This is a genomic window from Pseudomonas sp. 203-8 (assembly GCF_020708595.1).
Taxonomy (GTDB): domain Bacteria; phylum Pseudomonadota; class Gammaproteobacteria; order Pseudomonadales; family Pseudomonadaceae; genus Pseudomonas; species Pseudomonas aeruginosa.
Genome location: NZ_JAJFDF010000014.1, coordinates 55369 through 167540, shown reverse-complemented (window position 1 = coordinate 167540; position 112172 = coordinate 55369). Strand labels below are relative to the sequence as shown.

General features: G+C 64.5%; 112 protein-coding genes and 5 tRNA genes (2 of these 117 only partly in view). 40 read left to right on the top strand and 77 right to left on the bottom strand.

Features of this window, described 5'->3' with window-relative positions:
- On the top strand, positions 1-541 hold the 3' end of the coding sequence (locus LJF27_RS28365; protein ID WP_003125107.1) for a class I SAM-dependent methyltransferase. Its footprint begins 1478 nt before the window's first position; only the last 541 of its 2019 coding nucleotides appear in the window; its start codon lies beyond the left edge, outside the window; it ends in the stop codon at positions 539-541.
- Positions 542-696: 155 nt separating this feature from the next.
- On the opposite strand, the gene LJF27_RS28360 is transcribed toward LJF27_RS28365, so the two are convergent.
- Positions 697-1890 (bottom strand): DesA family fatty acid desaturase, encoded by a 1194-nt coding sequence (locus tag LJF27_RS28360; protein ID WP_003158139.1) that lies wholly within the window; start codon positions 1888-1890, stop codon positions 697-699.
- Between the two features lie 387 nt (positions 1891-2277).
- Between LJF27_RS28360 and LJF27_RS28355 the strand changes: the two genes are divergently transcribed.
- Positions 2278-2634 (top strand): hypothetical protein, encoded by a 357-nt coding sequence (locus LJF27_RS28355; protein WP_015060180.1) that lies wholly within the window; start codon positions 2278-2280, stop codon positions 2632-2634.
- Positions 2635-2694: 60 nt separating this feature from the next.
- On the opposite strand, the gene LJF27_RS28350 is transcribed toward LJF27_RS28355, so the two are convergent.
- Positions 2695-2847: a hypothetical protein gene (locus tag LJF27_RS28350; protein ID WP_153274499.1), complete on the bottom strand. Its 153-nt coding sequence runs from the start codon at positions 2845-2847 to the stop codon at positions 2695-2697.
- Between LJF27_RS28350 and mobH the strand changes: the two genes are divergently transcribed.
- Together mobH and LJF27_RS28340 are read left to right on the top strand one after the other, a co-directional pair.
- The gene (gene mobH, locus LJF27_RS28345; protein WP_042931279.1) at positions 2846-4765 is read left to right on the top strand and encodes a MobH family relaxase; all 1920 of its coding nucleotides are present in this window, start codon (positions 2846-2848) and stop codon (positions 4763-4765) included. The genes LJF27_RS28350 and mobH overlap by 2 nt on opposite strands.
- On the top strand, positions 4762-6042 hold the full coding sequence (locus LJF27_RS28340) for a site-specific integrase (protein WP_034070292.1): 1281 nt from the start codon (positions 4762-4764) through the stop codon (positions 6040-6042). Before mobH ends, LJF27_RS28340 begins: the two co-directional genes overlap by 4 nt.
- 370 nt (positions 6043-6412) lie before the next feature.
- Here LJF27_RS28340 and LJF27_RS28335 read toward each other — a convergent pair.
- From LJF27_RS28335 to aspS, 15 genes are all read right to left on the bottom strand, one after another.
- Positions 6413-6488: transfer RNA gene (locus LJF27_RS28335), tRNA-Lys, on the bottom strand.
- Between the two features lie 59 nt (positions 6489-6547).
- The gene (queC, locus tag LJF27_RS28330) at positions 6548-7222 is read right to left on the bottom strand and encodes a 7-cyano-7-deazaguanine synthase QueC (protein WP_003117095.1); all 675 of its coding nucleotides are present in this window, start codon (positions 7220-7222) and stop codon (positions 6548-6550) included.
- Positions 7223-7237: 15 nt separating this feature from the next.
- Positions 7238-7885 carry a 7-carboxy-7-deazaguanine synthase QueE gene (gene queE, locus LJF27_RS28325; protein ID WP_003112571.1) on the bottom strand — a complete coding sequence of 216 codons (648 nt, stop codon included), beginning with the start codon at positions 7883-7885 and terminating at the stop codon, positions 7238-7240.
- A 219-nt stretch (positions 7886-8104) separates the two neighbouring features.
- Entirely contained in the window at positions 8105-8929 is an 825-nt protein-coding gene (ybgF, locus tag LJF27_RS28320) for a tol-pal system protein YbgF (protein ID WP_003120698.1), read from the bottom strand.
- Between the two features lie 9 nt (positions 8930-8938).
- Positions 8939-9445 (bottom strand): peptidoglycan-associated lipoprotein Pal, encoded by a 507-nt coding sequence (pal, locus tag LJF27_RS28315; protein ID WP_003111417.1) that lies wholly within the window; start codon positions 9443-9445, stop codon positions 8939-8941.
- Positions 9446-9497: 52 nt separating this feature from the next.
- Complete coding sequence (tolB, locus tag LJF27_RS28310; protein ID WP_003086128.1) at positions 9498-10796, bottom strand: Tol-Pal system beta propeller repeat protein TolB; 1299 nt, start codon at positions 10794-10796, stop codon at positions 9498-9500.
- Complete coding sequence (gene tolA / locus LJF27_RS28305) at positions 10793-11836, bottom strand: cell envelope integrity protein TolA (RefSeq protein WP_023116707.1); 1044 nt, start codon at positions 11834-11836, stop codon at positions 10793-10795. Before tolA ends, tolB begins: the two co-directional genes overlap by 4 nt.
- A gap of 2 nt (positions 11837-11838) precedes the next feature.
- Positions 11839-12279: a protein TolR gene (tolR, locus tag LJF27_RS28300; protein WP_003086126.1), complete on the bottom strand. Its 441-nt coding sequence runs from the start codon at positions 12277-12279 to the stop codon at positions 11839-11841.
- Between the two features lie 22 nt (positions 12280-12301).
- Positions 12302-12997: a protein TolQ gene (tolQ, locus tag LJF27_RS28295; RefSeq protein ID WP_003086125.1), complete on the bottom strand. Its 696-nt coding sequence runs from the start codon at positions 12995-12997 to the stop codon at positions 12302-12304.
- Position 12998: 1 nt separating this feature from the next.
- The gene (ybgC, locus tag LJF27_RS28290; protein ID WP_003086124.1) at positions 12999-13445 is read right to left on the bottom strand and encodes a tol-pal system-associated acyl-CoA thioesterase; all 447 of its coding nucleotides are present in this window, start codon (positions 13443-13445) and stop codon (positions 12999-13001) included.
- 52 nt (positions 13446-13497) lie between these two features.
- On the bottom strand, positions 13498-14556 hold the full coding sequence (gene ruvB / locus LJF27_RS28285) for a Holliday junction branch migration DNA helicase RuvB (protein WP_003086123.1): 1059 nt from the start codon (positions 14554-14556) through the stop codon (positions 13498-13500).
- Positions 14557-14566: 10 nt separating this feature from the next.
- Positions 14567-15172 carry a Holliday junction branch migration protein RuvA gene (gene ruvA, locus LJF27_RS28280; RefSeq protein ID WP_003086122.1) on the bottom strand — a complete coding sequence of 202 codons (606 nt, stop codon included), beginning with the start codon at positions 15170-15172 and terminating at the stop codon, positions 14567-14569.
- Between the two features lie 16 nt (positions 15173-15188).
- Positions 15189-15713 carry a crossover junction endodeoxyribonuclease RuvC gene (gene ruvC, locus LJF27_RS28275; protein WP_003112575.1) on the bottom strand — a complete coding sequence of 175 codons (525 nt, stop codon included), beginning with the start codon at positions 15711-15713 and terminating at the stop codon, positions 15189-15191.
- 84 nt (positions 15714-15797) lie between these two features.
- Positions 15798-16544 (bottom strand): YebC/PmpR family DNA-binding transcriptional regulator, encoded by a 747-nt coding sequence (locus LJF27_RS28270; RefSeq protein WP_003086107.1) that lies wholly within the window; start codon positions 16542-16544, stop codon positions 15798-15800.
- A 66-nt stretch (positions 16545-16610) separates the two neighbouring features.
- Positions 16611-18386 carry an aspartate--tRNA ligase gene (aspS, locus tag LJF27_RS28265; RefSeq protein ID WP_003123218.1) on the bottom strand — a complete coding sequence of 592 codons (1776 nt, stop codon included), beginning with the start codon at positions 18384-18386 and terminating at the stop codon, positions 16611-16613.
- A 439-nt stretch (positions 18387-18825) separates the two neighbouring features.
- On the opposite strand from aspS, the gene LJF27_RS28260 reads away from it, so the two are divergent.
- Together LJF27_RS28260 and LJF27_RS28255 are read left to right on the top strand one after the other, a co-directional pair.
- Positions 18826-19296: a Dps family protein gene (locus LJF27_RS28260; RefSeq protein ID WP_003086103.1), complete on the top strand. Its 471-nt coding sequence runs from the start codon at positions 18826-18828 to the stop codon at positions 19294-19296.
- A gap of 214 nt (positions 19297-19510) precedes the next feature.
- Entirely contained in the window at positions 19511-20125 is a 615-nt protein-coding gene (locus LJF27_RS28255; protein ID WP_003106665.1) for a cold-shock protein, read from the top strand.
- Between the two features lie 48 nt (positions 20126-20173).
- Here the strand turns inward: LJF27_RS28255 and LJF27_RS28250 are convergent, their stop codons facing one another.
- Positions 20174-20383 (bottom strand): SlyX family protein, encoded by a 210-nt coding sequence (locus tag LJF27_RS28250; protein ID WP_003086099.1) that lies wholly within the window; start codon positions 20381-20383, stop codon positions 20174-20176.
- The gene (locus LJF27_RS28245) at positions 20384-20812 is read right to left on the bottom strand and encodes an HIT family protein (protein WP_003107742.1); all 429 of its coding nucleotides are present in this window, start codon (positions 20810-20812) and stop codon (positions 20384-20386) included.
- 718 nt (positions 20813-21530) lie between these two features.
- On the opposite strand from LJF27_RS28245, the gene LJF27_RS28240 reads away from it, so the two are divergent.
- A complete protein-coding gene (locus LJF27_RS28240; RefSeq protein WP_003107743.1) occupies positions 21531-22856 on the top strand; it encodes an OprD family porin in 1326 nt (441 codons plus the stop codon).
- A 63-nt stretch (positions 22857-22919) separates the two neighbouring features.
- Here LJF27_RS28240 and LJF27_RS28235 read toward each other — a convergent pair whose 3' ends face one another.
- Positions 22920-23327, bottom strand: coding sequence for a PaaI family thioesterase (locus tag LJF27_RS28235; protein WP_003086091.1), 408 nt, complete (start codon positions 23325-23327; stop codon positions 22920-22922).
- 107 nt (positions 23328-23434) lie between these two features.
- Here LJF27_RS28235 and LJF27_RS28230 point away from each other — a divergent pair, with 107 nt between their 5' ends.
- Together LJF27_RS28230 and LJF27_RS28225 are read left to right on the top strand one after the other, a co-directional pair.
- Complete coding sequence (locus LJF27_RS28230) at positions 23435-25150, top strand: proline--tRNA ligase (RefSeq protein ID WP_003102377.1); 1716 nt, start codon at positions 23435-23437, stop codon at positions 25148-25150.
- A gap of 8 nt (positions 25151-25158) precedes the next feature.
- On the top strand, positions 25159-26115 hold the full coding sequence (locus tag LJF27_RS28225) for a hypothetical protein (RefSeq protein WP_003102379.1): 957 nt from the start codon (positions 25159-25161) through the stop codon (positions 26113-26115).
- 16 nt (positions 26116-26131) lie between these two features.
- Here LJF27_RS28225 and LJF27_RS28220 read toward each other — a convergent pair whose 3' ends face one another.
- Both LJF27_RS28220 and LJF27_RS28215 read right to left on the bottom strand, forming a co-directional pair.
- A complete protein-coding gene (locus tag LJF27_RS28220) occupies positions 26132-26407 on the bottom strand; it encodes an acylphosphatase (RefSeq protein WP_003102385.1) in 276 nt (91 codons plus the stop codon).
- Positions 26407-26871, bottom strand: a complete 465-nt coding sequence (locus LJF27_RS28215; RefSeq protein ID WP_003102387.1) for a TlpA disulfide reductase family protein — start codon at positions 26869-26871, stop codon at positions 26407-26409. The genes LJF27_RS28220 and LJF27_RS28215 overlap by 1 nt, the downstream gene beginning before the upstream one ends.
- 344 nt (positions 26872-27215) lie before the next feature.
- On the opposite strand from LJF27_RS28215, the gene LJF27_RS28210 reads away from it, so the two are divergent.
- Complete coding sequence (locus tag LJF27_RS28210) at positions 27216-27599, top strand: hypothetical protein (RefSeq protein ID WP_003109947.1); 384 nt, start codon at positions 27216-27218, stop codon at positions 27597-27599.
- Between the two features lie 10 nt (positions 27600-27609).
- Here the strand turns inward: LJF27_RS28210 and LJF27_RS28205 are convergent, their stop codons facing one another.
- Entirely contained in the window at positions 27610-27795 is a 186-nt protein-coding gene (locus tag LJF27_RS28205) for a hypothetical protein (protein ID WP_003112577.1), read from the bottom strand.
- A gap of 158 nt (positions 27796-27953) precedes the next feature.
- Entirely contained in the window at positions 27954-29189 is a 1236-nt protein-coding gene (locus tag LJF27_RS28200) for a YihY family inner membrane protein (RefSeq protein ID WP_003117099.1), read from the bottom strand.
- 124 nt (positions 29190-29313) lie between these two features.
- On the opposite strand from LJF27_RS28200, the gene arsC reads away from it, so the two are divergent.
- Genes arsC through LJF27_RS28185 form a run of 3 tightly spaced genes read left to right on the top strand, consistent with a single transcriptional unit; the run spans position 29314 to position 30681 of the window.
- On the top strand, positions 29314-29667 hold the full coding sequence (gene arsC, locus LJF27_RS28195; protein ID WP_003112580.1) for an arsenate reductase (glutaredoxin): 354 nt from the start codon (positions 29314-29316) through the stop codon (positions 29665-29667).
- Complete coding sequence (gene wrbA, locus LJF27_RS28190; RefSeq protein ID WP_003102394.1) at positions 29664-30260, top strand: NAD(P)H:quinone oxidoreductase; 597 nt, start codon at positions 29664-29666, stop codon at positions 30258-30260. Before arsC ends, wrbA begins: the two co-directional genes overlap by 4 nt.
- Position 30261: 1 nt before the next feature.
- Positions 30262-30681, top strand: coding sequence for a DUF2069 domain-containing protein (locus tag LJF27_RS28185; RefSeq protein WP_003102396.1), 420 nt, complete (start codon positions 30262-30264; stop codon positions 30679-30681).
- 180 nt (positions 30682-30861) lie between these two features.
- On the opposite strand, the gene hda is transcribed toward LJF27_RS28185, so the two are convergent.
- Together hda and LJF27_RS28175 are read right to left on the bottom strand one after the other, a co-directional pair.
- Positions 30862-31566, bottom strand: a complete 705-nt coding sequence (hda, locus tag LJF27_RS28180; RefSeq protein WP_003102398.1) for a DnaA regulatory inactivator Hda — start codon at positions 31564-31566, stop codon at positions 30862-30864.
- Between the two features lie 201 nt (positions 31567-31767).
- Positions 31768-32805 carry a DUF2066 domain-containing protein gene (locus LJF27_RS28175; protein WP_023103452.1) on the bottom strand — a complete coding sequence of 346 codons (1038 nt, stop codon included), beginning with the start codon at positions 32803-32805 and terminating at the stop codon, positions 31768-31770.
- Positions 32806-33018: 213 nt separating this feature from the next.
- Between LJF27_RS28175 and purM the strand changes: the two genes are divergently transcribed.
- Genes purM through LJF27_RS28160 form a run of 3 tightly spaced genes read left to right on the top strand, consistent with a single transcriptional unit; the run spans position 33019 to position 35457 of the window.
- Positions 33019-34080 (top strand): phosphoribosylformylglycinamidine cyclo-ligase, encoded by a 1062-nt coding sequence (gene purM / locus LJF27_RS28170; protein WP_003109942.1) that lies wholly within the window; start codon positions 33019-33021, stop codon positions 34078-34080.
- Entirely contained in the window at positions 34080-34748 is a 669-nt protein-coding gene (gene purN / locus LJF27_RS28165; RefSeq protein WP_003112584.1) for a phosphoribosylglycinamide formyltransferase, read from the top strand. The genes purM and purN overlap by 1 nt, the downstream gene beginning before the upstream one ends.
- Positions 34741-35457 (top strand): DUF3108 domain-containing protein, encoded by a 717-nt coding sequence (locus LJF27_RS28160; RefSeq protein ID WP_003086061.1) that lies wholly within the window; start codon positions 34741-34743, stop codon positions 35455-35457. Before purN ends, LJF27_RS28160 begins: the two co-directional genes overlap by 8 nt.
- Positions 35458-35510: 53 nt before the next feature.
- Here the strand turns inward: LJF27_RS28160 and LJF27_RS28155 are convergent, their stop codons facing one another.
- Complete coding sequence (locus LJF27_RS28155; RefSeq protein WP_003112585.1) at positions 35511-36071, bottom strand: MarR family winged helix-turn-helix transcriptional regulator; 561 nt, start codon at positions 36069-36071, stop codon at positions 35511-35513.
- Positions 36072-36186: 115 nt separating this feature from the next.
- On the opposite strand from LJF27_RS28155, the gene LJF27_RS28150 reads away from it, so the two are divergent.
- From LJF27_RS28150 to LJF27_RS28135, 4 genes are all read left to right on the top strand, one after another.
- The gene (locus LJF27_RS28150) at positions 36187-36420 is read left to right on the top strand and encodes a glutaredoxin family protein (RefSeq protein WP_003163151.1); all 234 of its coding nucleotides are present in this window, start codon (positions 36187-36189) and stop codon (positions 36418-36420) included.
- Between the two features lie 11 nt (positions 36421-36431).
- A complete protein-coding gene (locus tag LJF27_RS28145) occupies positions 36432-36686 on the top strand; it encodes a DUF2024 family protein (RefSeq protein WP_003086057.1) in 255 nt (84 codons plus the stop codon).
- Positions 36687-36691: 5 nt separating this feature from the next.
- Positions 36692-37018: a Rho-binding antiterminator gene (locus LJF27_RS28140; protein WP_003086055.1), complete on the top strand. Its 327-nt coding sequence runs from the start codon at positions 36692-36694 to the stop codon at positions 37016-37018.
- Between the two features lie 94 nt (positions 37019-37112).
- Positions 37113-37304, top strand: coding sequence for a hypothetical protein (locus LJF27_RS28135; RefSeq protein WP_003454532.1), 192 nt, complete (start codon positions 37113-37115; stop codon positions 37302-37304).
- 40 nt (positions 37305-37344) lie between these two features.
- On the opposite strand, the gene LJF27_RS28130 is transcribed toward LJF27_RS28135, so the two are convergent.
- Positions 37345-38673: a Wzz/FepE/Etk N-terminal domain-containing protein gene (locus LJF27_RS28130; protein ID WP_003117106.1), complete on the bottom strand. Its 1329-nt coding sequence runs from the start codon at positions 38671-38673 to the stop codon at positions 37345-37347.
- A gap of 187 nt (positions 38674-38860) precedes the next feature.
- The gene (locus tag LJF27_RS28125; RefSeq protein ID WP_003086049.1) at positions 38861-39400 is read right to left on the bottom strand and encodes a DUF2058 domain-containing protein; all 540 of its coding nucleotides are present in this window, start codon (positions 39398-39400) and stop codon (positions 38861-38863) included.
- A gap of 232 nt (positions 39401-39632) precedes the next feature.
- Here LJF27_RS28125 and lpxO2 point away from each other — a divergent pair, with 232 nt between their 5' ends.
- Positions 39633-40571, top strand: a complete 939-nt coding sequence (lpxO2, locus tag LJF27_RS28120; RefSeq protein ID WP_003086047.1) for a lipid A hydroxylase LpxO2 — start codon at positions 39633-39635, stop codon at positions 40569-40571.
- Positions 40572-40613: 42 nt separating this feature from the next.
- On the opposite strand, the gene mazG is transcribed toward lpxO2, so the two are convergent.
- The 7 genes from mazG to pirR all read right to left on the bottom strand — a co-directional run bounded on the left by mazG (position 40614) and on the right by pirR (position 50907).
- Positions 40614-41444, bottom strand: coding sequence for a nucleoside triphosphate pyrophosphohydrolase (gene mazG / locus LJF27_RS28115; RefSeq protein WP_003086045.1), 831 nt, complete (start codon positions 41442-41444; stop codon positions 40614-40616).
- 104 nt (positions 41445-41548) lie between these two features.
- Positions 41549-43792 carry a GTP diphosphokinase gene (relA, locus tag LJF27_RS28110; RefSeq protein WP_003086042.1) on the bottom strand — a complete coding sequence of 748 codons (2244 nt, stop codon included), beginning with the start codon at positions 43790-43792 and terminating at the stop codon, positions 41549-41551.
- 84 nt (positions 43793-43876) lie between these two features.
- Positions 43877-45229: a 23S rRNA (uracil(1939)-C(5))-methyltransferase RlmD gene (gene rlmD / locus LJF27_RS28105; protein ID WP_003102417.1), complete on the bottom strand. Its 1353-nt coding sequence runs from the start codon at positions 45227-45229 to the stop codon at positions 43877-43879.
- Between the two features lie 8 nt (positions 45230-45237).
- Positions 45238-46137, bottom strand: coding sequence for a cysteine synthase B (gene cysM / locus LJF27_RS28100; protein ID WP_003102419.1), 900 nt, complete (start codon positions 46135-46137; stop codon positions 45238-45240).
- A gap of 249 nt (positions 46138-46386) precedes the next feature.
- Entirely contained in the window at positions 46387-48615 is a 2229-nt protein-coding gene (gene pirA, locus LJF27_RS28095) for a TonB-dependent siderophore receptor PirA (RefSeq protein ID WP_023103453.1), read from the bottom strand.
- Positions 48616-48850: 235 nt separating this feature from the next.
- Entirely contained in the window at positions 48851-50188 is a 1338-nt protein-coding gene (pirS, locus tag LJF27_RS28090) for a sensor histidine kinase PirS (RefSeq protein WP_010895528.1), read from the bottom strand.
- Positions 50188-50907 (bottom strand): response regulator transcription factor PirR, encoded by a 720-nt coding sequence (gene pirR, locus LJF27_RS28085; RefSeq protein WP_003102425.1) that lies wholly within the window; start codon positions 50905-50907, stop codon positions 50188-50190. The genes pirS and pirR overlap by 1 nt, the downstream gene beginning before the upstream one ends.
- Positions 50908-51092: 185 nt before the next feature.
- Between pirR and gacS the strand changes: the two genes are divergently transcribed.
- From gacS to LJF27_RS28060, 5 genes are all read left to right on the top strand, one after another.
- Entirely contained in the window at positions 51093-53870 is a 2778-nt protein-coding gene (gene gacS, locus LJF27_RS28080) for a two-component system sensor histidine kinase GacS (protein WP_003102426.1), read from the top strand.
- A 2-nt stretch (positions 53871-53872) separates the two neighbouring features.
- A complete protein-coding gene (locus LJF27_RS28075) occupies positions 53873-54862 on the top strand; it encodes a 2-hydroxyacid dehydrogenase (protein ID WP_003112591.1) in 990 nt (329 codons plus the stop codon).
- A gap of 35 nt (positions 54863-54897) precedes the next feature.
- Positions 54898-55323, top strand: a complete 426-nt coding sequence (locus LJF27_RS28070) for a hypothetical protein (RefSeq protein WP_003112592.1) — start codon at positions 54898-54900, stop codon at positions 55321-55323.
- Between the two features lie 67 nt (positions 55324-55390).
- A complete protein-coding gene (locus tag LJF27_RS28065; protein WP_003112593.1) occupies positions 55391-55798 on the top strand; it encodes an META domain-containing protein in 408 nt (135 codons plus the stop codon).
- 112 nt (positions 55799-55910) lie between these two features.
- Positions 55911-57839, top strand: a complete 1929-nt coding sequence (locus LJF27_RS28060) for a sulfatase-like hydrolase/transferase (RefSeq protein ID WP_003112594.1) — start codon at positions 55911-55913, stop codon at positions 57837-57839.
- A 6-nt stretch (positions 57840-57845) separates the two neighbouring features.
- Here LJF27_RS28060 and dinB read toward each other — a convergent pair whose 3' ends face one another.
- Entirely contained in the window at positions 57846-58895 is a 1050-nt protein-coding gene (gene dinB / locus LJF27_RS28055; RefSeq protein WP_003086018.1) for a DNA polymerase IV, read from the bottom strand.
- A gap of 146 nt (positions 58896-59041) precedes the next feature.
- Here dinB and LJF27_RS28050 point away from each other — a divergent pair.
- Together LJF27_RS28050 and LJF27_RS28045 are read left to right on the top strand one after the other, a co-directional pair.
- Positions 59042-59118 (top strand) — tRNA-Met (locus LJF27_RS28050).
- Between the two features lie 178 nt (positions 59119-59296).
- On the top strand, positions 59297-59611 hold the full coding sequence (locus LJF27_RS28045; RefSeq protein ID WP_003086015.1) for a hypothetical protein: 315 nt from the start codon (positions 59297-59299) through the stop codon (positions 59609-59611).
- A 14-nt stretch (positions 59612-59625) separates the two neighbouring features.
- Here the strand turns inward: LJF27_RS28045 and LJF27_RS28040 are convergent, their stop codons facing one another.
- Entirely contained in the window at positions 59626-59985 is a 360-nt protein-coding gene (locus LJF27_RS28040) for a hypothetical protein (RefSeq protein ID WP_003104747.1), read from the bottom strand.
- A gap of 248 nt (positions 59986-60233) precedes the next feature.
- On the opposite strand from LJF27_RS28040, the gene mprF reads away from it, so the two are divergent.
- The 3 genes from mprF (at position 60234) to LJF27_RS28025 (ending at position 64873) form a co-directional block, all read left to right on the top strand.
- Complete coding sequence (gene mprF, locus LJF27_RS28035; protein WP_003123231.1) at positions 60234-62879, top strand: bifunctional lysylphosphatidylglycerol flippase/synthetase MprF; 2646 nt, start codon at positions 60234-60236, stop codon at positions 62877-62879.
- A 1-nt stretch (position 62880) separates the two neighbouring features.
- Entirely contained in the window at positions 62881-64164 is a 1284-nt protein-coding gene (locus tag LJF27_RS28030) for a virulence factor family protein (RefSeq protein WP_003112596.1), read from the top strand.
- Between the two features lie 160 nt (positions 64165-64324).
- Positions 64325-64873 (top strand): cytochrome b, encoded by a 549-nt coding sequence (locus LJF27_RS28025; protein ID WP_003112597.1) that lies wholly within the window; start codon positions 64325-64327, stop codon positions 64871-64873.
- Positions 64874-64927: 54 nt separating this feature from the next.
- Here LJF27_RS28025 and LJF27_RS28020 read toward each other — a convergent pair whose 3' ends face one another.
- Positions 64928-66832: a potassium transporter Kup gene (locus LJF27_RS28020; RefSeq protein ID WP_003104754.1), complete on the bottom strand. Its 1905-nt coding sequence runs from the start codon at positions 66830-66832 to the stop codon at positions 64928-64930.
- A gap of 246 nt (positions 66833-67078) precedes the next feature.
- Here LJF27_RS28020 and rimO point away from each other — a divergent pair, with 246 nt between their 5' ends.
- From rimO to LJF27_RS28005, 3 genes are read left to right on the top strand one after another with little or no spacing between them, the layout of a single operon-like run.
- Positions 67079-68401 (top strand): 30S ribosomal protein S12 methylthiotransferase RimO, encoded by a 1323-nt coding sequence (gene rimO, locus LJF27_RS28015; RefSeq protein WP_003086001.1) that lies wholly within the window; start codon positions 67079-67081, stop codon positions 68399-68401.
- Between the two features lie 60 nt (positions 68402-68461).
- Positions 68462-68923: a DUF1456 family protein gene (locus LJF27_RS28010; protein ID WP_003104756.1), complete on the top strand. Its 462-nt coding sequence runs from the start codon at positions 68462-68464 to the stop codon at positions 68921-68923.
- Positions 68916-69308 carry a hypothetical protein gene (locus LJF27_RS28005; RefSeq protein WP_003085997.1) on the top strand — a complete coding sequence of 131 codons (393 nt, stop codon included), beginning with the start codon at positions 68916-68918 and terminating at the stop codon, positions 69306-69308. Before LJF27_RS28010 ends, LJF27_RS28005 begins: the two co-directional genes overlap by 8 nt.
- Before the next feature lie 49 nt (positions 69309-69357).
- Here LJF27_RS28005 and mgtE read toward each other — a convergent pair whose 3' ends face one another.
- Entirely contained in the window at positions 69358-70806 is a 1449-nt protein-coding gene (gene mgtE, locus LJF27_RS28000) for a magnesium transporter (protein ID WP_003085996.1), read from the bottom strand.
- Positions 70807-71132: 326 nt separating this feature from the next.
- Here mgtE and LJF27_RS27995 point away from each other — a divergent pair, with 326 nt between their 5' ends.
- Entirely contained in the window at positions 71133-71672 is a 540-nt protein-coding gene (locus LJF27_RS27995) for a DUF4124 domain-containing protein (RefSeq protein ID WP_003104761.1), read from the top strand.
- Positions 71673-71692: 20 nt separating this feature from the next.
- Here LJF27_RS27995 and LJF27_RS27990 read toward each other — a convergent pair whose 3' ends face one another.
- The 5 genes from LJF27_RS27990 to LJF27_RS27970 form a co-directional block, all read right to left on the bottom strand.
- Positions 71693-72145, bottom strand: coding sequence for a hypothetical protein (locus LJF27_RS27990; protein ID WP_003159666.1), 453 nt, complete (start codon positions 72143-72145; stop codon positions 71693-71695).
- A gap of 52 nt (positions 72146-72197) precedes the next feature.
- Positions 72198-72701 (bottom strand): phage neck terminator protein, encoded by a 504-nt coding sequence (locus LJF27_RS27985; protein WP_003123234.1) that lies wholly within the window; start codon positions 72699-72701, stop codon positions 72198-72200.
- A gap of 91 nt (positions 72702-72792) precedes the next feature.
- The gene (locus LJF27_RS27980) at positions 72793-73068 is read right to left on the bottom strand and encodes a phage holin family protein (RefSeq protein ID WP_003085989.1); all 276 of its coding nucleotides are present in this window, start codon (positions 73066-73068) and stop codon (positions 72793-72795) included.
- Positions 73061-73435: a phage holin family protein gene (locus tag LJF27_RS27975; protein WP_003104765.1), complete on the bottom strand. Its 375-nt coding sequence runs from the start codon at positions 73433-73435 to the stop codon at positions 73061-73063. The genes LJF27_RS27980 and LJF27_RS27975 overlap by 8 nt, the downstream gene beginning before the upstream one ends.
- A 164-nt stretch (positions 73436-73599) precedes the next feature.
- Positions 73600-74130: a hypothetical protein gene (locus LJF27_RS27970; protein WP_003159664.1), complete on the bottom strand. Its 531-nt coding sequence runs from the start codon at positions 74128-74130 to the stop codon at positions 73600-73602.
- A gap of 170 nt (positions 74131-74300) precedes the next feature.
- Between LJF27_RS27970 and alpR the strand changes: the two genes are divergently transcribed.
- Complete coding sequence (gene alpR, locus LJF27_RS27965) at positions 74301-75014, top strand: transcriptional regulator AlpR (RefSeq protein WP_003085982.1); 714 nt, start codon at positions 74301-74303, stop codon at positions 75012-75014.
- A gap of 97 nt (positions 75015-75111) precedes the next feature.
- On the opposite strand, the gene LJF27_RS27960 is transcribed toward alpR, so the two are convergent.
- The 14 genes from LJF27_RS27960 to aruC form a co-directional block, all read right to left on the bottom strand.
- Positions 75112-75188: transfer RNA gene (locus tag LJF27_RS27960), tRNA-Arg, on the bottom strand.
- Between the two features lie 111 nt (positions 75189-75299).
- Positions 75300-75376, bottom strand: a tRNA-Arg gene (locus LJF27_RS27955).
- Between the two features lie 117 nt (positions 75377-75493).
- A tRNA-Ser gene (locus LJF27_RS27950) sits at positions 75494-75584 on the bottom strand.
- Positions 75585-75645: 61 nt separating this feature from the next.
- Entirely contained in the window at positions 75646-75831 is a 186-nt protein-coding gene (gene csrA, locus LJF27_RS27945; protein WP_003085981.1) for a carbon storage regulator CsrA, read from the bottom strand.
- A 184-nt stretch (positions 75832-76015) separates the two neighbouring features.
- Positions 76016-77254, bottom strand: coding sequence for an aspartate kinase (locus tag LJF27_RS27940; RefSeq protein WP_003085971.1), 1239 nt, complete (start codon positions 77252-77254; stop codon positions 76016-76018).
- Between the two features lie 147 nt (positions 77255-77401).
- Complete coding sequence (gene alaS, locus LJF27_RS27935) at positions 77402-80026, bottom strand: alanine--tRNA ligase (protein ID WP_003112602.1); 2625 nt, start codon at positions 80024-80026, stop codon at positions 77402-77404.
- Positions 80027-80147: 121 nt separating this feature from the next.
- Positions 80148-81152 (bottom strand): low-specificity L-threonine aldolase, encoded by a 1005-nt coding sequence (gene ltaE / locus LJF27_RS27930; RefSeq protein WP_003112603.1) that lies wholly within the window; start codon positions 81150-81152, stop codon positions 80148-80150.
- Positions 81153-81296: 144 nt separating this feature from the next.
- The gene (astE, locus tag LJF27_RS27925) at positions 81297-82295 is read right to left on the bottom strand and encodes a succinylglutamate desuccinylase (RefSeq protein WP_003112605.1); all 999 of its coding nucleotides are present in this window, start codon (positions 82293-82295) and stop codon (positions 81297-81299) included.
- 13 nt (positions 82296-82308) lie between these two features.
- Positions 82309-82599, bottom strand: coding sequence for a hypothetical protein (locus tag LJF27_RS27920; protein ID WP_003085959.1), 291 nt, complete (start codon positions 82597-82599; stop codon positions 82309-82311).
- A 13-nt stretch (positions 82600-82612) separates the two neighbouring features.
- On the bottom strand, positions 82613-83959 hold the full coding sequence (gene astB, locus LJF27_RS27915) for an N-succinylarginine dihydrolase (RefSeq protein ID WP_003085956.1): 1347 nt from the start codon (positions 83957-83959) through the stop codon (positions 82613-82615).
- A complete protein-coding gene (gene astD / locus LJF27_RS27910) occupies positions 83956-85422 on the bottom strand; it encodes a succinylglutamate-semialdehyde dehydrogenase (protein WP_003123236.1) in 1467 nt (488 codons plus the stop codon). The genes astB and astD overlap by 4 nt, the downstream gene beginning before the upstream one ends.
- A 42-nt stretch (positions 85423-85464) precedes the next feature.
- The gene (gene astA / locus LJF27_RS27905; RefSeq protein ID WP_003117118.1) at positions 85465-86487 is read right to left on the bottom strand and encodes an arginine N-succinyltransferase; all 1023 of its coding nucleotides are present in this window, start codon (positions 86485-86487) and stop codon (positions 85465-85467) included.
- Between the two features lie 11 nt (positions 86488-86498).
- The gene (gene aruF, locus LJF27_RS27900; RefSeq protein WP_003085950.1) at positions 86499-87515 is read right to left on the bottom strand and encodes an arginine/ornithine succinyltransferase subunit alpha; all 1017 of its coding nucleotides are present in this window, start codon (positions 87513-87515) and stop codon (positions 86499-86501) included.
- A 198-nt stretch (positions 87516-87713) separates the two neighbouring features.
- On the bottom strand, positions 87714-88934 hold the full coding sequence (gene aruC, locus LJF27_RS27895; RefSeq protein ID WP_004348304.1) for a bifunctional succinylornithine transaminase/acetylornithine aminotransferase: 1221 nt from the start codon (positions 88932-88934) through the stop codon (positions 87714-87716).
- A 166-nt stretch (positions 88935-89100) separates the two neighbouring features.
- Between aruC and LJF27_RS27890 the strand changes: the two genes are divergently transcribed.
- The gene (locus tag LJF27_RS27890; protein ID WP_003134266.1) at positions 89101-89424 is read left to right on the top strand and encodes a hypothetical protein; all 324 of its coding nucleotides are present in this window, start codon (positions 89101-89103) and stop codon (positions 89422-89424) included.
- A 20-nt stretch (positions 89425-89444) separates the two neighbouring features.
- Here LJF27_RS27890 and argR read toward each other — a convergent pair whose 3' ends face one another.
- The 16 genes from argR to LJF27_RS27810 form a co-directional block, all read right to left on the bottom strand.
- Positions 89445-90434, bottom strand: a complete 990-nt coding sequence (argR, locus tag LJF27_RS27885) for a transcriptional regulator ArgR (RefSeq protein WP_003085944.1) — start codon at positions 90432-90434, stop codon at positions 89445-89447.
- A 32-nt stretch (positions 90435-90466) separates the two neighbouring features.
- Positions 90467-91231: an arginine/ornithine transport ATP-binding protein AotP gene (gene aotP, locus LJF27_RS27880; RefSeq protein WP_003085940.1), complete on the bottom strand. Its 765-nt coding sequence runs from the start codon at positions 91229-91231 to the stop codon at positions 90467-90469.
- An 18-nt stretch (positions 91232-91249) separates the two neighbouring features.
- Positions 91250-92362: a M14 family metallopeptidase gene (locus LJF27_RS27875; RefSeq protein WP_003112610.1), complete on the bottom strand. Its 1113-nt coding sequence runs from the start codon at positions 92360-92362 to the stop codon at positions 91250-91252.
- 13 nt (positions 92363-92375) lie between these two features.
- A complete protein-coding gene (locus LJF27_RS27870) occupies positions 92376-93074 on the bottom strand; it encodes an ABC transporter permease (RefSeq protein ID WP_003085936.1) in 699 nt (232 codons plus the stop codon).
- 16 nt (positions 93075-93090) lie between these two features.
- Positions 93091-93780, bottom strand: coding sequence for an ABC transporter permease (locus tag LJF27_RS27865; RefSeq protein WP_003085934.1), 690 nt, complete (start codon positions 93778-93780; stop codon positions 93091-93093).
- A gap of 118 nt (positions 93781-93898) precedes the next feature.
- Entirely contained in the window at positions 93899-94678 is a 780-nt protein-coding gene (locus tag LJF27_RS27860; protein ID WP_003085932.1) for an ABC transporter substrate-binding protein, read from the bottom strand.
- A 540-nt stretch (positions 94679-95218) separates the two neighbouring features.
- Positions 95219-97174 carry an acetate--CoA ligase gene (gene acs / locus LJF27_RS27855; RefSeq protein WP_003110260.1) on the bottom strand — a complete coding sequence of 652 codons (1956 nt, stop codon included), beginning with the start codon at positions 97172-97174 and terminating at the stop codon, positions 95219-95221.
- 182 nt (positions 97175-97356) lie between these two features.
- Positions 97357-98640 (bottom strand): C4-dicarboxylate TRAP transporter large permease protein DctM, encoded by a 1284-nt coding sequence (dctM, locus tag LJF27_RS27850; protein WP_003117122.1) that lies wholly within the window; start codon positions 98638-98640, stop codon positions 97357-97359.
- On the bottom strand, positions 98637-99275 hold the full coding sequence (locus tag LJF27_RS27845) for a TRAP transporter small permease (protein WP_003114245.1): 639 nt from the start codon (positions 99273-99275) through the stop codon (positions 98637-98639). The genes dctM and LJF27_RS27845 overlap by 4 nt, the downstream gene beginning before the upstream one ends.
- Before the next feature lie 48 nt (positions 99276-99323).
- Positions 99324-100319, bottom strand: coding sequence for a TRAP transporter substrate-binding protein (locus LJF27_RS27840; RefSeq protein WP_003117123.1), 996 nt, complete (start codon positions 100317-100319; stop codon positions 99324-99326).
- A gap of 113 nt (positions 100320-100432) precedes the next feature.
- Positions 100433-101260 carry an HpcH/HpaI aldolase/citrate lyase family protein gene (locus LJF27_RS27835; RefSeq protein WP_003123245.1) on the bottom strand — a complete coding sequence of 276 codons (828 nt, stop codon included), beginning with the start codon at positions 101258-101260 and terminating at the stop codon, positions 100433-100435.
- A gap of 10 nt (positions 101261-101270) precedes the next feature.
- Positions 101271-102473 carry a CaiB/BaiF CoA transferase family protein gene (locus LJF27_RS27830; RefSeq protein WP_003110264.1) on the bottom strand — a complete coding sequence of 401 codons (1203 nt, stop codon included), beginning with the start codon at positions 102471-102473 and terminating at the stop codon, positions 101271-101273.
- Between the two features lie 55 nt (positions 102474-102528).
- Positions 102529-103881 (bottom strand): MmgE/PrpD family protein, encoded by a 1353-nt coding sequence (locus LJF27_RS27825; RefSeq protein ID WP_003163174.1) that lies wholly within the window; start codon positions 103879-103881, stop codon positions 102529-102531.
- A 38-nt stretch (positions 103882-103919) separates the two neighbouring features.
- Positions 103920-104300 (bottom strand): VOC family protein, encoded by a 381-nt coding sequence (locus LJF27_RS27820; protein WP_023116708.1) that lies wholly within the window; start codon positions 104298-104300, stop codon positions 103920-103922.
- 14 nt (positions 104301-104314) lie between these two features.
- Positions 104315-105475: an acyl-CoA dehydrogenase family protein gene (locus LJF27_RS27815; protein WP_003085913.1), complete on the bottom strand. Its 1161-nt coding sequence runs from the start codon at positions 105473-105475 to the stop codon at positions 104315-104317.
- A 45-nt stretch (positions 105476-105520) separates the two neighbouring features.
- The gene (locus LJF27_RS27810; RefSeq protein WP_003085910.1) at positions 105521-106348 is read right to left on the bottom strand and encodes an FAS1-like dehydratase domain-containing protein; all 828 of its coding nucleotides are present in this window, start codon (positions 106346-106348) and stop codon (positions 105521-105523) included.
- 116 nt (positions 106349-106464) lie between these two features.
- Between LJF27_RS27810 and LJF27_RS27805 the strand changes: the two genes are divergently transcribed.
- Positions 106465-107361 (top strand): LysR substrate-binding domain-containing protein, encoded by an 897-nt coding sequence (locus tag LJF27_RS27805; protein WP_003085908.1) that lies wholly within the window; start codon positions 106465-106467, stop codon positions 107359-107361.
- Positions 107362-107494: 133 nt separating this feature from the next.
- Here LJF27_RS27805 and LJF27_RS27800 read toward each other — a convergent pair whose 3' ends face one another.
- Complete coding sequence (locus LJF27_RS27800) at positions 107495-108439, bottom strand: LysR family transcriptional regulator (RefSeq protein ID WP_003085907.1); 945 nt, start codon at positions 108437-108439, stop codon at positions 107495-107497.
- Positions 108440-108658: 219 nt separating this feature from the next.
- On the opposite strand from LJF27_RS27800, the gene LJF27_RS27795 reads away from it, so the two are divergent.
- Positions 108659-110854, top strand: coding sequence for an FUSC family protein (locus tag LJF27_RS27795; RefSeq protein WP_003105982.1), 2196 nt, complete (start codon positions 108659-108661; stop codon positions 110852-110854).
- A gap of 268 nt (positions 110855-111122) precedes the next feature.
- Positions 111123-111389: a DUF2790 domain-containing protein gene (locus tag LJF27_RS27790; protein ID WP_003085904.1), complete on the top strand. Its 267-nt coding sequence runs from the start codon at positions 111123-111125 to the stop codon at positions 111387-111389.
- Between the two features lie 217 nt (positions 111390-111606).
- On the opposite strand, the gene LJF27_RS27785 is transcribed toward LJF27_RS27790, so the two are convergent.
- Positions 111607-112172 carry the final stretch of a sigma-54-dependent phenylalanine hydroxylase transcriptional regulator PhhR gene (locus tag LJF27_RS27785; RefSeq protein ID WP_003105980.1) on the bottom strand. Its footprint extends 994 nt past the window's final position, so only the last 566 of its 1560 coding nucleotides appear in the window; its start codon lies beyond the right edge, outside the window — the gene reads right to left on this strand; it ends in the stop codon at positions 111607-111609.

Sequence of the window (112172 nt, the reverse complement as noted above, 5' to 3'; positions counted from 1 at the left end):
ACACCGCCTTCTCAAGGATTCTGGGCTGTTTCTCAACCAGGGCATCACTCAGTGCCCGGACGGGGGGCAACGGACCGCGTCAGCCCGCCTGATCAATCGCTATCTCTTCACCGACGGCCAGCCGGATACCCTGGGCAGCCTTGTGCGCAGGATGGAACAGGCGCAGTTGGAAGTCACCGATGTCGAATCACTGCGCCGTCACTACGGCCTGACCCTGCGCCTTTGGGTCTCTCGCCTAGAGCAGCGGCAGGGGCTTGCCGTCGAATATGTCGGCGAACCCACCTACCGGGCCTGGCGCCTGTTAATGGCCGCCAGCGCGCTGGTGTTCGAGGCCGGGGAACTGGGCGTCTTCCAAATCGTAACGAGCCGACACAACGGAGCCCCCAGCTCTCTGCCCCTGACCCGCCGCCCCTTGTATCGCGACGACTGCTCCATTCAGAGGCTCAGCGAGGCAGTGGACGCAACGCCATCCGCTCACCCGCCTCGCGCAAACGCCGACAGGCCCGGTCGCAGTCGACCCTGCTCGGTACCACGAAAATAGTCTCGGTATCCACAGGCTGGCGTTCACGGTAAGTGGCGTACGCAACGTTGCAAATCTAGCAGGCGATCATGAAACATGGATCTCCTCTTGAAGTCGATCCCCAGACCGGTACGTCCCCTCTTCCACGACTTCTCGTGCCCGCTTCAACGGCGAATCTACGGCACGATCTGCCGCGGAGCGTACAGGCTGTAGCTGCACAGTAGCCCGGCAAACTCCCTCAACGGACGTATCCCGCTGGCTTCCGCCTCGGTTACCCAGCGTTTCAACGCCGCATGTACTTCGCCCAGGTCAGCCCCCGCATCGCTCCATGTGCGCTGTAACGCCAGGCGATGCGCGCAGGCTAGCTGCATCACCTGGCTCCTGCCGACAGCTGAATGGAACAGGCTCTGCTGCAGATCGCTCAGCCTGTCTGGGTCCCGCACCAGCAAACGGCTGGCGCGCCGCAGCAAATGCCGGGTCGCCGCATCACAGCGAGCGCTTTCTTCGCGTGCCAGCGGCCGCATTACCCGTTTCCCGTATTGGGCCATGACCAGCAGACGATTGCGCAGGATGACTCCGCTGGCTTCCAGATCCAGCGCTCGCTTGTCACAGTCCCACTGGATGGTGGGCAGCCCACGGTTGACCTGAGCCAGTCCGAGTGCTCTCAGCAGACATATCCACGCCCAGCCCAGATCAAACTCCCAGGCCTGCACGGAAAGCTTGGCCGAGCCCGGGTAGGCATGATGGTTGTTATGCAACTCCTCGCCGCCGACGAGGACTCCCCACGGCAGCAGATTGCTCGAATCGTCCGGGCATTCGAAGGTGCGATAGCCGAAAGCATGGCCCAGACCGTTGATCACACCGGCAGCCCAGAAGGCGATCCAGATCATCTGCAGCGCCCAGACTGTCAGCCCCGCGACGCCGAATAAAACCAAGTCCACACCGAGCATGAGGCCCAGCCCGGCGTTCGGAAACCTACTGTAGAGGCGACGCTCCAGCCAGTCGTCCGGGCAGCCTCGGCCATAGGTCTGCAAGGTTTCCGGATTGCGAGCCTCGGCTCTATACAGCTCGGCACCTCGCAGCAACACCGTGAGCAGCCCCTTGAACCTCGGGCTGTGCGGATCGTCGGGCGTTTCGCAGCAGGCATGATGCCGGCGATGAACGGCCGTCCACGCACGGGTGTTCATTCCCGTCGTCAGCCACAGCCAGAAACGGAAGAAGTGCTTTAGCGCAGGGTGCAATTGCACCGAGCGATGAGCTGAATGGCGATGCAGATATAGCGTCACACTGATGATACTGACATGGGTCAGCGCCAAAGTCGCGACAATCAGTTGCCACAGCGTTGGCTGTAAGATGCCGTGATACCACATGTTGAACACCTCTCTATAGCCATATGCCGGTCCCTTCTGGGCACCGACGGATCAATAGACCTCCCTCCATATTGGTGAACTTAGAATACGGTGTCGGTGCACCAGCGTACATATTCACCTCGCACAAACCCACGAGACAAAACGACCAAAAGAGTTCGACAACGCACAGAGCACGCATTAAGAAACGACCAATATAGTGTAAACAGGAACAATCAGAGAAATAATCATGAATAGTAATCGAACGGAAACCCGTCAATTTAGCACTAGCCCTCGACACATGCCCGTTCAACGCTCTAACTTATCCAAGAAGAGCGGAAGGCAGAGAGAACGCTCTGCACGCCCAAGGATTAAGATCATCACCTTCTCAAGGCAGCGGAAGATATCATCATGAGCATTTTCAATCTTGACGGCTGGTGCAAGCTCTCGGATGAAGCCCAAGCTATTTCACTAAAGAACATTCGATTTCACCTCAACGATGGCGATGAAAAGCTCCTTGCCCAAGCGGAAGTGCATCTGCAAATCACTGGTGAAAAAGAGGTTCATATCCCTATTGACCAAGCCAGACTTAAGCTTGTGTTACCACACGAATGCGGGCCTATACGTGACTGTCGACTACGAGTTTATCTCGACTCAAATACTAAACGGGGTCGCTTTAACTTGACCGGGTATCGAATAAGCGACGGCAGCCTGATCTACACCAGCGCGGTAACTATTGAAAAAGTGTATCCAATTCATCCCCGTTGAAGCGATGGAAAATTATCAAAATTGACTTACTAAGCTTAAGCAGCATTCAGATACCTTAAACTAAAGGCGACGAATAAAAAACGAAAAAACAAGCGCCAGAAGTAGCACTTTGCCATAAAAAATACCAACTACTTGAGGTGAGGATTTTCTGTTGTTCCTCTTCCCTGGAATAAGGGAAAAGCCCGCTCCATGAATCACGATGGAGCCTCCCATGTTTCAACTCCTTTCCTGGATATCCAGGAAGCCGTCCCCCACCCCACCAACCAAAGCTGCCCCAGGGGTATTCCTCCTTCCTCTAAGCAGTACGGAACTGCTCGACACGCCTCGCCGCCGCCAGCTACTGGAGAACATCTGGCAGCGCGCCTCGCTATCCAAGCAGCAATTCGAGGAGATCTACCGGCGGCCACTGGCCAACTATGCCGAGCTGGTCCAGCAGCTCCCGGCTTCAGAAAACCATCACCATGCCCATCCAGGCGGGATGATTGATCACGGCCTGGAGATCGTGGCCTACGCACTGAAGGTACGGCAGACCTACCTGCTCCCGATCGGCGCAGCGCCGGAGTCACAGTCAGCCCAGACTGAAGCCTGGTCGGCCGCCGCAGCGTATGGCGCCCTGGCTCACGACCTAGGCAAGATCGTCGTAGACCTGCAGGTGGAGCTGCAGGACGGCAGTACCTGGCACCCTTGGAACGGACCGATCAACCAGCCCTACCGCTTCAAGTACGTGAAGTCCCGCGAATACCAGCTCCACGGCGCTGCCTCAGCACTCCTCATCCACCAACTGCTACCGCGCACTGCACTCGACTGGCTCAGTCGTTTTCCAGAGCTGTGGGCTCAATTGATCTACTTGTTCGCAGGGCAGTACGAGCACGCCGGGATCCTGGGCGAGATCATCGTGAAAGCAGACCAGGCCTCCGTCGCGCAGGAGTTGGGAGGTAATCCGGATCGAGCGCTGGCTGCACCGAAGCAGTCGCTGCAGCGGCAGTTGGCAGACGGGCTACGCTTCCTGGTGAAGGACAAATTCAAGCTGAATCAGCCGGGCGGCCCGTCCGACGGGTGGCTGACTCAGGACGCACTCTGGCTGGTGAGCAAGCCCGCGGCCGATCAGTTGAGGGCCTACCTGCTGGCTCAGGGAATCGAAGGGGTCCCCTCCTCCAACGCGTCATTCTTCAACATGCTCCAGGACCAGGCCGTCATCCAGACGAACGCCGAGGACAAGGCCATCTGGACGGCCACGATAGACAATGGCGCCGGGTGGAGAAACAAGCTCACGTTGCTCAAGGTCGCTCCAGCCTTGGTCTGGACAGACCCTGCCGAGCGTCCCGCGCCCTACGGCGGATCACTCGTCGTTGAAGATGGAACCACCTCCACGGAAAAGTCGGAAACGACCTGCGAAACCCCCAACGAACCGGTTGAACAGCCAGAGGTACCAGAAGCCAAGATGACGCTCCGTCAACCTGCACCGAGCGTTGCGAAGCCGTCAAACGAAATGCGGGCGATTGCGAAGCCCTCAACTGATGATCAAGAAGAAACAGACGATTTGTACGCACTTCTTGGTAATATCAATTCGCCATCAGAAGAGCTAGACACTAGCCACGACTCACCGGCTGCTTCTTCTACGAACACTCGCGGGGAGGAGAACCTACAGCAGCCACTAGGGAACAAGGAGCCAACAGATTGCGCTCCTGAAGCAGTTGAAGATGTATTTATGCCTAGCAGAAGCACTGATCTGGGACAGGGATTCGTTGGCTGGATGAAATCTGGTATCGCGACCCGTCGCCTGTTCATCAACGACACCAAAGCCTTGGTGCATACCGTCGACGGGACCGCCATGCTGGTCACGCCAGGAATCTTCAAGCGTTATGTCCAGGAGCATCCAGAGCTCGAAAAGCTGGCCCAGGCCAAGGATACGACCGGCTGGAAGCTGGTGCAGCGCGCGTTCGAGAAACAGGGTCTACACCGGAAGACCAGTAAAAACCTGAACATCTGGACCATCAAGGTTTCTGGTCCTCGCAAGACGAAAGAGCTCAAGGCTTACCTGCTCCACGACCCCAAATTGCTGTTCCCTGAGCAGCCTCTGGGCAACCCAAGCCTCACGGTCATCACCGATGCCGAAGGAGGTGTGGAATGACGCCGCAGCAGCTCACCGAGGAGTACATCTTCGCGCACGATCTCCGGGAAGCCAGCGCGAAGATCTACCGCGCCGCGACCAAGGCGCTGCTCAAGCACTTCGGTCCTACGGCAACCGTACAGGACGTGGACCACAGGGCTGTCCTGGGATGGCGGCGCAAGGTACTGGAACAAGGCCTGTCCAAGCGGAGCTGGAACACGTATTCGAATCATCTGCGAACGATCTGGGGCTATGCCATCGAGCACGAGCTGGTGACGCACTCCCAAGTCAACCCGTTCAGAAAGACCACCGTCATCCCCCCCAGGCGAGCAAGCAAAACCGTCGCAGCCGAAGCCATCCTGCGCGCCCGCAATTGGCTCAACATGCAGGTCGGCGCAGAGCGCTGCACCGGCGATCGCGCACGCATCACTCCCGCCTGGTTCTGGCTTTGCACGTTTGAGGTCTTCTACTACACCGGCATCCGGTTGAACGCGCTGCTGTGCATCCGCAAGCGCGACATCGACTGGGATAATCAACTGATCCTCATCCGCGGCGAAACAGAGAAAACTCATAAAGAGTTCGTAGTGCCAATAACGGAGGGGCTTGTGCCTCACCTATCGCGGCTCCTGAAGGAGGCCGATAAAGCCGGGTTCGCCGATGATGATCAGTTGTTCAACGTCAACCGGTTCTCACCGCACTACAAGAGCAAGGTGATGAACTCCGACCAGGTCGAAGCCATGTACCGGAAGCTGACCGAACAGGTTGGGGTGCGGATGACCCCGCACCGTTTCCGGCACACCCTGGCCACCGACTTGATGAAGGCACCCGAGCGGAACATCCACCTGACGAAGTGCCTACTCAACCACTCGAATATCCAGACCACGATGAGCTACATCGAGGCCGACTACGACCACATGCGTGCCGTGCTGCATGCTAGGAGCCTGGCCCAAGGCGCGCTAGAGAACGTCAGAAAGGTGGATTACAGCGGCTCCCCGCAGGCCTCTGCCAAACCGAAGCCATGCAGGCAACCTCTCGCTCGAATGGGTGAAGTACCGCCGCCGGAGGCCAGGACAGCGCCTGCAGAACCAAGGGAGCACACACCAGGGACAGGCATTCAGGGAGGTCCAACCGTGTGGGAAGAAGCGCTACCACAGCCACCTGACACCTTCGAGCAAAGCGTGCTGTTCACTCTGATGGCTCAACACTTATCGAACCGTGCCGCCTCGGCATCCGCGGCTCCCGCTGCAATAAGCGGATCTGGTGGATGTGGATCTGCCGCCCGATGCAGTCTCGCCTAGCGATACCGGTACTGAGAGGCCGGCTACCGGACGAAAGGTAGCCGCGCCTCCCAGCAGATCGCTAGGCCTGTAGGAAAAATCTGGAATTACCGAGAGCGCCTGGGTTCCAGCGCCGGCGTGCTGGCAGAGCCGCGCAATTTCAAGGCCAACACCGCAGTACCCGCTGTAATCGCTGATTACGTCGAGGGCGCATTGCTACGCCTGCAGAGTGGTTTCAGGGCCTTAGAAACAGAAAAACCCACCTAAACAGGCGGGCTATTCCATATTGACATCACGTCAATGCGGGCCTAATGTTCGGCCCAGACGGCTGCTGGACAAGTAAAAGGTGCAACACCCCTTCCTAGGCCTGTGCAACTCGCCCCTTCGAAAATGGTGGGTCGTGTAGGATTCGAACCTACGACCAATTGGTTAAAAGCCAACTGCTCTACCGACTGAGCTAACGACCCAACGCGAGGCGTATAATACTGATTTCTAACGTAAAAACAACACCCCTCGTGAATTTTTTTCAGAAATATGGCGTCGGGTCGGAAATACCAGCCGCCGCGAAGCCATCCGCACGCAGCCGGCAGCTATCGCATTTGCCGCACGCACGTCCCTGCTCATCGGCTTGATAACAGGACACCGTCAGGCCGTAATCCACCCCACGCGCCACGCCCACCTGGATGATCTGCGCCTTGGACAGATACTGCAGCGGCGCCTGGATGCGGAAGCCATTGCCTTCCACGCCCGCCTTGGTTGCCAGATTCGCCATGCGTTCGAAAGCCTCGACGAACTCAGGGCGACAATCCGGATAACCAGAGTAATCCACCGCATTCACACCGATGAAGATGTCACGGGCATCCAGGACCTCGGCCCAGCCCAGGGCGAGCGAGAGGAACACCGTATTGCGCGCCGGCACGTAAGTCACCGGTATACCTTCGCTAGGCGACTCGGGCACCGCGATGCTCTCGTCGGTCAATGCCGAGCCGCCCATGCCATTGAGGTCGAGCCCTATCACCTTGTGCTCGATCACGCCCAACTGCCGGGCCACGCGCTCGGCGGCCTGCAGCTCGGCGCGATGGCGCTGGCCGTAGTCGAAACTCATGGTGTAGCAGGCGTAGCCGTCGGCCTTGGCCATGGCGACAACGGTGGCGGAGTCGAGGCCGCCGGAGAGCAGGATGACCGCTTTCTTCTGGTTCATGATGAATTCCTCGTCTCAATGGCCCGGTTCGTCGTTCCAGAGAATCTTGTGCAGTTGCAATTGCAGGCGGACCGGCAGGTTGTCGGCCACGATCCAATCGGCCAGTTCTCGCGCGCTGACCTGATGGTGGCTCGGCGAGAACAGGACTTCACCGGCACGCTGGTCGAGGCGGTACTCGATCAGCTTGGATACCGCCCAGTCGTAGTCCTCTCGCGAACAGACGACGAACTTCACCTGATCGTTGTCGGTCAGCAACGGGATATTTTCGTATCGGTTGCGTCCGACCTCGCCAGATCCCGGCGTCTTGAGGTCGAGAACCTTGCTTACGCGCGGGTCGACCCGTGACACGTCGAGAGCCCCGCTGGTTTCCAGGGAAACCTCGTAGCCGGCGTCGCAGAGCCGTTCCAGCAGAGAGATGCAATTCGGCTGGGCCAGCGGCTCCCCGCCGGTCACGCAGATGTAGCGGGGCTTGTAGGCGGCAACCCGCTCGAAAATGGCGTCCAGGCTAACGACGTCGCCGCCGCTGAAGGCATAGGCGGTATCGCAATAGTGACAGCGCAAGGGGCAGCCGGTCAGGCGCACGAAGACCGTCGGCAAGCCGGCGGTACGTGTTTCCCCCTGCAACGAGTAGAAAATCTCGGTGATGCGCAGGGTCTGTTGCATATTCAGCCACGGGCGTGACGACTGAACAGGTCGTCCGCCTCCGTTGCGGTAAATGAAGGAACGCCACGGGACGTATCCTGTCGTGGCGCTCGAAATCCCGGAAGGTCTCGCGAGGAGAGGCACGAAGATCAGCCGAGCTGAAACCATGCAGCTTCACGGGGGCGCCGATTCTAACGAAAAAACCCGCGACAGGCGCGGGTTTGTTCATCGGGAACGGGATCAGCGAAGGTTCTTGAGATCGCGCTGCGCCAGTTGAGCGGCCGAAGTGCCCGGGTACTGGGAAATGACCTGCTGGAGGATACCCTTGGCCTTGTCGTTGTTACCCAGGCGACGCTCGACGTCCGCCAGCTTGTACAGAGAGTCGGGCACCTTCTGGCTGCTGGGGTAGCTCTGGCTGACCCGCGCGAAGGCCTGGCCGGCACCTTGCAGGTCGCCCTTGGCCAGGTTCACCTCGCCGAGCCAGTACTGGGCGTTGCCGGAGTACTGGCTGTTCGGGTACTTGCGCAAGAAGGCATTGAACGCCTGGCTCGCCTTGTCGAAATCCTTGCTCTTTATCAGGTCGAAGGCCGCATCGTAGTAGAGCTTCTCCTTCGCCGGGTCGCCCGGCTCGCTGCTCGGCGCCGGTGCGTTGTTGCCTGCGGGAGCCGCAGGCGCCCCATTGGCGTTGATGGCGCCAGCGGGTGCGGAATTCTGTGCAGCGGGAGCGCCACCACCGGAAATCCGACGGTCGAGGTCCTGGTAGCGTTCCAGGCTTTCCTGCTTGAGCTGCTGGATCTGGTTCTGCTGCTCCTCGAGCGTGCCACGCAGGCGAGCCAACTCGTCCTGCATCTGCTGGAGCTGCATGAACAGTTCGCCCTGCACGGAGGTGGGGGTTGTCACCCCACCTCCGGCAAAGGCGCCGCCGGCACCTGCCGTGCCATACCCGGAAGGAGGAACGTTGCCGCCATTGTTGGCGGCAACGCCGTCATACACGGGAACTTCCGCCCAGGCCGCTAATGGCAGGCTGAGCGCGAGGAACGTCAGGACACGCAGGTGCTTGGGCATAACGACTTCTTACTTCTTCAGCTCGACGCGACGGTTCTGAGCCCAGGACTGCTCGTCGTGGCCGGTAGCGACCGGACGCTCTTTACCATAGGAAACCAGTTCCAGCTGGGCCGGCGAAACGCCCTGCAGCACCAGGTAGCGCTGAACGGCCTTGGCACGACGCTCGCCCAGAGCCATGTTGTACTCGCGGGTGCCGCGTTCGTCGGTGTGGCCTTCCAGCACTACGCGCTGACCGCTGCCTTTCAGGTCTTTCGCGTGTACGTCCAGAGCGCGCATGGCTTCCGGCTTCAGGTCGGAGCTGTCGTACTCGAAGTAGAAGGTGGTGATCGCACGCAGAGCGGCTTCGTCGCTCAGGCTGCCGTCAACGGCACCGCTGTTGGCGCCATAGCCTGCGTTCGGGTCGACGCCGCCATTGGCACCTTCACCGGAAGCATCGCCGCCCTTGGAGGAGCAACCCACAGCCACAGCCATGGCCAGAGCCAGCGCAGCAAATTTGCCGAATTTCAGCATTTCCATCATGTAACTCCTAATGAACCCCAGTGTATAAGTTTGTAACCGTTGGCGACCGTCAGTTCAGGTAAGGGGACCAGGAAGGCTCGCGCACATCGCCCTGAGCGGTAGGGAGAGGTATCCGTACGCGTCCGTTGATGGATACGAGCATCAGCACGCCCCGGTCCTGCTGGCGGGTGGCGTAGATTAGCATGGTGCCATTGGGCGCAACAGTGGGCGAATCGTCCAGAGTGGTGTTCGACAGCACCCGCAGATTGCCGCGCTGGAGGTCCTGGGCGGCAATCTGGAAGTTGGTGTAGCCCTGCTGGCGGTGGACCATTACCAGGGTCTTCTCGTCGGCCGAGAGTTTCGGGTTGGCGTTGTAGTTGCCGATGAAGGTTACCCGGTCCACGGCACCGCTGTTCACGTTCATCTTGTAGATCTGCGGCTTGCCGCCACGGTCCGAGGTGAAGTACAGGGTAGAGCCGTCCTTGCCCCAGAAGGGTTCGGTATCGATCGCCAGGTTGTTGGTCAAGCGGCGCAGGGCGCGGCTGCCAAGGTCCATGACGTAGATTTCCGGGTTGCCGTCGCGCGACAGGACGAAGGCCAGGCGGTTGCCGTCAGGGGAGAATGCCGGAGCGCCATTCAGGCCCTCGAAATTGGTGATCTGCTCACGACGGCCAGTATCGACGTACTGGATGAAGATACGCGGGCGCTTCTGTTCGAAGGAGACATAGGCGATACGGCGGCCATCGGGCGAGAAGCGCGGCGACACGATGGGCTCGCGCGACTGCAGCAGGGTCACCGGGCGGGCGCCGTCGTAGTCGGAGCGCTGCAAGGTGTAGCGGGTGTTGTCGACCGAGAAACGCTCGGCGGTGACATAGAGCATCTTGGTGGAGAACGCGCCCTTGATACCGGTGAGCTTCTCGAACGACTGGTCGGCGATGTAGTGCGACATGTCGCGGAGCTGATCGGTGCTGCCGGTCACGCTGCCGGTCAGGACCTGCTGCTCGGTGCCGACATCGAACAATGCGTACTGCACCTGCAGGCGTCCGCCGGCAGGCACGATGTTGCCGACCATCACGTAGTTGACGCCAACTGCCTTCCAGTCACGGAAGATCACTTCGCTGGCCTGCGCCGGCTGGCTGATCATGTTCTGCCGGGGCAGCGGCTCGAAGTAGCCGGAGTTGCGCAGGTCGTTGCCGATGATATTGGACATGTCTTCCGGCAACACGTTGCCCCCCTGGAAGCCGAACGGCACCACGGCGATGGGAATGGCACGGTCGTTACCGCTGGAGATCACCAGCGGGTCGGCAGCCTGCGCAGCACCTGCCACCAGGGCCAGGGCGAACAGCGCAATGCGAATCAGGGTACTCACAGACTCAAATCCTCCGGTTTAAAGATGATGCGGCGCTGACGATACAGGCTGTCGAAGGTAGCCCGCGGCAATTGCTGCATCTCGGGAATACGGCCGACGTTGCGCACCGCCGCCACCGCCGAACTGTCGAAAGGCTTGTCGCCACTCGAACGGCTGACGCTGGCATTGGTGATGGTACCGTCCGGCAGCATTTCGATCAGTACTTCTACGCTCATTCCATTACGCGCCGATGGAGGACGCCGCCACTGCTGGCTCACCAGGTTGACGATCAGGTCGTCGAGACTGCCGGTGACCTCGCTGCCCACCTCGTCGGCCAGGGCCTGCTGGCGCTCGGTCGTATCCGAAAGCAACTCGGCCAATGCCTGCGCCTTCTTGTCCTCGGCAGCCTTGCGGGCTGCCGCGGCAGCGGCGGCGGCCTTTTTCTTGGCGGCCTCGACGGCGGCTTTCTTCTTCGCCGCTTCCGCAGCAGCCTTCTTCTTGGCCTCCTCGGCCGCTTTCTTCTTCGCGTCCTCGGCTGCCTTTTTCTTGGCGTCCTCAGCGGCCTTTGTCTTGGCCTCGTCCTCGGCGCGCTTCTTGGCTATGTCAGCCTGCTTCTTCTGTTCGGCGGCCTTGGCCTCGGCAGCTTTCTTGGCTTCATCGGCCTTTTTCGCCTCGGCGGCTTTCTGGGCCTCGGCCTTTCGAGCCTCGTCAGCCTTCTTTTGTTCCGCCGCTTTCGCAGCAGCGACCTGCTGCTGTTCCAGCTTTTGTTGCTCGAGTTTCTGCTGCTCGAGCTTCTTCTGTTCGAGCTGCTCGACTTCGTATTGCTTGGAGGCGGTCTTCTTCGCCTCGCCAGCGATCTTCTGGTTGGTCTGTGTCGTCGCCTGGCTCTTCGACTTGAGCTGGTAGAGCGTGGCCTGCACGATCGGCTTGGAGGGAGGAAGCTCCGGAGCAAACGCCCAGCTGACGAACAGCATGGCGAAGATCAGAACGTGCAGGACCACCGCCAGGACGACGGGCCAGAAATAACTCTCGGAAGGCGAGCGTTCGAACTGTTGCTTCAAGATCAGGGGGCCTCGGTAATCAACCCGACGTTGGGCACACCGGCCTGCTGCAAGGCACCCATGGCGCCAACCACCGCACCATAGTTCACCGCCTTGTCGCCGCGGATGAATACCTGGGTGTCCGGACGGGCACTCATGATCTTGGTGACTGCATCGGTCATCTGTTCCAACGACACGGCACTATCGGTCTGTTTTTCAGTATCCACTTCGCTACCGACGTTCCAGTAATAGGAACCGTCGGCCTTCACCGAAAGGGTCAGGACCTGCTTGTTGTTGTCCTGAGGCAACGCCTCGCTAGACACCTTCGGCAGGTCGACCTTGACCCCCTGGTTAAGCATCGGTGCGGTCACCATGAAAATCACCAGCAGTACCAGCATCACGTCGATGTAAGGCACCACGTTCATTTCCGCGACCGGCTTGCGCTTGTGACGAACCCTTGCCATATCGGCTTACCTCTCAGTCGTCTTAGTCGTCGCTGGTGTGCACCTTGCGGTGCAGGATGGCCTGGAACTCGTCGGCGAAGGTGTAGTAACGACCGATCAGCATCTCAGAACGTGCGGAGAAGCGGTTGTAGGCGATGACCGCCGGGATCGCGGCGAACAGGCCGATGGCGGTAGCGATCAGCGCTTCGGCGATACCCGGGGCGACGGTGGCCAGGGTTGCCTGCTGCACGGTGGCCAGGCCACGGAAGGAGTTCATGATACCCCAGACGGTACCGAACAGGCCGACGTACGGGCTGGTGGAACCGACGGTTGCCAGGAATGGCAGGCTGGCTTCGAGTTTCTCCTCCTCACGGGAGATGGCCACACGCATGGCGCGCGCCACGCCCTCCATCACCGCATCGGGATCGACGCCGGGCTGCTGGCGCAGACGGGAAAACTCCTTGAAGCCGGCACGGAAGATCTGCTCGACGCCGGAGTCCGGGTCCGGATTGCTACCGGCCTGGCGGTACAGCTTGGACAGGTCGATGCCCGACCAGAAGCGTTCTTCGAAAGCATCCAGTGCCTTCTTGGCGGCGCGCATGGCATTGCCGCGCTGGAAAATCATGATCCAGGATGTGACCGAGGCGGCCACGAGGGTCAGCATGACCAGTTGCACCACGATACTGGCGTTGCTGATCAGGCTCCACATGGAGGTATGGTCGACGACGTTCGGTTCCACTTTAATCTCCTGCTGAAAAAGAATCCGGGCTTCCGGCAAAAGCCGCACGCAACGTTTCGGGGATAGCACGTGGCTTCAGGGTGTCCGCTCGCACGCACGCCACCAGGAACCGCCCCTCGCAGAGCAGGACGGAGTCCGACGCTCGACGAACCTGTTGACGAAACTTCAGGCTCGCCCGGTTCAACTCCTCGACCTCGGCGCTGACAAGCAGTTCATCATCGAGCTTGGCCGGGGCGTGGTAACGCGCCTCGGCGGAGTGCACGACGAACAGCAGATTGTCGCCGACCAGTTGCGATTGGGCGAACCCCAAAGCTCGCAGCCGCTCGGTCCGAGCCCGTTCCATGAACTTGAGATAGTTGACGTAATAGACGATGCCGCCGGCATCCGTGTCCTCGTAATAGACCCGGAAACGCTGCTGGAACGGCTTTCCCCCGTGTTGCGCGCGCATACTCTAGAACCAAGTCCCGGCTTTGCCAATCGGCAATCGCCCACAAATGCAATTAATTACCATCTTCAGACGTGAACAGATCCGTCGTCACCCCCGGCCCCAACCTTTTCGGAATATTCAGGCCAAAGTGCAGGTACGCATGGCGTGTTACCACGCGCCCCCGCGGTGTCCGCATGATGTAGCCCTGCTGGATCAGATAGGGCTCCAGTACATCTTCGATCGTGTGCCGCTCCTCGCTCAACGCCGCAGCCAAGTTGTCGATTCCTACAGGCCCGCCATCGAACTTGTCGATCATGGTCAGCAACAGACGACGGTCGAGGTGGTCGAAGCCACGCTCGTCGACATCGAGCAGGTTCAATGCCTTGTCGGCGATCACCCGGGTAATGTCGCCCTGCCCCCGGACCTCGGCGAAGTCGCGTACCCGGCGCAGCAGGCGATTGGCGATTCGCGGCGTACCGCGGGCGCGCTTGGCGATTTCCGCCGCGCCCTGCGGCTCGATCTCCAGGCCGAGAATGCCGGCCGACCGACTGACGATGGTCGCCAGGTCCTCGACGTTGTAGAACTCCAGGCGCTGGACGATACCGAAGCGATCGCGCAGTGGATTGGTCAGCATGCCGGCACGGGTGGTCGCGCCGACCAGGGTGAACGGCGGCAGGTCCAGCTTGATGGAGCGGGCCGCGGGCCCTTCGCCGATCATGATGTCCAGCTGGAAATCTTCCATGGCCGGATACAGCACTTCTTCGACGATGGGCGAAAGACGGTGGATCTCGTCGACGAACAGGACGTCGCCGGCCTCCAGGTTGGTCAGCAATGCGGCGAGATCGCCGGGACGCTCGAGCACCGGCCCGGAAGTACTCTTGATGGAAACGCCCATTTCCTGGGCGATGATATTCGCCAGGGTCGTCTTGCCCAGCCCCGGCGGACCGAAGATCAGCGTATGGTCGAGCGCCTCCTGGCGGCCGCGCGCGGCATGGATGAACAGCTCCATCTGCTCGCGCACGCTGGGCTGGCCGATGTAGTCGGCCAGCTTCAGCGGGCGAATGGCGCGGTCCAGCTGCTCATCGCGTTCGCGACCGGAAACGGCGGATATGAGGCGATCAGGCTCGATCATCGGGCGCCACCTAGACCATGCCCTTCAGGGCCTGGCGGATCATTTCTTCGCTGGACAAATCCTCTCCCGGTACGGCTGCGACGGCACGACTGGCTTCCTGTGGCTTGAAGCCGAGGGCGATCAGCGCGCTGACTGCATCGGCCTCGGCGCTTGAGACTGTAGCGCTGGCACGGGGTTCCATCACCAACGGTGCAATCGTGGGCATGTTTTCCCAAGCCTTGAAGCGGTCCTTCAACTCCACCAGCAGGCGCTCGGCGGTCTTCTTGCCAACACCGGGGATCTTCACCAGGGTGGAGGTGTCCTGTGCCTGGACGCAACGCACCAGTTCGTCCACTTCCAGGCCCGACATCAGCGCCAGGGCCAGTTTCGGACCCACGCCGTTGAGCCGGATCAGCTCACGGAACAGCTCTCGCTCGCGCTTTTCGGCGAAGCCATAGAGCAAGTGCGCATCCTCACGCACAACCAGATGGGTATGCAAGGTCACCGGCTCGCCCACCGAAGGCAACCGATAGAGGGTCGTCATCGGCACTTCCACTTCATAGCCGACGCCATTCACATCGAGGATCAGGTGTGGCGGCTGTTTCTCCGCCAGGGTGCCACGCAAGCGTCCGATCACGAAGAGCTTTCCTTATTCAAAGACGCAGGCGCCCGCCACGTCGGCGTGCGCCCACCAGGCCATGGGGGACCAGACTCTGTTGGGTATGGGCATGACACAGGGCGATGGCCAGGGCGTCGGAAGCATCTATCTGCGGTTTCTGGGTCAGCTTCAACAGATGCATGACCATCATCTGCACCTGCTGCTTGTCTGCACCGCCGGTCCCCACGACTGCCTGCTTGACCTGCGAGGCGGTGTACTCCGCCACGCTCAACCCCTCCTCCATTGCCGCGACGATGGCCGCCCCCCGCGCCTGCCCCAGCTTCAGGGCCGAATCGGCGTTGCGCGCCATGAACACCTGCTCGATGCTCAGGGCCGTCGGGCCATGGGTGCGGATCACCTCGCGGACGCTGCGAAACACCACGTGTAGACGCTCGTGCAAGGGGCCATTACCGGTCCGTATACATCCGGACGCCACGTATTCGCAACCGCGCGCCGTTTCCCGCACCACGCCGAAGCCGGTGATGCGCGAGCCCGGGTCAATCCCTAGAATCAAAGTCATAAGCTGGATACTAAAAGCCGGAAGCGGGGTTCGAACGCATCAAGCGTACCCCACTTCCGGCTTCGCGTTATCGCTCCGATCGGCTCAGCCGAGCTGCGCCATCACGTCGTCCGGGATATCGGCATTGGAATAGACGTTCTGCACGTCGTCCAGGTCCTCGAGCATGTCGATCAGCTTGAGCACCTTCTGCGCGGTTTCCAGGTCCAGGGTCGCGGTGGTCGAAGGGATCATGGTGACTTCGGCTTCGTCGCCCTTGAATCCGGCGGCGGCCAGCGCCTCGTTCACCGAAATGAAGTCGGCGAAGGTGGTGAACACGTCGATGGAGCCATCGTCGTTGACTACCACGTCATCGGCGCCAGCCTCCAGGGCCGCGTCCATCAGCGCTTCCTCGTCCACGCCGGGAGCGAAGCTGATCTGTCCCTTGCGCTCGAACATGTAGGCGACCGAACCATCGGTGCCCAGGTTGCCGCCACACTTGCTGAAGGCATGACGCACTTCGGCAGCGGTACGGTTGCGGTTGTCGGTCATCGCCTCGACGATGATCGCTACGCCGCTCGGCGCATAACCTTCATAGGAAAGCTCGACCATGTTGTCGGCATCGTTGGAGCCGACGCCGCGCGCAATGGCACGATCGATGGTATCGCGGGTCATGTTGGCGGTCAGCGCCTTGTCCACGGCCAGGCGCAGACGCGGGTTGTCCGCCGGGACGCCGCCGCCCTGCCTTGCAGCGACGGTCAGCTCACGGATCAGCTTGGTAAAGATCTTGCCTTTCTTGGCATCTTGCCGCTCTTTGCGGTGCTTGATGTTGGCCCATTTAGAATGACCAGCCATAACTCACTCCGTATTGCTCTCTCGGCAGGAGGCGCCGCAAGCGGCGCCTCCGCGGGTTGATTCGAATCACTCGGCCTTCGGCTGCTCGCGCAGGCGAATGTGCAGCTCGCGCAGGGCCTTGCCGTCCACAGAACCCGGTGCCTGAGTCATGACGTCGCCAGCGCTCTGGGTCTTCGGGAAGGCGATCACTTCGCGGATAGACGATGCACCGGTCATCAGCATGACCAGGCGATCCAGGCCGAAGGCCAGGCCGCCATGCGGCGGCGCACCGTACTTGAGCGCGTCGAGCAGGAAGCCGAATTTCTCTTCCTGTTCCGCCTCGTCGATGCCCAGCACACGGAACACCGCCTGCTGCATGGACTTGTCATGGATACGGATGGAACCGCCACCCAGCTCGGTACCGTTGAGCACCATGTCGTAGGCGCGGGAAAGTGCCGCGCCCGGATTGGCCTCAAGCTCAGCCGGGGTGCACTTGGGCGAGGTGAACGGGTGGTGCAGCGCGGACAGCGAGCCGTCGTCGTTCTCCTCGAACATCGGGAAGTCCACGACCCACATGGGCGCCCACTCCCGGGTGAGCAGCTTGAGGTCATGGCCGACCTTGATACGCAGCGCGCCCAGGGCATCGCAAACGATCTTGGCCTTGTCGGCGCCAAAGAACACGATGTCGCCGTCGACCGCGCCAACGCGATCGAGGATCACGTTCAGGTTGGCCTCGGGGATGAACTTCACGATCGGCGACTGCAGGCCTTCCACGCCCTTGGCGCGCTCGTTGACCTTGATGTAGGCCAGGCCCTTGGCACCATAGATGCCGACGAACTTGGTGTAGTCGTCGATCTGGCTGCGCGGCATGGAGGCGGCGCCCGGTACACGCAGGGCGGCGACACGCCCCTTCGGATCGTTGGCCGGACCGGAGAAGACCTTGAACTCCACTTCCTTCAACTGGTCGGCGACGTCCACCAACTCCAGCGGGATGCGCAGGTCGGGCTTGTCCGAACCGTAGCGGCGCATGGCCTCTTCGAACGGCATGTGCGGGAACTCGTCAAACTCGACATCCAGCACTTCCTTGAACAGCTGGCGCACCATCTTCTCGGTGATGCCGATGATGTCGCTCTCGTCGAGGAAGCTGGTCTCGATGTCGATCTGGGTGAATTCCGGCTGGCGGTCGGCACGCAGGTCCTCGTCACGGAAGCACTTGGCGATCTGGTAGTAGCGATCGAAGCCGGCGACCATCAGCAGTTGCTTGAACAGCTGTGGCGACTGCGGCAGGGCGAAGAAGTGGCCCGGGTAGGTACGGCTCGGCACCAGGTAATCGCGCGCGCCTTCCGGCGTCGGCCGGCCGAGGATCGGGGTCTCGACGTCGAGGAAGCCGTTGTCGTCCAGGTAGCGGCGAATGCTGCTGGTGATGCGCGCACGCAGCTTCAGCTTGGCGGCCATCTCCGGACGACGCAGGTCGATGAAGCGGTAGCGCAGGCGCGTTTCCTCGCCCACATCGGAATATTCATCCAACGGGAACGGCGGAGTCTCGGCCTGGTTCAGCACTTCCAGTTCGTAGCCCAGTACCTCGATGGAGCCAGACGCCATGTTCGGGTTGCGCGCGCCTTCAGGGCGCAGGCGCACCTTGCCGGTGATCTTCACCACGAACTCGCTGCGCACCCGGTCGGCCTTGGCGAAGGTTTCCGCACGGTCCGGATCGAACACCACCTGGGCCAGCCCCTCGCGATCGCGCACATCGAGGAAGATCACTCCACCATGGTCGCGGCGGCGGTGAACCCAACCGCAAAGGGTGACTTCCTGGCCGTCCAGGCTCTCGTTCAGTTGGCCGCAATAGTGGCTGCGCATCATGGTGTGGTTCGCTTCTCGTAAGTCTTGGATTCTGTGGAGCCGCCGGCTGCCTGGCGACCATTGCCGGGCTCTCGCCGGCCCTGACCGAGCACCGGAACCATCGGTACGCCCCCGGAAGGACATCTCCCGCGCTGCCCGGTGAACGGCAACGGCGAAGCACCCGCATCCGGGCCCACTTCGCATTGAAGGCGGGGATTATAGCCTGAAAAATCCATGGCTTGCAGCCAGCCCCGCCGGCCTGTCACGCGGGAAGCCAGGCCGTTGAACGGAAGCATTTCGCCTCCCCCTGCGAACCATTCGCTTGACCGGGCAGTCGGAATAGATTCTCCCTATCGCCGCCTTTGACATAGACCAAGAGCGCTGGGAAAAACCCTGTGTTAGCCTCACTCCAACTGTTTCGGAGTGCCCCATTCACAAGGCCGACTGAAAGGAGAACGCCATGGAAATCAATATCGGAATCGGCGAACAGGATCGCGCAGCCATTGCCGAGGGCCTGTCGCGGCTACTGGCCGACACCTACACCCTCTACCTGAAAACCCACAACTTCCACTGGAACGTCACCGGCCCGATGTTCAACACGTTGCACCTGATGTTCGAAGGCCAGTACACCGAACTGGCCGTTGCCGTGGACGACATCGCCGAGCGCATCCGGGCCCTGGGCTTCCCGGCGCCCGGCACCTACGCCGCCTACGCCCGCCTGTCGTCCATCAAGGAGGAGGAAGGCGTTCCGGAAGCCGAGGAGATGATCCGGCAACTGGTCCAGGGCCAGGAAGCCGTGGTGCGCACCGCCCGCAGCATCTTCCCGCTGCTGGACAAGGTCAGCGACGAACCCACCGCCGACCTGCTCACCCAACGTATGCAGGTGCATGAAAAGACCGCCTGGATGTTGCGCAGCCTTCTTGCCAGCTGATCGTCGATCGCTCGATAGAAAGCGGGGCCCGCCTCAGGGTCCCGCCCTCCCCCTCCGGCGCCAACCGCTTGATTTGAGTAGCCTCCTGCTTTCCTGTTAAATAGCCGCCGTGCGTCACGCGCATAGGCCGGCCTTCCTTCCGCACCTTTCGTTTCATGCACCGAAGCGCTGTCCGGCTACTTGATCGTTACCCCATCAAGGTGAACTCATTGACATGTTGAAAATCGTCCTTCTGGTCACGGGCGTCGCCGCCCTATTGCTGTCCTTCATTCCCAGCCTAAGAACCGAAGCCACACCCTTCCTGCAACATCCCGATGCCATCTACCTGGCCATTCTGGGCCTGATCAACCTGCTCTTCGCTCCCGTACTGCAATCGTCACATCCAACCCGCCCGCTGCAGGCCGGCGCAGCCGCCCTGCTGGTCCTGGGCGTCGTCCTGCAGGCACTGATCCTGCTGGCGCCGCTGCCGACCATCGCCGACCAGCCGGCGATCGTCCTGCCCCTGCTAAGCCTGGTGCTGGCCACGGCCCTGCAACTGGCGGGCAGCCTGAAACCCGGCAAGCCGGTCTCGCGCAGCGCCAGCGCCCCGGCAGCCCTCGGCGGCAGCCAGGACAGCGGCAACCGGGAGACCGGTACCGTGAAGTGGTTCAACACCTCAAAAGGTTTCGGCTTCATTTCCCGCGATTCGGGCGAGGACATCTTCGTCCACTTCCGAGCGATTCGCGGCGAAGGCCACCGCATCCTCATCGAAGGCCAGCGCGTGGAGTTCTCGGTGGTACAACGGGACAAGGGCCTGCAGGCGGAAGACGTGATCGCCTCCCGCCGCTGACCGCCGCGAAAAACAGAAAACCCGCCGAACGGCGGGTTTTTTGTGCATTCAATAATGGGGAGGAGGCGCTTCGTCTTCCCCCGCCTCGCCCACCAGCCCCTGGACGTCTTCCAGACGCTTGATCAATGCCGCGACCTGAAGCTGCAGTCGCTCGATGCTGCGCTGCTGCTCGACCACCACATCGTTGAGAGCCTGCAAAGTGTCATCCTGGAAAGCCTGGCGGCATTCCAGGTCATCCATGCGCGCGTCCAGCTCCATCTAGGCCTCCCCGGCAAAACGGAAGCCGTCGGTCAGCACCATCCGCAACTTGCCGCGGATCGCCTCGACCTGCTCGGAAGAATAAGGCCGAGCCGGATGGCGCCCCCAGACAGGGCCGGGCCAGGCGTCGTCACCACGTCGCCGGACGATCACGTGCATGTGAAGCTGGCTGACCACATTGCCCAGGTTAGCGACATTCATCTTGTCCGCACGGAAGGTGTCCTTGAGGACCTCTGCCAGCAGCGTGGCCTCGCGCCACAGCGCCTGCCGGTCATCGACATCGAGCTGGAACAGCTCGGTGACATCCTCCCGCCTCGGCACCAGGATGAACCACGGATAGCGGGCATCGTTCATCAGCAGCAGGCGGCTGAGGGGAAAGTCGCCGAGCAACAGGGTGTCCTGCTCCAGCCGGGGATCCAAAGCGAACATACTGACCTCTCCTGTTCGACCGTCGTTCATGGACAGCTTAGCCCCTCCCTCCGGGAAGGGCCCCGCCGTAACTGCCGCGCAGGATACTTCGCCGCCCGGCCAAAGCAAGCCCACACATCCGCCCGCCCCAGCTTGGCGCGCCTCTCCAGCCGAACGCCCCATAAGATGCCGGCCAAATGAATACAGCGCGACGCCGAACATAAGACATGCCGTGGATACAAACGCATTCGCCACAGACAACTCGATGGCAACCAACCCTTGAAGCAGACGGATTACAATCAGGTTTCAAAGCATAATTCGTTTGCTTTCAAACAGAATAGCCTCGCTCTCGAAGAGACCAACTGGAATACATAGGCGAAGCCATTTTCCAATTTGTGCACGGAGTTTGCTTATACCTCTTTCATCACAGTAAGAGGGGCCGTACGGAACATGACATTTTTATTACAAGGCCCCGCCAATCGGAAAAAGCGACTTGAGAAGCGACCTCAACAAGAGTGACCAACCCCGCGACATACGTCATTTTTTCAACTGCGCACCTACGCAGATGCGACATGCGTCATGCAATTTTGCGACAGCACGGTAAAGAATCCGTCGCTTCGGAACCTCAACTATCGCCAAGAAACACTGCGTGCTATAAGTTAGCGCCGACAAGAAGAACTAGCCGTCACTGCGGCACTGTGATGGCAGAGATAATTTCAAAACCAAAGGAGCAATCACAATGAAAGTGATGAAGTGGAGCGCCATTGCACTGGCGGTTTCCGCAGGTAGCACTCAGTTCGCCGTGGCCGACGCATTCGTCAGCGATCAGGCCGAAGCGAAGGGGTTCATCGAAGACAGCAGCCTGAACCTGCTGCTCCGCAACTACTATTTCAACCGTGACGGCAAGGAAGGTCGGGGTGATCGCGTCGATTGGACCCAGGGCTTCCTCACCACCTACGAATCCGGCTTCACTCAAGGCACCGTGGGCTTCGGCGTCGATGCCTTCGGCTACCTGGGCCTGAAGCTCGACGGCACCTCCGACAAGACCGGCACCGGCAACCTGCCGGTGATGAACGACGGCAAGCCGCGCGATGACTACAGCCGCGCCGGCGGCGCCGTGAAGGTGCGCATCTCCAAGACCATGCTGAAGTGGGGCGAGATGCAACCGACCGCCCCGGTCTTCGCCGCTGGCGGCAGCCGCCTGTTCCCGCAGACCGCGACCGGCTTCCAGCTGCAGAGCAGCGAATTCGAAGGGCTCGACCTCGAGGCAGGCCACTTCACCGAGGGCAAGGAGCCGACCACCGTCAAATCGCGCGGTGAGCTCTACGCCACCTACGCCGGCCAGACAGCCAAGAGCGCCGACTTCGCTGGCGGCCGCTACGCGATCACCGACAACCTCAGCGCCTCCCTCTATGGCGCAGAGCTGAAAGACATCTATCGCCAGTACTACCTGAACACCAACTACACCATCCCGCTGGCCTCCGATCAATCGCTGGGCTTCGACTTCAACATCTACCGCACCACCGACGAAGGCAAGTCCAAGGCTGGCGACATCAGCAACACCACCTGGTCCCTGGCGGGCGCGTATACCCTGGACGCCCACACCTTCACCCTGGCCTACCAGCAGGTGCATGGCGACGAGCCGTTCGACTACATCGGCTTCGGCGGCAACGGTTCCGGCGCCGGCGGCGACTCGATCTTCCTCGCCAACTCCGTCCAGTACTCCGACTTCAACGGTCCTGGCGAGAAATCCTGGCAGGCCCGCTACGACCTGAACCTGGCCTCCTACGGCGTTCCTGGCCTGACCTTCATGCTGCGTTACATCAATGGTAAGGACATCGACGGTACCAAGGTCGATTCCAGCTCCTCCTATGCAGGCCTGTACGGCGAGGATGGCAAGCACCACGAAACCAACCTCGAAGCCAAGTACGTGGTCCAGTCCGGTCCGGCCAAGGACCTGTCGTTCCGCATCCGCCAGGCCTGGCACCGTGCCAACGCCGACCAGGGCGAAGGCGACCAGAACGAGTTCCGCCTGATCGTCGACTATCCGCTGTCGATCCTGTAATCGACCGACAGGCAACGAAAAAACCCGGCATCGCCGGGTTTTTTCTTCTTGGCGGCAACGCGCCTATAAAGGAAGGGCGTAGGTACCGGTGACATGGGCCACCAGGTCTTCCTCATTACTCTGCGAAAACACCCCGACCTCGCAGACGACCTGGCGCCGCCCCAGCTTGAGGATGCTCGCCTCGGCCAACAGGTCCTCGGGCCTGGGCTTGCTGAGGAAGTTGATGTTCAGGTTCGAGGTCACGGCCATCTCGACCGCCCCGAGACGCCCGAGAATGACCGCGTACATCGCCGCGTCGGCCAGCGCCATGATGGTCGGGCCGGACAGCGTTCCACCGGGACGCACCAGCTTGCCGTGAAAAGGTATGCGCGCCAGCGCATGTCGTTCGTCGAGACGCTCGACACGAAAATCGATGTCCTCGGCCATGGGCAGCCCCATGCGGATCAACGCCTGTACCTGCGCCGCGTTCATTGCCTGCTGACTCCTCATCATCGATGGCCGGCGCCCTGTACGCAGCCAGACCGGCACCGTACAATGCCCAGCCATTCCTCCCGATACAACCGACATAACGGCCAAAGATGCGTACCAGTCAGTATCTGCTTTCCACGCTCAAAGAAACCCCCGCCGACGCGGTGGTAATCAGCCATCAACTGCTGCTTCGCGCCGGCATGATCCGTCGCCTGGCCTCGGGTCTCTACACCTGGCTGCCAATGGGCCTGCGGGTACTGCGCAAGGTCGAGACCATCGTCCGCGAGGAAATGAACGCTGCCGGCGCCCTGGAAGTGCTGATGCCGGCGGTGCAGCCGGCCGAGCTGTGGCAGGAGTCGGGGCGCTGGGAGCAATACGGCCCTGAGCTGCTGCGCCTGAAGGACCGCCACGAGCGCGAATTCTGCGTAGGCCCGACCCACGAAGAAGTGATCACCGACCTCGCGCGCAACGAGCTGAACAGCTACAAGCAACTGCCGATCAACTTCTATCAGATCCAGACCAAGTTCCGCGATGAAATCCGCCCGCGCTTCGGCCTGATGCGCGGACGCGAATTCATCATGAAGGACGCCTATTCCTTCCACCTGAGCCAGGACTCGCTGCAGCAGACCTACGACGGGATGTACCAGGCGTACAGCAAGATCTTCTCCCGCCTCGGCCTGGATTTCCGTCCCGTGCAAGCCGACAACGGCTCCATCGGCGGCAGCGGCTCCCATGAGTTCCACGTGCTGGCCAACTCCGGCGAGGACGATATCGTCTTCAGCGACAGCTCCGACTACGCCGCGAACATCGAGAAGGCCGAAGCCGTGCCGCGCGAGAGCGCCCGCGGCAGCGCCACCGAGGACATGCGCCTGGTCGACACGCCCAACACCAAGACCATCGCGGCCTTGGTGGACGGCTTCCAGCTACCGATCGAGAAAACCATCAAGACCCTGGTGGTGCATGGCGCCGAAGAAGGCACCCTGGTCGCCCTGATCGTCCGCGGTGATCACGAGCTCAACGAAATCAAGGCCGCCAACCAGCCGCTGGTCGCCAGCCCGCTGGTATTCGCTTCGGAGGCCGAGATCCGTGCCGCCATCGGCGCCGGCCCCGGCTCGCTGGGCCCGGTCAACCTGCCGATCGCCTGCATCGTCGACCGCTCCGTCGCCCTGATGAGCGATTTCGCCGCTGGCGCCAACATCGAGGACAAGCACTACTTCGGCGTGAACTGGGAGCGCGACCTGCCGCTGCCCGAGGTCGCCGACCTGCGCAATGTCGTCGAAGGCGACCCCAGCCCGGACGGCAAGGGCACCCTGGTGATCAAGCGCGGCATCGAGGTCGGTCATATCTTCCAGCTTGGCACCAAGTACAGCGAAGCGATGAAGCTGAGCGTCCTGAGCGAACAGGGCAAGCCGGTCAACCTGATCATGGGCTGCTACGGCATCGGCGTATCCCGCGTGGTCGCCGCCGCCATCGAGCAGAACCATGACGAGCGCGGCATTCTCTGGCCAAGCGCACTGGCGCCGTTCCAGATCGCCCTGGTACCACTGAAGTACGAAACCGAGAGCGTCAAGCAGGCGACCGACAAGCTCTATGCCGAGCTGACCGCAGCCGGTTTCGAAGTGCTGCTGGACGATCGCGACAAGAAGACCAGCCCCGGGGTGAAGTTCGCCGACATGGAGCTGATCGGCATTCCCCACCGCATCGTGATCAGCGACCGCGGCCTCAGCGAAGGCGTCCTGGAATACAAGGGCCGCCGCGACAGCGAGTCGCAGAACCTGCCGATCGGCGAACTGATGTCGTTCATCACCGAAAAACTCAGCCGCTGAGCGTAACGATGCCCACCGGAAGACCCCTGCGCCTATTCGCCGCCGCCCTGTGCGGCGGCCTTCTGCTGAGCGGCTGCGCCAACCAGTTGCCGCAGCGTAGCGAGCATGAGGAGCGCGTCGAGCGGAAGCTGCTCGAACACACCCTGCAAGTCGATGTCGGCCAGCCCGATGTGCTCGAACTGCCGCAGCGCCGGGTCCGGATCAACGACCAGAAGTCCTTCGAGGTCACCGAGTTCGAGGTGACGCGCCGTTACGACCGCTATACGCCGTACCAGGCCTGGCGGGAGATCTACGAGATCCCGTTGGGCGCGGTGGCGCTGGTGGCCGGCGTCGGAGCGAACATCGTCAACGTGGTGACCTTCGGCAGCGTACCGGACAACATCACCCACGGCTGGATCAACTACGGACTGGCCGGGGTGAATCCGTTCATGAACGTGGAATCCAACGGTCGCGCCGAACAGAATCTCGCGAGCATCGACGAGAAACAGCGCGACAAGCGCCTGGAATACTCCAGCCTGCCCTGGGCGGAGCGTCCGGTCCTGGTCAGTTCCGGCAAGGAACTCAACGAACTGCTTACCGACCGTCATGGCGTGCTGCGCCTCAACCTGCTCGACAGCCCCTTCGCCGAACAGGACATCAGCCGCATCTCGCAGATACACCTTTCGGTGAGCGACCCACAGGATGGTACCCGCGCCGATGCCAGCCTCCGCGTCAGCCGCAGCCTGCGCGGCAAGCTCCTGGAAGCTCACGCCCTGATCTATGACGACCTGGAAGGCGATGACGTCCACCACTGGGTCCATCGGGTGAAACGCCTCGCGGAGCTGGGCCTGGAAGAAGAAGCCAGCGAACTGGAACAGAGCCTGATCGAGCTCACGCGCAACGACCCCGAACTGCAGCAGCAGTTCATGCATGCCCTGCTCCGGGATGCCGGTCGCCTGGCCGCGGACCCTGGCGAGACGCCCTGACGGCGAACTCGCCTCGTCAGCGACGGACGACGAAGCCAGCGATCCCCTGCAGCGGCATTTGCTCGACCTCGACCGCAGAGACCTCCGCGTGCCGCGGGCCCCGCCCCAGCCATCGCTCCAGGGCTTTCGCCCGGTCCTCCTCGCCCTCCCAGACGACTTCGACACGCCCGTCATCCAGGTTTCGCACCCAACCGTCGAGTTCGAGGCGATCAGCCTCTTCCCGGGTCGCCTGACGGAAACCGACGCCCTGTACCCGGCCGCCGACATAGGCATGCAAGCAGATCCTCGCCATCAGCGTCCCTCCCGCAAAGCCTCGAGCTGTTTCAATATGCCATCGGCCGTCTGCTCGCCCAGCAGACGCTGACGCATTTCCCCCCGAGCATCGACGATATAGGTGACGGGCAACGCTTCGCTGCGAGGGAGCTTGAAGCGAGGCGCCGGATCATCGGCCAGCACGGTGAAGCGAATCCCCATGCCATCGGCCGACTTCTTCAACTCGGCATCGCGCAGGCCATCGAAATTCACGCCAATGACGCGCCCGCCCTGCCCTTCCAGCACCTGCGCAAGGCGATTCATCTCCGGAATCTCGGTCCGGCAGGGCGCGCACCAGTCAGCCCAGTAATTGACCACCAGCCAATGCCCGTCCAACTGCTCCGCAGCGACAGGACGCCCGTCCTGGTCGACTCCGTAATCCGCCGAACAGCCCGCGAGAAACAACACCGCAGCAGCGCCCAGCGGGCGTAGCCAACTCCCCATGTCAGGAACCTCCCGAGTCAGGAAAACTTCGGCCGGACCAGGGCAACCCGGCGCGGCACTATGGCGAGACCTTACTGGAAGCCATCCACCTCTGCAAAACCGAGTGGAGACGAATATGGGAAGAAGAAGCCCCGATACTTCCTACAAGGCACAAAGTGCGAGAAGAGTCACGACGATCGCCGTCGAACCGCACAGTTTGACGCAAAGGACCACCCCTATAATCCGCGTGCCACACACGACACGACGACTCAACCGGCCGTATGCCCAGGCATCGGCAGGATCGACTTGGGGAGAAGTCGAGAGCGACGAGTCCGAAGCCCTTTTAAACGGACACACTGCTGCTTATGAAAGACCATCTGATCGGAAGCGTCCCCGCACACCTGGTGGATGCCGCACGCCCGACCCTGACAGCCCACGAGGGCCTGGTCGCGGACTACAACATTGCCGCCTGGCTACATCTTCCGGATGCCTGCGACCTGCTGGTGTCACTGGTGGTCAGCTATCTGGATGGCGGGCGCCAGCGCGAAGTGGCGGTGGATCACGGACGAATCGACCGCCAGCAACGCATCCTGCTTTCCGGCATTGCCCGCCTGCCCGTACGGCAGAAAGTGGAGAACATGCAGGTACGCCTGAAGTCGGCGACGGCCTTTTCCCGACTGGTCGTGGAGGAGTTCTTCGTACAAGCGGTGGAGCAGGAAAACAGGTCCCAGCAGGTGTCCGAAGCTTGAGCCGGATCGCTCAGCCCTGGCGCACCTGATCGAGCAGGGGTTCGTCCCGCGCTTTCTCAGGCGACGGTTCGCTGACGCTGCGCGCCGGCACCAGCGACTCCGGCCAACTGCTGAACTGCAGCCCGGTAATCCGGTTCAAACGCTCAAGCGCTGCCTGCTCATCCTTGTGATGCAAATGGACGACCTTGTTCGACATTGGGAGCATGAACGGGAACCTCGGCGGAACTACGGAGTGAAACGACTGTCACACGAGGGTTTGCCAGAAGCGTGCCAACAGCCCTTTCCCTGCGCTTGCTGGGGTTCCTCCGGCAGCATGCAGCGCCTCATGCACATCGTTCGCCGCAAACTGACACTTTACGTCACCTTCGCTCCCGAGGTTCCGTCCGCCAGCCAGTGGGCCAGGCTTTCTCCGAACAGCGCCTCCTGCTCCACCTGCAAGCGCTCCATGGCCTGCTGGAACGGCGGATACCACGCCTCGTCCAGATTCGCAGGCATGCGCTCTCGGCTAGGCATGGGCCAGGGGCAGCGATTCAGCAAGCGATGCAGACTGTAGGCGCCAAGATCCCGGCACAGCACCCACTCGCCTCCGCCGGCGCGGCAGACGAACTGCTCCTTCTCGAGAAAGTCCAGCAGTTCCTCCCACTCATCCTCGGGCAACAGCCAACCCGCACGATGCAAGTGGGTCAGGCGCAGCGACTGTCCAAGCTGCTGGCGCTGGTGGAACACCCTCAGCACGCCGAGCAGGACGATCAGCTTGGGCAGCGAGCGCCGCCGCCAGAGACGGGAAGAAGAGAGATTGCAGACCAGCACCGCGCCGAACAGAACGATCATCCAGGAAAGATAGATCCACAGCAGGAAGATAGGCACGGTGGCGAAGGCACCGTAGATCAACTGGTAGCCGGGAAACAGGCTTACGTACAGCCCGAACAGGGTTTTCGCGGCTTCGAACAGTACCGCGGTGAACACGCCGCCCATCAGGGCATGGCGCACCGGGACCCGGGCGTTCGGGACCGCCGAATAGAGCAGGGTGAAGGCCGCCACGCTGAACGCCAGCGGCATCAGCCCCAGCAGCGTCTCTGCGCCCGGCAACGCGTCCGGGCCATGGAGCAGCGACAGCGAAGTGATGTAGGTGGTCACGGCGAAGCCGGCCCCCAGCAACAATGGGCCCAGGCTGAGGATCGCCCAGTAGAGGAGGAACCGCCCGACACCGCGGCGTGGCTGGCGAACCCGCCAGATCTCGTTGAAGGCTTTCTCGATGGTCACCAGCATGGTGAAGGCGGTGACTGCCAGAAAGACCACCCCGACCCAGGTCAGGTGCCGGGCCTGGGTGGTGAAACTCTTCAGGTAGGTTTCCACCGCTTCTCCAGCGGAAGGCACGAAATTGCGAAAGATGAAAGTCTGGATCGACTCGCCCATGCCATGGAATGCCGGAATCAGCGAAAGCATGGAAAACATCACCGTCATCATCGGCACTACCGCGAACAACGTGGTGTAGGTCAGCGCCGCCGCGCTGTTGGGAGCCTTGTCGGTGACGAAGCGATGAGCGAGGAAGCGAGCGAACTCGACCCCATCGTTGAAATGTTCGCGCATGCCCTCTCCTTGAAGTCGCGCCGGTTCTTCGCCGCTCGGGGCGGTACTTCGCGCCGACGGGTTCAGTCCTGGTCGACGAGGCGGTTAGAATAGCCGTCACTTCACCGGCCATGCGACCCCTGACATGAGCGAACTGATCCTGTTGCACAATCCGCGCTGCTCGAAATCCCGCGCAGCGCTCGAACTGCTCGAAGCCCGCGGCCTGCAACCGCAGGTGGTGCGCTATCTGGAAACCCCGCCGAGCGCCGCCGAGCTGAAAGCGATCCTGGCCAAGCTCGGCATTCCCGCCCGCCAGTTGCTGCGGACCGGGGAGGACGAATACAAGGCCCTCGGCCTGGATGAGCCCAGTCTTGGCGAAGAGGCCATCATCGAGGCAATGGCCAGGCATCCGAAGCTGATCGAGCGCCCGGTGCTGGTCGCGGGTGACAAGGCGGTGGTTGGCCGGCCTCCGGAAAGAGTCCTGGAGATCCTCGCTTGAGCAGTCCCTACATCCTGGTGCTGTACTACAGTCGCCATGGCGCTACCGCGGAAATGGCCCGGCAGATCGCCCGTGGCGTCGAACAGGGCGGCTTCGAGGCGCGCGTACGCACGGTTCCCGCGGTATCCACCGAATGCGAAGCGGTCGCCCCGGACATCCCCGCGGAGGGGGCGCTGTACGCAACCCTGGAGGACCTGAAGAACTGCGCGGGCCTGGCCCTCGGCAGCCCGACCCGCTTCGGTAACATGGCTTCCCCGCTGAAATACTTCCTCGACGGTACCAGTAGCCTGTGGCTGACCGGCGGCCTGGTCGGCAAGCCGGCAGCGGTCTTCACCTCCACCGCCAGCCTGCACGGCGGCCAGGAGACCACTCAGTTATCGATGCTGTTGCCGTTGCTGCACCACGGCATGCTGGTCCTGGGCATTCCCTACAGCGAACCCGCCCTGCTGGAAACCCGCGGCGGCGGCACGCCTTACGGCGCCAGCCACTTCGCCGGCGCCGATGGCAAGCGCAGCCTCGATGAGCACGAACTGACCCTGTGTCGCGCGCTGGGCAAACGCCTGGCGGAAACCGCCGGCAAGCTGGGGAGTTGAAATGGCCCGCAAGAACAAACCGCTGCCCGAAGTAGTGTGGCTGCAGCCGCGCCTGGCGCTCAGCCGCGCCATCAGCCTGGGAAGCTTCGTCGGCCTGGTCCTGCTCATCCTCATTCGCGACCTGATCTACGCGGACGCCCATGGTGCGGCGAGCTGGGTGCCCTGGCTGGTCCTCGCCTTCAAGCTGCTGCCGCTGCTGGTGGTGGCCCCCGGACTGCTCATGGGCAGCGCGCGCGGGCATGCCTGGGCCTGCTACGTGGTCAACCTGTATTTCATCCTCGGCGTACTCGCCGCCTTCGATCCCACGCAGCGCCTGTTCGGCTGGGCCGAAGTGCTACTCAGCGTGACCTTGTTCTGCGCCGCGCTGCTCTATACGCGCTGGCGATTCCAGTACGACCGACGGGTCGCCGGGGAACGCTGATGGTAAGGCAGGAGCCCCCTCCTGCCCTGCCGACCGCCGGGAAGCCTGCGGACAGCCAGCGCTCCGATACTGCCGGCGCATGGATGGAGAGACGGATAGAAGGCGGTCACTTCCTGCCGCAAGCGAAACCCAAGGACTGCGGCACGGCCATGCGGGAGTTCGCCGACGGACTGTCGACGCTTACCAGCCGAGGGTTTCCTTGAGGAAAGGAATGGTCAGCTTGCGCTGAGCCTGGAGCGAAGCGCGATCCAGTTGCTCCAGCAGATCGAACAGAGAGTTCATGCTGCGCGAACCGCGGTTGAGGATGAAACGACCGACTTCATCGGTCAGATGCAGGCCACGACGGGATGCCCGCAGTTGCAGGGCACGAAGCTTGTCCTCGTCGGAAAGACCGTGCAACTGGAAGATCAGCGCCATGGTGAGGCGGGACTTCAGGTCCGGCAGCTTGACCTGCAGCTCCCGGGGCGACTTCGATGCCGCCAGCAGCAGGCGCCGACCGGTATCACGCAGTCGATTGAACAGGTGGAACAGCCCCTCTTCCCATTCTCGCTTGCCAACCAGCACATCCAGGTCGTCGATGCAGACCAGCTCGCACTGCTCGAGATCGTCGAAGATTTCCGGGCCGTACTGCACCAGATCGGCCATCGGCAGGTAGATGGTTCGCTCTTCGAACTGCTCGAAACGCAAGCAGGCCGCCTGCAACAGGTGGCTGCGGCCGACGCCGTCGTGTCCCCAGAGGTAGATGAGGCTTTCCGCCCAGCCAGCCTCGGCTTCGCACAAACGCTCGACATATCCCAGTGCCGCGGCATTGGCACCGGGATAGTAGTTGGCGAAGGTGGCGTCGTCGCGCAGACGCACACTGAGGGGAAGCTGAATAGGTTTCATGCCAGGCTGGGCGGACAATCCGAAAACGCCGCAGGAGTCACCGTAAAGGCTGCAAAGTTTATACGCCTCGGCAAGGCCGCACAATGAGCAACTAGGCAAGCAAAATCAAAGGTTTGCCGATAGCCGAGGCTCCTTGCCCAGAGCATCGGCCGGTCGCGCGCCGGCCCGCTCCGTTGCATAGAAGCGGATCGGCGCGCCGACTCACTGCCAGCGGAAATTCAGTTGGGTCGACGACGGCACCGCCGCGCTGGGCGCTGCGGGCTGGCCGGAGGCATCCAGCGGTACGCTGTCGGCCGGGATTTCCTGCAACTGCGCCAGGCCCAGCTGGGCACGCAATTGCTCGGGACTGGCCTTCACGGAATAGTCGAGGCGATCGCCCCGCACGCCTACCAGACGCGCGCCGAACGGATCGAGCAGGCGTTGCAACTCGGCATAGCGTGCCAGTGTCGCGCCCTGGACCTGGAGGGTCAGGCCGGTCGCCGCTTCCGGCGTGGCAACGAAACGAGTGGACAGGCGGTTGCCGACGGCCAGCATCACGCTGTCTGCCAACGCGTCGGGCGTAGCGCCTTCAGCCTGGCCTTGCTCTCGCGAATCGCCCATCCACAGCCGCCATTGCGCCTGCCATTTGCCGTCCGCCTCCTTGGCGTCCACTGCCAGCAAGGCATCGGCGGCATAACGCTCAGAGGCTGCGCGCAGGGCATCGGGTTGGGCGGCGGTGAGGTTTTCCGGGGTACCGACGATCTGTTCGTCGAGATCCGCCAGAGGCAGGCGCAACGGCAAGCCGCGGTTCTGCGCCGCACGCTTGAGCGGTTCGGCCGAGGCCTGGTTGTCACCGACCAGGGAGCTGCCATCGACGCTTTCGTTCAGCCACCAGGCCAGCACCGCCGGCCGGTTGGCGCCCCAGCTCGGCAGGCCGGCGGCCCGCAGCGCATTACCGGTGGCGGTCGGATCGAAATCGACCACCAGCGCCAGCGGCGGACCATTTTCGAAGGCGTACTGGCTGATCAGTTGCTGCGGATCCTTCAGGTACCCCGCCAATGCCGGGTTCTGCGGCGCCTGCGGATTGCCGGTCAGGCGCACCAGCAGGGTCTGCAGGGCTCGCACCAGTCCGGCATCGCGCTCCCCGGGCTGCTGCGACGAAACCGGCTCGTGGACCTGGTAGAGATTGGGGACCGTTGCCGCGAAGACGGGCAAGCCTAGCAGGGAAAAACAGAGAACGAAGAGTCGGGCTATGCGCATGGAGGGCTCTCGACGAACGGATGGGAACGGCGGCGACGAGCTGTAAAGGCCGCGCAAGTGGACCTATACCTTAAACAGCAGTCCGTCCAGCGGCAACCGAGATGGCCGCTGCGTGGCAAGCCTGATAAAATCGCGCGCCTTCAAAACCGGCAAACAGCGTTGCACGCCTGGGCGGCCGGCCGATCTCCGAATTACCCCTATAGGCCTGGATTTATGAGCAGCAAGCAACCCTCGTTGAGCTACAAGGACGCTGGTGTGGACATCGACGCCGGCGAAGCCCTGGTGGAACGCATCAAAGGCGTGGCCAAGCGCACCGCACGCCCGGAAGTGATGGGCGGCCTCGGCGGCTTCGGCGCCCTCTGCGAAATCCCGGCCGGCTACAAGCAGCCGGTGCTGGTATCCGGCACCGACGGGGTGGGCACCAAGCTGCGCCTGGCGCTCAACCTGAACAAGCACGACAGCATTGGCCAGGACCTGGTGGCGATGTGCGTCAACGACCTGGTGGTCTGCGGCGCCGAGCCGCTGTTCTTTCTCGACTACTACGCCACCGGCAAGCTCAACGTCGACGTCGCCGCCACCGTAGTCACCGGCATCGGTGCCGGTTGCGAACTGGCGGGCTGTTCCCTGGTCGGCGGCGAGACCGCCGAAATGCCCGGCATGTACGAAGGCGAAGACTATGACCTGGCCGGCTTCTGCGTCGGCGTCGTGGAAAAGGCCGAGATCATCGACGGCTCCAGGGTCCAGGCCGGCGACGCGCTTATCGCCCTGCCCTCCTCCGGCCCGCACTCCAACGGCTACTCCCTGATCCGCAAGATCATCGAGGTTTCCGGCGCCGACATCGAGCAGGTCCAACTCGACGGCAAGCCGCTGGCCGACCTGCTGATGGCGCCGACCCGCATCTACGTCAAGCCGCTGCTGCAACTGATCAAGCAGACCGGCGCGGTCAAGGCCATGGCTCACATTACCGGCGGCGGCCTGCTGGACAACATCCCGCGCGTCCTGCCGGACAACGCCCAGGCCGTGATCGATGTCGCCAGCTGGAACCGTCCGGCGGTATTCGACTGGCTGCAGGAACAGGGCAACGTCGACGAGACCGAGATGCATCGCGTACTCAACTGCGGCGTCGGCATGGTCATCTGCGTGGCCCAGAGCGACGCCGAGAAAGCCCTGGAAGTCCTGCGTGCCGCCGGCGAGCAACCCTGGCAGATCGGTCGCATCGAAACCTGCGGCGCGGACGCCGAGCGCGTGGTCCTGAACAATCTGAAAAACCACTGATGCCGAAACTCTGCAATGTCGTGGTGCTGATTTCCGGCTCCGGCAGCAACCTGCAGGCGCTGATCGACAGCCTCCGGGACGGCGCCACGCCGGCCCGGATCCGCGCGGTGATCTCCAACCGCGCGGACGCCTATGGCCTGGAACGCGCACGCCAGGCCGGCATCCAGACCGAGGTGCTCGATCACAAGGCCTATGCCGATCGCGAAAGCTTCGACGAGGCCCTGGCACAACGGATCGATGCCCATGAACCGCACCTGGTGATCCTTGCCGGGTTCATGCGCATCCTCAGCGCCGATTTCGTTCGCCATTACCAGGGGCGTCTGCTGAATATCCATCCCTCGTTGCTGCCGCGCCACAAAGGGCTGCATACCCATCAACGCGCCCTCGAAGCCGGCGACCGCGAGCACGGTTGCAGCGTGCACTTCGTGACGGAGGAACTCGATGGGGGGCCACTGGTCGTACAGGCAGTAATCCCGGTAGAGTCGCAAGATACGCCGGAACGCCTGGCCAGACGGGTTCACGAGGAAGAACACCGGATCTACCCGCTGGCCATGCGCTGGTTCGCCGAGGGCCGCTTGCGCCTGGGCGAACAGGGCGCCCTGCTGGATGGCCAGGCCCTGCCTGCCACCGGCCATCAGATTCGCACCAAGGAGATTCGCAATGCGTAAAGCCATGCTGTTCCTGCTGACGCTGCTGACCCTGCCGGCCTATGCCTTCGAGCTGAAGCCGTTCACCGCCAGCTATACCGCCGACTGGAAACAGATGCCCATCAGCGGCAATGCCTCCCGCAGCCTGAAGGCTCTCGGCGACGGCCGCTGGCAACTGGACTTCGAGGCCTCCATGCTGCTGGCCAGTCTCAACGAAGTCAGCACCTTCAAGGTCGAGAACGACACCTTCCTGCCGCAGACCTACCGCTTCGCCCGCCAGGGTCTGGGCAAAGGCAAGCAGATCGAGCTGGACTTCGACTGGTCGCAGAAGCAGGTGCTCGGCAGCGACCGCGGCGATGCGGTGCGGCAACCCCTGAATCGCGGTCAACTGGACAAGTCCACCTATCAACTGGTCCTGCAGCATGACGTTGCCGACGGCAAGAAGAGCATGAGCTACCAGATCATCGAGGGCGAGGATGTCGATACCTACGACTTCCGGGTTCTCGGCGAGGAAAAGGTACGCACCCAGGCCGGCCTGATCAACGCGATCAAGGTCGAGCGCGTGCGTGATCCGGGCAAGAGCAACCGCAAGACCATCCTCTGGTTCGCCAAGGACTGGGACTACCTGCTGGTCCGCCTGTACCAGATGGAAACCGACGGCAAGGAATACCAGATCATGCTCAAGGAAGGCACCATCGACGGCAAGACCGTCACTGGCGAAAAGAGCTGATCCCCCCTCCCACGAAAAGCCGGGCCATTGCCCGGTTTTTTATTGCCCGCGGATCAGCCGCAGGCCTGGTGCTCGCGGCAGATCAGTTCGGCATCGGCATCGCTCAACGGCTCCCCGGTTAGACCGCAGAAGGGCGAGCCCGCACGCCGTTGATGGAACCGGCAGGACCGACAAAGGCCGAAACCAGGCACATCCTCCTGACGCTGGATGACGACCAGAAGATCACGCAACAAGCCTTGCAAGTGTTCGCCCTTCTCGCCCAGTGCCGTGACGGCCTGCTCGAGGAACTGCGGCGGAATCACCGCCTCGATCAGCGCGCGCCCCGCATCGGTCAGCCGCAGATGAACGCTGCGCCGATCCCGCGCATCCGGCAGCTTGCTGATCAGCCCCCGCCCTTCCAGCACCTTGAGCGATTGCGACACTGTGCCCTTGGTCAAGCCGAGGTATTCGGTCACGCCCAGCGGAGTATCCGAATAGCGATTACAACGCGCCAGGTAATGCAAGGCGCTCAACTGCACCGGCTGCAGCTCAGCCACCAGCGGCTGCTCGCGGGACCAGGCACGCATCAGGCTGGTCAGCCTTTCCAGGTAATCGTAAAGGGCGATGGCGGACATGGGATACCTCCTTGCCAATATAGTATCGACTAAAAACATGTTTGACAAAGAGGTCGCGCCTTGTTTAGGCTGAAAACGTATCGTATCGATACCAAATTCCCACAGGAGAATCAGCATGACCAAAGCCATCTACTACCACGCCGGCTGCACAATCTGTGTCGAAGCCGAACGTTCCTTGCTGCCATTGCTCGATCGCAAGCAGGTGGACATCGAAGTGGTCCATCTCGCCGAACAATCGGCACGCATCGCCGAGGCGGAAAAGGCCGGGGTCAAGTCGGTTCCTGCCCTGGTTGTCGACGGACAGGTACTGCACCTTAACTTCGGTGCGGCGCTCAGCGATCTGAAATAAGGAGAACGGCCATGGAGGTGAAGATCTTCGACACCCATGTGCGAACCCGCGACGGCCGCTACCTGCACTTCGATGTCCTGGTCACGGAGGAGCTGGGGGCTCGCGCCGGCGAGTTCGCTCGACGCTGGCTCGCCGGAAGAGGCATAGACGAGGCCGATATCAGCCAGGGGCATTGCAGCTACTGCCATAGCGAGATTGCGACAGCAGAGGTTGCCGAAGCCATTCGGCTCCATGGCCATTACATCCTTCCCCTGGAAGGCTGTTGAGGCCAATGGACAGCTACCACCCGATCGCCTGCGATCTCCATGACTACCTGGAGATCGCCTGCCTCTACCGCTACCGGTTGCTCCTCGAACTCGAGGACGGTGTTCGCTTCGAAGCCGAGGCGCGCACGACGCATACCCGGGCCGTTCGGCCAGGCGGCGGCAAGGAGGAATACCTTGAGGTGGCCGTCGAAGGAGCGACTCTGCTGCTGCGCCTGGATCGCCTGTTGGCGATTACCGCCCTCACGGAAGCGGCCTTGTTCGGCCGCATACGCCTGAGGGAAGAGGCCTGTTCCAGAGCATCCGGCATGCCACCTTCACACCTTGGAAACTGAAAAGGCTTTTCTCAATTCCAGGGCTATTTGATTAGCCTGCTATTGAAATAGGCTGGATTTGCCTTGATGCAGATCAACCCTGGAGCAGAGAAAGATGAGTGTGACAGTGACCGAGCGTGACGATGACCACAAATCCCGCGAGCTGCGTGCGCTTGGCCGCCGCTGCTGGGACGTGCATCAGCAGGGACTGCTGGTTGGCGTCTTCCATAACGAGGATGACGCCCACGCCTATCGGATCAAGCTGGAGAAAGAAGAAGAACTGCGGCAGATAGGTAAATCGGCCTGAACCATGCGCCCCCGCGTACTTCGGGGGCGCACCTTTGATCTCAGGTCCCGGAAAGGCTCCGGTCGAGACTGACGACTCCCGGCGGCAGGCTATCTTCCTGTACCCGTTGCCGAGGGGCACGCAACATTGCCCGAACCAGAGCCACCAGCACGCCGAACACCAACCCACCCAGGAGACCCAAGGCCACCACCAAGGCCTTGCGCGGCTTGATCGGTTTCAGAGGGGTCGAAGCCTTCTGGTCGATCCGCACCAGTTCGATCTTCAGCTCGCTCGCCTTCAGAGTCTTGAGGCGCGCCTGCTCTCCACGCAGCTTGTCGATGTTTTCGAAGAAACGCTCCTCGCCCTTTCGAGCCTGCAGGTATTGCACTTCACGGTTGTTCTCCAGCTGCTTCAGCTCCTGCTGGATCTTCGCCACGCGGGGCTCGGTGAAGTCATCGCCCTTGCGTTTGAGCAAGGTATCGCGCTCGGCGGTCAAGGCATCGACACCCATGAAATACAGGGGTATCTGCTGGTTATTCACCTCGGTGCGGAAAACGCTGCGCGAGCCATCCTGCCCGACCTCTCCCAGTGCGCCCGGGGTCGTCGGCTTGACGATCCCCAGCCGGGTGGCGATCTGGATAGCCTCGTTGAGCTGCTGGATACGCGAATCGCGCACCATCTTCAGCCGCCCGCGCAACGCCTTGAGCTCATCCTCCAGGCCGGCCCGCCGGATGCTGTCCGCTTCCAGCAACCGGGCGATCTTGCCCTCCTTGGTAGCCTGGTAACTGGCACGCTTGCCTTCGATATCCTGCTCGAGGAATTGCAGGCGACCGTCGATACGCGCCTGGAGGTCGTCCAGGATTCGCTGACGCTCGTTCTCGATGGTCGACGCGAGCATGCCGTTGAGAATGGCGGCACCATCCATGCCCTGGGGATACTGCATGGACAAGCGGAAGAAAGGCGCCGCCTGGGGGTCCTTCTTCAAGTCCGCCTGCTGCATGCTGAAGGCATCCTGGTTGAACTTCCAGAAAGCCTGCTCGGGGGACAGGCCCTCGGCGTTCAATTGCTGGAATAGCTCTGGATGGGCTTCGAAATACTCCAGCCTGCCGGAGTAGGCTGCCAGCTCGTTGCCGACGCGATCCAGCGCTTCCCGCGGAGTCAGGGCATACAGCCCGTTGACATTGACAGCCTCCAGGGCCTTGGTCTGGATCGGCCGCAACAGGACATCCACCTGGTAGGTCGGAACGGCCAACAGCGCGTAGGCGAGCGCAGCGGCGGTCGCCAAGGCCGCGATCAGCGCTATCAGCCATTTCGACGCCCACAATTGCTGGAACAGCTGAACGAGATCGATCTCCGAGGGCGAAGCCCCCGGAAGCTGTGAGGAAGGCATACCAACGTCCTTTTCGATAGGCGGCTAGCCCACAGATGCACGCAAAGGCAACCGTAGGATATTTCTGAGGAAAGGCATTATGCTATCGAAACGAAATCATCGGTAGTTATTTTAGAACTGCTTCGCATTCCAGAATTGGTAGTTGACCGGCATCCGTACCGGTCAAGCGACACTCCGGATGCGGGCCTCACCACATGAGATCGTCGGGCACCACATAGTCCTTGTAGGGATCGTCTTCGTCCGGCTCCTGGCTCTGTACGTTGAGCAGCACCACCCGCCGCGGATCGCGCTCCTGGATCTTCACCGCCGCATCCCGAGGCACGATCTCGTAGCGTCCGTCATAGCTGACGATAGCCAGGCTGCCTCGGCTCAGCTTGTCGCGGATCAGGTCGTTGACCGCGATCCGCTTGACCTTCTTGGCGTCGACGAAATTGTAGTAGTCGTCGCTTTCCAGCTTGGGCAGGCGCGTCCCTTCGATAAGTTGCTTGATCTGCGCGGCCTTGGCCTTCTTCTCGGCTTTTTCCTGCTGCTGGCGGTTCAATTCCTGGTCGCGCGCCAGCTTTTCCGCCTTGGCCTGCTCCGCCGCCTGGCGCTGGGAGTCGTCCTTGTCGACCTGGTTCTTGTGCTCCAGACGCTGCTGTTTCTGTTTCTGCTTGGTGGCCTGCTTGGCCTGTTTCTCATTGACCAGCCCGGCTTTCAGCAACTGGTCACGCAATGACATGCTCATTCGTCAACGACTCGCTCGCGTGGCACGCCCGGTGGGGTGCGGCATAATCTTCCAGCCGACTGGGGTTCAGCCGGCCCTCGCAGGGGGTATAATCCTCCAGCCTCAGCCGCCTCAACGCAAGTCTCGGCGGCTCGCAAACTGCCACGCATGCCCTGGAGACCCCTCCCTACCGTCCCGAGCACCCGCAGGCACTCCTCCCGGCCCCTGATATCGAAGGCATGGAAAGCAAGGCATGAGCGTTTCTCTCCTGGTAAAAGTCACTCTGGTGGGCCTGTTCGTCGCCAGCGTCCTGTTCGTCCATTTCCGTGGGCGCGCGCGCTTGCCCTTCCTGCGCCAACTGGTCAACCACTCCGCCTGGTTCGCCCCCTACAACTCGCTGATGTACCTGTTCTCCAGCGTTCCCTCGAAGCCCTATCTGGATCGCAGCCGTTTTCCGGAGCTGGACGAACTGAAGAACAATTGGCAAACCATCCGCGAAGAAGCCCTCAACCTGTTCGACGAGGGTTATATCCGGGCTGCCCTGAACAATAACGAAGCCGGCTTCGGCTCGTTCTTCAAGAAAGGCTGGAAGCGCTTCTACCTGACCTGGTACGACGGCCCGCTGCCCTCCGCCCAGCAGCTCTGCCCGAAGACCGTAGAGCTGGTGAGCCGCATCCCCAACGTCAAGGGCGCGATGTTCACCCTGCTTCCCGGCGGCAGCCACCTGAATCCGCACCGCGACCCCTTCGGCGGCTCGCTGCGCTATCACCTCGGCCTGTCCACGCCGAATTCGGACAACTGCCGCATCTACGTCGACGGCCAGCCCTACGCGTGGCGTGATGGCGAAGACGTGATGTTCGACGAAACCTTCGTCCACTGGGTGAAGAACGAGACCGAGCAGACCCGGGTGATTCTCTTCTGCGATATCGAGCGGCCGCTCCGCTCCCGCCTGCTGACCCGCCTCAATCGCTGGATCAGCGGCATTCTCGGGCGTGCGACCGCACCGCAGAACGTCGAAGGCGAACGCGTCGGCAGCATCAACCAGGCCTACTCGGTCGCCATTCGCGGCGGCAATGCCATCGGCGCCCAGGTGAAGCGCTTCAAACGCGCCTACCCGAAGGCCTACCGAATCCTCCGCCCGGTGCTGGCGGTGATCCTGCTGGTCATCCTCTATCGTTGGATCTTCGGCTGATTCAGATGCCGTGGCAGCCCGGCTGCCACGGTAATTTTCCCATTAACAGCCGGGCGCGCTCCTCTCCGCTTTCTTAGCCTCGCCCCAGAGGCTGTCCAGTTCCTCCAGCGAACACTCTTCGGCTTTCCGGCCGGCTTCGCGCAGGTTCCGCTCGATGAACCGGAATCGCCGCTCGAACTTGCCGTTGGCCTGGCGCAGAGCAGCCTCCGGATCGACCTTGAGATGCCGGGCCAGGTTGACCACGACGAACAGCAGGTCGCCAACCTCCTCGCCCACGGCACCCTCGTCACCCTCTGCCATCGCCTCGAGGACTTCGTCCAGCTCCTCGCGAACCTTGTCCACCACCGGCAGCGCTTCCGGCCAGTCGAAGCCGACCTGCGCCGCGCGCTTCTGCAGCTTCGCCGCCCGTGACAACGCCGGCAGGGCGACAGGAACGTCATCCAGCAGCGACAACTGCTGCGGCTCCTTGGCCTTGGCGGCACGCTCCTCGGCCTTCAGTTCTTCCCAGCGCTGCTTGACCGCCGCTTCGGCCAGCTTCGCCGCATCGGGCTTGCCATAGAGATCGCCATCGAGGAATACGTGGGGATGTCGACGGATCAGCTTGCGGGTGATGCCGTCCACCACCTCGTCGAAAGCGAAGCGATCCTCTTCGCGAGCCAACTGGCTGTAATAGACCACCTGGAACAGCAGGTCGCCCAGTTCCTCGCGCAATTGCGGGAAATCCCCCTGCTCTATGGCGTCCGCTACTTCGTAGGCTTCTTCCAGGGTGTGCGGGACGATGGTCGCGTAGCTCTGCTGGAGATCCCAGGGGCAGCCGAATTCGGGATCGCGCAGGCGCGCCATGAGGTGGAGCAGGTCGTCGAGTCGGTACATGGGTATCTCGGGTCTTCAGTGAACGGTCCGGGCATTCTGCCCTTTCCGGAAACGAAAAGGCCACGGGCAGCCTGCGAGCGCCCGTGGCCTGTTTCCGCCTCGCCTCAAGGCGTACGGTTGCGCCGCGCCTCGATGATGTTGGGCAGTTGCGAGACGCGCGCCAGCAGGCGTCCAAGAGCGTCCAGACCGGGAATCTCGATGGTCAGTTGCATGGTCGCGGTGTTGTCTTCCTTGTTCGAACGGGTATTCACCGCCAGAACGTTGATCCGCTCGTTGAGCAGCACCTGGGACACGTCGCGCAACAGGCCGGAACGATCATAGGCACGGATCGCGATATCCACCGGATAGGTGCGAACCGGCTCCGGCCCCCAGCTGACCTGGATCATCCGCTCCGGTTCGCGTCCCGCCAGTTGCAGCGCGGTGGCGCAATCCTGGCGGTGGATGGTGACCCCACGGCCCAGCGTGATGTAGCCGACGATGGGATCTCCCGGCAGCGGCTGGCAGCAGCCGGCCATCTGCGTCAGGAGGTTGCCGACACCCTGGATCTGCACGTCGCCGCGCTTGCCGTGGCCGATCTTGCTCGGCTTGCGCGGGATCAGTTCGAGTTGCTCGCTGTCGCGGTCCGGCTCGACCAGTTGCTGGGCATAGTTGACCAGGTGCGCCAAGCGCAGGTCGCCGGCGCCGAGAGCGGCGAACATATCCTCGGCGGTACGCACGTTGGCCTTCTCCGCCAGCCGGTCGAAATCCACCGGCGGCAGCGCCAGGCGCGACAGCTCGCGTTCGATCAGGGCCTTGCCGGCAGCGACGTTCTGGTCCCGCGCCTGCAGCTTGAACCAGTGGACGATCTTCGCCCGCGCCCGGGAGGTGGTGACGTAGCCCAGGTTGCTGTTCAGCCAGTCGCGGCTCGGACCGCTGTGCTTGCCGGTGATGATCTCGACCTGCTCGCCGGTCTGCAGGCTGTAGTTCAGCGGCACGATGCGTCCGTTGATCTTCGCCCCGCGGCAGTTGTGCCCGACTTCAGTGTGGACCCGATAGGCGAAATCCAGCGGGGTCGCGCCCTTGGGCAGGTCGATGGCATGGCCGTCGGGAGTGAAGACGTAGACCCTGTCCGGCTCGATATCGACCCGCAGTTGCTCCGCCAGGCCACCGATGTCGCCCAGTTCCTCGTGCCATTCGAGCACCTGGCGCAGCCAGGAGATCTTTTCCTCGTAATGGTTGGAGCTGGCCTTGACGTCGGTCCCCTTGTAGCGCCAGTGCGCGCAGACTCCGAGCTCCGCCTCTTCGTGCATGGAGTGGGTACGGATCTGTACTTCCAGCACCTTCCCCTCGGGGCCGATCACTGCGGTATGCAGCGAGCGATAGCCGTTTTCCTTGGGGTTGGCGATGTAGTCGTCGAACTCCTTGGGAATGTGCCGCCAGAGGGTATGCACGATGCCCAGCGCGGTGTAGCAGTCGCGCATCTCCGGAACGAGCACGCGCACGGCGCGAACGTCGTAGATCTGGCTGAAGTCCAGGCCCTTGCGCTGCATCTTGCGCCAGATCGAATAGATGTGTTTCGCCCGTCCGCTGAGATCGGCCTGTACGCCGGTGGCCGCGAGAGCTTCCTTCAACTGGCTCATCACGTTGGCGATGTACTGCTCGCGATCCAGCCGGCGCTCGTGCAGCAGCTTGGCGATCTGCTTGTACTGGTCGGGCTCGAGGTAACGGAAGGACAGGTCCTCCAGCTCCCACTTGATATGCCCGATGCCCAGGCGGTGGGCCAGCGGCGCGTAGATATCGAAGACTTCCCGGGCGACGCGGTGGCGCTTTTCCTCGTCGGCGTTCTTCACCGCGCGAATGGCGCAGGTGCGCTCGGCCAGCTTGATCAGGGCGACGCGAACGTCGTCGACCATCGCCACCAGCATCTTGCGCAGGTTCTCCACCTGCGCCTGGGTACCCAGCACCATGGAATGGCGCGGATTGAGGCTGGCGCTGATCGCGGCCATGCGCAGCACGCCCTCGATCAGCTTGGCCACCACCGGCCCGAAATGCTTGTTGACCGCTTCCAGGGTGATCTTGCCTTCCCGCACGCCTCGATAGATGACCGCGGCGACCAGGGACTCCTGATCCAGCTTGAGATCCGCGAGGATCTCGGCGATTTCCAGTCCGGTCTGGAAGCTGGACGTGCCTTCCGCCCAGGAGTTCTGTGCGGCGATCGCTCGCTGCTCGGATTCGCGAGCGAACTCGCAAGCCTCCAGCAAGCCCTGACGATCGAGCCCGGGGACGAGGTTCTGGACGTGGTCCAGCCAGGCCTCGAGGTTGATACTGCCGTCGGTGTTGACCGGCTGGTGCGCTCTCACCTGTACCATCTTGCCTACCCTTTACCACGGTGCGCGTAGCCCACCGATGACTGCGCCAGCCTTCGAACGGGCTGGTCGGATTACGCAGGCATCCTAGCCTGCCTCGAACAAAGCCATGGCCTCGACATGTGCGGTCTGCGGAAACATATCGAGGATTCCGGCGCGCTTCAGACGATAGCCCTGCCTGGCCATTTCGCCAGCATCGCGCGCCAGGGTCGCCGGATTGCAGGATACATAGACTACCCTCCGGGCACCCAGAGAACTCATTTCGCGTACCGCCTCGAACGCGCCGTCGCGCGGCGGATCGAGCAGCACAGCGGTAAAACCTTGCTCCGCCCAGGGCGCTTCGGCAAGCGCTTTGGACAGGTCGGCCTGGAAAAAGTGCGCGTTGCCAAGGCCATTGGCCAGCGCGTTGGCGCCTGCCCGCTCGACCATCGCCGCCACGCCCTCCACCCCGACTACCCGCGCCACCCGGCGCGCCAGCGGCAGGGAGAAATTGCCCAGCCCGCAGAACAGGTCGAGGACCCGCTCGTCGGCGGTCGGCGCCAGCCAGTCAAGGGCCTGGCGGATCATCGACTCGTTCACCGGCGCATTGACCTGGACGAAGTCTCCGGGTCGGTATGCCAGAGTCAGTTGCCAGTCACCCAAGGAGTAGCCCAGTTCGGCGGCCGGCTCCACCGGCAAGGGCTGTTCCGCACCTTGCAGCCAGAGCTGGGCCTGGTGTGCGGAGCAGAAAGCGGCCAGGCGCTGGCGATCCTCGTCGACCAGGGCAGTCGTATGCCGCAACAGCAATGCACTGGCCGTGCCATGGAAGAGCTCCACGTGGCCGATGCTTTCCGGCTTGCGGAAGTCCTGCAGAAGAGCAGGCAGGGCACGGGCAATCGTTTGCAAAGGCGGCACCAGGACCAGGCACTCATCGAAGGCGACGATCTCCTGGCTGGCCGAGGCACGGAAGCCGACATCCAGACGCCGCGCCCTGGCATCCCAGCGCACGGCGATCCGAGCGCGGCGCCGATAGCCGAATTCGGGCCCGACCAGAGGGGCGGCCCATTCTTCCGGCTCGATCCCGGCGAAACGCTGCAACTGCTCCTGCAAGGTACGCTGCTTCAGGGCCAACTGCTCGCCGTGTTCCAGGTGCTGCAGGGTGCAGCCGCCGCAGCGACCCGCTACAGTGCAGGGCTCGCGGCGACGCAGGTCGCTACTGCTGAACAGGCGCTCGCTGCGCGCGTCGACCACCTTGCTTCGTGCGCCCAGCACCCGGGCCTCAAGTTCCTCGCCAGGCAGCCCTCCGCTGACGAACCAGGTCATCCCCGCCTCGTGGGCGATACCTCGGCCGTCATGGGCCAGGCGCTCGATGGTCAGGCGCTGCTTCTTGCCTACCGGTATCGCGGGACCGCGCGCACCACCGCTGGGCTGGAAGCGCAGCCCGCCCTTATTTCTGGCCATGGACATGCTCAGCGCGGGTCATAGACGCCGGAAGACAGGTAGCGGTCGCCGCGGTCGCAGATGATCGCCACCAGCACGGCATTCTCCAGTTCGCGGGACAGGCGCAGCATCGCCGCCACCGCCCCACCGGAGGACACGCCGCAGAAGATGCCTTCCTCGCGGGCCAGCCGGCGCATGATGTCCTCGGCTTCGTCCTGGTGCATGTCGACGACCCGGTCGACGCGACTGGCGTCATAGATCTTCGGCAGGTATTCCTGCGGCCAGCGTCGGATTCCCGGGATGGCCGAGCCCTCCATGGGTTGCAGGCCGACGATCTGCACCGCCGGGTTCTGCTCCTTGAGGTAGCGCGAGACGCCCATGATGGTCCCGGTGGTGCCCATGGAGCTGACGAAATGGGTGATGCTGCCGCCGGTCTGCTGCCAGATTTCCGGGCCGGTGCTGTGGTAATGGGCTTCCGGGTTGTCGCCATTGGCGAACTGGTCGAGGACCTTGCCGCGGCCTTCGCGCTGCAGCTTGTCGGCCAGATCGCGCGCGCCCTCCATGCCCTCTTCCTTGCTGACCAGAATGAGCTCGGCGCCATAGGCGGTCATCGCCGCCTTGCGTTCGGCCGTGGAGTTGTCCGGCATGATCAGGATCATCTTGTAACCCTTGATCGCCGCCGCCATGGCCAGGGCGATGCCGGTGTTGCCGGAAGTAGCCTCGATCAGCGTATCGCCGGGGCGGATGTCGCCGCGCAGTTCGGCACGGGTGATCATCGACAGGGCCGGGCGGTCCTTCACCGATCCCGCCGGGTTGTTGCCTTCGAGCTTCACCAGCAGGGTATTGGAGGTTTCCCCGGGAAGGCGCTGCAGACGCACCAGAGGGGTATTGCCAACGCAGTCGGCGATAGTCGGGTACTGCACGGTCATGGAGGCACTCGTTCGGCACTGACGGTAAAGGCTGAGCATGATACCGGGAAACTGGGGCCGGACCCTAGCACCGCAATATCCGGTCATGCATGCCGATTCAGCCGAAAGACCGCCCGAAACGGCATGCGATGCGATGACCAGAGGCGTCCGAAGAGAAAACCTGGCGTTGGACAGCCGATGCCTGACCAACGCCAAAGAAAGGTCCGACAGGCGTTGCGCCTGCCGGTGAAAGCGCGTTGGCCGCGGCGATCAGAACGAGGTGGTCATCGAAACGTAGTAGGCGCGACCCGGCTCGTTGTAGGTTGCCGCGCCGGCGTCGAAGGAGTTGCCCTGGCGGTACAGGCGCTTGTCGAAGAGGTTGCTTACCCCGCCCCGTACGCTCAGGTTCTCGCTGAAGGTGTAGCCGGCGCTGACGCCCCAGATGCCATAGGTACCCACCTCTTTTCGCGAGACCACCGGCGTGTTGCGGCTGGTGCCATGCTTCGGCGGCTCCTGGCGGCCGTAGATGGTGCTGGTCAGTTGGGTGGAAAGACGCTCGCTGGCCTGCCAGTCCAGGGTCGAGTTCAGGGTGTACTCGGGGATCACCGAAAGCGGGTTGCCGGTGTCCTTGTCCTTGGATTGCAGCATATAGGTCAGGTTGGTGCTCCAGCTCAGGTCCTCGTGCAGGGGGACCAGCAGGTTGCCTTCCAGGCCCTCGACCACTGCTTTCTTCGCGTTGCTCCATTGCAGGATGTTGTTGCCGGTCCCGGTCTGTCCCATGACATCCAGCGGCGCGACGATCTTGTTCTTGTAGTCGTTGCGGAAGTAGGTGAGCCCGGCGACCCAGCCATCGCGCCGGAACTCGATGCCCAGTTCCTTGTTTACGCTGGTCTCGGCGTCCAGGTTCTCGTTGCCGACCAGGTAGCAGCCGCCGCTGCTAGTCTGGATCGGGCAACCGTTGCCACGGGTATAGAGCAGGTAGTTCGGGTTGCTCTGGTACAGGTTGGGCGCCTTGAAGGCCCGTGCGATACCGGCCTTGACCGTGAAGTATTCGCCGAGCGTTTGGGAAGCGTTCAGGCTCGGGCTCCAGTTCAGGCCGAAGTCGCTGTGATCGTCCAGGCGCAGCCCGGGGGTGAGCATGGTGCCGGGGCGCAGTTCGATATTGTCTTCCACGTACAGCGCGCGGATCTCCGCCTTGCTTTTCGGGCTTCGCGAGCCGGCCGCGGGGGTCCCCGGCAAGCTATCGCTTCCCACGAAGCCCTGCTTGAGCGAGGACGGGTCGTTGAGGGTTTCCTTGTTCCACTCCGCGCCCACCGTCAGCACCTGCTCGAACAACGCATGCAACGGAAGGTTGAGTTCGCCGCTGAGGCGATAGTTCTCCAGCTTGCTGGTGCTGAACGAACGGTCGGCGCTGATCTGCCCCTCGACGGAACCGGCCAGCCCCTCCTCCAGACGGTTGTTGCGGGTGGAGTCGTACTGGGCGACGAACCTGGAAGTACCGAACGACCAGGTCCCGTTGTGGGTGATGGCGTAGTTCTCGCGATACATGCGGTTGGTCTCCGCACCGTCGTCGGCGAGTCCCTGGGTATTGGCGGTGCCGTTGTTGTTCTGGGTATCGCCGGCATAGATATTGCCCTGTCGGCTGAAGCCCGCTTCGAAATCGACGACCTGGTCGGGGGTCACCTGCCACGACAGCATCCCGCTGAGATCGCGATTGCGTACCCCTTCGCGTCCGGCCACGGTACGGCTCGGGTTGACGGTATGTCCGAGGTTGATGTCGGTATCGTCCGAATCGGTCTTGTTCGCGCTGCCGTACGCGCGGAAGCTCAAGGCTTCGGTCAGCGGCCCGCTAAGGCTGAAGTTGGCGCGGCGCGTGGCGCCATCCTTGGAGCTTTCCGGAATGTTGGTGAACACCGTCATGGAACCACGCAAACGATCGGTCGGGCGCTTGGTGATGATGTTGACTACCCCGCCCGCCGCGCCGGAACCGTAGCGTGCCGCCGCGGGCCCACGGAGGACCTCGATGCGCTCGACCTCCTCCGGCGGCACCCAGTTGCTGTCGCCGCGGGTGTCGCGTTCGCCGCGCCAGCCGTAGCGCACCGAGTTGCGCGAGCTGACCGGTTTGCCGTCGACCAGGATCAGGGTGTTCTCCGGCCCCATGCCGCGGATGTCGATCTGCCGGTTGTTGCCGCGCTGGCCGCTGGAACTGTTGCCGGTGAGGTTGACCCCGGGCATGGTGCGGATGATCTCGGAGAGATCGTTCACCGGCGGGCGCTTCCTGATGTCCTCGGCGGTGATGATGGATACCCCCGGTGCCTGCTTGAGCTCCTGTTCGGCGGTGCCCAGCACCACCTCGTCACCCAGCTGGACCACCGATTCGGCGCGTTCGTCCAGTTCTTCCAGGCGCTCGTCCTCGGCCAGGGCCTGCCCGCCCAGCAGGCTCGATGAAGCGAAAAGGACGGCAGCGGCGAGATGGCCGCGACGGAATTGGGGGTACATGCGTGACTACTCCTGTCGAGGGAAAACGGGTAGCAGGCGAGCCACGAGGGATACGTTGACGTTTTTTCTGAAGCCTGGGTCGCCGGCGTTGCGCGGGTGACGTCTCGGCACGGGTAGGACAGGGCGCAGACCCGGAACAAGGCCGGCCGAGGAGATCGGCACGGATGATAATCATTAACAAAAGAGAGTAAAGATCATTTACATCCAGGCCAAATGTAAAGGCACCTGCGCCTCGCTAGGCAGAAGGCAGCACCAGGCACAGGCGCAGCCCCGGATCGGCGGCTTCCGCCCATAGGCGGCCGCCCTGGAGCACCACGGCGCGACGGGCAATGCTCAGTCCCAGGCCGAAGCCCTTGCCGGTACGTGCCGAAGACAGCCGGGTGAACGGGCGGAAGATGGTCTCCAACTGGTGCTCGGCCACACCCTCGCCCTGGTCTTCCAGGCAAAGCCACCAGCAACTTCCTTCGCGCCGACCATGCAGGCGGATCACGCCGCCTTCCGGCGAATGCCGGATGGCGTTGCGCAGCAGGTTCTCCAGGGCCTGGGCAAGTGCATTGAGGTTGCCACGCACGACACAATCCTCGGGCAGAGCGCTGCGGAACCGCTCGGCGGCCCAGCCGCTTTCGAAGCGTGCGTTCTCCACCAGCAGGTCCCATAACGCCGGGATGGAAATGTCCTCCAGCGCCAATACCGGGCGTTCGGTGTCCATCCAGGCCAGCTCCAGGGTGTTGTCCACCAGTTGCTGCATGCCCTGTACCTCCTGCTCCAGGCGCTCGCGCAGGAGCTGCGCGGACAGCGTGCCCTCTGCCGCCACCTGCAGGCGCGCCAGCGGCGTGCGCAGCTCGTGGGAGAGATCGCGGAGCAGTTGGCGCTGCAACACCATGTGCTCGTCGAGTCGCTCGGCCATATGGTCGAACGCCCGCCCCAGATCGCCCAACTCGTCGCTGCGCCGGCTGATCTCTGCCTGCGTACGCGCCGTCAGGTCGTTGCCGCGCAGGGCATTGGCCTGCGCTCGCAGGCGTCCCAGCGGCACTATCCAGCGCCGATACAGCAACACTCCCAGCAGCAGGGCCAGCCCGGCCGGCACCAGGCCATGGGTGACCAGGCGCTTGGCCGGCGACAAGCCGGGAGGGACGAACTCGGCGGGAAGACGCAGGACCACCCGGCCTTGCTCCGGATGTTCGGGGAAGCGCAGGCTGATGAACGGCCGCGACAACGAGCGGGAGCTCATCGGCCAGTCGACGCCCCGCAGGAAAGTCAGGCGCTCGGCTTCCTCCGTGGTGAGCGGACGACTGCCCAGCGATTGCAGCCGTCCGTCGAGCACGACCACCCAGTCCAGCGCCCGCTGGCGCGGCTCGGCCAGCCAACGGTCGATGCCCTCGCGGCCATCGTCGAGCCAGGCACGTTCGGCTCGCCGCGCATAATCCGCCAAGGCGGAGCGGGCTTCGGCGGACAGGTAGTAACCCTTCAGTTCGGCACTGCGTCCCCAGGTCCAGGACAGCCATACCGATAGCAGGAAGAACGCCACCAGCACCAGGGCCAGGCGCCAGAACAGCGAATGACGGTTGGGCATCATGGCGCCGGTGTCAGGACGTAACCCTTGCCCCAGACGGTATGCAACTGGTGACCGGCGTAACCGAGGCGTTGCAGCTTGCGCCGCAGGTGACTGACGTGCATGTCCAGGCTGCGATCATGCTGGGTATGACCGCGGTGCAGGACATGCTGGTAAAGGAAGGCCTTGGTCAGGGTCTCGCCTTCCGCGGCGAGGAAGGTTTCCAGCAGGCGGTATTCGGTCGGCGTCAGGCCGGCGAACCGCTCGCCAAGGCTGACATCGCAGACATCGGCAGAGAATTGCAGCGAGGGCCGCGCCAGCGGTTCGGCGCAGCGGCCCGGCGCGCCCCCCCGCTCCAGGGCGATCCGACGCAGGATGGCATCGATGCGTACCCGCAGCTCGGCCAGGCTGAAAGGCTTCGGCAGATAATCGTCGGCGCCCTGGCTGAACCCGGCGATGCGGTCCTGCTCGGCGCCCAGGGCTGACATCAGGATCACCGGCAGCGCCTGCTCCTGGCGGAGTTGGCGAAGAATCTCGAGGCCATCGCGCCCGGGCAGCATGATGTCCATCAGGATCAGGTCATAGCCGCCGCTGCGCGCAGCCGCCAACCCCTCTTCCCCGTCTCGGCACCAGGTCACCTCGAAACCGCTGCCATTGAGGTGCTGGAACAGATGTGCGCCCAGTGTCGGATCGTCCTCGATGGCCAGCAGTCGGGGGTCGGGCGTCAGGGATGGGAACATGGCAGCCAAATAAGATTGATTAGCAATCGTGCCAGTATTCACGATCTTTCCGCTTCGTCGCAAGCCGAATCCGCCGGGCTGCGCACATCGGTGCAGATTCCCCTTCCGCGACCCGCTAAACTGCGCGGGGTAAACGTATGGCCGGGGAGCGTCGGCCATCCCGATCTGGCTCGACGGAGAGACGTGTGTTCAAGGATCTCGGCATCAAGGGGCGCGTACTGCTGCTCACCCTGCTCCCCACCAGCCTGCTGGCGATGGTGCTTGGCGGTTACTTCACCTGGGTCCAGCTGTCCGACATGCGCGCCCAGTTGATCGAGCGCGGGCAACTGATCGCCGAACAACTGGCGCCGCTGGCCGCCACCGCGCTGGCGCGAAAGGATACCGCCGTGCTCAACCGCATCGCCAACGAGGCGCTGGACCAACCGGACGTGCGCGCGGTGACCTTCCTCGACGCCCGCCAGGAACGCCTCGCCCATGCCGGGCCAAGCATGCTCACCGTCGCCCCGGCCGGCGACGCCAGCCATTTGAGCATGTCCACCGAACTGGACACCACGCACTTCCTGCTACCGGTTCTTGGCCGCCACCACAGCCTGTCCGGCGCCACCGAGCCTGACGACGAGCGCGTACTCGGCTGGGTCGAACTGGAACTGTCGCACCACGGGACTCTGCTGCGCGGATATCGCAGCCTGTTCACCAGCCTCTTGCTGATCGCCGCCGGCCTCGGCGTCACCGCCCTCCTCGCCCTGCGCATGAGCCGCGCGATCAACGCGCCGCTGGAACTGATCAGCCAGGGCGTCGCCCAGCTCAAGGAAGGCCGCATGGAAACCCGCCTGCCACCGATGGGCAGCAACGAGCTGGACGAACTGGCCTCTGGCATCAACCGCATGGCGGAAACGCTGCAGAGCGCCCAGGAGGAAATGCAGCACAACATCGACCAGGCCACCGAGGACGTACGGCAGAACCTGGAAACCATCGAGATCCAGAACATCGAGCTGGACCTGGCGCGCAAGGAGGCCCTGGAGGCGAGCAGGATCAAGTCCGAGTTCCTCGCCAACATGAGCCACGAGATCCGCACCCCGCTCAACGGCATCCTCGGTTTCACCAACCTGCTGCAGAAGAGCGAGCTCAGCCCGCGCCAGCAGGACTACCTCACGACCATCCAGAAATCGGCGGAAAGCCTGCTGGGGATCATCAACGAGATCCTCGATTTCTCGAAGATCGAGGCCGGCAAGCTGGTTCTGGAAAACCTCCCTTTCAATCTCCGCGACCTGATCCAGGACGCCCTGACCATGCTGGCTCCGGCCGCCCACGAGAAGCAACTGGAACTGGTCAGCCTGGTCTACCGGGATACCCCGATCCAATTGCAGGGCGACCCGCAGCGGCTGAAGCAGATCCTCACCAACCTGGTCGGCAACGCCATCAAGTTCACCCAGGGCGGCACCGTCGCCGTACGCGCCATGCTCGAGGACGAAAGCGACGACCGCGCGCAGCTGCGGATCAGCGTCCAGGACACCGGTATCGGCCTCTCCGAGGAAGACCAGCAAGCCTTGTTCAAGGCCTTCAGCCAGGCCGACAACTCACTGTCGCGGCAAGCCGGTGGCACCGGCCTGGGCCTGGTGATCTCCAAGCGCCTGATTGAGCAGATGGGCGGCGAGATCGGCGTCGACAGTACGCCTGGGGAAGGCGCCGAGTTCTGGATCAGCCTGAGTCTGCCGAAAAGTCGCGACGACAACGAGGAGCCGGGCGCCTCCTGGGCCGCGGGCCAACGCGTGGCGCTGCTCGAACCGCAGGAACTGACGCGCCGCTCGCTGCACCACCAGCTCACCGACTTCGGCCTGGAAGTGAGCGAATTCGCCGACCTCGACAGCCTCCAGGAAAGCCTGCGCAACCCGCCGCCCGGCCAGTTGCCGATCAGCCTGGCGGTGCTCGGCGTCTCGGCCGCGATCCATCCGCCGGAAGAGCTGAGCCAGTCGTTCTGGGAATTCGAACGGCTCGGCTGCAAGACCCTGGTGCTCTGCCCGACCACCGAGCAGGCGCAATACCACGCGACCCTGCCCGACGAACAGGTCGAGGCCAAGCCCGCCTGCACCCGCAAGCTGCAACGCAAGCTGCAGGAGTTGCTTCAAGTCCGCCCGACGCGCAGCGACAAGCCCCACGCCATGGTTTCCGGACGGCCGCCACGGCTGCTATGCGTCGACGACAACCCGGCCAACCTGCTGCTGGTGCAGACCCTGCTCAGCGACCTCGGCGCCCAGGTCACCGCGGTGGACAGCGGCTACGCGGCCCTCGAGGTAGTGCAGCGCGAGCGCTTCGACCTGGTCTTCATGGACGTGCAGATGCCCGGCATGGACGGCCGCCAGGCCACCGAGGCGATCCGCCGCTGGGAGGCCGAGCGGGAAGTCAGCCCGGTGCCGGTGATCGCGCTCACCGCACATGCGCTTTCCAACGAGAAGCGCGCATTGCTGCAGGCCGGCATGGACGACTACCTGACCAAGCCGATCGACGAGCAGCAATTGGCCCAGGTAGTGCTGAAGTGGACCGGACTGAGCCTGGGCCAGTCGCTGGCCAGCATGAGCCGTGCGCCGCAGCTCGGCCAGTTGAGCGTGCTCGACCCCGAGGAAGGGCTGCGCCTGGCCGCCGGCAAGGCCGACCTCGCCGCCGACATGCTGGCGATGCTGCTGGCCTCGCTGGCGGCGGACCGCCAGGCGATTCGCCAGGCCCGCGACAACGACGACCGCACCGCTTTGCTCGAGAGGGTCCACCGGCTGCATGGCGCCACCCGCTACTGTGGCGTGCCGCAGTTGCGCGCGGCCTGCCAGACCAGCGAAACCCTGCTCAAGCAGAACGATCCGGCGGCGGCCGCGGCCCTGGACGAGCTGGACAAGGCCATCGAGGCCCTGGCCGACACTGCCTCGGCCACCACCCACCTGTCCTCCACCAGCCTCGACTCCAGCGAACTCTGACCATGCGCATCCTGTTCTTCAGCAGCCAGGCCTACGACAGCGAGAGCTTCCAGGCCAGCAACCACCGGCACGGCTTCGAACTGCACTTCCAGCAGGCCCACCTGCAGGCGGACACGGCGGTCCTCGCCCAGGGCTTCGAAGTAGTCTGCGCCTTCGTCAACGACGACCTCTCGCGGCCGGTGCTGGAACGCCTGGCGGCCGGCGGCACGCGCCTGGTCGCCCTGCGCTCGGCCGGCTACAACCACGTCGACCTGGCCGCCGCCGAAGCGCTCGGCCTGCCGGTGGTGCACGTCCCGGCCTATTCGCCGCACGCTGTCGCCGAGCACGCGGTCGGCCTGATCCTGACGCTCAACCGGCGCCTGCACCGCGCCTACAACCGGACCCGCGAGGGCGATTTCTCGCTGCATGGGCTGACCGGCTTCGACCTCCACGGCAAACGCGTCGGAGTGATCGGCACCGGACAGATCGGCGAGACCTTCGCCCGCATCATGGCCGGCTTCGGCTGCGAGCTGCTGGCCTACGATCCTTATCCCAATCCGCGCATCCAAGCACTCGGCGGCCGCTACCTGGCGCTCGACGCCCTGCTCGCCGAGTCCGACATCGTCAGCCTGCATTGCCCGCTGACCGCCGACACCCGCCACCTCATCGACGCGCAGCGCCTGGCGACGATGAAACCCGGCGCGATGCTGATCAATACCGGCCGTGGCGCCCTGGTGAACGCCGCGGCGCTGATCGAGGCGCTGAAGAGCGGACAACTGGGCTACCTCGGCCTCGATGTCTATGAAGAGGAAGCGGATATCTTTTTCGAGGATCGCTCCGACCAGCCCCTGCAGGATGACGTGCTGGCACGCCTGCTGAGCTTCCCCAACGTGGTGGTGACGGCCCACCAGGCCTTCCTTACCCGCGAGGCCCTGGCGGCGATCGCCGACACCACCCTGGACAACATCGCCGCCTGGCAGGACGGGACGCCGCGCAATCGGGTCCGGGCCTGATGGCGTGGTAGCATGCGCGGCTGATTGGAGGCTCCATGGCTGAACACGATTTCCGTTACACCCTGCTCAACCCGCAATACACCCTCAACGAATGCCGCGCGCTCTCCCCGGGGCGCTACCAGGTCACCGGCACCGGCGGCTCGATCAAGGCCGACGACGTGCTGCTGGTCAGCCTCAAGGGCAGCAAGACCCTGAGCATGCGCCTGACCGTGGAAAAGGTTCGCCACCTGATCAACCCACCCGGCCAGTGGCTGGCGGTCGCCCGCGGCCCGGCATTCCGCGAACTGGCGATCCATACCTGGCAGGTCGACTGCGACCAGTGCCAGGCTCGTCTCGACTTCGAGTTCGCCGTGGACGCCAGTCTCGGTCGCAAGGCCCTGGCGCCGGCCGCCGAAGAACGCATTCACGAACTGGGCTGGCGCAGCCGCGAAGGCAAGCACCTGTGCCCGAAATGCCAGTAGGGCGAACGCCCCGTCCGACCGACGGTCTGTGAACTATCGCCCGTACGAAATGCGCAAAGGAAACGCCATGAAACCCTCTCTCGCCCTCTTCGCCTCCGCCGCCCTGATCCTGGGCGGTTGCGCCAGCCAGGAGACCACCCTGGAAACCGAGCAGGCCTACCAGGTCGACTGGGTCGGGGCACAACCGACGATGGACTACAGCCACATCAGCCTGACCTTCGACGGCCAGGGCCGCGCCTTCGGCAATGGCGGCTGCAACCACTGGTTCGCCAGCTACACCCTGCAGGACGACCTCCTTCAGTTCGGCGCCATCGGCAGCACCCGCCGCCTGTGCGCAGCGGAGATCATGGAGCAGGAACGGCGCTTCCTGGCCCTGCTGCAGAGCGTCCAGCACTGGGACATTTCGCCGTCCGACGAGCTGCGCCTGTGGCCGGCCGAAGGCAAGCCGCTGCGCCTGGTTCCCGAGCACGACTGAAGCCTGAAGCGGCGCTACCCGGCGCCGCCCGTTTACATTTTTTTGACATCCATTTCATTCCCGCTTGACCACCACGTCCCTAGGCTTCCGCATCCTCGCCCGGAGACGCTTGATGTTCGCCCCACCCAGCACCGAGACACTCAACCGCTTCTTTCTGTTGTCGTGGCTGGTGGTGCTCTGGCAGGTGCTGCGCCTGCAGGACGGGATCGTCTTCGACGACGCCTGGCTGCCGCTCTGGAGCGTCGCTGCCAGCCTGAGCTACGCCTTCCTTTATATAGTCCCGGTGTACCTCGCCTGCCGACTGCTCCTGCATTTCCATGATCGCCTTCCCGTGCGCCTCAGTCCGTGGCTGGCAGGCGTGCTGGCCATCGTCGGCAGCGCGGCGGTACAGATACTGCTCTACGCCGACCGCACCCTCTACGACCTGTACGGATTCCACCTCAACGGTTTCAGCATCGGCCTGCTGGTCTCGCCCGGCGGCCTCTCCAGCCTCGGCAGCGGCGACGGCACCCTGCTCAGCGCAAGCCTGGCGGCCCTGGCCCTGCTCTGCCTGCAGGTGCTGCTGTACAGCGCCTGCCAGGTCAGCCGCGAACGCCTTCCCGCGCTCCCTCGGCGCGCCTGGCGCTACCTGTTGGCGGCCTTCCTCTGCCTGGCCCTGGGCGAACGCCTGGTCTATGCGTTCAGCTCCCTGCGCGACTACCGGCCGATCCTGCTGGCCAGCGAACGCTATCCGCTTTACCTGCCATTGACCGTCCGCAGCCTGGCGCGAAGCCTGGGCATCCAGCCGACGCCCACCCAGCGCGAGCTGCTCCAGCAGCAGAGCGACCTGCACTATCCTCTCCGGCCGCTGGAGATCAGCGCCCCGGCGCACCCATTGAACATCGTCTGGATCGTCGCCGAGTCGCTCCGCGGGGACATGCTCGATCCGCGCTACATGCCCAGGCTGTGGGACTTCTCCAACCGGGCGATCCGCCTGGACAACCACTACAGCAGCGGCAACCTGACCCAGATGGGCGTCTTCGGCATGTTCTACGGGCTGCACGGCGGCTACTGGGACGCCGTGCTGAAGGCCGGCCAGCCGCCGGTGCTCATGGAGGTACTCAGGCAGCAGAACTACCAGTTCCGGATCAATGCCGCGCAACGTTTCAGCTATCCGCCCTTCGACCGCAGCGTGTTCGTCAACCTGCGCCCCCAAGACCTGCACGTGCTGGATAGCCCGGAGCCTGCCTGGCAGCGCGACGCCCGGAACACCGACGACCTGCTGCGCTTCGTCGATCGCCGACTACCCGACCGGCCGTTCTTCGCCTGCCTGTTCCTCGAGTCGAGCCACGCCAACTACAGCTTCCGCGACGAGACCGCGAAAATCCGCCCCTATCTGGTCAACTTCAACTACCTGACCACCGATTTCCAGGCGCAGATGCCGCTGATCAAGAACCGCTACCTGAATGCCGTGCGCGAAGTCGATACACAGATCGGCCGCCTGCTGCAGCACCTGGAAAACCAGCACCTGCTGGAAAACACCGCGGTAGTGGTGCTCGGCGACCATGGGGAAGAGTTCATGGAACGCTCGCGCTGGGGCCACAATACCGAGTTCAATCGCTACCAGACCGGCACCGTCGCCGTGCTGAGCATTCCCGGACAGGCGCCCCGTGCCGTCCGCGGCATCACCAGCCACATCGACCTGCCCGCAACGCTCCTGCCGCTGCTGGGCGTACGCAATCCGCCCCGCGACTACTCGCTGGGACAGGACCTGCTCGCAGCGGACTACCATCGCGACTATGCGGTGAGCGCCGATACCACGCGCATCGCCTACCTGGGCGAAGGCTTCAAGGTGAGCTTCCCACTGCGTGGCGCGGACCGTCACCACGGTCCGGTGAGCGATGGCGACGACCGCCCGCTCGACGTGGAACAACAGGAAGCCATACGCGGCCCACTCCGTGCAGCACGCCTGGAACTGCTGCAGGATCTCGGCCGCTTCAGCGCCTTGCCGGTAGGGGAAGAGCCGTCGCCGCGGAACCTCGCGACTTCGTTGACGCCATGAGGAGCATCAGAACAACCTGAGTTGTTCGTGGGCGCCCTGCAGGTCGAGCAGGCGCACGCCGACGCCGATCAGGCGCACCGGACGATTGCCACGGGCAAAGGCCTGGCCGAGCAATTGCCGGTAGCTCTCCAGGTCGCGCCCGGCGCCGGACTGTTCCACCGTGGTCTGGGTGAAATCGTGAAACTTCAGTTTAACGAACGGCTTGTCCGGCCGATAACTGCCATCCAGGCGTTGCAGGCGTCCGTCCAGCTCCTCGAGCAGGGTCGGCAGTTCCTCCAGGCAAGCCGCCAGGTCCGGCAGGTCGCGATCGAAGGTACATTCGACGCTCACCGACTGGCGCCGGCTGTCGACTTCCACCGGTCGCTCGTCGATACCATGGGCCAGTCCCCACAGGCGTTCGCCGAAGCTGCCGAACTCGCGCACCAGGCTCAGCTTGCTGCCCTGGCGCAGGTCGGCGCAGGTGCGGATGCCCATCCGCGCCAGGCGCTCCGCCGTGACCTTGCCGACGCCATGCAACTTGGCCACCGGCAACTCGGCGACGAACCCGTCGACCTGCTCCGGGGTAATCACGAACAGCCCGTCCGGCTTGCGCCAGTCGCTGGCGATCTTGGCCAGGAACTTGTTCGGCGCGACGCCCGCCGAAACGGTGATGTGCAGCTCCTCGGCCACCCGGCGGCGGATGTCCTGGGCAATCCGCGTGGCGCTACCGGCGAAATGCGGCGAAGCGCTGACGTCCAGGTAGGCCTCGTCCAGCGAAAGCGGCTCGATCAGATCGGTATAATCGCGGAAGATCGCATGGATCTGCTTCGACACCGCCCGGTAGACATCGAAACGCGGGCGCACCACCAGCAGATCGGGACACAGCTTGAGCGCCGTGCGCATGGCCATCGCCGAGCGCACGCCATAGGCTCGCGCCTCGTAGCTGCAAGTGGCGACCACTCCGCGCTTGTCCGGCGAACCGCCAACCGCCAGCGCCTTGCCGCGCAGGCTGGGGTCGTCGCGCATCTCGAGGGCGGCATAGAAACAGTCGCAGTCTATATGGATGATTTTCCGCACCGGAATCTCGCTACAAGCCCCGCCGGGCCTGCCCCGGAGCGCTGAATTCTAACATTGGGCAAGCGCTAAGCATTTGAAGAAAAAACACTTTTTTCGAAAAATCGATTGACAGCCCGACGAGAGTCCGTAGAATGCGCCCACACAGACGCGGGATGGAGCAGTCTGGTAGCTCGTCGGGCTCATAACCCGAAGGTCGTTGGTTCAAATCCAGCTCCCGCAACCACATTCGAAAAGCCCCGGCACTAGCGATAGCGCCGGGGCTTTTTGCATTCCGCCCCTCCTGTTCCACTGCATCGCCTCGCCCTCCGTTCGCTCGCATCATCGCACATTTAACTGTATATTCGTACAGCCAGCTCAGCCTTCGATGAATGCTCGGTAACGGATACGGAAAGGACAGACAGATGCTGAACGTCGAACAATTGAAGCGCAGCGTGAACCGGATGGAACTCGACGACATCCGCCAGGCAGTGGACGAACTGCAGATGGACGGCCTGGTCACCGACGGCAAGACGCCGTTCACCCGCGTGCACTTCAACACCTGCTTCGCCGAGATCGAGGCGCTGTTCCAGCGCGCCGGCTTCCACCGGCCGCTCGATGTGGTCGGCTACCAGGGCGAGATCTATGCGTTGTACGACCCCTCTCGCTGGGAGGCCGTGGAAGTGCTGCGCTGGTTGAAGGAATACCGCGAGGAATCGCGTCACCTGACTCCGGCGTGAGCGCAATGCCTGCGTCAGCGCAACTCGTGTGCCAGGCGCGCGCAGGCCATCCCCACGACCAGCATCACCAGCGGACCGAAGGCCCGCATGGAGATCCGCGCAAGGCTCCAGGACTCTTTCGCAGCGAACAGGCTTGCCGGATTCACCGAATAGACCAGCAGGGAACCGCAGAACAGCCCCAGGCCCAGCAGGCCCAGGCGGCGCAACCAACCGTCGTGGCGGAGCAACACCACCAGCAGGGCGCCGTACAACAGGCAATCGACCCGCGCCACCGAGTCCTTGACCTGCAACGACTGTTCCCAATCCCCCAGCCACCATCCAGCGGCCACGCCCAGCACGACTCCGGCGCCGACATGAATGCCCGCCTGGATCATCGTCACCCTTCCCCCCTCGGAAATGGTCGGACAGTGCAAGCCGCCACTATGCCCACGGCAAGCTGAACCATCGCTGAACGAATACTAGCAAATGGCCTTCGGCCACTTCGCCGACGCAACTCCTGCAAAACCCGGCGGTCTTCTCCCTGTGACAGGACGCCGCCCCGCACAGAAAAAATCTGCTGCGACCACTTGGGAACTCGCCCGAGAGGCCATACTCTGTCGCGCAAATTCCCATGAGGTGGCTGATGCGCACCGACGCTCCCGTTCCAGAACATCCCGCTCCACCCAGCTCTCCCGCGTCCCCACAACGCATCCGGCTGATCGATCGGATTACCGCCTACCGCCAGCCCATCGGCCTGGTCTTCACCTTGCTGCTGTTCGGCCTGGCGCTGGTGGCCTGCTACCACCTGCTACGGGAGATCGATCCCGGCGCCCTCCACGATGCCATCGCCGACGTGCCCAGGCCGGCGCTGCTCGGCGCCCTGAGCGCGACCGCCCTCGGCTTCGTCATCCTGCTCGGCTACGAGTGGTCGGCCAGCCGCTTCGCTGGCGTCACGCTGCCCATGCGCAGCCTGGCCACCGGCGGCTTCAGCGCCTTCGCCATCGGCAATGCGGTAGGCCTGTCGCTGCTTTCCGGCGGCTCCGTACGCTACCGACTGTATTCCCGGCATGGCATCGGCGCTGCCGAAATAGCCCGGATGACGCTATTTGCCAGCCTTTCCCTGGGCTGCGCACTGCCGGTGCTGGCGGCACTCGCCGCACTCTGCGACCTCGACGATGCGGCGTCGGCGCTGCACCTGCCCCGCGCCCTGGTCGCCGTCATCGCGATCGCCGTCCTGTCGCTGGCTGTCGGCCTGGTGGCGTTCCTGGCCCGGCACCGTCTGCCGGGAGAACGGCCGTCCCCCGACAGCCTGCTGGTCCGCCTCGGCCGCCGCAGCCTGCGCCTGCCAGGCCTGCGCCTATCGCTGCTGCAACTGCTGATCACCGCCCTCGACGTCGCCGCCGCCGCTACCGTCCTTTATCTGTTGCTGCCGGAAACCCCACCCTTCGCGGCGTTCCTGCTGGTCTACCTGCTCGCCCTGGCCGCCGGCGTGCTCAGCCACGTACCGGGCGGAGTCGGGGTGTTCGAGGCGGTGCTGCTGGCCGCGTTCGCCGGCCAACTGGGCGCCGCGCCGCTGGCCGCGGCCCTGCTCTTGTACCGCTTGATTTATGTGGTACTGCCACTGCTGCTGGCCTGCCTTTTGTTGCTGTTCCTCGAAGCGCGCCGGTTGTGGGTGACGCGCCAGGCGATCCGCGTCGCCTCGGGTTTCGCCGCACCGATCCTGGCGATCCTGGTCTTCCTCTCCGGTGTCGTGCTGCTGTTTTCCGGCGCCACACCGGCGATCGACACCCGCCTGGAACACCTCGGTTTCCTCATTCCACATCGCCTGATCGATGCCTCGCACCTGGTCGCCAGCCTGATCGGCGTGCTCTGCCTCCTGCTCGCGCAGGGTTTGCGCCGACGGCTGTCGGCCGCCTGGGCCCTGACCCTGGTGCTGTTGCTGGTGGGCGCCCTGCTTTCGCTGCTGAAAGGCTTCGACTGGGAGGAAGCCAGCCTGCTGAGCCTGACCGCCGCGCTGCTCGCCATGTTCCGCCGCTCCTTCTACCGTCCCAGCCGGCTGATGGAAGTACCCTTCTCGCCGCTTTACGTAGGCGCCAGCATCTGCGTGGTCGGCGCCTCGGTCTGGCTGCTGCTGTTCGCCAACCAGGACGTGCATTACAGCAACCAGCTCTGGTGGCAGTTCGCCCTGGACGCCGACGCCCCGCGCGCCCTGCGCGCCGCCCTCGGCAGTTGCCTGCTGCTCCTGGCCCTGGCCCTTGGCTGGCTGCTGCGCGCGGCACCGCCGGCGATCCGCGAGCCGAACGCGGAAGAGCTGCAGCGCGCGGCGCGGATCATCCGCCACTCGGACCAGCCGGATGGCGGCCTGGCCCTGACCGGCGACAAGGCCCTGCTCTTCCATGAGAGCGACGACGCTTTCCTCATGTACGCCCGCCGCGGTCGCAGCATGATCGCCCTGTACGACCCGATCGGCCCGGCCATGCAGCGCGCCGAACTGATCTGGCAGTTCCGCGACCTCTGCGACCTGCACCATGCCCGCCCGGTGTTCTACCAGGTGCGTGCCGAGAACCTGCCGTTCTACATGGACATTGGCCTGACCGCCCTCAAGCTCGGCGAAGAAGCGCGAGTCGACCTGCTGCGCTTCGACCTGGAGAACAAGGGCAAGGAAATGAAAGACCTGCGCTACACCTGGAACCGCGGCCAGCGCGACGGCCTGGCCCTGGAGTTCCATGAACCGGGCCAGGCTCCGCTGGACGAGCTGAAGGCGATATCGGACGCCTGGCTGGGCGGCAAGCAGGTGCGCGAGAAAGGCTTCTCCTTGGGCCGCTTCACCCCGACGTACCTGAACTTCTTCCGCATCGCCATGGTCCGCCACCAAGGCAAGCCGGTGGCCTTCGCCAACCTGCTGGAGACCGACAGCCGCGAACTGGCGAGCCTCGACCTGATGCGCGTGCACCCGGACGCGCCGAAGCTGACCATGGAGTTCCTCATGCTCGGCCTCATCCTCCACTACAAGGCCCAGGGCCACGCGCGCTTCAGCCTCGGCATGGTGCCGCTGGCCGGGCTCCAGCCAAGGCGCGGCGCACCGTTGACCCAGCGCCTGGGCGCGCTGGTCTTCCGGCGGGGCGAACAGTTCTACAATTTCCAGGGGCTGCGACGCTTCAAGGACAAGTTCCAGCCCGACTGGGAACCCCGCTACCTGGCCGTGCCAGCCGGGCTCGACCCGCTGGTGGCCCTGGCCGATACCGCCGCGCTGATCGCCGGCGGCCTGACTGGATTGGTGAAACGCTGATATGTCTGTCGTGAAACGTCACTGGCGCCGTTTTCTGGTCGCCGCCCTGGTGCTGATCGTCGGTGCCGCCCTGCTGCTCTGGAGCCGACCGGCGGCCCAGGCGAAACTGGAAGCCCTGGACCTCGACGACGGCGGCCACGCCACCCTTGCCGAACCCGGCGAGAAGCCGCGCTCGCGGGTGGTGGTGATCGCCGCCCCCGAACAGCAATTGAACGACGCCCAGATGCTGAACCTGGCTCACGACAGCGCCGCCCGGGTGATCCAGTACTTCCCTCCGGAAAACGGCGATTGCAGGGCGCAGCAGTCCCGGCTCGAAGCGGTCATTGCCCGCCTCGGCGGCAAGCCGAACCTGGTCGCCGGCATCGGCCCGGGCTCGACCACCGCCTGGCGCTGGCTCGCCAGCCAGGACGACGACAAGGCCAAGGCGCTCTCGGTCGGCTTCGACATTGCCCTGGCCGAGCGCGACTGCGACGCCCCGCTGCCGCACCAGGCGTCGCACGGCCAGTGGCTGCTGGCCTGGAACGACAACCCGGACGACGACACCGCAGTCTTCGTCCGCAAGCAGTCGAGCGCGGAAACCAGCATCAGCGACTACGACACCCCGCTGTCCGACGTGCTCGCCCATCAGTTGCGCCTGCAACTGCAAGGCAACGCCGAGGCCCTGCCGGTACTCGAGGTCCCCGCGGCGCAACCCTCGGACATCGTCACCCTGTTCTATTCCGGCGACGGCGGCTGGCGCGACCTGGACAAGGACTCTGCCGAGCATATGGCCAGCATGGGCTACCCGGTGGTCGGCATCGACACCCTGCGCTACTACTGGCAACACAAGAGCCCGGAACAGAGCGCCGCCGACCTCTCCAAGCTGATGCAACACTACCGCGAGAAGTGGGGCGCGAAACGTTTCGTCCTGGCCGGCTACTCGTTCGGCGCCGACATCCTGCCGGCGATCTACAACCGCCTGCCCGGAAAGGACCAGCAGCAAGTGAAAGCCATGCTGCTGCTGGCGCTGGCGCGGACCGGCAGCTTCGAGATCGAAGTGGAAGGCTGGCTGGGCAAGGCCGGCGAGGAAGCCGCCACCGGCCCGGAAATGGCCAGATTGCCGGCAGCCAAGGTGTTCTGCATCTATGGCGCCGAAGAAAAGGACGAAAGCGGCTGTACCCAATCCCAGGCCGTCGGCGAGAAGCTCGAACTGCCGGGCGGCCACCACTTCGACGAGGACTACCTGTCCCTGGCGAAGAAGATGCTCCAGGCCATCCGCGACCGCGAGAACGCTCCCGACGCCTGATCGCGATCAAGCTCTCCCCGCTCCGCCCTTCTTGTCCCCGGTCGGCGCCAGCTAGACTGAGCCTGCCGGGGGCATTCAGGCTGGCTTCAGCGGAGCCGCCGAGAATACCGGCCGACCCGCCGCAGAGCGGGCTCCCGAGAGCCGAAGAGAAGGAACCGTGATGAGCTGGAAAAACACCGAATCCCGTTATGGGAGCCTGACCATTGCCCTGCACTGGCTGACCCTGCTGCTGATCGCCGGGGTCTACGCCTGTATCGAACTGAAGGGCAATTTCCCCAAGGGCAGCGAAACCCGCGAACTGCTCAAGCAATGGCACTTCATGCTTGGCCTGAGCGTTTTCCTGCTGGTCTGGTTGCGCCTGCTGGTGCGCCTGGCCACCCCTACCCCGCGCATAGAGCCCGCCATCCCCGCCTGGCAGGCGACGCTGGCCAGGCTGATGCACTACGCCCTCTACCTGATGATGATCGGCCTGCCCTTCGCCGGCTGGCTGATCCTCAGCGCCGCCGGCAAGCCGATACCGTTCTTCGGCCTGGAGCTACCGCCGCTGGTCGACAAGAACCCCGACCTCGCCGGGCAAATCAAGGAATGGCACGAAACCATCGGCAACGCCGGTTATTTCCTGATCGGCCTGCACGCCGCCGCGGCGCTCTTCCATCACTTCGTCAGCCGCGACAACACCCTGGTACGGATGCTGCCGCAACGGCGCTGAGAAACGCGCAAAAAAACGCGCCCAATCGGGCGCGCTTTTTTGCAGCGGAGCGGATCAGATCTCGACCTGGGTTCCCAACTCGATCACCCGGTTGAGCGGCAGGTTGAAATAGCGCAGGTTGCCGTTGGCGTTCTTCAGCAGGAAGGCGAACAACCCCTCGCGCCAGCGCGCCATGCCGATGCGCTTGGATGGAATCACCGTCTCCCGGCTGAGGAAGTAGGTGGTGCGCATCGGGCTGAAGTCCAGTTCGTTGAGATGGCACAGGCGCAAGGCAGCCGGGATGTCTGGCTCTTCCATGAAGCCGAAGTGCAGGATCACCCGAAAGAATCCGTCGCCATAGGCCTCGACCTCGAAACGGCGATCCGGCGAAACCCGTGGGCTGTCTTCGTTGACCACGGTGAGCAGCACCACCTGCTCGTGCAGCACCTGGTTGTGCAACAGGTTGTGCAGCAGCGCGTGAGGCACCGCGTCGGTACGCGCGGTAAGGAACACCGCGGTCCCCTGGACCCGGTGCGGCGGCTGCACGCGCATGCTGGAAATGAACACCGAGAGCGGCAGAGAGCCCTCGTCGAGACGCTCCACCAGCAGTTGGCGGCCACGCTTCCAGGTGGACATCAGGATGAAGATGACGATACCCGCGATGACCGGGAAGGCGCCGCCCTGGATCACCTTGGGCAGGTTGGCGGCGAAGAACAGGCTGTCCACCGCGAGCATCACGCAGAAGAACGGGACGCCCAGCCACAGCGGCCATTTCCACAGGCGCCAGATCACCACGCCCATCAGCAGGGTGGTGATCAGCATGGTTCCGGTCACCGCCACGCCGTAGGCAGCCGCCAGCGACGCCGAGGACTCGAAGCCGAGCACCAGCAGGACCACGCCGACCATCAGCGCCCAATTCACCCCGCCGATGTAGATCTGCCCCTGCTCGTGGCTCGAAGTGTGCTGGATGGTCATCCGCGGCACGTAGCCGAGCTGGATGGCCTGGCGGGTCAGGGAGAAGGCGCCGGAGATCACCGCCTGGGAGGCGATCACCGTGGCCAGGGTGGACAGCGCCACCATCGGCAGCAGCGCCCAGCCCGGCGCCAGCAGGTAGAAGGGGTTGCGCGCCGCCTCGGCGTTGGAAAGGATGGTCGCGCCCTGGCCGAAGTAGTTCAGCACCAGCGCCGGCAGCACCAGCAGGAACCAGGCACGGGCGATCGGCTTGCGACCGAAGTGGCCCATGTCGGCGTACAGCGCCTCGGCGCCGGTCAGCGCCAGTACGGTGGCGCCGAGGATGGCGACACCGATGCCGGGATGCGAGCTGAAGAAACGCACGGCCCATACAGGGTTCATCGCCTGCAGCACTTCCGGCTGCTGGATCACCCCGTAGACGCCCAGCGCCGCCAGGGCGCCAAACCAGAGCACCATGACCGGGCCGAACAGGATGCCGATCCGCGCGGTGCCGTGCTTCTGGATCAGGAACAGGCCGATCAGCACGATAAGCGCCAGCGGTACCGTCCAGTGCTCCAGGCCGTCGAAGGCGATCTCCAGCCCTTCTACCGCCGACAGTACCGAGATCGCCGGGGTGATCATGCTGTCGCCGTAGAACAGCGCCGCGCCGATCAGGCCGGCAACCACCACGAAAGTCTGCAGCCTGCCGAACGGCGCCGCCGCCCGGCGCGCCAGGGCCGACAGCGCCATCACCCCGCCCTCGCCCTGGTTGTCGGCACGCAGGACGAAGATCACGTACTTGATGGAAACGACCCAGACCAGCGACCAGAAGATCAGCGAGAGCACGCCAAGGACGCCATCGTGGTTGGCCTGCACCCCGTAGCCGCCGATGAAGACCTCTTTCAGGGTATACAAGGGACTGGTGCCGATATCCCCATAGCAGACTCCAACCGCCCCGACCATCAGGCCGATGGCAGAGCTGGAATGCCCCTCCGACGTCTCCTCGGCACGCGTCGCTGCATCACTCATGAAACGCTTTCCCCCGGAAAAATTCGGCAAATGCTGCGCCCATGCCGTCCGCGATGCAAGCGCCGAGGCCACGGACTGCTATGACTATAGAAGGCCGGGGAGCCGATTGCCGAGCGCCCGCGGTGAGTTTTTCCAGGGCCGGAAAAGAGCTGCACGGGAGACTGGAAAAGCCGCGGCGCTGCCGCTAGAATTGCGCACTTTTTGATCAGAGGCGCCAGCAAGCGCGCCCGCCTACCGAGGTTAGCCATGTCCACCCCCACTCCCAAAGTCGGCTTCGTCAGTCTTGGATGCCCCAAGGCGCTGGTCGACTCCGAGCGCATCCTCACCCAGCTGCGCATGGAAGGCTATGAGGTCGTTCCGACCTACGAAGACGCCGACGTCGTGGTGGTCAACACCTGCGGTTTCATCGACAGCGCCAAGGCCGAGTCCCTGGAAGTGATCGGCGAAGCCATCGCCGAGAACGGCAAGGTCATCGTCACCGGCTGCATGGGCGTGGAAGAGCACGCGATCCGCGACGTGCATCCCAGCGTGCTGGCGGTCACCGGCCCGCAACAGTACGAGCAGGTGGTTACCGCGGTGCACGAAGTGGTGCCGCCGAAGACCGAACACAACCCGCTGGTCGACCTGGTCCCGCCGCAAGGCGTCAAGCTGACCCCGCGCCACTACGCCTACCTGAAGATTTCCGAAGGCTGCAACCACAGCTGCAGCTTCTGCATCATCCCGTCCATGCGCGGCAAGCTGGTCAGCCGGCCGGTCGGCGACGTGCTGAGCGAGGCCGAGCGCCTGGTCAAGGCCGGGGTCAAGGAACTCCTGGTGATTTCCCAGGACACCAGCGCCTACGGCGTGGACCTGAAGTACAAGACCGACTTCTGGAACGGCCAGCCGGTCAAGACCCGCATGAAGGAACTCTGCGAGGCGCTGAGCAGCATGGGCGTGTGGGTTCGCCTGCACTACGTCTACCCGTACCCCAACGTCGACGACGTGATCCCGCTGATGGCCGCCGGCAAGCTCCTGCCGTACCTCGACATCCCCTTCCAGCACGCCAGCCCGAAGGTGCTCAAGGCCATGAAGCGCCCGGCCTTCGAGGACAAGACCCTGGCCCGGATCAAGCAGTGGCGCGAGATCTGCCCGGAACTGACCATCCGCTCGACCTTCATCGTCGGCTTCCCGGGCGAAACCGAAGAAGACTTCCAGTACCTGCTCGACTGGCTGACGGAAGCCCAGCTCGACCGCGTCGGCTGCTTCCAGTACTCCCCCGTCGAAGGCGCTCCGGCCAACGAGCTGGGCCTGGAGCCGGTGCCGGACGAGGTCAAGCAGGACCGCTGGGAACGCTTCATGGCCCACCAGCAGGCGATTTCCGCCGCTCGCCTGCAGCTCAAGGTGGGCAAGGAAATCGAAGTGCTGATCGACGAAGTCGACGAACAGGGCGCGGTCGGCCGCTCCTGGGCCGACGCTCCGGAAATCGACGGCAACGTGTTCGTCGACAGCGACGAGCTGAAGCCGGGCGACAAGGTCCGCGTGCGCATCACCGATGCCGACGAGTACGACCTCTGGGCCGAGCTGGTCTGAGCCTCCCTGAAGAGCCCCGCCCCGCGGGGCTTTTCATCGCCAACCGTTCCGGAGAGCACGATGCTCAACAACGACGTACTACGCAGCCTGCGCTACCTGCTGGATCTTCCCGATGCACATCTGGCCGAACTGGCCGCCCCGTTCGGCGAGCAAGTCGAAGCGGACCTGCTCGAGGCTTACCTGAAGAAGGAAGACGAAGACGGCTTCCAGGCCTGCCCCGACCGCTACCTGGCGCGCTGCCTGGACGGACTGATCATCCAGCGCCGCGGTCGCGACGAGTCGCGTCCGCTACCGCCGCTGGAGCTGCCGTTGAGCAACAACATGATCCTGAAGAAGCTGCGGGTCGCCTTCGAACTCAAGGAGGAAGACCTCCATGCCATCCTCGACAGCGTCGACTTCCCGGTCTCCAAACCCGAGCTGAGCGCCCTGTTTCGCAAGCCCGGCCACAGCAACTACCGGACCTGCGGCGACCAGTTGCTGCGTAACTTCCTCAAGGGCCTGACCCTGCGCGTCCGTGGCTGAACGCGCGGAGCCACTGCTGGCGGTTCTGCTCCAGGCGCCGCCCTGCGTCGACCCCTGGTTCCTGGAGTGCCGCCAGGATCGCGCCGGCCTGACCATCCTCGTCCGCGACCTCGCCAACCAGCGCACCTGGCGCGTCGAGTTCGTCGAAGTCGAAGGCCTGCGCCAGCTCGACGCTGCCGACCTGCTGGAATTCTGGCCAGCCTGTGCGGCATCCGAGGGTTGGCTGTACCGGGTCGAGCAAGGCGGCTGGCTGGACCAGGAATGCCGTCGCGAGGGCTTCGTCGCCCGCGAGACCAAGGCCGTCGACGAGTATTTCGTCAATGGCGGCGATCGCTGCCTGAGCGTGCTGTCCTGGTCGCCACCGAAGGTTTCCCCGCTGATCTGACCGCCATGAAAAAAGCCGCCCGTGGGCGGCTTCTCGCGTGGCGCTCCGGCTACATCAGGAAGATCGTCGCCAGGCCGAGGAAGATGAAGAAACCGCCGCTGTCGGTCATCGCAGTGATCATCACGCTGGAGCCCATCGCCGGATCGCGTCCGAAACGATGCAGGGTCATCGGGATCAGCACTCCCATCATCGCCGCCAGCAGCAGGTTCAGGGTCATCGCGGCGGTCATCACCACGCCCAGTTCCCAGTTGCCGTAAAGATAGAAGGCCACCACGCCGATCACTCCGCCCCACGCCAGGCCGTTGACCAGCGCGACGCCAAGCTCCTTGCGCAGCAGGCGGTTGCGACTGTTGCTGGTCGGCTGTACCTGGTCGAGCGCGATGGCGCGGACGATCATGGTGATGGTCTGGTTGCCGGAATTGCCACCGATGCCGGCAACGATCGGCATCAGCGCGGCCAGCGCCACCAGTTTCTCGATGGAGCCTTCGAACAGACCGATCACCCGCGAGGCGACGAAGGCGGTGATCAGGTTGGTGGCCAGCCAGGCCCAGCGGTTGCGCACCGACTTCCAGACCGAGGCGAAGATGTCTTCTTCTTCACGCAGACCGGCCATGTTGAGGACTTCGCTTTCGCTTTCCTCACGGATCAGGTCGACCATCTCGTCGATGGTCAGACGACCGATCAGCTTGCCGCCCTTGTCCACCACCGGCGCGGAAATCAGGTCGTAACGCTCGAATGCCTGGGCGGCGTCGTAGCCGTCCTCGTCCGGGTGGAAGGTCACCGGGTCAGTGGCCATGACTTCCAGCACTTGCTTGTCCGGATCGTTGACCAGCAGGCGCTTGATCGGCAGCACGCCCTTGAGCACGCCGTCGTAGTCGACCACGAACAGTTTGTCGGTATGCCCGGGCAGTTCCTTCAGGCGGCGCAGGTAGCGCAGCACCACTTCCAGGCTGACGTCCTCGCGGATGGTGACCATCTCGAAGTCCATCAGCGCGCCGACCTGGTCCTCCTCGTAGGACAGCGCCGAACGCACTCGCTCGCGCTGCTGCGCGTCGAGGCTTTCCATCAGTTCATGGACCACGTCGCGCGGCAGTTCCGGCGCCAGGTCGGCGAGTTCGTCGGCGTCCAGGTCCTTGGTCGCGGCGATGATCTCGTGGTCGTCCATGTCCGCGATCAGGGTTTCCCGGACCGCGTCGGAGACTTCGAGGAGGATGTCGCCGTCGTCCTCGGACTTGACCAGTTGCCAGACCGTCAGGCGGTCGTCCAGCGGCAGCGATTCGAGGATGTGGGCGATGTCGGCGGGGTGCAGTTCCTCCAGCTTGCGCTGGAGTTCTACGAGATTCTGCCGGTGGACGAGGTTTTCCACCCGGTCATGGTGCTGGCCTTCCTGACGATGGGTCAGGTCTTCCACCACCTTGTGGCGATGCAGCAGCTCGACCACCTGCGCTAGGCGGTCCTGCAGGCTTTCCTGCGGCTTCTTGGCTTCTACTTCGGTCATAGCGCGCTCCACCCCCAGTAGCGGAGCACGCCAAAGGGGTCAATCAGAAACGTGATTGGTCAAACGGGAAACTGTTCGAGTTTCTACTGGGTAAGTCCATGGGGGTGTTCCAAGGGCCCTCTCGGGGCAGATACGGATAATGATAACACTCCGCTTGCGTTTTGCGCGTTACAAAATGGCGGCAAGAACAAGCGCTTGCGGCACAAAGTTCATCGTCACTCGACGCCTGACTGCGACGCCGGAAATTTCACTCAGGACACTCGGCCCCGCGGAAAAAGGCAACGCGTTAGCCTGCACTCACCCTTATCCGACCCGGAGTGCCGCCCATGCGTTCCCTGTCCCTCCTTCTCCTCCTCTCGCTGGCGTCCACCTGCGAGGCCGCTGCGGTATTCCGCTGCGAAGACGCCAGCGGCCATGTCAGCTTCACCCAACTCGGTTGCCCCGCCGGGCAGGCCGGCGAGACCGTCGTGGCGGACAACCCGCCGCCGGGAGGCAGGAGCGTCACGCCGATGGCCGAGACGAAGACGAAAAAGGCGTCCATCGGCCGGAAAAGCGTGCCGCTCGCGGTGATCGGAGAAAGAGAAGATCGCTGCGGCAGACGCCTGGACGAGAAGGAACGCCGCAAGGCGATCGTGGAGCAGCGGATAATGGCGGGAATGACCCGCTCCGATGTGGAGCGGGCGCTGGGCAAGCCGGACCGGGTCAGCGGGAACAATGCGGAGGTGCGTTATCAGTACAAGGCCGACAAGCGACGGGGAGCGAGAAGCGTGAGCTTCGATCAGGAGGGATGTGTGAAGGGAAGAGAAGGTACCGGGTGGAGCGAGTCGACCCCGGGAGCTAAGGCCGGGCCGTCCTCATACCGATGAAAGCAGGACCGGCATCGCCCTTAGCGTGCCGGGCAGGGTGTCGCCCTGCCTGCATGGAAAAGACGGACGACAGTCTTAAGCAACCTACCGCCTGCCCGCCGCGCACGCCTCTGGCTGGCGGTTATGGTCAGGCTCAATCCTCTTTCTGCGGTTCGCCGGGCAACAACGCGCGTGATGAACAGACCGCGATACAGGTGGAATCCCGTTTGCACGTCCACCGTTTCGGAAGCGCCTTGCAGTGAAGTCAAGGCAGCGATGCCCTTGCGCACACGGCACTCGTTCAACGCGCGGCTGCCTCCCTCCATCGGCAGCAAGGAGGGCAACGGCTCGCCAGCGGGCGCATGGTCGACAATGCTGCCGACGATGGTGATGAGCTGGTCGCCGCGCGCGCTGACGGCAGCCTGCGCGAGGTTTTCGGAAATCACCGCATCCAGGCGAACGATGCCGACGCGACGACTGATCAACATGACCATGGATCTCTCCTCTATGTATGGATGGCATCGCTACGATGCATCGCAACGACCTCTAGGAAGCCGTTCCACCCGCCCCCCCGGAGGCCTGCCCGGGAGCGGTGCGCTCGAGGTCGACGAGCAGCACGTGTTCGTGAGCGAGAACAAGGTCGAAACGAGCCTGCCCCAGCGCCTGGCCATCCTGCACGACGGACAGGTTTTCGATGGGTGTCAGGCGCAGCAGGCTGGCCTTCAGCACGCGCAGGCGCTCGCCGGCATTGCCTGACTGCAGCAGGCAGCGGGCATCCTGCAGGTACTGGTGCGCCTCGGGACCATGCCAGGTCAGGCGAAAGATGCTCTCGCAACTGGCCAGCAGGGACTCCTGCTCGCCACTGGCGGAAAACTCCCGCCGCACCTTGCCAAGCAGGCTCGAGGACTCCAGGCGCAAGGTCATGAAGGGGATGGCCGGCGGGGCCAGCAGTTGATCGGCATCGATGACGCTGCCGGCGGGCAGGCCGAACAACTGCCGCAACGTTTCGCGCAGGGCGGCGTGATCCAGGCGCACGGTTGCACTGGACATGGCGAACTCCTTTTTCAGGATGGATGGATGACGGACAGGCACCGACGCGGCGGATACAACCGCCGGCCAGGCCGGAGCGAAGTACGTTCGTTCAATGCAGGCGCAGGACCCGCGCCAGGTTGCCGCGCGCCTGCAACAGCAGGACCAGCAGCACCAGCAGTACCCCGAGCATCCACGGCGAGAGGTGCTCGGCACGATACAACCCGGCCACTATTCCCAGCGCCTGGCAGCCGGTGCACAACGCCAGCAGGTAGGCGCACAGGGAAACGCCGGGGCGGAAACGCGCGCCGGCGCGGCGATAGGTGATCAGGCGCATGCAGATCGCCGAGCAGACCAGCACGGTCAGGGTGGACAGCGGATCAACCATCGGACTTGCCTCCCCGGCGGCGCAACAGCCCGCGCATCCAGCTGGGCAGTTCGCCGCCACGCATCCACTCGAGCATGCCGATGCCGCCGGTCACGCAGAGGGTCGCGGCGACGAAGGCGGCCATGCCGCTGGTCTGGGTCAATCCGCGGCCGAGCGCCTCGATTCCGGCGTAATAGCCGCCGACCCAGGACACCAGCAGGTAGCCGAGGCGGGTCAGGGCGTTGTAGTCACGGGCGAACACGACAAAGAAGATGGCGCCGCCGAAGCCTCCCAGCAAGGCGTTGCCATCGATACCCGGCAGGTACATGGCCAGGCCGACGCCAGCCATTGCGCTGGCGGCGGAGGCCGCAGAGCTTGGCTCGGACATGGATGACTCCCGGAAATGCAAAGGCCCGCCGAAAAGGCGAGCCCGGAACGGCCGAAGCCCGCATCGGCGGGCTTCGGCCAGAGGAATTTCAATCGTGGAGAATTTATACCTTTATCGTCCCATAGCGTCAATATGGGAAAACCCGTTTTCATACAGAAATTTTTTTAGCGCTCGCCCACGATCCCCACCTCCGCCATCGGCTCCTCCAGCCGCTGCAAGGCCTGGCGCAGCAAAGCGACGACCCGCTCGCGCCATTCCTTGTCCCAGCGATGCAGGGTGCTCTTCGACAGCCCGCTGAGTCGCTCGATCTCGCGGATGCTCGACGGCGGACGACGGAACATGCGCATCAGCAAGGCCAGGGTTGCCCGCTGCTCGATCAGGTCGGCCCCGGGCTTCAGCCAGTCGCGCAAAGCCGCCAGGCCAAGGACGAAATCCCGCCCGCGGGCGAACTCGGCCCGCACCACCGCCAGCTCCAGTGGGTGCGCAGCCAGCTGGCGCTGGGCGAAACGCACGGTCATCACCGCCTGGGCCTGCCATTCGTGCGGACTCAAACCGCTGGGCAGGTGTTCGATGAAGCTGCGATCGAAGCGCTCGCGCAGGCCATCGATCACCATCGCCGTCGACGACTTCGGTCCCGGCTGGTGCTCGAACATCCAGTAGGCCACGGCCAGCGCCTGCTCGGTACTTTGAAACATGGTATTCCCTCCTTGGCCGGCCCACCTGGCTGGCCGCTCGCATTAGCCACCCGCAGTGGCTGTGTTGGGCCGCCGTCCTACCCGACGCGAGTAGGAAAGCGCTGAAATTATGGTAATACCCATATACGGACGCTTGCAATGCCACAGGCACACCCTTAGTCTTTCCACCTATGGAACTCAAAGATCGCATCAAGGCGGCGCGCAAGCACGCCCATCTCAGCCAGGTCCAGCTTGCCCAGGCGGTAGGCATGACCCAGACCTCCATTTCCGATCTGGAGCGCGGCAAGTCCCGCGCCACCAGCTTCGTCGCGCAGATCGCCGGCGCCTGCGGCGTCAACCCCCTGTGGCTGGCGGAAGGTCGTGGCGAGATGCTCGCCGAGCGCGGCCAGGCGAATGCAGGACCCAATGCCAGTTGGCTTGGCGCAGTAGAGTCATGGGACGACGAAACGCCCCTGGATGCCGACGAGATCGAACTGCCCTTCTACAAGGAGATCGAGCTGTCCGGCGGCAAGGGCAGCACGGTGATCCTGCAGACCGGCGGGCGCAAGCTGCGCTTCGGCAAGTACACCCTGCGCAAGAAGAACATCGATCCGGCCAGTGCCGCCTGCGTCACGGTCAGCGGCAACAGCATGGAGCCGGTGCTGCCGGACGGCAGCACGGTAGGCGTGGACACTAGCGCGCGGACGATCAAGGACGGCGACATGTACGCCTTCGACCACGACGGCCAACTGCGCGTTAAACTGCTTTACCGCCTTCCAGGCGGCGGCCTGCGCATTCGCAGCTTCAACAGTGACGAGCATCCGGACGAGCGCTACGAGCCCCAGGAAGCCGCCGAGCACATCAACGTGATCGGCCGGGTGTTCTGGTACTCGGTGCTGGTCTGACCCCTTCCCGCCCCGCCTGACGACGGGGCCGCGTTCCGGCGGAAGAAAAATCCCGGGCAAAGAAAAAGGGCCTGCATTGCTGCAGGCCCTTTCGGTATGGCGCACTCAGGAGGATTCGAACCTCCGACCGCTCGGTTCGTAGCCGAGTACTCTATCCAGCTGAGCTATGAGTGCGTGTCGGTGCTTTTTCCGGCCACCTGCCGGTAACGCTTGTTTTACCGTGAAAGACCGCAACTGTCGATCCTTCGCTCGCCGAGCCCCTGACGAGAGGAACCCTTCGAAATATGGCGCACTCAGGAGGATTCGAACCTCCGACCGCTCGGTTCGTAGCCGAGTACTCTATCCAGCTGAGCTATGAGTGCGTCGTGGGGGCGCATTATAGATTGTGGATTTTATCCGTCAAGCGATTTTTTCAATCAAATCAGTAACTTAGTTACCAAGATGGCTTTCGCCGCCTGAATCAACCTCTAACACTTGAATGGCGGAGAGGGGGGGATTCGAACCCCCGACACCCTTTTGAGGTGTACTCCCTTAGCAGGGGAGCGCCTTCGGCCACTCGGCCACCTCTCCGCAACACGGGGCGCATGATACCCATCTTTACCCCGTTTGCAAAGGGAAAATTAGATAAAAATTAATGGTTTGGCTCTTGATCTTTCTCTTTCTGGATGCGCTGGTAAATTTCCTCCCGGTGTACGGCGACTTCCTTCGGCGCGTTGACGCCGATGCGCACCTGGTTCCCTTTGACACCCAGTACCGTCACGGTGACGTCGTCACCTACCATCAGGGTCTCTCCGACCCGACGAGTCAGAATCAGCATTCCTTTCTCCTCACGCGAATATTTCAGGACAACAGTCTGCAAAAAAGAAATGGCGGCGGATCCGCAGAAATCAAGAGCGCGATCCTTCACCCAGTATTGACCAGTCCCGCCGGAATGAAAGTTCCTGCCAAACGGTCAAAAACGACAAAAGGCGCGGGGTTGCCGCGCCTTTCGCCTGTCAGCGTCACTCACCCTGTCGCGCCGGCGCGTCGAGCTCGAACGCCGTGTGCAGGGCACGTACCGCCAGTTCCAGGTACTTCTCTTCGATCACCACGGAAACCTTGATTTCCGAGGTGGAGATCATCTGGATGTTGATGCTTTCCTTGGCCAGCGCTTCGAACATGCGGCTGGCCACGCCGGCGTGCGAACGCATGCCGACGCCGACGATGGAAACCTTGGCGATGTTGGTGTCGCCGATGGCTTCGCGCGCGCCGATGTTGGCGGCGGTCTGCTTGAGGATTTCCAGGGCGTTCAGGTAATCGTTGCGATGCACCGTGAAGGTGAAGTCGGTGGTGTTATCGTGCGCCACGTTCTGCACGATCATGTCGACTTCCACATTGGCGGCACTGATCGGCCCGAGGATCTTGAAGGCCACGCCGGGGGTATCGGGTACGCCACGGATGGTCAGCTTGGCTTCGTCGCGGTTGAAGGCGATGCCGGAGATGATCGGCTGTTCCATGGATTCCTCTTCATCATCGATAGTAATGAGGGTGCCCGGACCCTCCTGGAAGCTGTGCAGCACGCGCAGCGGAACGTTGTACTTGCCGGCGAACTCGACCGCCCGGATCTGCAGCACCTTGGAACCGAGGCTGGCCATTTCCAGCATTTCCTCGAAGGTGATCTTGTCCAGCCGACGGGCCTGCGGCACTACGCGCGGATCGGTGGTGTAGACGCCGTCGACGTCGGTGTAGATCTGGCATTCGTCGGCCTTCAACGCCGCCGCCAGGGCCACCCCGGTGGTATCGGAACCGCCGCGGCCCAGCGTGGTGATGTTGCCGTTGCCGTCGACGCCCTGGAAACCGGCGACCACCACTACCCTGCCGGCCTTGAGGTCGGCGCGGATGTGGGTGTCGTCGATGTGCAGGATGCGCGCCTTGGTGTGCGCGCTGTCGGTGAGGATACGCACCTGGTTGCCGGTATAGGAGACCGCCGGCACGCCGCGCTTGATCAGGGCCATGCTGAGCAGGGCGATGGTCACCTGCTCTCCGGTCGAGACCATGACGTCCAGTTCGCGCGGAACCGGCTGCTCCATGATCTGGTTGGCCAGGCCGATCAGACGGTTGGTCTCCCCGCTCATGGCGGATACCACCACGACGACGTCATCGCCCGCTTCGCGGAATTTCTTCACCTTCTCGGCCACCTGCTCGATACGCTCGACGGTGCCGACGGAGGTCCCTCCAAACTTCTGTACGATCAAAGCCATTTCAAACCGCCTGATTCCGTGAAGGGCGCCCTTTTGAACCTGCCACATTCTTTCGCTACCCGGACTGGCGGGGCGCACCGCCGGCCGGGCATCAAGGGGCGCTGGCCGCCCGGCCCCGCGTCGCTCTGGCGCGGGGCCGGCATGGCATCAGAGCCCTTGCTCGACGAAGCGCTGGGCCAGGGCCAGGGCCTCGTCCAATTTCGCTGCATCGGTGCCGCCGCCCTGGGCCATATCCGGGCGTCCGCCACCTTTGCCACCAACTGCCGCCGCGGCTTGCTTCATAAGCTCGCCGGCCTTCAGTTGGCCGGTCAGGTCCTGGGTCACGCCTGCGACCAGTACGACCTTCCCGTCCAGCTCGCCGCCGAGCAGGATCACTGCGCGGCCGAGCTTGTTCTTCAACTGGTCGACCAGCGCCAGCAGCGCCTTGCCGTCCAGACCATCGAGGCGCGCGGCGAGTACCTTCGCGCCCTTGATTTCCACCGCCGCCGCCGAAAGATCGTCGCCGGCCGCGCTGGCAGCCTTGGCCTTGAGCTGTTCCAGCTCCTTCTCCAGCGAACGGTTGCGCTCCAGCAGGGCGCCGAGCTTGTCCAGCAGGTTGTCGCGACTGCCCTTGACCAGGCTGGCGGCTTCCTTGAGCTGCTCCTCGGCACCGTTCAGGTAGGCCAGCGCCGCCGCGCCGGTGACCGCCTCGATACGGCGTACGCCGGCAGCCACGCCACCCTCGCTGGTGATCTTGAACAGGCCGATGTCGCCGGTGCGGGATACGTGGGTGCCACCGCACAGCTCGACGGAGAAATCGCCGCCCATGCTCAGTACGCGCACCTGGTCGCCGTACTTCTCGCCGAACAGCGCCATGGCGCCCTTGGCCTTGGCGGTGTCGATATCGGTTTCCTCGGTCTCGACCTCGGTGTTGCGACGGATTTCGGCGTTGACGATATCCTCCAGGGCCTTCAGTTGTTCCGCCTTGATCGCCTCGAAGTGGCTGAAGTCGAAACGCAGGCGCTGGCTGTCCACCAGCGAGCCCTTCTGTTGTACGTGGTCGCCCAGTACCTGGCGCAGCGCGGCATGCAGCAGGTGGGTCGCGGAGTGGTTGAGCGCGGTGGCCTGGCGTACCGAGGCGTCGACCTCGGCCTTGACCGCGCCGCCGACGCTCAGGTTGCCCCGGGCGACCACGCCATGGTGCAGGTGCGCGCCGCCAGCCTTGGTGGTATCGCGCACGTCGAAGCGCACGCCAGCCGCCTCGAGGTAGCCACTGTCGCCGACCTGGCCGCCGGACTCGGCGTAGAACGGCGTCTGGTCGAGGACCACGACGCCCTCCTCGCCCTCCTCCAGGCGCTCGACGGCCTGGCCGTCCCTGAACAGCGCGACGATCTGCCCGGCGCCGGAGACGCCCTGATAGCCGAGGAAGCGGGTCTCGCCGTCGACCTTGACCAGGCTGTTGTAGTCCATGCCGAAGGCGCTGGAAGCGCGGGCGCGCTCGCGCTGGGCCTCCATCTCGCGCTCGAAGCCGTCCTCGTCGATGGTCAGCTCGCGCTCGCGGGCGATGTCATTGGTCAGGTCGACCGGGAAGCCATAGGTGTCGTACAGCTTGAACACCACGTTGCCGGGAATCACGCTGCCCTGCAGTTCGGCGAGGTCCTGTTCGAGGATCTTCAGGCCTTGCTCCAGGGTCTTGGCGAACTGTTCTTCCTCGGTCTTCAGCACGCGCTCGATGTGTGCCTGCTGTTGCTTCAGCTCGGGGAAGGCATCGCCCATCTCGGCGACCAGCGCTGCGACGATCTTGTGGAAGAAGGTGCCCCTGGCGCCCAGCTTGTTGCCGTGGCGGCAGGCGCGGCGGATGATCCGCCGCAAGACGTAGCCGCGACCTTCGTTGGACGGCAGCACGCCGTCGGCGATCAGGAAGCTGCAGGAACGGATGTGGTCGGCTACCACCTTCAGCGACGGCGCGTCGTCGTTGGCGCAGCCGATGGCCTCGGCGGAGGCTTTCAGCAGGTTCTGGAACAGGTCGATCTCATAGTTCGAGTGCACGTGCTGGAGTACCGCGCTGACGCGCTCCAGGCCCATGCCGGTGTCCACGCTCGGCGCCGGCAGCGGGTGCATGACGCCGTCCGCGGTGCGGTTGAACTGCATGAACACGTTGTTCCAGATCTCGATGTAGCGGTCGCCGTCCTCTTCCGGCGAACCGGGCGGGCCGCCCCAGATCTCCGGCCCATGGTCGAAGAAGATCTCGGTGCAGGGACCGCAGGGTCCGGTATCGCCCATCGCCCAGAAGTTGTCGGACGCATAGGGCGCGCCCTTGTTGTCGCCGATCCGCACCATACGCTCGGCGGGCACGCCAACTTCCTTGGTCCAGATGTCGTAGGCCTCGTCGTCGGTGGCGTAGACGGTGACCCAGAGCTTTTCCTTGGGCAGGTTCAGCCATTTCTCGCCGGTGAGGAACTCCCAGGCGTAATGGATGGCGTCGCGCTTGAAATAGTCGCCGAAGCTGAAGTTACCCAGCATTTCGAAGAAGGTGTGGTGCCGCGCGGTGTAGCCGACGTTTTCCAGGTCGTTGTGCTTGCCGCCGGCGCGCACGCATTTCTGGCTGGTGGTCGCACGGGTGTAGGCGCGCTTTTCCAGGCCGAGGAAGCAGTCCTTGAACTGGTTCATGCCCGCGTTGGTGAACAGCAGGGTCGGATCGTTCGCCGGGATCAGCGAACTGGAAGCGACACGGGTGTGTCCCTTCTCTTCGAAGAAGCGGAGGAAGGCTTCACGGATTTCAGCGCTTTTCATAGGTTCTTCCACGGAAAATTGGCGGCCACGAATCGCCGGCAAAGGGCCGCATTATATCGGCCCTTGGGCAAGGTTGTAGTGTATTTGCGCGATAGTTATTGCCTATTGCCGACCTTTTCGCTTATGAGCGACGAAAGGCCGCGAAGGCATCCAGTACTTGTCCTATGGACTCGGCGGAAACGTCCAGGTGGGTGACCAGGCGCAAACGCGCCGCCGCGCTGATCCGCACCCCGCGCTCGGCGAGGAAGTCGCGCAGCGCGACCGCCCGCTCGCCGACATCGACGTAGACCATGTTGGTCTGCACCGGCTCCACCGCATAGCCCAGTTCGCGCAGCCCGTCGCCCAGGCGCGCGGCGTTGGCGTGGTCGTCGGCCAGGCGTGCCACCTGGTGGTCGAGGGCGTACAGTCCGGCAGCCGCCAACAGGCCGGCCTGGCGCATCCCGCCGCCGACCATCTTGCGCCAGCGGCGGGCCTTGCCGATCAGTTCGACGCTGCCGCAAAGCACCGAGCCCACCGGCGCACCGAGGCCCTTGGACAGGCACACCGACACCGAGTCGAAGTGTCGGGTGATCTCGCTGGCGTCTACGCCCAGCTTCACCGCCGCGTTGTACAGGCGCGCGCCATCCAGGTGCAGGGCCAGGCCACGCGCGCGAGTGAAGGCGCGCGCCGCGGCCAGGTAGTCGAGCGGCAGCACCTTGCCCTGCATGGTGTTTTCCAGGGCCAGCAGGCGGGTCCTGGCGAAGTGGAAATCGTCGGCCTTGATCGCCGCCGCGACCTTGTCCAGGTGGAGCGATCCGTCGGCCTCGCCGTCGATCGGCTGCGGCTGGATCGAGCCCAGCACCGCGGCACCGCCGCCCTCGTATTTGTAGGTATGCGCCTGCTGGCCGACGATGTATTCGTCGCCGCGCTCGCAGTGGGCCATCAATCCGAGCAGGTTGCTCATGGTCCCGGTCGGTACGAAGAGCGCCGCGGCGAAGCCCAGGCGCGCCGCCAGTTCGGCCTCCAGGCGGTTGACCGTGGGGTCCTCGCCATAGACGTCGTCGCCCAGTTCGGCCGCGGCCATGGCTTCGCGCATGCCGGCGGTGGGCTGGGTGACGGTGTCGCTGCGCAGGTCGATGACAGGCACGGAGGGCTCCTCGGTTCGGCGGAAAAGCCCGATCCTACGGCGCTCTACCGACAGACACAAGGGAAGTCGGGAAATCTTCCCGGCCGCAACGGAAACGGAGCGCCGAAGCGCTCCGTCATGATCGAGAGGGAAGGCCGATACGCCTCAGAGCTTGGCCGGCACCACCAGGATTCCGGCACGCAGGCCGTTCTTCACCCGTGGATTGGGGAAGATGATGCGCGCGCCGACCTCGTCCACCACCCAGCGCGTGCCGCCGATATCCTCGGCCAGCAGGTAGCCCGGCGAGAGTTCGGTGAAGTTGGCCACGTCGTCGTCGAGGTGCAGGCGGAAGTGGTCGCTGTGCTTGATCACCTCGCGCGACACGCTGAACAGCTTGAGGCCGTCGAGCCGGGAGCCGTCCGGCTGTTCCTCGCTGCCGTCGATCAGCAGCTCCAGGCTCCGCTCCAGGCGCTCCAGGTTGACCTCCTGGTTCTCTCCGAACGGACGTGCCTTGCCCAGTTCCAGGGTAAAGGCCTCGGCGCCGAGCTGGCCGTAGGTGTAGGCGCTGAAGGTGATGCCCGGCTTGTTCTGCAACAGCACCGCCTCGATGCCGGCGTCGCGCAGGCGGGCCAGTTCGCTGCGGGAATGCTGGCGGCCCTCGGCCCAGGGGTAGAGGGCGAACTGCTCGATCTTCGAGCCGCGGATCGCGGTATGCAGGTCGTAGTGCAGGTGGACTCGCTCGGTCTTGCTGAAGAACACCTGGGCCAGGCGCTCCAGCTCGGCGGCACGGAAGGCCTCGTTGCCACTGCCCTCCTCGTGGCGACCGTTGAACAGGCGGTTCATGTCCTGTTCGACGTAGCGCTCGCCGCGGCGGATGGCTTCGGGGTTGCCGAACAGGAAGAGGACCCTGGCGGCAGGCTTGAGGGTGCCAGCGGCGACCTTGCGGATCAGCCGTTCGAGCAGTTCGATGGGCGCGGTCTCGTTGCCGTGGATACCGGCCGAGAGCAACAGGTCGACGCCGTTATCGCGGGCGCCGATCGGCGTGACTTCCAGCGCGCCCTCGGCCAGCCAGTGCAGGCGGGTGCCGTCGGCGGTGAGCTGGATCTTCTCGGTCGGCTCGCGGCCGGCCAGGGTCAAGTCGAGCAGTTTGCCGAGGGCGAGCATGGGATGTCCTCAGTCAGTGGGTGTGGTCGCAGCCGCAGTCGGGGCCGTGCTCGTGGTCGTCGCCCTCTTCGATCGGCTCCATCTCCAGTTGCAGGCTGACCAGGTTGGTCGCCATCGGCCGCAGCAGCAGGTTGGTGTATTCGGTATCGCCGTCTTCGACGTCGACGCCGATCAGCAACTGGCCGTTGCCGGCTTGCTGGACCCACACTTCCTTGCCCTGCCAGACCACGGCGAAACGGGTGCAGGAAGTTTCCAGCTGGGTGCCGTCGGTATCTTCGAGGATCAGTTGCAGGCTATCGGACATGGTGGCGAGGCTCTCAATCGAGTTGGAAGGAATAAACCGAGCCCAGTTTAAGGATCTGCGTCAGTTCATCCAATGCCGTCCGGCACTCCAGCAGCAGTTGGGGGTCGGCCAGGTCGGTCTCGCTCAGGCGGTCGCGGTAGTGCCGGTCGACCCAGGCTACCAGCGTGTCGTACAGGCCGGCGCTCATGATCACCCCCGGATTCACCGCCGCCAGCTCCCGTTCCTGCAGCGCCACGCGCAAGCGCAGGCAAGCCGGACCGCCGCCGTTCTGCATGCTCTGCTTGAGGTCGAAGACCTTCACTTCGCGGATCGGACCGTCGTCGCCGGTGAGCTGGTCCAGGTAGTTCCAGACCCGCGGGTTGTTCCGACACTCCTCCGGTACCACCAGCAGCATCGAACCGTCGGCCTTCGACAGCAGTTGGCTGTTGAACAGGTAGGACTTCACCGCGTCCTCCACCGCGACCTGGTCGCGCGGCACGCAGATGGCGCGGAAGCGGCCGCCGCGGCGGCCCAGCTTGTCGTGCAGTTCGGCAAGGACCTTCTCGGTATCGAGGAAGGCGTCCTCGTGATGGAACAGCACCTCGCCATTGCCCACCGAGATCACATCGTTGTGGAACACGCCCTGGTCGATCACCGCCGGGTTCTGTTGAGCGTAGACCACTCCGGCCTCGCTCAGCCCGTGCAGACGCGCGACGGCCTGGCAGGCTTCCAGGGTCTGGCGCGCCGGATAGCGTTGCGGCGCCGGGAAGCGACTGTCGAAGGCGCTGCGACCGAAGACGAAGAACTCCACGCCGGCATCGCCATAGTCCTTGCAGAAGCGCGTGTGGTTGGCCGCGCCTTCGTCGCCGAACTGGCTCACTGCCGGCAACGCCGCGTGATGGGCGAAATGCCGCTCGTCGTTGAACATCGCCGCCAGCACGCGGCTGGTGGTGGGATGCTCGATGGATCGGTGGAACTTGCAGTTCAGGTTGGCCGCGGTGAAATGCACGCGGCCATCGGCGGTGTCGGCACTCGGGCTGACCGTGGCGGCATTGGCGGTCCACATGCTCGAAGCCGAGCTGCAGGCGGCGAGGAGAGGCATCGCTTCCTTCGCCGCGCGGCGGATCACCTCCTCGTCGCTGCCGGAGAAGCCCAGGCTACGCAGCGCAGCGGTATCCGGGCGGGCTTGCGGAGCGAGTACCCCCTGCTTGAAACCCATCTCCATCAGCGCCTTCATCTTCGCCAGGCCCTGCTTCGCCGCTTCCTTCGGGTTGGACACCGCCTGGCTGTTGCTTTGCGAAGCGACATTGCCGTAGGACAGGCCGCCGTAGTTGTGGGTCGGGCCGACCAGGCCGTCGAAATTCACTTCATGGGCATTCATAGGCTGATCCCGGGAGTCAGGGTGGCAGGAAGGGACACGCTGGGGCTTTCCAGCGAGGCGACCGGATAGGCGCAGTAATCGGCGGCGTAGTAGGCGCTCGGCCGGTGGTTGCCGGACGCGCCGATACCGCCGAACGGCGCGCTGCTGGCGGCGCCGGTGAGCTGCTTGTTCCAGTTGACGATGCCGGCGCGGCTTTCCACGAGGAACTGCTCGAAACGCTCGCGGGAATCCGACAGCAACCCGGCGGCCAGGCCGTACTGGGTGGCGTTGGCTTCACGGATCGCCGCAGCGAAATCGGAGTAGCGGATCACTTGCAACAGCGGCCCGAAGAACTCTTCGTCCGGTCGCTCGGCCACCGCGCTGACGTCGAGGATGCCCGGGGTCAGCAGGGCGGCGCCGTCGATCGGCTGGGTCATCGCCAGCAGCGGCTGTGCGCCCTTGCCGATCAAATGCTCCTGGGCCTTGAGCAGGTGCTCGGCGGCGCTCAGCGAAATCACCGCGCCCATGAACGGCGCCGGCTGTTCGTCGAAGCGACCGACCCGCAGGGTAGCGCTGACCGCCACCAGGCGCGCCAGCAGTGCGTCGCCCCAGGCGCCCTGCGGCACCAGCAGGCGGCGGGCGCAGGTGCAACGCTGGCCTGCGGAGATGAAGGCGGACTGGATGATGGTGTAGACGGCGGCGTCGAGGTCGGCGACCTCCTCCACCACCAGCGGGTTGTTGCCGCCCATCTCCAGCGCCAGGATTTTCTGCGGCTGGCCGCCAAACTGGCTGTGCAGCAGGTTGCCGGTGCGACTGGACCCGGTGAAGAACAGACCGTCGAGCCCACGGTGGGCGGCCAGCGCGACGCCGGTTTCGCGACCGCCCTGGACCAGGTTGAGCACGCCGGCCGGCAGGCCGGCCTGGATCCAGGCCTTGAGCGTCAGCTCGGCGACCTTCGGGGTCAGCTCGCTGGGCTTGAACACCACGCAGTTACCGGCCAGCAGCGCCGGGACGATATGCCCGTTGGGCAGGTGGCCGGGGAAATTGTAGGGACCGAATACCGCCACCACGCCATGCGGCTTGTGCCGTAGCACGGCGGTAGCGTCGGCCAGCGGACCGGATTTCTCGCCAGTGCGCTCGCGGAACGCCTGCACCGAGATCGCCACCTTGTTGACCATGCTGGTCACTTCGGTGGCCGACTCCCACAGCGGCTTGCCGGTTTCCTCGCCGATCACTCGGGCCAGCTCGTCGGCGCGGGACTTGAGGGTCGCAGCGAAGCGCTCGAGCAACTCGATGCGCTGCTCCAGCGGGCGCCGCGCCCAGGCCGGGAAGGCCTCGCGGGCGGCGCGCACGGCAGCGTCGACCTGGGTGGCGTCAGCGCCGCGCCCGGACCAGACCACGCCCTGGCCAACCGGGTCGAGGGACTCCAGGGTCTCGCCCTGGCCCGCCAGCCACTGGCCGGCAATGTAATGGGTACTCATCATCGACTCCTCGGGCGCCCTCGCCGGGACGCCTCCATCAGGCTTTCAACCGCGCTTCTGCGCCGACAGCGGCACCGCGCGTACCGAGGCGCCGGCCGACAGGCGCAGGCGCTTGGCAGTCAGCGGATCGACCACCAGGGTGCCGGCGGCGGCCCGCGCCGGCGCGGCGGTGATGCGACAGTCTTCGCGCTTGCGGTTGTGGATCAGGTAGGGCTCGGCGTCGTCGCCGGGAGTGCCCACCGCCAGCACCAGGCTCTGGCTCTCGGCGATGGCGCGGATCTTGTCGGTCTCGGCCTCGATCGCCGGGCCGGCGTCGAAGATGTCGACGTAGCCCTGGTAGCTGAAGCCCTCGGCCTTGAGCATGGCCAGCGCCGGCTCGGTGTTCGGATGGACGCGGCCGATCACCCCGCGCGCCTCCTCGGAGAGGAAGCAGGTATAGAGCGGGAACTTCGGCATCAGCTCGGCGATGAAGGCCTTGTTGCCGACCCCGGTGAGGTAGTCGGCCTGGGAGAATTCCATCTTGAAGAAGTGCCGGCCGAGGCTTTCCCAGAATGGCGAACGCCCCTCCTCGTCGGACATGCCGCGCATCTCGGCGATCAGCTTGTCGCCGAACAGGTGGCGGAATTCGGCGATGAACAGGAAGCGCGCGCGCGACAGCAGCTTGCCGTTGAGGCCGCTGCGGTGGTCGGCGTGGAGGAACAGCGAGCACAGCTCGGAATTGCCGGTCAGGTCGTTGGCCAGGAACAGCGTGGGGATCTCGCGATGGATGTTGAGTTCCTGCGAGGCGCTCACGGTGAGGCCGACCCGGTAGTTGTACCAGGGTTCGCGAAGCCCCACCGCTCCGGCGATGGCGGAGATGCCGACGACCTTGCCGGCGTCGTCCTCGAGGACGAACAGGTAGTCGGCGTCGCCGCGTTCGGCCTCGCCGCGGAAGGCCTTCTCGGCCCAGCTGACGCGATGCTGCAGGCGCTGCTCGTTGGCCGGCAGGGTGGTCAGGCCGGTGCCGGTGCTGCGCGCCAGCTCGATCAGGGCCGGCAGGTCGGCGCTGGTAACAGGACGTACGATCATGACTGGCTCCTTCAGACCGCTACCAGGCGCACGCTGGCGCCTTCGCCGACGCCCAGGGCCTCGGCGGCTTCAACACTCAGGGCCACCGGCTTGCCGGGCGCCCAGTCCAGGTCCAGCACGACCGCGCGGAAGTCCTGCAACTGGCCGTTGGTGACCAGGTATGGACGCCCGCTCTTCGGCGCCTCGCCGATCTTCACCGGAACCACCCGGCTCTGGGCGATCGAGCGAATCCCCGAGGTACGCGCGTGCAGGGTCGGGCCGCCATCGAAGATGTCGATGTAGTTGTCGGTCTCGAAGCCTTCGCGCATCAGGATATCGAAGGTGATCTGCGCTCGCGGGTGGACCTGGCCCATGGACTCCTGGGCGGCATCCGGCAACAGTGGCACATAGATCGGATAGTGCGGCATCAGTTCGGCGAGGAAGGTGCGGCTCTTCAGCCCGGAGAGCTTTTCCGCCTCGATGTAGTTCAGGTCGAAGAAGTTGCGCCCGACCGCGTTCCAGAACGGCGATTCGCCCTGCTCGTCGCTGTAGCCGACGATCTCCACCACCACCGCGTCGGCGAAGCGCTCCGGATGGCTGGCCATGAACAGCAGGCGACCGCGCGAGTTGAGTTCGGCGTAGACGCTCTGCACCAGGTCGCGCTGTACGTAGAAACTGGTCAGCAGACTGTTGCCGGTAAGGTCGTGGCACAGCGAGAGGACATGGATCTTGTTGTGGATCGACAGCGAGCGCGAGGCGTGCACGAAGGTTTCGTTGCGGAAGCTGTAGAACGGTTCCGAGAACCCGGCCGAGGCGACGATCGCCGAGCAGCCGACCAGCTCGCCGCTGGCGCTGTCCTCGAGGACGAAGAAATAGCTTTCCTCGCCGTTGTAGCTCACCTCCGCGGCGAACGAGGCCTCGGAAGCGAGGATCTTGTCGCGCAGGCGTTCGGCGTCATCCGGCAAGGACGTGACGCCTACCGGGCTGTCCGCCGCCAGACGCTGCACCTGTGGCAGGTCGGCCGCTTGGGCGGGGCGCATCACCAACATGGCGTCACTCCTTTCTCAGACAACGATGATTGCCGCATCCATGCGCGGGACCGCGGCACCTTCCTGTGCCACGGTTTCGAACGTCCAGCAGGGAAGATCCCGCGCCACGCACGGCGGCACGGTTCCCGGCTCCGGCGCGGGCCGCTCCGGGATGTCGCATCGGGTGCCCCGGCCTGCGCCGGGGCCCCGTGGGTTCGCTCAGCCGCGGACCAGCTTGGCCACGGCGCGCTCGAAGCGCTCCAGGCCTTCGTCGATCTCGGCGTCGTCGATCACCAGGCTCGGCGCGAAGCGCACCACGTCCGGGCTGGCCTGGAGCACCATGACCGCCTCTTTCTCGGCGGCGTTGAGCACATCCCTGGCCTTGCCCTTCCACTCGTCGGTCAGCGCCGCACCGATCAGCAGGCCCATGCCGCGGATCTCGTCGAAGATGCCGTACTCCTGGCCGATCTTCTGCAGGCGGGACTTGAAGCGCTCATGCTTGGCCTTCACGCCATCCAGCACTTCCGGGGTATTGATCACGTCCAGCGCCGCCTCGGCCACCGCCGAGGCCAGCGGGTTGCCGCCGTAGGTGGTGCCGTGGGTGCCGACCGAAAGGTGCTTGGCGATCTCGCCGGTGGTCAGCATCGCACCGATAGGGAAGCCGCCGCCCAGGCTCTTGGCACTGGAGAGGATGTCCGGGACCACGCCGTAGTGCATGTAGGCGAACAGCTCGCCGACCCGGCCCATGCCGCTCTGGACCTCGTCGAAGACCAGCAGCGCATTGTGCTCGTCGCACAGCTTGCGCGCCCCTTCCAGGTAGGCCTGCTGCGCCGGCAGCACGCCGCCCTCGCCCTGGATCGGTTCCAGCACCACGGCGCAGGTCTTGTCGGAGATCGCCGCCGTCAGCGCTTCCAGGTCGTTGTAGGGAACGTGGGTGATACCCTCGAACTTGGGCCCGAAGCCATCGGAATACTTCGGCTGGCCGCCGACGTTGACGGTGAACAGGGTGCGCCCGTGGAAGCTGTTGCTGGCGGCGATGATCTCGTACTTCTGCGGGCCGTAGACATCGTTGGCGTAGCGGCGAGCCAGCTTGAAGGCCGCCTCGTTGGCTTCGGCGCCGGAATTGGCGAGGAACACCCGCTCGGCGAAGGTGGCGTCCACCAGCTTGCGCGCCAGGCGCAGGGCCGGCTCGTTGGTGAAGACGTTGGAAACGTGCCAGATGCGCTGGGCCTGCTCGGTGAGCGCCTTGACCAGCGCCGGATGCGCGTGGCCCAGGGAGGTCACGGCGATGCCGCCGGCGAAATCGATCAGTTCGCGGCCGCTCTGGTCCCAGACGCGCGATCCCTCGCCTCGCACCGGAATGAAGGCGGCGGGGGCGTAGTTGGGGACCATATACCGGTCGAAATCGGCACGTTCTACCTGCGCATGGGGAGCGGACATCGGTGTTTCTCCTGCCTGAAGGCGGCTATCGATGAAAGGATTGTAGGGATTGGGACCGGGCCGGCATTGCCGCCATGCGACAACTTGTTATAGCGCCAACCCGGGAATTTCCGCGGCTTTCGGAAATGCGACAGAAAGCATCGGGAAGGCGCAGTGTAAACGCGCGATGCACTCGGGTGCATACTTCTTCTACGCCGCCCCGCGGGCGGGAACAGCAGGGAAACAAGCCATGCCCATCGAGGGAATCGACTACCGTCTCGTCTTCGCCTCCGACGTCAATCCGCGCGACGGCCTCGGCCTGGAGTGCTGGCGCGGCGAACAGCCGCTGTTCGAGGTATTTCGCGACGACGCCGGCCGGCGTTTCGTGGTCAACCTGTTCGCCAGCGACGTTCCGCTGGAACTGCTGGAGGCGATCATTCCGACGGCCCGTCGCGAACTCGGCGACTTCCCGAGGCGATCCGCCTCCCGGGGCGTCGCAAAGCCCGGCTGAAACCGCCGCGCCGTTGGCGATCAGCCGCGTTCGACGGGAGTGAAGGTCGTCTCGAAGGCGCTGCCGCCGCGCCGCTGGTTGCGGTCCTCGCGCGGAGTGACGCCGAAGAAGTTGCGGTAGGCGCTGGAGAAATGCGGCCCGGAAGAGAAACCGCAGGACAGGCCGATCTGGATGATCGACTTGCTGGTCTGCATCAGCATCTGACGCGCGCGGTTCAGGCGCAGCTCCAGGTAGTACTGGCTGGGTACGCGGTTCAGGTATTGCTTGAAGATCCGTTCCAACTGGCGCCGCGAAACACACACATGCTGGGCGATTTCGTCGGTGGTCAGTGGCTCCTCGATATTGGCTTCCATCAGCAGTACCGCCTGGGTCAGCTTCGGATGGCTGGAGCCGAGGCGATTCTTCAGCGGGATGCGCTGGCGCTCGTTGCCTTCGCGAATGCGCTCCACCACCAGCTCTTCCGAGACCGCGCCGGCCAGTTCAGCGCCATGGTCGCGGGACAGCAGCGCCAGCAGCAGGTCGAGTACCGCCATGCCGCCGCAGGCGGTCATGCGGTCGCGATCCCACTCGAACAGGTGATTGGTGGCGATGACCTTGGGGAAGCGCTCGGTGAAGTCATCGTGCCAACGCCAGTGCACCGCGGCGCGATAACCGTCGAGCAGGCCGAGCTGGGCCAGCGGGTAGATGCCGGCGGACAGTGCGCCGATCGCCGCTCCCGAACGCGCCAGTTGCTTGAGCGCCAGGCCCAGCGCTGGCGACACCGCCGCCGGCGCCTCGTCGGCGACCAGGAACAGCCGCGAGCATTGCTCCAGCCTGCCGTTCCAGGCCGTTCCCGGCAGGCGCCAGCCCTCCTCTTCGGCCGGCGCTTCGGCGAGCAGGAACAGCGGCTCGTAGAGCGCCTCGGGGTGCAACCGCCGGGCCGCCCGCAGGGCTTCCTCGGCAAGCGATAGCGTCAGCGCGCGGGTGGCGGGCCAGAGGAGGAAACCGATGCGTTGGGGTTGGGCAGTCATGGGAGCAGCTTAGCCGGCCTCTGCGATGAATGTTACTTGAGGCTGCCGGAGAGGAACTGCTTGAGGCGGTCCGACTGCGGGTTGGCGAGGACTTCCTTCGGGCAGCCGTGTTCCTCGACCAGGCCCTTGTGCAGGAACACCAACTGGTTCGACACCTCGCGGGCGAAACCCATCTCGTGGGTCACCACCACCATGGTGCGGCCTTCCTGCGCCAGGTCCTGCATGACCTTCAGCACTTCGCCCACCAGTTCGGGGTCGAGCGCCGAGGTCGGCTCGTCGAACAGCATCACTTCCGGCTCCACCGCCAGCGCCCGGGCGATCGCCACGCGCTGCTGCTCGCCGCCGCTCATGTGCGCCGGGTAGGCGTCCTTGCGGTGCGCCACGCCGACCTTGGCCAGGTAGTGCTCGGCCTTCTCGATGGCTTCCTTCTTCGACACGCCGAGCACATGCACGGGCGCCTCGATGACGTTCTCCAGGGCGCTCATGTGCGACCACAGGTTGAAATGCTGGAACACCATCGACAGGCGCGAGCGCATGCGCTGCAACTGGCGGGAGTCGGCGGCCTTCAGCGCGCCGTCGCGGCCAGGCACCAGCTTCAGCTCCTCGCCGTTGAGCAGGATCTTGCCGGCGTGCGGCTGTTCCAGCAGGTTTATGCAGCGCAGAAAGGTGCTCTTGCCGGAACCGCTCGAGCCGATGATGCTGATCACGTCGCCCGCTTTCGCCGCCAGCGAGACGCCCTTGAGCACCTCGTGGCTACCGTAGCGCTTGTGCAGGTCTTGGACTTCCAGTTTGTACATGTGTGTGTTCTCGGCTAATCAGTCGCTGAGCAAGCGTCCCTGACGGATCGGTTGACGACCGGCCACCTTGGCCAGCCAGAGTCCCGGCTGCGCGTAGCGCATCCGTTCGATGGCGAAAAGCACGCCGGAAACCCCGGCGCACACGGTGCTGGCACGGTCGGCCAGGGGATCGATGACCTGGAACAGCGGTTCGCCCGCCTCCACCCATTCGCCCGGCCGGCGCAGGAAACTCACCACGCCGGTATGCGGGGCGTGGACGTATTCGGTGCCCTCGAAGGGCAAGCCTTCGCAGCAGGCTTCGGGCGCCGCCGGCCATTCGCCCTCGACGAAGCCCTGCTCGGCGAGGAAGGCCAGGATCGCCGCGGCGTTGGCCTCGGCCTGCTGCACGGTGGTGTCGGCCTGGCCGCCGAGTTCGACGGTGGTCGCCAGGCAGGCCAGCGGCAGCTCGGCGCGCGGATACAGGCGCGACAGGCGCAGCCACGGCACCGAGCAGGCCTCGTCGAAGGAACCGCCGCCGGACTCCTCGGCGAGCAGCCCGACGGCGGCGCCCAGGCGTGCGGCCAGGGAGGCGAAGGCGGGCCATTGCTGCGGCAGGGTATAGAGATGGATGGCGGCCTCGAAGTCGCAATGCAGGTCGAGCACCAGGTCGGCGTCGCAGGCGTGGCGATACAGCAGGCGCTGCATGCCCTCCAGTTCCGAGGTCGCCGGCGGCAGGGCGTCCAGCGCCGCGCGCAGGGCCTGGCGGACCAGCGCGACATTGGCCGCCGGATCGCTGCCGAGACGCTCGCCGACGCTGTCGATCACCGCGTCCAGCAGGTCGGGGAAATCGCGATTGAAGTTGCGCCCGCTGCTCATTTCGAAGCGCCCCTGGTGCAGCGCCTGGATCATCTGCCCGAGACCGACCGGATTGGCCACCGGCACCAGCTCGACGGTGCCGCGCAGGCGGCCTTCCGCCTCCAGCAGGCGCAACCGCTGCTTCAGCTCCCAGGCGGTGCGCATGCCCGGCAACTCGTCGGCGTGCAGGCTGGACTGGATGTAGACCTTGCGCGCGCCGCAGCCGAAGCGGAACACGCTCAGGCGCTTCTCGCTTCCCAGGGTGCTCCACGGCAGCAGGTGGTCGATACGCTCCATGCGGTCCTCCGGATCAGGATTTGCGCGGCGCCAGGTAGGCCAGCCAGCGGCGCTCGGCAAGCTTGAACAGGCGCACCAGGATGAAGGTCAGGCACAGGTAGAACAGGCCAGCGGTGATGAACGCCTCGAACGGCAGGTAGTACTGCGAGTAGACGGTCCGCGCGGCGCCGGTGATGTCCACCAGGGTGACGATGGACGCCAGGCTGGTGGTCTGCAGCATCATGATCACTTCGTTGCTGTACTGCGGCAGGGCGCGCCGCAGTGCCGACGGCAGGAGGATGCGGCGGTACATCTTCAGGCGCGACATGCCCATCGCCTTGGCCGCCTCGATCTCGCCATGGGGCGTGGCCTTCAGGCTGCCGGCGAGGATCTCGGCGGTATAGGCGCTGGTGTTGATGGCGAACGCCAGGCAGGCGCAGAAGGAGGCGTTCGACAACCAGGGCCACAGCGCGCTCTCGCGCACCGCGTCGAACTGCGCCAGGCCGTAGTAGATCAGGAACAGCTGGACCAGCATCGGCGTGCCGCGGATCACGTAGGTATAGAGCCAGGCCGGGAAGTTCACCAGCGGCTGCTTGGAGACCCGCATCAGCGCTAGCGGCACCGCCAGCAGCAGGCCGATCAGCAGGGAGATCGAGAGCAGCTTGAGGGTGACCAGCAGGCCGTCGAAATAGAGCGGAAGGCTGTCCCAGATGACGGAGAAATCGAAGATCACGATAGGGCCCCTTGACTCACAGTTCCGCGGTTTTCACGCCGACCGAATAGCGGCGTTCGAGCAGGCGCAGCAATAGCAGCGACACGCTGGTCACCAGCAGGTACAGGCCGGCCACGGCGAGGTAGTAGGTGAACGGCTCGCGGGTCGCATCGGAGGCCTGCTTGGCCTTGAACATCATGTCCTGCAGGCCGACCACGGAAATCAGCGCGGTGGCCTTGACCAGCACCAGCCAGTTGTTGGTGAAGCCGGGGATCGCCAGGCGGATCATCTGCGGCACCTGGATGCGGAAGAACACCTGGCGGTGGCTCATGCCGTAGGCGTAGCCGGCCTCGCCCTGCCCCTTGGGAATCGCCATGAAGGCGCCGCGGAAGGTCTCCGAGAGATAGGCGCCGAAGATGAAGCCGAGGGTGCCGACGCCGGACACGAAGGGATTCAGGTCGATGTAGTCGTCGTAGCCGAGTTGCGGGGCGACCCAGTTCAGCAGGCCCTGGCCGCCGTAGAAGATCAGCAGGATCAGCACCAGGTCGGGGATGCCGCGCACTACCGTGGCGTACAGGTCGCCGCACCAGGCCAGCCAGCGCACCGGCGACAGGCGGAAGGCCGCGCCCAGCAGGCCGAGGACGATGGCCAGGAGCATGGAAAGCAGGGCCAGCTGGAGAGTCAGCCAGGCGCCATCGACGATGGTCGCACCGTAGCCAGTGATCATCAAAACGGTACCTCTATGCAGCTAATGCAGCGCTAAAGCAGTGGCGTCCAGTCAATAAAAAAGTGGCACAAACAGCGCGAGGCGTCGCGGACGTTTGTGCCACCTCTGACGGATAGCGTCAGTTCGAACCGTAGACGTCGAAGCTGAAGTACTTGTCCTGGATCTGCTTGTACTTGCCGTTGGCGCGCAGCGCGTCGATGGCCGCGTTGAACTTGCCGGCCAGCTCGCTATCGCCCTTGCGCACGGCGATGCCGACGCCTTCGCCGAAGTACTTGGCATCGGTCAGTTGCGGACCGACGAAGGCGTAGCCCTTGCCGGCATCGGTCTTGAGGAAGCCGTCCTCGAGGTTCACCGAATCGGCGACCACCGCGTCGAGGCGACCGGCCACCAGGTCCATGTTGGCTTCCTGCTGGGAGTTGTAGCGCACCACTTCGACGCCGGCCGGGGTCAGTTCGGCGGAGGCGTAGCGGTCGGCGGTACTGCCACGCAGCACGCCGGCCTTCTTGCCCTTCAGGTCGGCCTTGGGATCGTTGAGGCTGGCGCCTTCCTTCATCACGAAGCGCGCCGGAGTGTTGTAGTACTTGTTGGTGAAGTCGACCGAACGCTTGCGCTCGTCGGTGATGGTCATCGACGAGAGGATCGCATCGATCTTGCGCACCTTGAGTGCCGGGATCAGGCCGTCGAACTCCTGCTCGACCCACTTGCACTGCACCTTCATCTCTTCGCAGAGGGCATTGCCGATATCCACGTCGAAGCCTGCCAACTGGCCGTCCGGGGTCTTCAGCGAGAACGGCGGGTAGGCCGCCTCGATGCCGATGCGCACCGGCTTGTCGGCGGCGAAAGTGGGCAGGGAGAGCACGGACAGCGCCAGGGCGCCGAGAAGTGCGAGCTTCTTCATCTGGAACTCCTTCGAAGGGGATGGCATCGATTGGCAGGAGAAATAGAACCTTGCCCAGGCTGCCGACGGATATGCGTGATCACCGGCTCTTGCGCATGGCGCCTTCTCGTGGACAGGGCGCCAGCTGGGGTGAGCGGCATTCTAGCGACAGGCCGAAAGTGGTTATTTCTTCAATGCGACAACTAATTATAAAAGCACCGAAGAGGGCATTCGGCGATATTGACAGGCAGCGACATTTGTGCCCGGAAAGCGCGAAGTGTAATCAATGAGTAAAGCAAATCTCAAGCCATAAATTGCCAATTCCTTCTCCTTCAATGGCTTGGCCGCTACGACTCGCCTCGACTGCTACCCCGTGTCGCACCTTGGCTGTGCGTGGCGTTTCCTCTCGCCCCAATTATGCGCAGGCGCGCATCACCGAAGTGTTACCGCCGCCCCATTCCCGGCGCGAGCCCATTCGAAACGCCCTCCTCCTCGGCCCGCGCCAAATGAAAGACCCCGCGCGGCTCGCACCGCGCGGGGTCGTTTCGGATCAGGCGGAAGTCAGGCGGCCTGCATCGAGCGATGGGTCTCGATCAGGTGCTGGACCACGCCCGGGTCGGCAAGGGTGGAGATGTCGCCGAGGGTGTCGTACTCGGCCGCGGCGATCTTGCGCAGGATGCGCCGCATGATCTTGCCCGAACGGGTCTTCGGCAGTCCCGGCGCCCACTGGATCACATCCGGCGTGGCGATCGGACCGATCTCGCGGCGAACCCATTGCTTCAGCTCCTGGCGCAGCGCCTCGCTCGGCTCGACCCCGGAGTTGAGGGTGACGTAGACATAGATGCCCTGCCCCTTGATGTCGTGCTGCATGCCGACCACCGCCGCCTCGGCGACCTTCGGGTGGGCGACCATCGCGCTTTCCACCTCGGCGGTGCCCATGCGGTGGCCGGAGACGTTGAGCACGTCGTCGACCCGCCCGGTGATCCAGTAGTAGCCGTCCTCGTCGCGGCGCGCGCCGTCGCCGGTGAAGTACATGCCCTTGAAGGTCTTGAAGTAGGTGTCGACGAAGCGGTCATGGTCGCCGAACAGGGTCCGCGCCTGGCCCGGCCAGGAGTCGAGGATCACCAGGTTGCCCTCGGCGGCGCCCTCGATCAGGTTGCCGAGGTTGTCCACCAGCGCCGGTACCACGCCGAAGAACGGCTTGGCTGCAGAGCCCGGCTTCATCGCGTGGGCGCCCGGCAGCGGGGTCATCAGGCAGGCGCCGGTCTCGGTCTGCCACCAGGTGTCGACGATCGGGCAGCGCGACTGGCCGACGGTCTCGTAGTACCACTGCCAGGCTTCCGGGTTGATCGGCTCGCCCACCGAACCGAGCAGACGCAGGCTGGAACCGTCGGCACCGGCCACCGCCGCCTTGCCTTCGGCCATCATCGCGCGGATCGCGGTCGGCGCGGTGTAGAGGATGTTGACCTTGTGCTTGTCGATGATTTTCGCCACGCGGGTCACGTCGGGGTAGTTCGGCACGCCCTCGAACAGAATGGTGGTGGCGCCGTTGGCCAGCGGGCCATAGACGATGTAGGTGTGGCCGGTGACCCAGCCGATGTCGGCGGTGCACCAGTAGACTTCGCCCGGACGGTAGTCGAAGACCCGCTCGTGGGTCAGCGAGGCGTACACCAGGTAGCCGCCGGTGGTATGCAGCACGCCCTTCGGCTTGCCGGTGGAGCCGGAGGTGTAGAGGATGAACAGCGGGTCCTCGGCGCCCATTTCCTTGGGTGCGCAAGTGCTGCCGGCAACCTTCATCAGGTCGTCGTACCAGACGTCGCGGTGCTGGTTCCACTTGATCTCCGCACCGGTACGCTTGCAGACGATGATCTTCTGCACGCTGGAGGTTTCCGGGTTGGTCAGGGCGTCGTCGACATTGGCCTTCAGCGGAGTGCGCTTGCCGCCGCGCACGCCTTCGTCGGCGGTGATCACCACCTTCGACTTGCAATCGATGATGCGTCCGGCCAGGGCCTCGGGGGAGAAGCCGCCGAAGACCACCGAGTGGATCGCGCCGATGCGGGTGCAGGCGAGCATGGCGACCACGGCCTCGGGGATCATCGGCATGTAGATGGTCACTACGTCGCCGCGGTGCACGTCCTGCCCGCGCAGGGCGTTGGCGAACTTGCAGACCTGCTCGTGGAGCTGGCGGTAGGTGATTTCCTGGTGGTCGGCGGGATCGTCGCCTTCCCAGATGATCGCCACCTGGTCGCCGCGTTCGGCGAGGTGACGGTCGAGGCAGTTGTGCGACACGTTGAGGGTGCCGTCGGCGAACCACTTGATGTCCACGTGATGGTCGTCGAAGGAGGTCTGCTTGACCTTCTCGAACGGCTTGATCCAGTCGATCCGCTGGGCCTGCTCGCGCCAGAAGCCGTCGGGGTTGACGACGGACTGCTGGTACATCGTCTTGTAGGTGGCTTCGTCGGTGAAGGTCCGTGCCACCGCTTCCGGGTGCACGGGGTACAGGGATGCCGCAGACATGGCTTTAACCTCGGTACGTGAGTGTTGTTTTTGTTGTGCCCAGTTGTAGCGAGCGCACACCCCACGAACCATACGACCATGGTCTTACCACTGCGCGACAGCGCCGATGGTAGCTATAAGCCGCGCCGATCGTAGCCTTGCGCCGGGCGGCGGAGCGCGTCCCGCGCCCCGCCGCCGCGACCTCAGCTCATGCCCAGCAGGCCCGGCAGCCACAGCGAGATCAACGGCACGTAGGTCACCAGGATCAGGAACAGCAGCAGGATCATCAGCCACGGCAGCGCCGCGCGGATGGTCTCCCCCAGCGGCATGCCAGTGACCGCCGAGGTGACGAACAGGTTGAGGCCGACCGGCGGGTGTACCAGGCCGATCTCCATGTTCACCACCATGACGATACCCAGGTGGATCGGGTCGATGCCCAGCTTCATGGCTATGGGGAAGAAGATCGGCGCCAGGATCAGCACGATCGCCGAGGGCTCCATGAAGCTGCCGGCGACCAGCAGCACCACGTTGACCATCAGCAGGAAGCCGATCGGGGTCAGGCCTTCCTGCACCACCCATTCGGTGATCTGCTGGGGGATCTGCTCGGTGGTCAACACGTGGGCGAAGAGCATGGCATTGGCGATGATGAACATCAGCATGATGCTCAGCCGCCCCGACTCCAGCAGCACCTTGGGACAGTCGCGCAGGCGCATGTCCTTGTACACGAACAGCGCGACGAAGGCCGAATACACCGCCGCCACCGCCGCCGCCTCGGTGGGGGTGAACAGCCCGGAATAGATGCCGCCGAGGATGATCACCAGCAGCAACAGGCCCCAGCCTGCACGGCGTGCGGCGGCCAGCCACTCGCGGAAGCTGGCGCGCGGCTGCGCCGGCAGCTTCTTGACCCGCGCGACGATGTAGATCACCACCATCAGGATCACCCCGAGCAGCAGCCCCGGAACCACCCCGGCGACGAACAGCTTGCCCACCGAGGTCTCGGTGGCGGCGGCGTAGACCACCATTACGATCGATGGCGGGATGAGGATGCCCAGGGTCCCGGCATTGCAGATGATCCCCGCGCCGAAGGCGCGCGGATAGCCGGAGCGGACCATGCCGGCCACGGCGATCGAGCCGACCGCCGCCACTGTCGCCGGCGACGAACCGGACAGCGCGGCGAACAGCATGCAGGCAAGCACCGCAGCGATCGCCAGGCCGCCGCGGATATGCCCGACGCAGGCATTGGCGAAGTCGATCAGGCGCCGCGCCACGCCACCGGTGGTCATGAACGCGCCGGAGAGCAGGAAGAACGGGATCGCCAGCAGGGTGTAGGCCTCGGAGGTCTCGAACAGCTTGATCGCCAGCGAGCGCACCGAATCCGGGCTGAACAGCAGGATCGTCAGGGCGCCGGACAGCCCCAGGGAGATGGCGATGGGCACGCCGATGAACATGAACAGGAACAGCAGCAGGAACAGGATCAGCACGGTCATGGACGGTTCTCCCCGGCCTCTTCGCCGGCCAGTTTGGAGGCCTCGGCGGCCTCGTCGGCGAGGCCCAGCCCGAGCTGGCGACCGCGCAACAGGTTGACGAGGATTTCCAGGTAGCGCAGCAGCACCAGGCCGAAGCCGACCGGCACCACCACCGCGATGTAGGCCTGGAGGATGCCGAAGTGGTCGAGGTCCTCGGCGCCGATGCCGGCGACGAACAGGGTCTTCACCCAGTCGTAGCTGGCGACCATGAACAGCCCGGCGTAGCCCAGGCAGCAGAGGCAGGCGAGTATCCCGATCAGGCGCTGCAAGGGACGCGGCGCCAGGCGCACCAGGGCATCCACCCCGAGGTGGCCGGCGGTGCGTACGCCGTAGGCGATGCCGAGGAAGATCAGCCAGCCGAACAGCGCCTTGGTCAGCGCGTTGCTCCAGGACATATCCTGGGCTACCCCGAGGATCGCGTCGCCCATCGAGTACAGCGGAGCCCGCAGTGTCGGCAGGCGGTCGCCGAGGTCGTAGAACAGGGTGAAGACGTTGGTCATCACCACATAGAGGAAGGTCACCAGCGTCATCGCCGCCAGCAGGAAGGCGATAGCGCCCTCCTCGAAGCGGTTCCAGACGCGCACGAGTCGATTCATCGCAGCGTTCTCCACAATGCCCCGCCCGGCCGGGCGGGGCCGGACGGGTCAATCGGGACGGTTGGAAGCTTCGGCGGCCTGGAGCAGATCGGCACCGACATTGCCGCGGAATTTCTGCCATACCGGCTGCATCGCCTGGCGCCAGTCGGCGCGCTGCCGCGGGCTCAGGGTATGGATCTCGCTGGCGCCACTGGCGAGGATGCGCTGGCGGGCGTCGCGGTTGAGGCGCTCGGCCTCGAGGTTCACCTGCACGGTGACCTCGTCCATGATCCGCTGCAGTTCTTCGCGGATGTCCGCCGGAAGGCCATTCCAGAACTTCGCGTTGGTGATCACCATGTAGTCCACCAAGCCGTGGTTGGACTCGGTGAAATACTTCTGTACCTCGTTGACCTTCTGGCTCTCGTAGTTCGACCAGGTGTTCTCGGTGCCATTCACCACGCCGGTCTGCAAGCCCTGGTAGACCTCGGCGAAGGACATCTTCCGGGAGATCGCGCGGAGCTGGCGGAACTGCTCGTTGAGCACGTCGGACGCCTGCACGCGGAATTTCAGCCCGCGCGCGTCTTCCGGCTCCAGCAACGGGCGATTGGCGGAGAGCTGCTTCATCCCGTTGTGCCAGTAGGCCAGGCCGAGGATGCCCTTGCCCTGCATGCTGGTCAGCAAGGCGCGCCCCTGCGGGCTGCGCTGGAAGCGGTCGACCGCCTGGATGTCGTCGAAGAGGAACGGCAGGTCGAAGATCTGCACCTTGCGCGTGTACTGCTCGAACTTGGCCAGGGACGGCGCCAGCATCTGCACGTCGCCCAGCAGCAGCGCCTCCATTTCCTTGCCGTCGCCGAACAGCGACGAGTTGGGATAGACGTCTACCTCGACCCGGCCGCCCAGGCGCTGTTCGACGAGTTTCTTGAACAGCAGCGCGCCCTGGCCTTTGGGCGTGTTTTCCGCGACCACGTGGGAGAACTTGATGACGATCGGCTGCGCGGCATTCGCCAGGCAGGAGCCACCGATCGCCAGGGCGCACAACAGCGCCCGCACCATCGTCTTGAACATTTCGTGACCTCAGATTGTTGTTGTGCTTTCGAGGTATCGACGAGCCTGACGCAGCCGGCGCGTTCGGAGAATTCGCCATTGCTCAAGCCCGCGTTCGCGTCTGTCGAACGCGTTCAGCCACCCTCCCCGGCCCGCTCCAGCAGGCGTCGCGCGCGCCCCAGCACCGGCGCGTCGACCATCTCGCCGTCGACCACGAAGACGCCGGCACCGGAGGCGCCGGCCTCTGCCACCCGACGCGCCCACTCCAGTTCCGCGGGACTCGGCATCAATGTCTGGTGGATCGGCTCGACCTGGCTCGGATGGATGCACAGCAACCCGCCGAAGCCCATGTCGCGAGCGAAGCGCACTGCCTCGACCAGTCCGGCACGGTTCTGGATCGCCGGATAGACGCCGTCCAGCGGCGGCGCCAGGCCTGCCAGGCGCGATTGCAGGAGCAGTGCGTAACGGGCGTGACCGAGAATCTGTTCGGCTGCGTTGCTGCCGCTGTTGAGATCGAGGTCCAGGGCCAGGTCGAGGCTGCCGAAGGACAGCCGCTCGACCCCCGCGGCGGCGGCGATCTCGCCTAGCGCGGCAAGGCCGCGGGCACTCTCGACGATGGGCCAGACCGGCTTGCCGCTGGCCACGGCGGCGTGGCGCACCTGGGCGGCGCTCTCCACTTTCGGCAGGAGCAGGCCGATCACTCCGGCGTGGTCGCGGCACAGCGCCAGGTCGTCGGCATGCCCGGGATGCTCCGCCGCGTTGATCCGCACCAGCACCCGGGCTTCCGGCGTATCGACGAGGAAACGCCGGAGATTGGCCCGCGCCTCGACCTTCAGCCCCTCCTCCACCGCATCCTCGAGGTCGACGATGACCCGGTCGGCGCCGCTGGCAAGGGCCTTGGGGATCCGCTCCGGGCGGGTCGCCGGGACGAACAGCGCGCTGCGCACGATCTGTCGGTTCATGTCCGCCTCCTCATACCGTTCCGGTCGCGCGCAGGCGCTGGATATCGGCCGCGGTACAGCCCAGTTCGGCAAGCAGCGCGTCGCTGTCGCCGCCCAGCGCCGGCACCGCATCCATGCGCGGAACGAAGGCGCTGCTGCTGGCCGGCGGCAACAACGCCGGCAGGCGCCCGGCCGGGCTGTCGATGGAGGTCCAGCGTTGCCGCGCCTGTAACTGCGGGTGCGCCCAGACCCCGGCCATGTCGTTGACGTGGGCGTTGGCGATCTGCGCCTGTTCCAGGCGCGCCACCACCTCGGCGGCCGGCAAGGCGGCGAAGGCTTCGACGATCAGCGCACGCAGCTCTTCGCGGTTGGCCGAGCGCTTGAAGTTCGCCGAGAAGCGTTCGTCGTCGGCCAGCTCCGGGCGGCGCAGGACCTTGTCGCAGAAGGCCCGCCACTCGCGCTCGTTCTGCAGGCCGAGCATCACTGTGCCGCCGTCGCCGGCGGGGAATGGCCCATAGGGGTAGATGGTCGAGTGCGAAGCGCCGGCGCGCGGCGGAGGCGGCGCGTCCTGGTAGGCGTAGTACATCGGGTAGCCCATCCACTCCACCAGGCTCTCCAGCATCGACACGTCGATGCGGCTGCCCTCGCCGGTGCGCTCGCGCAGCAGCAGGGCCGAAAGGATGCTGCTGTAGGCGTACATGCCGGCGGCGATATCGGCGATCGAACAGCCGGCCTTGGCCATCTCGTTCGGCCCGGCGCCGCCGGTCACCGAAAGGAAGCCGCCCTCGCTCTGGATCAGCAGGTCGTAGGCCTTCTTCTTCTCGTAGGGACCGCCTTCGCCGTAGCCGGAGATATCGCAGACGATCAGTCGCGGGAAGCGCTCGCGCAACGCCTCGTAGGACAGGCCCAGGCGCGCGGCGGCGCCCGGCGCGAGGTTCTGCACCAGCACGTCGGCGCCGGCCAGCAGCTTCTCCAGCAACGGCAGCGCCTCGGCCTGCTTGAGGTCGAGGCTGAGGCTCTGCTTGGAACGATTGGTCCAGACGAAGTGCGACGACAGGCCGTTGACCCGCTCGTCGTAACCGCGGGCGAAATCGCCGACGCCGGGGCGTTCGATCTTGATCACCCGCGCGCCGAGATCGGCCAGTTGGCGGGTGCAGAAGGGCGCGGCGATGGCGTGCTCCAGGCTGACCACGGTGATGCCGTCAAGCGGGCGCGGCTGGTGGGATTGCGTCATGGGTCGGACTCCCTGCCCTCGTCCGTCGAAGACGAGGTGCGGCTGGTTCGGTTGATCAGATCAGGGGCGTTACGGAAGGCGCCTGACGCAGGCCCCAGGCGCGCTGGATAAGGATCTCCGCCTCGGCGCCGGTGGCCGCGCCGGAAAACGCCAGCAGGCGGCGGAACTTGTCGGCCAGCTCGTCGCGGCTGAGGGTATTGCCGGGATCGCCCTTGGGTTCGTCGATGGCGGCGGTATGGCGCCGCCCTTCGCGATCCAGTACTTCGACCCGCCCGAGCCAGCGCTGCGGATAGGCGGCGTCGACCTCCGGGTCCAGGCGCATCTCGACCCGCTCGCGGAACGCTGCGACCCGCGGGTCGCTCAGCGCATGCCGATGGAACTCGCCGAGGCCGGCCTTGCCGTACACGGCGATCAGGCCCAGCACGGTGCCCATGGAGAACTTCGCCTGGTGCACGGTCTGCGGCTCGACCACCCGGCCGAGCACGTCGATGGCGCCCTGGTGGACCCGCGCGGTGACCGCGGCGATCTGCGAGTGATCGAGCCCTTCGCGCTGCATCAGCGCCAGCAGCGCGTCGGCCGCGGGATGGGTATGGCGGCACGAGGCGTGGAACTTGAACGAGGTTTCCAGCAACGCCCAGCGGCTGCCGAGGCGATCCACCAGGCGCTCGGGGTCGGCGTCGCTGGACATCCCGGCGGCCATCCCCTGCTCGCCTTCGAGGATGTGTCGCGCGCCGCTCAGGCCGTCGGCGGTGAGATAGGCGGCGAGCAGCCCGTCGGCGGCGGCCTTGGCGGTATGCAACTGCTTGGAATCGGCGGCGTCGCGGAGGAACTCCCAGAGCCCGGCGGCCTGGGTTCCGGCGCTGCCGAACAGGTCGACGAAGCGCTCGCGGTCGAAGTCCATCAGCTTGCCCACCGCCACTGCCGCGGCGAGGGTGCCGACCGTGGCAGTGGTATGGAACACCCGGTAGTGGGAACGGCCGAGGAATTCGCCGATGCGGATGCCGGCCTCGTAGCCGGCCACCGCCGCGAGGATCAGCTCGGCGCCGCTGCGGCCGAGGTCCTGGGCCGCGGCCAGGGCAGCAGGGAAGACCACCGCCGCGGGGTGCAGCACCGAGCTGTTGTGCAGGTCGTCCTGCTCCACCACGTGGGAAGCCGCGCCGTTCACCAGGGCGGCGAAATACGGCGAGCTGCGCCGCCGGCTGGGCAGGATCTGCGCGCTACCATCGGCCGGGCCCATGCGTTCGGCGTAGCGCTCGAACAATGGGATCGGATGCTGGCCCTTGCCGGCCAGCGCCGAGCCGAGCCAGTCGAGGAACAATTCTTCCATCCGCGCCAACACCGCCGGCGGCAGGTCCTGGTAGCGCAGGCCGGCGAGAAAGCCGGCGAGTTGCTGGGTGTAGTCGGTCATGACCAACGCTCTCTTGTAGTTGTCCCGAGGCACACGGCCTACAGCGGGTTGCTCAGTTCGATCAGGTTCAGGTCGGGGTCGCGCAGGTACAGCGAGAGGATCGGCCCGCCGGCGCCGGTGCGCTGCACCGGGCCCTCGAGGATTTCCACGGCCTGCTGGCGCAGTTGCTCGGCCACCGCCTCGAGTGGCGTGGCGACGATGAAACAGAGGTCGGCGGACCCTGGCGTAGGTCGCTCGGCCTTGGGTTCGAATTCGCCCCCGGCCTGGTGCAGGTTGATCTTCTGCGCACCGAAGGCGAGGGCCTTGCGACCCGCGCCGAAGGTAACGGCGCGCATGCCCAGCACGCGGGTGTAGAAATCGATGCTGGCGTCGATGTCGCGGACGGTGAGCACCAGGTGGTCGAGATGGTCGATCTGCATGGGTGGCTCCCGCTTCAGAACGAGCGCGGCAGTTCGAGCAGGTGCTCGGCCACGTAGGACAGGATCAGGTTGGTGGAGATCGGCGCCACCTGGTACAGGCGGGTCTCGCGGAACTTGCGCTCGACGTCGTACTCGCAGGCGAAGCCGAAGCCGCCGTGGGTCTGCAGGCAGGCGTTGGCCGCCTCCCAGGAAGCTTTCGCCGCCAGGTACTTGGCCATGTTCGCGCTGGCCCCGGCGTTGAGCCCGGCGTCGTACTCCTGGCAGGCGCGCCAGCGCATCAGGTCGGCGGCCTCCACTTCGATGTGCGCCTCGGCGATGGGGAACTGCACGCCCTGGTTCTGCCCTATCGGCCGGCCGAAGACCACGCGGTCGCGGGCATAGTGGCTGGCCTTGTCGATGAACCAGCGGCCGTCGCCGATGCATTCGGCGGCGATCAGGGTGCGCTCGGCATTGAGGCCGTCGAGGATGTAGCGGAAGCCCTTGCCTTCCTCGCCGATCAGGCTATCGGCGGGGATCTCCAGGTTGTCGAAGAACAGCTCGTTGGTCTCGTGGTTGACCATGTTGGCGATCGGCTGCACGGTCAGGCCCTTGCCGATGGCCTCGCGCAGGTCGACGAGAAAGATCGACATGCCTTCGGACTTGCGCTTCACCTCGGCCAGCGGCGTGGTGCGCGCCAGCAGGATCATCAGGTCGGAGTGCTGGATCCGCGAGATCCACACCTTCTGCCCGTTGATCACATAGCGGTCGCCCTTGCGCACGGCGGTGGTCTTGATCTTGGTGGTATCGGTGCCGGTGGTCGGCTCGGTCACCCCCATCGATTGCAGGCGCAGCTCGCCGCTGGCCAGCTTCGGCAGGTAGAAGCGCTTCTGCGCCTCGCTGCCGTTACGCAGCAACGTGAACATGTTGTACATCTGCCCGTGCACGGTGCCGGAGTTGCCGCCGCAGCGGTTGACTTCCTCCAGGATCACCGAGGCCTCGGCCAGGCCCAGACCGGAACCGCCGTACTCCTCCGGGATCATCGCCGAGAGCCAGCCGGCGTCGGTCAGGGCCTTGACGAAGGCCTCGGGAAAACCGCGCTGCTCATCGATGCGGCGCCAGTAGGCGGCGTCGAATTCGGCGCAGAGGGCACGTACGCCCTCGCGGATCGCGTTCAGCTCTTCGCTGTTCGGATTCATCGGTGACTCCTCGATTCTTGTCGTTGGATGGGCGCTGGGGCCCTTTCAGTCGAATTCCACGTCGCCGCGCTGGGCCAGGCCGGCGCCATTGCCGACCCATACCTCGGCCTTGCCGGCAGCGAGCAGGCGGCCGCCGACCTCGAACGGTTCGGGACAGATCAGCGGGCGCAGGCCGCGATAGGCGAAGCGACGCAGGCGCGCCTGCGGATTGGCCCGGCAGAACGCGCGCAGGGCCAGGGTGGCGATCAGCGGACCGTGCACCACCAGGCCCGGATAGCCTTCGGCATCGGTGACATAGGGCCAGTCGTAGTGAATGCGGTGGCCGTTGAAAGTCACCGCCGAGTAGCGGAACAGCAACACCGGATCGGGCTCCAGCGCCTCGCGCCAGTCGCCCTCGGGCAAGGCCTCGGTACCGCCGAGCTTGGGCGGGGTCGGTTCGCGGTAGACGATGTCGTGCTCTTCGCTCAGCGCCAGTTGGCCGTCCTGGCGGTAGTCGTGGCGCAGGGTGACGAACAGCAGCGCGCCGCTGCGACCGTGCTTCTCCTCGACCCGGAGGATGGTCGAGGTGCGGCTGGCCTCGCCGCCGACCCGCAGCGGCTGGTGGAACTCCAGGCGCCCGCCGGCCCACATGCGGTTGCGATCGTCCGCCGGCGGCAGGAAACCGCCGCGCGCCGGGTGGCCGTCGACGCCGAGGCCGGCGGCCTCCACCGGGTCCTGGAAGAACGCCCAGTGCCAGAGCGGCGGCAGCGCTTCGCCGTGGGCCGGGGTCGGCTCGCCGAAGGTGGCGGCGATGCGCTTGACCAGGTTGCGGCTCAATTGATCGTGGGTTTCTTCCTGGCGACCGATCCAGGGGGCGAAAGCGGACTCACTCATGCGTGGCTTCCCATGACCTAGGGGGTGATGGGAGGAGAATGATAGGATGCTAGCGTTTTGAGAATTTGCAATTACGCAATGGCGCGTTCGGATTTGCCGAACGCCATGGAGTGCCCATGCATTTCGATCTCGCCGACCTGCGCCTGTTCATCCATATCGCCGAGTCGCCCAGCCTGACCCAGGGCGCGCGCCGCGCCTTCCTTTCCCCGGCCGCCGCCAGCGCGCGGGTCAAGGCGCTCGAAGGCCAGCTTGGCAGCCGCCTGCTGTATCGCGACAGCCGCGGCGTCGAACTGACCCCGGCGGGCCAGCGCCTGCTACAGCACGCGCGGCTGATCATGCGCCAGGTGGAATACCTGAAGAGCGAGTTCACCGAGTACGGCAGCGACGCCGCCGGGCATATCCGCATCTTCGCCAATACCACCGCGGTCACCGAATTCCTTCCGGAAATCCTCGCCGGCTTCCTCGCCGCTCGTCCCGGGGTCACCGTCGACCTGCAGGAACGCCTCAGCCGCGACATTGTCCGCGGCGTGCTGGACGGCTCCACCGACCTCGGCATCATCGCCGGGCCGGTGGCGGCCAGTGGCCTGCAGGTCCTGCATTTCAGCACCGACCGCCTGGTGATGGCGGTGCCCCAGGGCCATCCGCTGGCCGGACAGGCCAGGGTACGCCTGCGCGACACCCTGCAGTTCCAGCATATCGGCCTGCCCGAGGGCACCACCCTGCACGCCTTTCTGTACGAACGGGTGGAGCAGATGGGCGAGCAGCTATCGCTGCGCATCCAGGTCTCCAGCTTCGAGGCGATCTGCCGGATGATCGAGGGCGGCGTCGGCATCGGCGTGATCCCGCAGTCCGCCGCGCGCCGCCACAGCCGGACGATGAAGCTGGCGACCATCGAACTCGACGAGCCCTGGGCGATCCGCGAGCGCAGCCTGCTGGTACGCGACCTGGAAGCACTGCCGAGTTGCCTGCGGGCGTTGATCGAGGAGTTGCAGAGGGTGGGAGACAGCCTGTAGGGCGGATAACGCCCCTGGCGTTGTCCGCGGGGCTCCGGAGAATCGGCGGACAACCGCCAGGCGGTTATCCGCCCTACGACTCCCGACAAGCCGGGGTGCGATCGTCGCGAAGGGCGCCGCCCACCACTCCCGCTCAGTTCGCCAACCCACCGCTCTCCGCCAGGCTGCGCTCGTCCGCGGCGAGCATCGCCGGCATGTGCTCGCGGAGGAACTCGACCCAGGTGCGGATCTTCGCATCCAGGTACTGCCGCGAGGGGTAGAGGGCGTAGACGTTGAGATGGAACAGGCTATAGCGCGGCAACACCCGCACCAGGCTGCCGTCCTTCAGGCCGTTGACCGCCGCGTACACCGGCAGCGCGCCGATACCCATGCCGGAGACCACCGCCTCGGTCATGGCGTCGGCGGTGTTGACCTGGAAATGCGTCTGGTTGATGCAGGCCAGTTCCTGGCCGTCGGGACCGTCGAACAGCCAGCGGTCCAGCGACATCACCGAGTTCACCAGGCGCAGGCAACGGTGCGCGGACAGCTCCGCCGGCAGCTTGGGGAAGCCGTGCGCGGCAATGTAGCCCGGCGAGGCGCAGAGGATGCTGTAGGTCTGGCCGATGCACTTGGAGACGAAACCGGAGTCCGGCAGCTCGGGGGCGATCACCACGGAAATGTCGTAGCCCTCGTCGAGAATGTCGGTGATCCGGTTGGCCAGGGTCAGGTCGAAGCCAACCTCCGGGTAGGTCTCGCAATATTGCGAGATGGCCTTGATCAGGTAGTGCTGGCCGATGCCGGTCATCGCGTGGACCTTCAGCGTGCCCGACGGCCGCGCATGGGCGTCGCCCGCCTCGGCCTCGGCCTCCTCGATGTAGGCGAGTATCTGCTGGGCGCGCATCAGGTAGCGCTGCCCGGCTTCGGTCAGCGCGATGCGCCGGGTGGTGCGATGCAGCAGGCGGGTCTGCAGGTGGGCCTCCAGCTTGGCCACCGCACGGGAGACATAGGCGGTCGTCAGGTCCAGGCGCTGGGCGGCGGCAGTGAAACTGCCGGTCTCCGCGACGCTGACGAACGCGCGCATATTGAACAGGATATCCATCACGGCCCTCTAGGCTCTGACGCTTATGGCGCGTCTCTTTTCCACGCAACCCGGAGGACACCCCAAGGCGGCGCAGATTCTGTCACGAGTCAACCCACCTATTATTGCCTTTTGTGACAAAAATTTTTCACCTATCCGAGCTCTTATCCGCAAGCGCGGGCGCTCCTAGAATTCCCAGCCGTTTCGGCCTCCCCTCGCCGTCGTTCAGGATTCGCAGCAGTGCCCCGCGCCACCCGGAAAGGTCTCCCCCTGGTTCCACCGGCTCCCCTCGCGTTCTTTCCCAGCCCCGACGAATTGCGCCGCGCCCTGCTCGAATGGGCGCGTAGCGACGGCGTCGCCTGGGTCTTCGTGTTCAAGGCCCTGCTCACCGCCAGCCTCGCCCTGTGGCTGGCCTATCGCCTGGAACTGCCGCAGCCGAGCACGGTGCTGGTGACGGTCTTCATCGTCATGCAGACGCAGAGCGGGCAGGTCCTGGCCAAGAGCTTCTACCGCATCGTCGGAACCCTGATCGGCCTCAGCGTGATGGTCACTCTGATCGCCCTGTTCGCCCAGGAGCGCGTGCTGTTCCTCGCCTGCCTGGCGCTCTGGGTCGGCCTGTGCACCGCCGGCGCCGCGCGCTACCGCGATTTCCGCGGCTACGCCTGCGTACTCGCCGGCTACACCGCGACCATGATCGGGATTCCAGCCACCGCGCACCCGGAAGGCGCCTTCATGGCGGCGCTGTGGCGGGTCCTGGAAATATCCCTGGGCATCCTCTGCACCGGTACCGTCAGCGCCATCTTCCTGCCGCAGACCAGCGGCGCCGCCCTGCGCAACACACTCTACGGGCGCTTCCGCGACTTCGCCGGGTTCGCCGCCGAAGGCCTGCAGGGCAGCCTCGACGGCGAGCGCTTCGGCGAGCTCAGCGCGCGCTTCGTCGCCCAGTCCGTGGGCCTGGAAAACCTGCGCAGCGCCACTACTTTCGAAGATCCGCACATGCGCCTGCGCAGCGGCCGGCTGATTCGCCTGAACAACGAATTCATGGTCATGACCAGTCGCTTCCACGGCCTCCACCGCCTGCTCGAACGCCTGCGCGGGCGCGGGGCGCAGAATGTCCTGGAGGTCCTGGCGCCCTGCCTGGCGGAGCTTGCCGGGCTGCTCGCGCCGATTCGCGAACGGACGCCCACCGACGCCGACGCCGCGCGCCTGGCCGAACGCATCGAGGCCTACAAGCCGGAACTGATGCAGAACATCCGCCAGGCCCGCCAGCGCCTGGTGGAGCAGCGCCCCGGCGAGAACGACCTGCTGGATTTCAACACCGCTGCCGAACTGGCCTTCCGTTTCACCGACGACCTGCACAACTACGCCCTGACCCACGCTTCCCTGGCCGAACACCACCATGCCCGCGAGCAATGGAAGGAAAGCTTCGTCGCCCGCGCCAACCCGGTCGCCGCGCTGGTCGCCGGAGCGCGCAGCGCGCTGATGATCGGCCTGCTCGGCACGTTCTGGATCCAGACCTCCTGGCCCCACGGCGGCACCTTCGCCCTCACCGCGGTACTGATCTCGGCGCTCTCCTCGACCTCGCCGAATCCCGGCCGGTTGTCGCTGCAACTCACCCTCGGGACCCTCGCCGGGGCCTGCACCGGGCTGTTCGTGCTGCTCTACCTGCTACCCCACGTGGACGGTTTCCCGATGCTGCTCTGCTGCCTGCTGCCGGTCTTCGCGGTCGGCGCCCTGCTGCTCTGGCGGCCGCAGTGGAACGGCTACGGCGTCGGCCTACTGGTGTGGTTCTGCTTCGCCTCGCTGCCGGCCAACATGGCGCGCTACGACGCCCTGGCCTTCTTCAACGAATACCTGGCACTACTCTTGTCGATGGTCCTCGCCACGGTCGCCGCCATGGTGATCCTGCCGCCGAACCGGCCGTGGATGTGGAAGCGCCTGGAGCACGACCTGCGCGAGCGGGTGGTGTTCGCCATCAGCGGCAAGAGCAAGGGCCTGGTCTCCGGTTTCGAAAGCGGCACCCGCGACCTGCTGAACCAGGCCTACACCTTCTCCGCCGGCCGCCCGGACGTGCAACGCCGGTTGCTGGGCTGGATGTTCCTGGTGCTGGAGGTCGGCCAGGCGATCATCGAGCTGCGCCTCGAACAGCAACGCCTGCCCCAGGAGCCCTGCTACGCCGAACGCACCGCCTGGCGCCGGGCGATCCGCCTGATGGGCCGGGCGCTGATCCGGCTGTTCCTGCAACCCGGGCCGAGCAACCGCCAGCGCGCCCTGCACGCGGTGAACCAGGCGATCATGGCGGTACGGGCGGCGCCGGAGCCGCGCGCACCGCAGTTCGATACCTCGCCGCTGCGACGGGTGCTCAGCTACCTGCACTTCATTCGCAGCGCCCTGCTCGACCCGCAATCGCCCCTGGGCCAGGAAAGAAACCCGTGAGCCGGTCGCAAAGCCGCGGCGCAGAAGGCCACAGGGATATTGTTACCGATCCGTACAAGGTTCTTGTCTTGACTGAGTCTATATGTCGCAGCCTATCCCAACTTACAATAAACCCAACAGCCGAAGTTAACTCCCGTTGAACTTCGACTCCGCAACTTGATTGCAGACTTACTTACCCAGCCTTGTTTATCGAGTTGCCCCGGTGACCTGTCCGCCTGTCTTCCGACGGCAGATCGTACCCACTCAGAAACTACTCAGGTAAATAGTAATGAAGGCTTTCGCCCTGATGGCCCTGTTCGCCTGCTCGCCGCTGGTGATGGCGGCTGGCGCCCAGGATCAACCTGCCAGCCAGCAGGAAAACGCTGTTGAAGAATATGCCTATGGCATGCAACTGGATGTGGCTCGCGTTATATCTTCAACCGACACTTCCAATGCCTGCGGCATCGTTCCCGCACGCATGACCTACGAAGATTCGAACGGCCAGAAACATACCGTCGAATATCAGGTCTGGGGCAACGGCTGCACTGGCGGCTAAACTCTGCTCGACCTCCGGGTCGACCTCCGAAGGATCGCGCCACGAGGGGCAGCTCGCCCATCCGGCGCGATCATTGTGTACTCGGCGGCGACAATCCCGCCCCTCGGCGAACATCCTGGCCGTCTTCCCCACGCCTCATCGTGCTGCCGCCCTTTCACAAGGGCCGACGCCTCCACCGTTTCTTTCCCAGCCTGCAACAAACCGGCAAGCATGCCGCTCAGCCCTCGCCTTGCCCCACGCCATGCTGGCGCAGCTTGTTCGCCGCCGTGGTATGCGAAACGCCGAGGCGCTTGCCCAACTGGCGGCTGCTCGGATGTTCGCGGAACAGGCGCTCCAGCACCGCCTTCTCGAAGCGCCCGACGATGGCGTCGAGGTCTCCTTCCAGGGAAAAATCCCCCAGCGGCTGCGGCGCGCCGTAGTCCGGCAGGCGGATGTGCTCGGCCTTGACCGTTCCCCCTTCGCACAGCGAAACCGCCTGGAACAGCACGTTTTCCAATTGCCGCACGTTGCCCGGCCAGTGGTAGCGTTCGAGACGTTCCAGCGCCTGCGCGGAAAGCTTCGGCAGGCCGCAGCCGATCTGCCGGCTGGCCTGGTCGAGGAAATGCTCGGCGAGCGGCGCCAGGCCATCCAGGCACTCGCGCAGCGGCGGGATGTGCAGCGAGAGCACATTGAGACGGTGATAGAGGTCCTGGCGGAATTCGCCCTTGGCGCAGAGTTCGGACAGGTCTACCTGGGTGGCGCAGATCACCCGCACGTCCAGGTACACCTCCTCGTCGCTGCCGA

Coding starts and splice junctions, on each gene's coding strand:
- LJF27_RS28040 (WP_003104747.1), bottom strand. CDS start 59,985: ATGATCCAGGCGGGCATTCATGTCGGCGCCGGAGTCGTGCTGGGCGTG.
- LJF27_RS27995 (WP_003104761.1), top strand. CDS start 71,133: ATGCGTTCCCTGTCCCTCCTTCTCCTCCTCTCGCTGGCGTCCACCTGC.
- LJF27_RS28025 (WP_003112597.1), top strand. CDS start 64,325: ATGAGCTGGAAAAACACCGAATCCCGTTATGGGAGCCTGACCATTGCC.
- LJF27_RS27940 (WP_003085971.1), bottom strand. CDS start 77,254: ATGGCTTTGATCGTACAGAAGTTTGGAGGGACCTCCGTCGGCACCGTC.
- LJF27_RS27830 (WP_003110264.1), bottom strand. CDS start 102,473: ATGACGCAATCCCACCAGCCGCGCCCGCTTGACGGCATCACCGTGGTC.
- LJF27_RS28270 (WP_003086107.1), bottom strand. CDS start 16,544: ATGGCTGGTCATTCTAAATGGGCCAACATCAAGCACCGCAAAGAGCGG.
- LJF27_RS28240 (WP_003107743.1), top strand. CDS start 21,531: ATGAAAGTGATGAAGTGGAGCGCCATTGCACTGGCGGTTTCCGCAGGT.
- LJF27_RS27860 (WP_003085932.1), bottom strand. CDS start 94,678: ATGAAGAAGCTCGCACTTCTCGGCGCCCTGGCGCTGTCCGTGCTCTCC.
- LJF27_RS28130 (WP_003117106.1), bottom strand. CDS start 38,673: ATGCCTTCCTCACAGCTTCCGGGGGCTTCGCCCTCGGAGATCGATCTC.
- astB (WP_003085956.1), bottom strand. CDS start 83,959: ATGAATGCCCATGAAGTGAATTTCGACGGCCTGGTCGGCCCGACCCAC.
- queE (WP_003112571.1), bottom strand. CDS start 7,885: ATGCAACAGACCCTGCGCATCACCGAGATTTTCTACTCGTTGCAGGGG.
- LJF27_RS27975 (WP_003104765.1), bottom strand. CDS start 73,435: ATGTCCGAGCCAAGCTCTGCGGCCTCCGCCGCCAGCGCAATGGCTGGC.
- acs (WP_003110260.1), bottom strand. CDS start 97,174: ATGTCTGCGGCATCCCTGTACCCCGTGCACCCGGAAGCGGTGGCACGG.
- LJF27_RS27815 (WP_003085913.1), bottom strand. CDS start 105,475: ATGAATCCGAACAGCGAAGAGCTGAACGCGATCCGCGAGGGCGTACGT.
- LJF27_RS28215 (WP_003102387.1), bottom strand. CDS start 26,871: ATGGGGAGTTGGCTACGCCCGCTGGGCGCTGCTGCGGTGTTGTTTCTC.
- queC (WP_003117095.1), bottom strand. CDS start 7,222: ATGAACCAGAAGAAAGCGGTCATCCTGCTCTCCGGCGGCCTCGACTCC.
- ruvB (WP_003086123.1), bottom strand. CDS start 14,556: ATGATCGAGCCTGATCGCCTCATATCCGCCGTTTCCGGTCGCGAACGC.
- LJF27_RS27810 (WP_003085910.1), bottom strand. CDS start 106,348: ATGAGTGAGTCCGCTTTCGCCCCCTGGATCGGTCGCCAGGAAGAAACC.
- arsC (WP_003112580.1), top strand. CDS start 29,314: ATGAGCGAACTGATCCTGTTGCACAATCCGCGCTGCTCGAAATCCCGC.
- LJF27_RS28245 (WP_003107742.1), bottom strand. CDS start 20,812: ATGTTCGCTTTGGATCCCCGGCTGGAGCAGGACACCCTGTTGCTCGGC.
- purN (WP_003112584.1), top strand. CDS start 34,080: ATGCCGAAACTCTGCAATGTCGTGGTGCTGATTTCCGGCTCCGGCAGC.
- rimO (WP_003086001.1), top strand. CDS start 67,079: ATGTCCACCCCCACTCCCAAAGTCGGCTTCGTCAGTCTTGGATGCCCC.
- argR (WP_003085944.1), bottom strand. CDS start 90,434: ATGACTGCCCAACCCCAACGCATCGGTTTCCTCCTCTGGCCCGCCACC.
- mprF (WP_003123231.1), top strand. CDS start 60,234: ATGCGCACCGACGCTCCCGTTCCAGAACATCCCGCTCCACCCAGCTCT.
- LJF27_RS28160 (WP_003086061.1), top strand. CDS start 34,741: ATGCGTAAAGCCATGCTGTTCCTGCTGACGCTGCTGACCCTGCCGGCC.
- LJF27_RS27800 (WP_003085907.1), bottom strand. CDS start 108,439: ATGGATATCCTGTTCAATATGCGCGCGTTCGTCAGCGTCGCGGAGACC.
- LJF27_RS28145 (WP_003086057.1), top strand. CDS start 36,432: ATGGAGGTGAAGATCTTCGACACCCATGTGCGAACCCGCGACGGCCGC.
- astE (WP_003112605.1), bottom strand. CDS start 82,295: ATGCTCGCCCTCGGCAAACTGCTCGACTTGACCCTGGCCGGCCGCGAG.
- dctM (WP_003117122.1), bottom strand. CDS start 98,640: ATGACCGTGCTGATCCTGTTCCTGCTGCTGTTCCTGTTCATGTTCATC.
- LJF27_RS28175 (WP_023103452.1), bottom strand. CDS start 32,805: ATGCGCATAGCCCGACTCTTCGTTCTCTGTTTTTCCCTGCTAGGCTTG.
- LJF27_RS28350 (WP_153274499.1), bottom strand. CDS start 2,847: ATGGGAGGCTCCATCGTGATTCATGGAGCGGGCTTTTCCCTTATTCCA.
- LJF27_RS28030 (WP_003112596.1), top strand. CDS start 62,881: ATGTCTGTCGTGAAACGTCACTGGCGCCGTTTTCTGGTCGCCGCCCTG.
- LJF27_RS27790 (WP_003085904.1), top strand. CDS start 111,123: ATGAAGGCTTTCGCCCTGATGGCCCTGTTCGCCTGCTCGCCGCTGGTG.
- LJF27_RS27920 (WP_003085959.1), bottom strand. CDS start 82,599: ATGTCCGATAGCCTGCAACTGATCCTCGAAGATACCGACGGCACCCAG.
- LJF27_RS28260 (WP_003086103.1), top strand. CDS start 18,826: ATGGAAATCAATATCGGAATCGGCGAACAGGATCGCGCAGCCATTGCC.
- astA (WP_003117118.1), bottom strand. CDS start 86,487: ATGATCGTACGTCCTGTTACCAGCGCCGACCTGCCGGCCCTGATCGAG.
- LJF27_RS27980 (WP_003085989.1), bottom strand. CDS start 73,068: ATGGTTGATCCGCTGTCCACCCTGACCGTGCTGGTCTGCTCGGCGATC.
- LJF27_RS27835 (WP_003123245.1), bottom strand. CDS start 101,260: ATGAACCGACAGATCGTGCGCAGCGCGCTGTTCGTCCCGGCGACCCGC.
- relA (WP_003086042.1), bottom strand. CDS start 43,792: ATGGTACAGGTGAGAGCGCACCAGCCGGTCAACACCGACGGCAGTATC.
- mgtE (WP_003085996.1), bottom strand. CDS start 70,806: ATGACCGAAGTAGAAGCCAAGAAGCCGCAGGAAAGCCTGCAGGACCGC.
- LJF27_RS28210 (WP_003109947.1), top strand. CDS start 27,216: ATGAAAGACCATCTGATCGGAAGCGTCCCCGCACACCTGGTGGATGCC.
- LJF27_RS28065 (WP_003112593.1), top strand. CDS start 55,391: ATGAAACCCTCTCTCGCCCTCTTCGCCTCCGCCGCCCTGATCCTGGGC.
- LJF27_RS27970 (WP_003159664.1), bottom strand. CDS start 74,130: ATGTTTCAAAGTACCGAGCAGGCGCTGGCCGTGGCCTACTGGATGTTC.
- pal (WP_003111417.1), bottom strand. CDS start 9,445: ATGGAAATGCTGAAATTCGGCAAATTTGCTGCGCTGGCTCTGGCCATG.
- LJF27_RS28060 (WP_003112594.1), top strand. CDS start 55,911: ATGTTCGCCCCACCCAGCACCGAGACACTCAACCGCTTCTTTCTGTTG.
- mazG (WP_003086045.1), bottom strand. CDS start 41,444: ATGTACCGACTCGACGACCTGCTCCACCTCATGGCGCGCCTGCGCGAT.
- LJF27_RS28045 (WP_003086015.1), top strand. CDS start 59,297: ATGCTGAACGTCGAACAATTGAAGCGCAGCGTGAACCGGATGGAACTC.
- pirR (WP_003102425.1), bottom strand. CDS start 50,907: ATGTTCCCATCCCTGACGCCCGACCCCCGACTGCTGGCCATCGAGGAC.
- lpxO2 (WP_003086047.1), top strand. CDS start 39,633: ATGAGCGTTTCTCTCCTGGTAAAAGTCACTCTGGTGGGCCTGTTCGTC.
- LJF27_RS28075 (WP_003112591.1), top strand. CDS start 53,873: ATGCGCATCCTGTTCTTCAGCAGCCAGGCCTACGACAGCGAGAGCTTC.
- LJF27_RS28255 (WP_003106665.1), top strand. CDS start 19,511: ATGTTGAAAATCGTCCTTCTGGTCACGGGCGTCGCCGCCCTATTGCTG.
- LJF27_RS27865 (WP_003085934.1), bottom strand. CDS start 93,780: ATGATCACTGGCTACGGTGCGACCATCGTCGATGGCGCCTGGCTGACT.
- pirS (WP_010895528.1), bottom strand. CDS start 50,188: ATGCCCAACCGTCATTCGCTGTTCTGGCGCCTGGCCCTGGTGCTGGTG.
- LJF27_RS27845 (WP_003114245.1), bottom strand. CDS start 99,275: ATGAATCGACTCGTGCGCGTCTGGAACCGCTTCGAGGAGGGCGCTATC.
- LJF27_RS27805 (WP_003085908.1), top strand. CDS start 106,465: ATGCATTTCGATCTCGCCGACCTGCGCCTGTTCATCCATATCGCCGAG.
- LJF27_RS28250 (WP_003086099.1), bottom strand. CDS start 20,383: ATGGAGCTGGACGCGCGCATGGATGACCTGGAATGCCGCCAGGCTTTC.
- LJF27_RS27875 (WP_003112610.1), bottom strand. CDS start 92,362: ATGGAGCGTATCGACCACCTGCTGCCGTGGAGCACCCTGGGAAGCGAG.
- LJF27_RS28340 (WP_034070292.1), top strand. CDS start 4,762: ATGACGCCGCAGCAGCTCACCGAGGAGTACATCTTCGCGCACGATCTC.
- LJF27_RS28070 (WP_003112592.1), top strand. CDS start 54,898: ATGGCTGAACACGATTTCCGTTACACCCTGCTCAACCCGCAATACACC.
- csrA (WP_003085981.1), bottom strand. CDS start 75,831: ATGCTGATTCTGACTCGTCGGGTCGGAGAGACCCTGATGGTAGGTGAC.
- ruvC (WP_003112575.1), bottom strand. CDS start 15,713: ATGACTTTGATTCTAGGGATTGACCCGGGCTCGCGCATCACCGGCTTC.
- LJF27_RS27985 (WP_003123234.1), bottom strand. CDS start 72,701: ATGTCCAGTGCAACCGTGCGCCTGGATCACGCCGCCCTGCGCGAAACG.
- astD (WP_003123236.1), bottom strand. CDS start 85,422: ATGATGAGTACCCATTACATTGCCGGCCAGTGGCTGGCGGGCCAGGGC.
- aruC (WP_004348304.1), bottom strand. CDS start 88,934: ATGTCCGCTCCCCATGCGCAGGTAGAACGTGCCGATTTCGACCGGTAT.
- ybgF (WP_003120698.1), bottom strand. CDS start 8,929: ATGCCCAAGCACCTGCGTGTCCTGACGTTCCTCGCGCTCAGCCTGCCA.
- LJF27_RS27825 (WP_003163174.1), bottom strand. CDS start 103,881: ATGACCGACTACACCCAGCAACTCGCCGGCTTTCTCGCCGGCCTGCGC.
- LJF27_RS28155 (WP_003112585.1), bottom strand. CDS start 36,071: ATGTCCGCCATCGCCCTTTACGATTACCTGGAAAGGCTGACCAGCCTG.
- LJF27_RS28235 (WP_003086091.1), bottom strand. CDS start 23,327: ATGAACGCGGCGCAGGTACAGGCGTTGATCCGCATGGGGCTGCCCATG.
- hda (WP_003102398.1), bottom strand. CDS start 31,566: ATGAAACCTATTCAGCTTCCCCTCAGTGTGCGTCTGCGCGACGACGCC.
- LJF27_RS28205 (WP_003112577.1), bottom strand. CDS start 27,795: ATGTCGAACAAGGTCGTCCATTTGCATCACAAGGATGAGCAGGCAGCG.
- LJF27_RS28140 (WP_003086055.1), top strand. CDS start 36,692: ATGGACAGCTACCACCCGATCGCCTGCGATCTCCATGACTACCTGGAG.
- aotP (WP_003085940.1), bottom strand. CDS start 91,231: ATGTACAAACTGGAAGTCCAAGACCTGCACAAGCGCTACGGTAGCCAC.
- pirA (WP_023103453.1), bottom strand. CDS start 48,615: ATGTACCCCCAATTCCGTCGCGGCCATCTCGCCGCTGCCGTCCTTTTC.
- LJF27_RS28020 (WP_003104754.1), bottom strand. CDS start 66,832: ATGAGTGATGCAGCGACGCGTGCCGAGGAGACGTCGGAGGGGCATTCC.
- purM (WP_003109942.1), top strand. CDS start 33,019: ATGAGCAGCAAGCAACCCTCGTTGAGCTACAAGGACGCTGGTGTGGAC.
- cysM (WP_003102419.1), bottom strand. CDS start 46,137: ATGACCGTGCAGTACCCGACTATCGCCGACTGCGTTGGCAATACCCCT.
- LJF27_RS28230 (WP_003102377.1), top strand. CDS start 23,435: ATGCGTACCAGTCAGTATCTGCTTTCCACGCTCAAAGAAACCCCCGCC.
- LJF27_RS28355 (WP_015060180.1), top strand. CDS start 2,278: ATGAGCATTTTCAATCTTGACGGCTGGTGCAAGCTCTCGGATGAAGCC.
- alaS (WP_003112602.1), bottom strand. CDS start 80,026: ATGAAAAGCGCTGAAATCCGTGAAGCCTTCCTCCGCTTCTTCGAAGAG.
- rlmD (WP_003102417.1), bottom strand. CDS start 45,229: ATGGCCAGAAATAAGGGCGGGCTGCGCTTCCAGCCCAGCGGTGGTGCG.
- LJF27_RS28125 (WP_003086049.1), bottom strand. CDS start 39,400: ATGAGCATGTCATTGCGTGACCAGTTGCTGAAAGCCGGGCTGGTCAAT.
- LJF27_RS28360 (WP_003158139.1), bottom strand. CDS start 1,890: ATGTGGTATCACGGCATCTTACAGCCAACGCTGTGGCAACTGATTGTC.
- LJF27_RS27990 (WP_003159666.1), bottom strand. CDS start 72,145: ATGGTCATGTTGATCAGTCGTCGCGTCGGCATCGTTCGCCTGGATGCG.
- LJF27_RS28150 (WP_003163151.1), top strand. CDS start 36,187: ATGACCAAAGCCATCTACTACCACGCCGGCTGCACAATCTGTGTCGAA.
- LJF27_RS28225 (WP_003102379.1), top strand. CDS start 25,159: ATGCCCACCGGAAGACCCCTGCGCCTATTCGCCGCCGCCCTGTGCGGC.
- LJF27_RS28220 (WP_003102385.1), bottom strand. CDS start 26,407: ATGGCGAGGATCTGCTTGCATGCCTATGTCGGCGGCCGGGTACAGGGC.
- LJF27_RS28200 (WP_003117099.1), bottom strand. CDS start 29,189: ATGCGCGAACATTTCAACGATGGGGTCGAGTTCGCTCGCTTCCTCGCT.
- aruF (WP_003085950.1), bottom strand. CDS start 87,515: ATGTTGGTGATGCGCCCCGCCCAAGCGGCCGACCTGCCACAGGTGCAG.
- LJF27_RS27840 (WP_003117123.1), bottom strand. CDS start 100,319: ATGTTCAAGACGATGGTGCGGGCGCTGTTGTGCGCCCTGGCGATCGGT.
- ybgC (WP_003086124.1), bottom strand. CDS start 13,445: ATGCGCGCGCAACACGGGGGAAAGCCGTTCCAGCAGCGTTTCCGGGTC.
- LJF27_RS28185 (WP_003102396.1), top strand. CDS start 30,262: ATGGCCCGCAAGAACAAACCGCTGCCCGAAGTAGTGTGGCTGCAGCCG.
- LJF27_RS27890 (WP_003134266.1), top strand. CDS start 89,101: ATGCACTCGGGTGCATACTTCTTCTACGCCGCCCCGCGGGCGGGAACA.
- LJF27_RS27820 (WP_023116708.1), bottom strand. CDS start 104,300: ATGCAGATCGACCATCTCGACCACCTGGTGCTCACCGTCCGCGACATC.
- tolR (WP_003086126.1), bottom strand. CDS start 12,279: ATGGCAAGGGTTCGTCACAAGCGCAAGCCGGTCGCGGAAATGAACGTG.
- aspS (WP_003123218.1), bottom strand. CDS start 18,386: ATGATGCGCAGCCACTATTGCGGCCAACTGAACGAGAGCCTGGACGGC.
- LJF27_RS28010 (WP_003104756.1), top strand. CDS start 68,462: ATGCTCAACAACGACGTACTACGCAGCCTGCGCTACCTGCTGGATCTT.
- mobH (WP_042931279.1), top strand. CDS start 2,846: ATGTTTCAACTCCTTTCCTGGATATCCAGGAAGCCGTCCCCCACCCCA.
- LJF27_RS28135 (WP_003454532.1), top strand. CDS start 37,113: ATGAGTGTGACAGTGACCGAGCGTGACGATGACCACAAATCCCGCGAG.
- alpR (WP_003085982.1), top strand. CDS start 74,301: ATGGAACTCAAAGATCGCATCAAGGCGGCGCGCAAGCACGCCCATCTC.